This is a genomic window from Undibacterium hunanense (genome assembly GCF_014284335.1).
Taxonomy (GTDB): Bacteria; Pseudomonadota; Gammaproteobacteria; order Burkholderiales; family Burkholderiaceae_D; genus Undibacterium; species Undibacterium hunanense.
On the sequence record NZ_JACOGF010000001.1, the window covers coordinates 1 to 115,343 of the forward strand.

The 115,343-nt window shown below is 51.6% G+C and carries 94 protein-coding genes (1 of these 94 running past the window's edge); 49 read left to right on the top strand and 45 right to left on the bottom strand.

The genetic code is table 11. The features are described from left to right. From H8L32_RS00005 to H8L32_RS00020, 4 genes are all read right to left on the bottom strand, one after another. On the bottom strand, positions 1-985 hold a 985-nt coding region (locus H8L32_RS00005; protein ID WP_186945125.1), incomplete at its 3' end, for an efflux RND transporter permease subunit. After that, positions 982-2,487 (bottom strand): efflux RND transporter periplasmic adaptor subunit, encoded by a 1,506-nt coding sequence (locus tag H8L32_RS00010; protein ID WP_186945126.1) that lies wholly within the window; start codon positions 2,485-2,487, stop codon positions 982-984. The genes H8L32_RS00010 and H8L32_RS00005, both read right to left, overlap by 4 nt. After that, positions 2,484-3,812: a TolC family protein gene (locus H8L32_RS00015; protein WP_186945127.1), complete on the bottom strand. Its 1,329-nt coding sequence runs from the start codon at positions 3,810-3,812 to the stop codon at positions 2,484-2,486. Before H8L32_RS00015 ends, H8L32_RS00010 begins: the two co-directional genes overlap by 4 nt. A 75-nt stretch (positions 3,813-3,887) precedes the next feature. Further along, on the bottom strand, positions 3,888-4,301 hold the full coding sequence (locus tag H8L32_RS00020; protein WP_186945128.1) for a hypothetical protein: 414 nt from the start codon (positions 4,299-4,301) through the stop codon (positions 3,888-3,890). A gap of 263 nt (positions 4,302-4,564) precedes the next feature. On the opposite strand from H8L32_RS00020, the gene H8L32_RS00025 reads away from it, so the two are divergent. Continuing rightward, entirely contained in the window at positions 4,565-4,801 is a 237-nt protein-coding gene (locus tag H8L32_RS00025) for a hypothetical protein (protein ID WP_186945129.1), read from the top strand. Between the two features lie 196 nt (positions 4,802-4,997). On the opposite strand, the gene H8L32_RS00030 is transcribed toward H8L32_RS00025, so the two are convergent. The 5 genes from H8L32_RS00030 to H8L32_RS00050 form a co-directional block, all read right to left on the bottom strand. Next, entirely contained in the window at positions 4,998-8,174 is a 3,177-nt protein-coding gene (locus tag H8L32_RS00030) for a TonB-dependent receptor (protein WP_186945130.1), read from the bottom strand. Positions 8,175-8,585: 411 nt separating this feature from the next. Continuing rightward, positions 8,586-10,193, bottom strand: coding sequence for a glycoside hydrolase family 43 protein (locus H8L32_RS00035; protein ID WP_222619111.1), 1,608 nt, complete (start codon positions 10,191-10,193; stop codon positions 8,586-8,588). Further along, on the bottom strand, positions 10,190-11,758 hold the full coding sequence (locus H8L32_RS00040) for an alpha-N-arabinofuranosidase (RefSeq protein WP_186945131.1): 1,569 nt from the start codon (positions 11,756-11,758) through the stop codon (positions 10,190-10,192). Before H8L32_RS00040 ends, H8L32_RS00035 begins: the two co-directional genes overlap by 4 nt. A 390-nt stretch (positions 11,759-12,148) precedes the next feature. Further along, entirely contained in the window at positions 12,149-12,580 is a 432-nt protein-coding gene (locus H8L32_RS00045) for a divergent PAP2 family protein (RefSeq protein WP_186945696.1), read from the bottom strand. Positions 12,581-12,582: 2 nt separating this feature from the next. Continuing rightward, positions 12,583-13,467, bottom strand: a complete 885-nt coding sequence (locus H8L32_RS00050) for a decaprenyl-phosphate phosphoribosyltransferase (RefSeq protein WP_186945132.1) — start codon at positions 13,465-13,467, stop codon at positions 12,583-12,585. A 38-nt stretch (positions 13,468-13,505) separates the two neighbouring features. Here H8L32_RS00050 and H8L32_RS00055 point away from each other — a divergent pair, with 38 nt between their 5' ends. The 12 genes from H8L32_RS00055 to H8L32_RS00110 all read left to right on the top strand — a co-directional run bounded on the left by H8L32_RS00055 (position 13,506) and on the right by H8L32_RS00110 (position 31,397). After that, a complete protein-coding gene (locus H8L32_RS00055; RefSeq protein WP_186945133.1) occupies positions 13,506-13,751 on the top strand; it encodes a hypothetical protein in 246 nt (81 codons plus the stop codon). Continuing rightward, positions 13,748-15,046, top strand: coding sequence for an FAD-binding oxidoreductase (locus H8L32_RS00060; protein ID WP_186945134.1), 1,299 nt, complete (start codon positions 13,748-13,750; stop codon positions 15,044-15,046). Before H8L32_RS00055 ends, H8L32_RS00060 begins: the two co-directional genes overlap by 4 nt. A gap of 1 nt (position 15,047) precedes the next feature. Beyond that, positions 15,048-15,818 (top strand): SDR family NAD(P)-dependent oxidoreductase, encoded by a 771-nt coding sequence (locus H8L32_RS00065; RefSeq protein ID WP_186945135.1) that lies wholly within the window; start codon positions 15,048-15,050, stop codon positions 15,816-15,818. 4 nt (positions 15,819-15,822) lie between these two features. Beyond that, positions 15,823-17,661, top strand: coding sequence for a hypothetical protein (locus H8L32_RS00070; RefSeq protein ID WP_186945136.1), 1,839 nt, complete (start codon positions 15,823-15,825; stop codon positions 17,659-17,661). Between the two features lie 555 nt (positions 17,662-18,216). Further along, entirely contained in the window at positions 18,217-19,872 is a 1,656-nt protein-coding gene (locus tag H8L32_RS00075; protein ID WP_222619112.1) for a GH35 family beta-galactosidase, read from the top strand. Between the two features lie 154 nt (positions 19,873-20,026). Beyond that, the gene (locus tag H8L32_RS00080) at positions 20,027-21,175 is read left to right on the top strand and encodes a LacI family DNA-binding transcriptional regulator (protein WP_329605141.1); all 1,149 of its coding nucleotides are present in this window, start codon (positions 20,027-20,029) and stop codon (positions 21,173-21,175) included. Positions 21,176-21,340: 165 nt separating this feature from the next. Continuing rightward, the gene (locus H8L32_RS00085; RefSeq protein ID WP_186945138.1) at positions 21,341-21,547 is read left to right on the top strand and encodes a hypothetical protein; all 207 of its coding nucleotides are present in this window, start codon (positions 21,341-21,343) and stop codon (positions 21,545-21,547) included. A gap of 253 nt (positions 21,548-21,800) precedes the next feature. Continuing rightward, a complete protein-coding gene (locus H8L32_RS00090) occupies positions 21,801-23,258 on the top strand; it encodes an MdtA/MuxA family multidrug efflux RND transporter periplasmic adaptor subunit (RefSeq protein WP_186945139.1) in 1,458 nt (485 codons plus the stop codon). A gap of 15 nt (positions 23,259-23,273) precedes the next feature. Beyond that, positions 23,274-26,414 (top strand): MdtB/MuxB family multidrug efflux RND transporter permease subunit, encoded by a 3,141-nt coding sequence (locus tag H8L32_RS00095; RefSeq protein WP_186945140.1) that lies wholly within the window; start codon positions 23,274-23,276, stop codon positions 26,412-26,414. Next, entirely contained in the window at positions 26,411-29,521 is a 3,111-nt protein-coding gene (locus H8L32_RS00100; RefSeq protein ID WP_186945141.1) for a multidrug efflux RND transporter permease subunit, read from the top strand. The genes H8L32_RS00095 and H8L32_RS00100 overlap by 4 nt, the downstream gene beginning before the upstream one ends. 10 nt (positions 29,522-29,531) lie before the next feature. Then, positions 29,532-30,980 (top strand): efflux transporter outer membrane subunit, encoded by a 1,449-nt coding sequence (locus H8L32_RS00105; protein WP_186945142.1) that lies wholly within the window; start codon positions 29,532-29,534, stop codon positions 30,978-30,980. A 48-nt stretch (positions 30,981-31,028) separates the two neighbouring features. After that, positions 31,029-31,397 carry a hypothetical protein gene (locus H8L32_RS00110; protein ID WP_186945143.1) on the top strand — a complete coding sequence of 123 codons (369 nt, stop codon included), beginning with the start codon at positions 31,029-31,031 and terminating at the stop codon, positions 31,395-31,397. A gap of 46 nt (positions 31,398-31,443) precedes the next feature. Here H8L32_RS00110 and H8L32_RS00115 read toward each other — a convergent pair whose 3' ends face one another. Next, the gene (locus H8L32_RS00115; protein WP_186945144.1) at positions 31,444-31,653 is read right to left on the bottom strand and encodes an MbtH family NRPS accessory protein; all 210 of its coding nucleotides are present in this window, start codon (positions 31,651-31,653) and stop codon (positions 31,444-31,446) included. Positions 31,654-31,788: 135 nt separating this feature from the next. Then, the gene (locus H8L32_RS00120; protein ID WP_186945145.1) at positions 31,789-32,187 is read right to left on the bottom strand and encodes a hypothetical protein; all 399 of its coding nucleotides are present in this window, start codon (positions 32,185-32,187) and stop codon (positions 31,789-31,791) included. A gap of 281 nt (positions 32,188-32,468) precedes the next feature. On the opposite strand from H8L32_RS00120, the gene H8L32_RS00125 reads away from it, so the two are divergent. The 3 genes from H8L32_RS00125 to H8L32_RS00135 all read left to right on the top strand — a co-directional run bounded on the left by H8L32_RS00125 (position 32,469) and on the right by H8L32_RS00135 (position 35,618). Further along, entirely contained in the window at positions 32,469-32,768 is a 300-nt protein-coding gene (locus H8L32_RS00125) for a FeoA family protein (RefSeq protein ID WP_186945146.1), read from the top strand. After that, entirely contained in the window at positions 32,768-34,651 is a 1,884-nt protein-coding gene (gene feoB / locus H8L32_RS00130) for a ferrous iron transporter B (protein ID WP_329605142.1), read from the top strand. Before H8L32_RS00125 ends, feoB begins: the two co-directional genes overlap by 1 nt. 412 nt (positions 34,652-35,063) lie before the next feature. Then, on the top strand, positions 35,064-35,618 hold the full coding sequence (locus H8L32_RS00135; RefSeq protein WP_186945147.1) for a hypothetical protein: 555 nt from the start codon (positions 35,064-35,066) through the stop codon (positions 35,616-35,618). A gap of 126 nt (positions 35,619-35,744) precedes the next feature. On the opposite strand, the gene H8L32_RS00140 is transcribed toward H8L32_RS00135, so the two are convergent. Together H8L32_RS00140 and H8L32_RS00145 are read right to left on the bottom strand one after the other, a co-directional pair. Then, the gene (locus H8L32_RS00140; RefSeq protein WP_186945148.1) at positions 35,745-37,346 is read right to left on the bottom strand and encodes an ABC-F family ATPase; all 1,602 of its coding nucleotides are present in this window, start codon (positions 37,344-37,346) and stop codon (positions 35,745-35,747) included. A gap of 215 nt (positions 37,347-37,561) precedes the next feature. Then, positions 37,562-37,732 carry a hypothetical protein gene (locus tag H8L32_RS00145; RefSeq protein WP_186945149.1) on the bottom strand — a complete coding sequence of 57 codons (171 nt, stop codon included), beginning with the start codon at positions 37,730-37,732 and terminating at the stop codon, positions 37,562-37,564. A 113-nt stretch (positions 37,733-37,845) separates the two neighbouring features. Between H8L32_RS00145 and H8L32_RS00150 the strand changes: the two genes are divergently transcribed. The 5 genes from H8L32_RS00150 to H8L32_RS00170 all read left to right on the top strand — a co-directional run bounded on the left by H8L32_RS00150 (position 37,846) and on the right by H8L32_RS00170 (position 46,355). Beyond that, on the top strand, positions 37,846-40,716 hold the full coding sequence (locus H8L32_RS00150) for a TonB-dependent receptor (RefSeq protein ID WP_186945150.1): 2,871 nt from the start codon (positions 37,846-37,848) through the stop codon (positions 40,714-40,716). Between the two features lie 2 nt (positions 40,717-40,718). After that, on the top strand, positions 40,719-42,161 hold the full coding sequence (locus H8L32_RS00155) for a YfcC family protein (RefSeq protein WP_186945151.1): 1,443 nt from the start codon (positions 40,719-40,721) through the stop codon (positions 42,159-42,161). A 5-nt stretch (positions 42,162-42,166) separates the two neighbouring features. Next, a complete protein-coding gene (locus H8L32_RS00160; protein WP_186945152.1) occupies positions 42,167-43,081 on the top strand; it encodes a LysR substrate-binding domain-containing protein in 915 nt (304 codons plus the stop codon). A gap of 71 nt (positions 43,082-43,152) precedes the next feature. Beyond that, on the top strand, positions 43,153-45,078 hold the full coding sequence (locus H8L32_RS00165; protein ID WP_186945153.1) for a CocE/NonD family hydrolase: 1,926 nt from the start codon (positions 43,153-43,155) through the stop codon (positions 45,076-45,078). Between the two features lie 23 nt (positions 45,079-45,101). Next, a complete protein-coding gene (locus H8L32_RS00170) occupies positions 45,102-46,355 on the top strand; it encodes a CapA family protein (RefSeq protein ID WP_186945154.1) in 1,254 nt (417 codons plus the stop codon). A gap of 109 nt (positions 46,356-46,464) precedes the next feature. On the opposite strand, the gene H8L32_RS00175 is transcribed toward H8L32_RS00170, so the two are convergent. The 13 genes from H8L32_RS00175 to mltG form a co-directional block, all read right to left on the bottom strand. Next, positions 46,465-48,543 carry a 3-hydroxyacyl-CoA dehydrogenase NAD-binding domain-containing protein gene (locus tag H8L32_RS00175; protein WP_186945155.1) on the bottom strand — a complete coding sequence of 693 codons (2,079 nt, stop codon included), beginning with the start codon at positions 48,541-48,543 and terminating at the stop codon, positions 46,465-46,467. 281 nt (positions 48,544-48,824) lie between these two features. Next, positions 48,825-49,535, bottom strand: coding sequence for an ABC transporter ATP-binding protein (locus H8L32_RS00180; protein WP_186945156.1), 711 nt, complete (start codon positions 49,533-49,535; stop codon positions 48,825-48,827). Next, entirely contained in the window at positions 49,532-50,296 is a 765-nt protein-coding gene (locus H8L32_RS00185; RefSeq protein ID WP_186945157.1) for an ABC transporter ATP-binding protein, read from the bottom strand. Before H8L32_RS00185 ends, H8L32_RS00180 begins: the two co-directional genes overlap by 4 nt. Further along, positions 50,293-51,579, bottom strand: coding sequence for a branched-chain amino acid ABC transporter permease (locus H8L32_RS00190; protein WP_186945158.1), 1,287 nt, complete (start codon positions 51,577-51,579; stop codon positions 50,293-50,295). The genes H8L32_RS00185 and H8L32_RS00190 overlap by 4 nt, the downstream gene beginning before the upstream one ends. A 3-nt stretch (positions 51,580-51,582) precedes the next feature. Next, positions 51,583-52,530 carry a branched-chain amino acid ABC transporter permease gene (locus H8L32_RS00195; protein WP_186945159.1) on the bottom strand — a complete coding sequence of 316 codons (948 nt, stop codon included), beginning with the start codon at positions 52,528-52,530 and terminating at the stop codon, positions 51,583-51,585. Between the two features lie 96 nt (positions 52,531-52,626). Then, complete coding sequence (locus H8L32_RS00200) at positions 52,627-53,862, bottom strand: branched-chain amino acid ABC transporter substrate-binding protein (protein ID WP_186945160.1); 1,236 nt, start codon at positions 53,860-53,862, stop codon at positions 52,627-52,629. A 108-nt stretch (positions 53,863-53,970) separates the two neighbouring features. Next, complete coding sequence (locus H8L32_RS00205; RefSeq protein WP_329605143.1) at positions 53,971-55,623, bottom strand: 3-(methylthio)propionyl-CoA ligase; 1,653 nt, start codon at positions 55,621-55,623, stop codon at positions 53,971-53,973. Between the two features lie 294 nt (positions 55,624-55,917). Next, entirely contained in the window at positions 55,918-56,832 is a 915-nt protein-coding gene (locus H8L32_RS00210) for a 23S rRNA (adenine(2030)-N(6))-methyltransferase RlmJ (RefSeq protein WP_186945161.1), read from the bottom strand. A 105-nt stretch (positions 56,833-56,937) separates the two neighbouring features. Further along, a complete protein-coding gene (locus H8L32_RS00215) occupies positions 56,938-57,441 on the bottom strand; it encodes a GNAT family N-acetyltransferase (RefSeq protein ID WP_186945162.1) in 504 nt (167 codons plus the stop codon). A gap of 10 nt (positions 57,442-57,451) precedes the next feature. Beyond that, positions 57,452-57,841, bottom strand: coding sequence for a PilZ domain-containing protein (locus H8L32_RS00220; RefSeq protein WP_186945163.1), 390 nt, complete (start codon positions 57,839-57,841; stop codon positions 57,452-57,454). Positions 57,842-57,862: 21 nt separating this feature from the next. Then, on the bottom strand, positions 57,863-58,897 hold the full coding sequence (gene holB / locus H8L32_RS00225; protein WP_186945164.1) for a DNA polymerase III subunit delta': 1,035 nt from the start codon (positions 58,895-58,897) through the stop codon (positions 57,863-57,865). Then, positions 58,894-59,550 (bottom strand): dTMP kinase, encoded by a 657-nt coding sequence (gene tmk, locus H8L32_RS00230; protein ID WP_186945165.1) that lies wholly within the window; start codon positions 59,548-59,550, stop codon positions 58,894-58,896. Before tmk ends, holB begins: the two co-directional genes overlap by 4 nt. 74 nt (positions 59,551-59,624) lie before the next feature. Next, the gene (gene mltG, locus H8L32_RS00235) at positions 59,625-60,611 is read right to left on the bottom strand and encodes an endolytic transglycosylase MltG (protein WP_186945166.1); all 987 of its coding nucleotides are present in this window, start codon (positions 60,609-60,611) and stop codon (positions 59,625-59,627) included. Positions 60,612-60,752: 141 nt separating this feature from the next. On the opposite strand from mltG, the gene ygfZ reads away from it, so the two are divergent. The 3 genes from ygfZ to H8L32_RS00250 are packed head-to-tail and all read left to right on the top strand — an operon-like array spanning position 60,753 to position 62,878. Then, positions 60,753-61,793, top strand: coding sequence for a CAF17-like 4Fe-4S cluster assembly/insertion protein YgfZ (gene ygfZ / locus H8L32_RS00240; protein WP_186945167.1), 1,041 nt, complete (start codon positions 60,753-60,755; stop codon positions 61,791-61,793). A 60-nt stretch (positions 61,794-61,853) separates the two neighbouring features. Next, positions 61,854-62,141: a DUF4936 family protein gene (locus H8L32_RS00245; RefSeq protein WP_268977610.1), complete on the top strand. Its 288-nt coding sequence runs from the start codon at positions 61,854-61,856 to the stop codon at positions 62,139-62,141. Continuing rightward, positions 62,132-62,878 carry an NRDE family protein gene (locus H8L32_RS00250; protein WP_186945169.1) on the top strand — a complete coding sequence of 249 codons (747 nt, stop codon included), beginning with the start codon at positions 62,132-62,134 and terminating at the stop codon, positions 62,876-62,878. Before H8L32_RS00245 ends, H8L32_RS00250 begins: the two co-directional genes overlap by 10 nt. Positions 62,879-62,913: 35 nt before the next feature. On the opposite strand, the gene H8L32_RS00255 is transcribed toward H8L32_RS00250, so the two are convergent. From H8L32_RS00255 to H8L32_RS00265, 3 genes are all read right to left on the bottom strand, one after another. Next, a complete protein-coding gene (locus H8L32_RS00255; RefSeq protein WP_186945170.1) occupies positions 62,914-64,155 on the bottom strand; it encodes an MFS transporter in 1,242 nt (413 codons plus the stop codon). A gap of 133 nt (positions 64,156-64,288) precedes the next feature. Then, complete coding sequence (locus H8L32_RS00260; RefSeq protein ID WP_186945171.1) at positions 64,289-65,599, bottom strand: homoserine dehydrogenase; 1,311 nt, start codon at positions 65,597-65,599, stop codon at positions 64,289-64,291. A gap of 74 nt (positions 65,600-65,673) precedes the next feature. Beyond that, positions 65,674-66,903 carry a pyridoxal phosphate-dependent aminotransferase gene (locus tag H8L32_RS00265; RefSeq protein ID WP_186945172.1) on the bottom strand — a complete coding sequence of 410 codons (1,230 nt, stop codon included), beginning with the start codon at positions 66,901-66,903 and terminating at the stop codon, positions 65,674-65,676. Positions 66,904-67,340: 437 nt separating this feature from the next. Here H8L32_RS00265 and bla point away from each other — a divergent pair, with 437 nt between their 5' ends. From bla to H8L32_RS00315, 10 genes are all read left to right on the top strand, one after another. Then, a complete protein-coding gene (gene bla / locus H8L32_RS00270; protein WP_222619114.1) occupies positions 67,341-68,228 on the top strand; it encodes a class A beta-lactamase in 888 nt (295 codons plus the stop codon). Between the two features lie 162 nt (positions 68,229-68,390). Further along, the gene (locus H8L32_RS00275; protein ID WP_186945173.1) at positions 68,391-68,768 is read left to right on the top strand and encodes an Mth938-like domain-containing protein; all 378 of its coding nucleotides are present in this window, start codon (positions 68,391-68,393) and stop codon (positions 68,766-68,768) included. After that, positions 68,765-70,453, top strand: a complete 1,689-nt coding sequence (locus H8L32_RS00280; protein ID WP_186945174.1) for a glycosyltransferase family 39 protein — start codon at positions 68,765-68,767, stop codon at positions 70,451-70,453. The genes H8L32_RS00275 and H8L32_RS00280 overlap by 4 nt, the downstream gene beginning before the upstream one ends. An 81-nt stretch (positions 70,454-70,534) precedes the next feature. Next, positions 70,535-71,662, top strand: coding sequence for a DegT/DnrJ/EryC1/StrS family aminotransferase (locus tag H8L32_RS00285; protein ID WP_186945175.1), 1,128 nt, complete (start codon positions 70,535-70,537; stop codon positions 71,660-71,662). 20 nt (positions 71,663-71,682) lie between these two features. Further along, the gene (locus H8L32_RS00290) at positions 71,683-72,648 is read left to right on the top strand and encodes a glycosyltransferase (RefSeq protein WP_186945176.1); all 966 of its coding nucleotides are present in this window, start codon (positions 71,683-71,685) and stop codon (positions 72,646-72,648) included. 10 nt (positions 72,649-72,658) lie between these two features. After that, positions 72,659-73,585 (top strand): formyltransferase, encoded by a 927-nt coding sequence (locus H8L32_RS00295; protein WP_186945177.1) that lies wholly within the window; start codon positions 72,659-72,661, stop codon positions 73,583-73,585. Positions 73,586-73,642: 57 nt separating this feature from the next. After that, positions 73,643-74,683 carry a bifunctional UDP-4-keto-pentose/UDP-xylose synthase gene (locus H8L32_RS00300; protein ID WP_186945178.1) on the top strand — a complete coding sequence of 347 codons (1,041 nt, stop codon included), beginning with the start codon at positions 73,643-73,645 and terminating at the stop codon, positions 74,681-74,683. Between the two features lie 11 nt (positions 74,684-74,694). After that, positions 74,695-75,630, top strand: a complete 936-nt coding sequence (locus H8L32_RS00305) for a polysaccharide deacetylase family protein (RefSeq protein WP_186945179.1) — start codon at positions 74,695-74,697, stop codon at positions 75,628-75,630. Positions 75,631-75,672: 42 nt separating this feature from the next. Further along, positions 75,673-76,149 carry a peroxiredoxin gene (locus H8L32_RS00310; RefSeq protein ID WP_408058778.1) on the top strand — a complete coding sequence of 159 codons (477 nt, stop codon included), beginning with the start codon at positions 75,673-75,675 and terminating at the stop codon, positions 76,147-76,149. A 116-nt stretch (positions 76,150-76,265) separates the two neighbouring features. Beyond that, a complete protein-coding gene (locus H8L32_RS00315; RefSeq protein ID WP_186945181.1) occupies positions 76,266-77,981 on the top strand; it encodes a PhoH family protein in 1,716 nt (571 codons plus the stop codon). Between the two features lie 126 nt (positions 77,982-78,107). Here the strand turns inward: H8L32_RS00315 and H8L32_RS00320 are convergent, their stop codons facing one another. From H8L32_RS00320 to H8L32_RS00340, 5 genes are all read right to left on the bottom strand, one after another. After that, complete coding sequence (locus H8L32_RS00320) at positions 78,108-79,994, bottom strand: MFS transporter (RefSeq protein ID WP_186945182.1); 1,887 nt, start codon at positions 79,992-79,994, stop codon at positions 78,108-78,110. Between the two features lie 99 nt (positions 79,995-80,093). Beyond that, positions 80,094-80,825: a polysaccharide deacetylase family protein gene (locus tag H8L32_RS00325; protein WP_186945183.1), complete on the bottom strand. Its 732-nt coding sequence runs from the start codon at positions 80,823-80,825 to the stop codon at positions 80,094-80,096. Positions 80,826-80,828: 3 nt separating this feature from the next. Next, positions 80,829-82,193: a hypothetical protein gene (locus H8L32_RS00330; RefSeq protein ID WP_186945184.1), complete on the bottom strand. Its 1,365-nt coding sequence runs from the start codon at positions 82,191-82,193 to the stop codon at positions 80,829-80,831. A 13-nt stretch (positions 82,194-82,206) separates the two neighbouring features. Then, the gene (gene lolD, locus H8L32_RS00335; protein WP_186945185.1) at positions 82,207-82,908 is read right to left on the bottom strand and encodes a lipoprotein-releasing ABC transporter ATP-binding protein LolD; all 702 of its coding nucleotides are present in this window, start codon (positions 82,906-82,908) and stop codon (positions 82,207-82,209) included. Further along, entirely contained in the window at positions 82,901-84,157 is a 1,257-nt protein-coding gene (locus H8L32_RS00340) for a lipoprotein-releasing ABC transporter permease subunit (protein ID WP_186945186.1), read from the bottom strand. The genes lolD and H8L32_RS00340 overlap by 8 nt, the downstream gene beginning before the upstream one ends. A 94-nt stretch (positions 84,158-84,251) precedes the next feature. Between H8L32_RS00340 and H8L32_RS00345 the strand changes: the two genes are divergently transcribed. Then, positions 84,252-85,253, top strand: coding sequence for a hypothetical protein (locus H8L32_RS00345; RefSeq protein WP_186945187.1), 1,002 nt, complete (start codon positions 84,252-84,254; stop codon positions 85,251-85,253). After that, a complete protein-coding gene (recJ, locus tag H8L32_RS00350) occupies positions 85,250-86,938 on the top strand; it encodes a single-stranded-DNA-specific exonuclease RecJ (protein WP_186945188.1) in 1,689 nt (562 codons plus the stop codon). Before H8L32_RS00345 ends, recJ begins: the two co-directional genes overlap by 4 nt. Positions 86,939-86,969: 31 nt before the next feature. Here recJ and H8L32_RS00355 read toward each other — a convergent pair whose 3' ends face one another. Next, the gene (locus H8L32_RS00355) at positions 86,970-87,701 is read right to left on the bottom strand and encodes an alpha/beta family hydrolase (protein WP_186945189.1); all 732 of its coding nucleotides are present in this window, start codon (positions 87,699-87,701) and stop codon (positions 86,970-86,972) included. A 289-nt stretch (positions 87,702-87,990) separates the two neighbouring features. Between H8L32_RS00355 and H8L32_RS00360 the strand changes: the two genes are divergently transcribed. The 6 genes from H8L32_RS00360 (at position 87,991) to H8L32_RS00385 (ending at position 96,159) form a co-directional block, all read left to right on the top strand. Continuing rightward, positions 87,991-89,598, top strand: a complete 1,608-nt coding sequence (locus tag H8L32_RS00360) for an ABC transporter substrate-binding protein (RefSeq protein ID WP_186945190.1) — start codon at positions 87,991-87,993, stop codon at positions 89,596-89,598. Between the two features lie 196 nt (positions 89,599-89,794). Continuing rightward, positions 89,795-90,799: an ABC transporter permease subunit gene (locus tag H8L32_RS00365; protein WP_186945191.1), complete on the top strand. Its 1,005-nt coding sequence runs from the start codon at positions 89,795-89,797 to the stop codon at positions 90,797-90,799. Positions 90,800-90,843: 44 nt separating this feature from the next. Continuing rightward, a complete protein-coding gene (locus H8L32_RS00370; protein ID WP_186945192.1) occupies positions 90,844-91,791 on the top strand; it encodes an ABC transporter permease subunit in 948 nt (315 codons plus the stop codon). Between the two features lie 13 nt (positions 91,792-91,804). Then, complete coding sequence (locus tag H8L32_RS00375; protein WP_186945193.1) at positions 91,805-92,821, top strand: oligopeptide/dipeptide ABC transporter ATP-binding protein; 1,017 nt, start codon at positions 91,805-91,807, stop codon at positions 92,819-92,821. Continuing rightward, the gene (locus H8L32_RS00380) at positions 92,821-93,810 is read left to right on the top strand and encodes a peptide ABC transporter ATP-binding protein (protein ID WP_408058779.1); all 990 of its coding nucleotides are present in this window, start codon (positions 92,821-92,823) and stop codon (positions 93,808-93,810) included. The genes H8L32_RS00375 and H8L32_RS00380 overlap by 1 nt, the downstream gene beginning before the upstream one ends. Before the next feature lie 318 nt (positions 93,811-94,128). Beyond that, positions 94,129-96,159 carry a M13 family metallopeptidase gene (locus tag H8L32_RS00385; protein WP_186945701.1) on the top strand — a complete coding sequence of 677 codons (2,031 nt, stop codon included), beginning with the start codon at positions 94,129-94,131 and terminating at the stop codon, positions 96,157-96,159. A 119-nt stretch (positions 96,160-96,278) separates the two neighbouring features. On the opposite strand, the gene H8L32_RS00390 is transcribed toward H8L32_RS00385, so the two are convergent. Continuing rightward, a complete protein-coding gene (locus H8L32_RS00390) occupies positions 96,279-98,270 on the bottom strand; it encodes an ATP-dependent DNA helicase (RefSeq protein ID WP_408058801.1) in 1,992 nt (663 codons plus the stop codon). A gap of 44 nt (positions 98,271-98,314) precedes the next feature. Continuing rightward, positions 98,315-98,515: a YdcH family protein gene (locus H8L32_RS00395; protein WP_186945196.1), complete on the bottom strand. Its 201-nt coding sequence runs from the start codon at positions 98,513-98,515 to the stop codon at positions 98,315-98,317. An 84-nt stretch (positions 98,516-98,599) separates the two neighbouring features. Between H8L32_RS00395 and H8L32_RS00400 the strand changes: the two genes are divergently transcribed. Further along, a complete protein-coding gene (locus tag H8L32_RS00400) occupies positions 98,600-99,400 on the top strand; it encodes a PP2C family protein-serine/threonine phosphatase (protein ID WP_186945197.1) in 801 nt (266 codons plus the stop codon). Between the two features lie 121 nt (positions 99,401-99,521). Here the strand turns inward: H8L32_RS00400 and H8L32_RS00405 are convergent, their stop codons facing one another. From H8L32_RS00405 to H8L32_RS00415, 3 genes are all read right to left on the bottom strand, one after another. Further along, entirely contained in the window at positions 99,522-100,169 is a 648-nt protein-coding gene (locus H8L32_RS00405; RefSeq protein WP_186945198.1) for a glutathione S-transferase, read from the bottom strand. 137 nt (positions 100,170-100,306) lie between these two features. After that, positions 100,307-102,202 (bottom strand): type IV pilus assembly protein FimV, encoded by a 1,896-nt coding sequence (locus H8L32_RS00410; protein ID WP_456243402.1) that lies wholly within the window; start codon positions 102,200-102,202, stop codon positions 100,307-100,309. A gap of 398 nt (positions 102,203-102,600) precedes the next feature. Next, the gene (locus tag H8L32_RS00415; protein ID WP_186945200.1) at positions 102,601-103,359 is read right to left on the bottom strand and encodes an RNA methyltransferase; all 759 of its coding nucleotides are present in this window, start codon (positions 103,357-103,359) and stop codon (positions 102,601-102,603) included. A gap of 169 nt (positions 103,360-103,528) precedes the next feature. On the opposite strand from H8L32_RS00415, the gene H8L32_RS00420 reads away from it, so the two are divergent. Together H8L32_RS00420 and H8L32_RS00425 are read left to right on the top strand one after the other, a co-directional pair. Further along, the gene (locus tag H8L32_RS00420; protein ID WP_186945702.1) at positions 103,529-104,320 is read left to right on the top strand and encodes an inositol monophosphatase family protein; all 792 of its coding nucleotides are present in this window, start codon (positions 103,529-103,531) and stop codon (positions 104,318-104,320) included. A gap of 93 nt (positions 104,321-104,413) precedes the next feature. Further along, positions 104,414-105,799, top strand: coding sequence for a DEAD/DEAH box helicase (locus tag H8L32_RS00425; protein ID WP_186945201.1), 1,386 nt, complete (start codon positions 104,414-104,416; stop codon positions 105,797-105,799). A 90-nt stretch (positions 105,800-105,889) separates the two neighbouring features. On the opposite strand, the gene H8L32_RS00430 is transcribed toward H8L32_RS00425, so the two are convergent. Further along, positions 105,890-106,708 (bottom strand): bestrophin-like domain, encoded by an 819-nt coding sequence (locus H8L32_RS00430; RefSeq protein ID WP_186945202.1) that lies wholly within the window; start codon positions 106,706-106,708, stop codon positions 105,890-105,892. Positions 106,709-107,035: 327 nt separating this feature from the next. On the opposite strand from H8L32_RS00430, the gene mutS reads away from it, so the two are divergent. Beyond that, entirely contained in the window at positions 107,036-109,669 is a 2,634-nt protein-coding gene (mutS, locus tag H8L32_RS00435) for a DNA mismatch repair protein MutS (RefSeq protein ID WP_230412003.1), read from the top strand. A gap of 71 nt (positions 109,670-109,740) precedes the next feature. Here mutS and H8L32_RS00440 read toward each other — a convergent pair whose 3' ends face one another. After that, positions 109,741-110,307 (bottom strand): FKBP-type peptidyl-prolyl cis-trans isomerase, encoded by a 567-nt coding sequence (locus H8L32_RS00440; RefSeq protein WP_186945204.1) that lies wholly within the window; start codon positions 110,305-110,307, stop codon positions 109,741-109,743. A 78-nt stretch (positions 110,308-110,385) separates the two neighbouring features. Here H8L32_RS00440 and H8L32_RS00445 point away from each other — a divergent pair, with 78 nt between their 5' ends. Further along, positions 110,386-111,519: a cupin domain-containing protein gene (locus H8L32_RS00445; RefSeq protein WP_186945205.1), complete on the top strand. Its 1,134-nt coding sequence runs from the start codon at positions 110,386-110,388 to the stop codon at positions 111,517-111,519. A 342-nt stretch (positions 111,520-111,861) separates the two neighbouring features. Further along, positions 111,862-112,116, top strand: coding sequence for a hypothetical protein (locus tag H8L32_RS27650; RefSeq protein ID WP_230412032.1), 255 nt, complete (start codon positions 111,862-111,864; stop codon positions 112,114-112,116). A 218-nt stretch (positions 112,117-112,334) separates the two neighbouring features. Here H8L32_RS27650 and H8L32_RS00455 read toward each other — a convergent pair whose 3' ends face one another. Beyond that, positions 112,335-112,688, bottom strand: a complete 354-nt coding sequence (locus H8L32_RS00455; protein ID WP_186945207.1) for a c-type cytochrome — start codon at positions 112,686-112,688, stop codon at positions 112,335-112,337. 15 nt (positions 112,689-112,703) lie between these two features. Next, entirely contained in the window at positions 112,704-113,027 is a 324-nt protein-coding gene (locus tag H8L32_RS00460; RefSeq protein ID WP_186945208.1) for a c-type cytochrome, read from the bottom strand. A gap of 384 nt (positions 113,028-113,411) precedes the next feature. Between H8L32_RS00460 and H8L32_RS00465 the strand changes: the two genes are divergently transcribed. Beyond that, positions 113,412-114,275 carry an AAA family ATPase gene (locus H8L32_RS00465; protein WP_186945209.1) on the top strand — a complete coding sequence of 288 codons (864 nt, stop codon included), beginning with the start codon at positions 113,412-113,414 and terminating at the stop codon, positions 114,273-114,275. A 217-nt stretch (positions 114,276-114,492) separates the two neighbouring features. Here the strand turns inward: H8L32_RS00465 and acs are convergent, their stop codons facing one another. Further along, positions 114,493-115,343 carry the end of an acetate--CoA ligase gene (gene acs / locus H8L32_RS00470; RefSeq protein ID WP_186945210.1) on the bottom strand. 1,144 nt of this gene lie beyond the right edge of the window, so 851 of the gene's 1,995 nt are visible here — the last part of the coding sequence; its start codon lies off the right edge, out of view; it ends in the stop codon at positions 114,493-114,495.

Consider the following 115,343-nt stretch of genomic DNA (forward strand, 5'->3'; position numbering starts at 1 on the left):
TGGAACGGTCATAGACAGGAATGATCTCTACGCCTGGCGGCAGGCTGGGTTTCAGTTTTTCCAGTTTGGTTTTGATAGCATCGATGGTTGCCAGCGCATTTTTGCCTGAGCGCATGACAATCACGCCGCCTGCGACTTCACCTTCGCCGTTTAATTCAGCAATGCCGCGCCGCATTTCAGGTCCGGTTTGAATGCGGGCAACGTCACCAAGGCGCACGGATACACCAGCATCTGTTGTCATCAAAGGTATTTTATGGAAATCATCCAGAGACTTCAGGTAGCCAGATGCACGCACCATGTACTCTGCTTCCCCCAACTCCAGGACCGAGCCACCATTTTCCTGATTGGCCTGCTGTACTGCCGCTATGATTTTGCCGTGCGGGATGTTATAGGCACGCATCTTGTCCGGGTCGAGCTGAATCTGGTACTGGCGCACCATGCCACCTATGCTTGCCACCTCCGACACATTTGGTACCGACTTCAATTCGTACTTCAGGAACCAGTCCTGAAATGCCCGCAACTGCGATAAATCCATCTTGCCGCTGCGGTCCACCAAGGCATATTCATATACCCAGCCGACACCGGTGGCATCTGGCCCGAGAGATGCTTTCGCTTGTGGCGGCAACCGTGACTGCACCTGGTTCAGGTATTCCAGTACGCGTGAACGTGCCCAATACAGGTCCGTGCCATCTTCAAAGAGGACATAAACAAAGGAGTCACCAAAGAAGGAATAGCCACGCACTGTCCTGGCACCGGGCACTGACAACATGGTCGTGGTCAATGGATAGGTGATCTGATTTTCCACAATTTGTGGTGCCTGTCCAGGGAAACTGGTACGGATAATGACTTGCACGTCCGACAGGTCAGGAATCGCATCCAGTGGTGTATGCGATAAGGACCAGATACCCCAGGCGGTCATTATCAGGGTCGCCAGCAGCACCAGGAAGCGGTTGATGATAGACCAGCGTATCAGTTTTGCGATCATTTCTTTGCTCCTGTAGTCGGAGAAATGGCGACAATCTGGTACATCCCATTTTTGGACGGTCGTATATCAAAAATCACCATGTCCCCAACTTCCACATTGCGTGGAAGTCCGCCAACTGGTAGTTGGAAGCCCATAGTCATTGCCCCCCATTGCAAGGATGGAACAGGATCGTGCGACAAGGTGATCTCATTTTTATCTATCTTTTCAACTTTACCGCTGCCATGGTGCACCGGTCCTGCCACCTTGGCGGTAGGTGGCGATTCTCCCATTCGGGTAGTCGTTGCTTTCAGACTGGCTTCGGAATCAATCAGGAATTGGCCGGAGGCTACGACCCTTTGTCCGGCTTCCAGCCCTTTGCGGATTTCAGTCTGGCCATTCGCTTCTGCACCAGTTTCAACGTCCACAGACAGGAACTTGCCATCGTCCTGCGCGATCATGACGACATTGCGGGTTCCGGTGACAATGACCGCTTCGCTCGGTACCAGCAAAACCTCCTTATCCACGCCAGAACTGAAGTTGAGATTGGCAAACATGCCCGGCACCAAGACGCCCGCCGGATTATTCAGCTCAATACGGGCTTTCAAAGTACGGGTGCTCACATCCACTTGCGGCAGGATGGCGCTGACCTTGCCCTGGAAGACTGTGCCAGGTGATGAGGGTGTGCGTGCTTCGACTGGATTGCCTGAGCGTACCTGAGCAGACAGGTTTTCCGGGATATCGGCAATCACCCATATTGTTGCAACTCCATTGATACGAAATAATGGCGCTCCTGCCATGACCGTCATACCTTCACGTATGGACAGTTCTGACACGACACCACTGACCGGTGCAGTTACTGTGATGCGTGGATGCAGCTTTCCACTGGCGACAACTGCACGGATGTGATCGTCCGTCATCCCGGCGAGACGCATGCGTTGTTTGGCAGCCTCCTGCAATCCTGCCATGCCTGTGCTTTCCATGCGGCGAGCAGTCAGGTATTCCTCCTGAGCGGCAACCCATTCTGGCACATACAGCTCGGCCAGTGCCTGGCCTTTCCTGACTGTGTCCAGCGGAGTGCGCACATAGAGTTTTTCTACAAAGCCGTTACTACGTGCCTGGACCAGGGCAACATCTCGCTCGTTATAGGTCACGGTACCAACTGCCGCTATCGACGATGCAAGCTTTGCTCTGGTGACTTCAGCGACCCGGACACCGAGGTTTTGTTGCACGCGTGGGCTGATCTTGACACTACCTTCATCCGCGCCATCGGCATAAACTGGTACCAGTTGCATGTCCATGAAAGGCGACTTGCCTGGCTTATCAAATTTCTGGCCAGGAACCATAGGATCATGCCAATACAGCACCTTCTTGTCGTTTGGGGCTGAGTCCGATGGTGAAGTACCTGCCTGCATCCCGTTCGCATCCTTCATTCCCTGACTGATACCCAGATGATAAAGGCCATATCCACTGCCAGCCAGCGCGCCAGTGGCCATGAGGGCCATTATTATCTTTTTATTGTTCATGGCTTATCCTTGTTCATGGCATGGTCTAAATGCATGCCTTGTTCATCGGCAGGAAACAGGAAATTGAGTTGTGCCCACAGACGGGCGGTGTCAGCTTGCAATTGCAAGGCCTGTAGCCGTACATCAATCTCATTCCGGCGTGCCGCCAGTACGTCGGGCAGATTGGATTTGCCACCGCGATAGGCACCCAGAGTGGCTTGAGTACGTTCTTTGGCTAGTGGTATCAATTCACGTTCATAGCGGGAGCTGCGTTCCAGGCCATTTTGCCACTCTTCTATCATTGCCCTGGTTTCAGCGACGTGGGCGCGGAGTGTTTCATCGCGCTCGGCTTTTACCTGCTCGACCATCGCCAATTTGGAAGATAACTCACGATCCTGGCGGTTCTTTTGGTCCCATTGGAATGGCAGCGATATACCGACCGATACCATATTGGAATACGCTGGACCACGCCGCTGGAATGCGACTTCGACTGTCCAGTCTGACTTTTTATTGGCTTCGGCGAGTTTTGCATCCACTTCGGCGATTTCCGTTTGCCTGGTCAGTACAGCGATCTGGGGATGGTGGTTCAGCGATTTGTCCAGCGCTGTTAAATCCAGACGGATGCTGCCTAGACTTGGCTCTCCCGCCAGTGGAAGTTCGGTAGCAAGACCCGTCCAGCGAGCTAGCATTATTCTGGCACTACGGATCTTGCGCTGGATTTCACTATAGCGGTCATCCACCATGCTCAGTGCACTTCGTGCAGCAAAGATATCTGCCTGACTGCCTCGCCCGGCGCGATAGCTGCTCTCTGCTGCCTCGATGTCGAGTTTGGCCTGATTCGCTTGTTCTGCGACGATGGCGGCCATGCGTTCTGCATAGTAGCTGTCTAGCCAGGCAATAGCGGTGTCACGCTGGATGGCCGCAATCGCGCTGGCTTTCTCTGCCATGGACTTATTCGCGGTGCGGTTATAGCGAGCAGCGCGCAACTGGCGCTTGTCACTACCGGTCAGCTCTTGCATGACGCCGATGCGGCGCATGGTCATGAAATCACTGGTCAGACTGCCACGGTCAGGACCGCTGACTGGCAGGTTATCGATACCGGCTTTCAAAACAGGATCAGGTAATTGACCAGCAGCGACCGCCATTTCCCGGGAAGCAGTCACCGCCAGGTCTTGCGCGATCAACTGGCGCGAACGTGCTACGGCCAGTTGTTGGGCTTGTCCCAAAGTGAGTAGAATATCTGCAGCAAGGGCTGGGAATGAGGATAAAGTGAGTATGCCAGCGGCAACGGCAATGCGAATGACACGGGGCCGCGCAGCATATGGTGCAGCAAAAATAGAGAACATGGAACCTCCAGGCGACAATCAATAGCAACGTACGCCAGCAAGATGTGGCGACGCATGGATCAGGCGCTTATGGAGTTAAATGCGGAAACAGCAGTTACGTATGGCAATCGGGGGTGCTGCGCTGCGTATCAAATGTGCTGAGGGTGGATGCGATGAAAGAGGGACAGCCACTACATCCATGGCTTCCACTATGAATACCAGGCCAGTGCTGACAAAGGGCTGTACGTCAGGCGGTTGTGGCTTGTCGAGCGACTGTTTGCTCAGTGGGTCTTGCGCATGGGTGTGGCAAAGTGCCGGCTGATCCTTGTCCATGCCTTCGCAGGCTGGCATTGCAGTTGAATCAGCAGTGAACGAGATTACGTTCGAACCATTTCCACCGCCAGCCGTCATTCCCGGGCAGGCGTATGCCGCTACTGCAAACTGCATGAACAGCAGGCTGCATAGCGTGGCAAATACCACAATGATCCGGGATGGACGGGAGATTTTCATAAAACGGGCAACTGGTTCCTTGCTGATCTTAGTTTAAAGGCGTAATGATTATAGTCGTAACTCTGGCTCCTAAATTACACCCAAAACGAAAATTTCTGCGAATTGCATAAAACTGGCTGAATCCGCGTCCTATTTCAGTAAGAATTTTGTAGAGATAGGAAAGATGTGATTGTGGCAATAAATATTGCCAATAGGAAACTAAAGATAAAAAAACAGGCTTGTAAGTCATTGAAAAATATAGAGAAATTCGTAACCGTGTCAAATTGCACGAAAAGTACGATTACCCCAAAGAAGCACCGGCAGACGAAGCGAGTTCCCCGAAAGCTACCAAGGTAGAATTTCCACTTGGCGATATATCACTGCTGCATTCGATTTCACCGATCGGCGACAAGTTTCATCCAGCACCTGAACTGGGACCAGCCGGTCAGAAAGGACGCATTCCGAATCTCGGCATCACGCTGTCTAACACAGTTGACATCGTAATCGGTGATCCGCGTTGACAGGTATGGTGTTATTTTCGACTGAAGAAGAGTTATTAAAACTCATTTCTTCAATTAAAAAGAATCTAGTTGTGTAAAGCGCGAAAAAGCCCGGCAAACAGAATGTCTACCGGGCTTTTTTACATCATGATCCTTACTTGATCATGCTCTCCCCTGCTGGGTTGAGCAAACCACCCGCAGGCGGCTCGCTATAACATCAGAACGAAGTACGCATAGACAAGGTGTAAGCTGCACCTGGTTTGTATTCGTCAAACACGGCATTGCTGAACTGTGTGTATGACTGGCTGATGGCTTTGTTGGCATTCCATACGCTCAGAGTCAGATCTGTGTTGTAGGGGAAGTTGAACAGGCGTTTCAGATTGGCACCTACTGACAGATCGATTTGTGTGCGATCGGTGGTGTAGGCATACGCACCACCTGGCACGTTCAAACCTGTACTGGTGTTCACCACGTGCGATGCAGTGTACTGACGCGAGACGCGGAAGTTCAGGCCATTGCGTTCGTAGTACAGCGTCAGATTGCTGGTACGTGGTGGCACGCCGGCGACTGGCGGTGCATTTGGTGCTTCATCCTTTTGGTTGGTGTAGGTGTAGTTGGCCGTAAAACCAAAACCCTTGACTGGCAACATGTCCAGCGGTTGCTGCCAGGTCAGTTCGACGCCGCGCACTTTCAGCTTGGTGTCGATGTTGTAGGGCTCGGTGATTTCGACCAGATGCTTGTCGCGTCCACCGCTGGCATCTACCGACTGTTGCTGCGCTGCTGTCAGACCAACCGGGCCAAACATGGAATCCAGCTGTGCCAGCGAGTACGTGATAATGCGCTGGCCTGGACGGCTGACGATGTCCTTGGCGAAAGCACTGGCAGACACATAGGCTTCGCGGGTCATGTAGTATTCCAGCCCCAGATCGAGGTTGTTTGCCCCGAAAGGTTTCAGGTTGGGGTTGGTCACATTACCCTGACGTGCACCCTGATCACCAATGGTCAGCATGGTCTGTCTCAAATCGGCCGGATTGGCACGTGTCAGCGACTTGGAACCTGATGCGCGGAAAATCAGTTTTGGTGTGATGTTATAAGCGATCGTTGCGGATGGCAGCACATTGCTGTAGCTGGTAGTTTCATACGCCCAGACACCGATATTGTCATACTGGCCACCATTCTTCAATGTGGCATTGCGCGGATCAGCCACCACACTCAGAGCACCGATGGTTTGCTTGGTGTTGGCGTAACGCACACCGGCGTTGTAGCGCAACGTGCCGTCGAACAAATTGAAGCGGCCATTGGCTTCAGTATAGAAAGCATCCACTACCTCGCGGATATAACCACCGCTGCCGCTGCTGAAACCTTTGTAAATATTGTCCCTGAAATACTGATAGTCGGTGTCCTGACTAAATTTTGGCCAATTGACACCAATGAAGCCATGATTTGTGGCATACGCATAATTGGGCACATTGGCATTGGTAACCACGGAACCCAGATATGTCAACGGCGTTGTTACACCAGCCGTTGAACCCGTACCATAACCCGGGTAAGCTGTGGCGACATCGGTAATCGTGCCAGGTGTGCTGCGACCGTCACAACCAGGCTGACGAATCTGCGTGTTAGGTGCAAAGAAGCGATAGTTGACGTTATTGCCGCAAGCAACGTTCATCCACGCATCTGCTGCAGAATAACTGCGATAACGGCGCTCGATATCATCATATGACACACCAGACTTGATGCTGAAAGTGCTGTCACCCCAATTGACGTTCAGGCGTGAACCCTTGGTCGTGTTGGTGCGCTCATACAGGTCCATGCGCAGACCGGACAAGCCCTGCCCTGCCTGATTCCAACCAAAATTTGTCGGATCGTTGATGTTCAGGTTGGCGCCATAGGTTGGTGACTGGCCTGGAACCGTGTTGTCATAAGTAATGACAGAGTTGGGTGACTTGGTAGCCAACAATACTGTAGGCATGTCACGGAAAAATGTGCTCTTGGTGAAGTTGACATGCCCGTCTATGGTCCACTTGTCGTTGGGACGGAATTCAAAGCCAGGATTAAAGCTGCGGAACAGCGTTTTTTCTTCCATGGGCCGGTATTCCAGAGACCAGAAGGTATTGGCAAACGTCGCCTTGGTCAGCACGCAACCAACCGTACAGTCACTGCGGTCAAACTCCATGCCGATAGGGATGACGGTATTGGCACGTGTGCCTGCGTTCATCGCTTCGTAAACCATCTTGTTGGATTTTTGGGCGAATACCATGTCCATATAGATATCCAGCTTGTCATTCGGCTGCCATTGCAGACTGACGACTTCACCGTAACGCTTGCGTTCACCTTCATAGATCAGGTGACGGCCAAGACGGGCCATCAGCGCATTATCAATCTGCTGAATGGTGGCACCGGGGTTCAGTGCCAGCAACATGGCGCGGTCTATCTGTTTGCCGGGTACCAGAATCGAACGTGCATAGGCAGGCAAATCATTCAGCGCCAGGCCTGAGGGGACGGTATCGGGTGTGGATTGCGAGCCACCGCCAGTACTGTTGGGGTTATCTGCCGCATTTGCCTGGAAGGATTTCAGCTGGAAGTTACGCATGTCCACCGACTGGAAGCCATCCGTCTTGTACTTGGTGTCACCAAACGCCGCACCGACCAGGACACCGAATTTACCAAGACCAGTATCCCAGGTATTGCTGATCAGGCCTGAACCGGTGGTGCCGGTTTTGCCGCTCTGGTCGCGATAATTACCGCTGAGTGTAATCGCGGAACGAAAGCCGTTTTTGTCGAAAGGCCGTACGCTGCGCATGTCTACCGTACCGGCTATCCCGCCTTCAATCAGGCTGGCTTGCTGGCTTTTGTAAACACTGGCGCTGCGAAACAGTTCGGACGGCAGAAAGTCCATATCAACTTCGCGATTGGCACTGATGGAACCACCCCAGCTACCTGCCGAAGCCGAAGCCATAGGCGCACCGTTCAGCAGCACACGGGTAAAGGCCGGACCCATGCCGCGAATGGAAACGTTGAGACCTTCGCCATCGATTTCAGCGCGCGTGACCTTGACGCCAGGAATGCGACCCAGTGCATCAGCAATATTTGGGTCAGGGAATTTACCCATGTCTTCCGAGAATACGGTGTCACTCAGGCCCACGTTCTCGTACTTTTCGTTGGCAGACAAGGCCAGCGAGCTGCGATAACCGCTCACCGTGACGGTTGGGGTTACCTTGTCTTTTTCCTTGTCTTTTTCAGCCGCCGCTGCAGAAGCTGGCGCGGGTGCTGCTGGTGCCGGTGCCGACTGAGCATAAGCGCTGGAAATCAGGCCAGCGAGGACGGTGGTGACAAAAACATCACCTCCTGTACCCAATCGACGCCGAACGGCACCCTTTGTTCTTTGGTTCATGCATGTCTCCTTTTATGCGGCATCTTGTGCCATTGTTGTTTGCGTCTTTATTGACGCTTCAATTTTTTATTTATTACGAGAAACAGATTGTGGTAACGCAAACAAATATCGCACATCCTAACTCTGCTACGTCGGCGATAAACTGTTTCGTCAGCAAATTCCAGTTTGATTTCGTCCCCTTTCTATGACACCGGATGTTCGCTCATTTGTTTGCGCATAACAACGATTACACTGCAATAAATAGCGCTACCATTTGTATAGTCGTCGTTTTGGAATTGCGCGTCAATCATCTTTAGCATTTGCGTTGTTACTCGGATACGATTTTCCACATAAATTGTTTGCGCTAACATTTCGCTGTGAAAAATTGCCCGGAAAGATTCCGGGCAGCATTAAAACAAGACCAGGAAAAGCCTAAGGCTGATCGGTAAAACGGAAGGCATCTACGTCGATATAACCCTGATCAGGACGCGGGTTATAGCAAAACAAGGCAAATTGCTGCCCCTGAAAAGTGCCGGTCCGCCAGTCATAACCCAGTTCAAAACTGCCACCCAGCACATTCCAGCTCTTGCCATCCAGGCTATAAGCGACTTCAGCCTGGTTCTTTCTGAAATCCATGTCTGTCCGCAGATGTATTCTGTTGACATTGATGGGGCGAGATGACACCCGCACTTCGGTCTGTCGCCCGATTGCGGTATCTTCTATCACCTCCATACTCAGGAACAATTTATCTGCCGCATCACGCTGCACAGTAATATGGCCATTGAATTTGCCCAGGATGCCAAATCCACACACATCACCGGCCTGCACATTGCTGACATCAATCTCGACTTCGCCGCGACTCCATGGCCCCTGCCCTTTCTGCGTCAGCGTATTGCGCGCCGTCCAGAACTCGTTTGCCCTGGTTGCTTCCAGTCGCAAGAAACCGCGTCGTTCGCGCAAAGACCAGTGACTATCATCAGGATTATGATTCCATTGCCACTGCATGCCCAGGGTGGGCGCACTGAAATCATCGGAAGTTGCCAATTTTGTGATTGGCTTGCCCAGAATGGGTTTGGGAGCAACTGCCGGCACTTTACCCGGCGCATCTTTAGTACCCCACACCGGCCAGTCATCTTCCCAGAAAATCGGGCTGATATTCGTCATGCGCCCTATGGGGCCGGCATCAACCATTACAAAGCCGTACCAGTTACCGTCCGGCAGATCGACGATCCCACCCTGGTGTCCACCTGTGCGATCATCGATTTGCGCATGCGATTCCCAGGGGCCAAACAAATTTTTGGCGCGCGACACAATCAGCGTCAGGCTGGATGGCAGCGCGTTGAAGAGATAATAGTATTCACCCCGCTTGACCAGTTTGGAGCCTTCTGCCCCCTTGTAATAATGAATCTTGCGTGAATCTGTCACCTTTGAATAGTCACTGTTAAGGCTCAGCAAGTTGACCGTACCATCCCACCCACCCGAAGTCGCAATATAAGCCTTGCCATCAGCTTCGATGAACAAGGCAGGATCAAATGCCACGCGATCCAGCTCATGGTAAGCCCAGGGACCCTTGATGTCCTTGCTATAGTAAATACGGGTATTTTGCTTGACCGGCGTCACCACCGCATAGAACATGCCCTGGTGATAACGCAGACTGGCCGCAAACAATCCACCACGGTACGCATTGCCATTTTTGAGATCATATTGCTCCAGGCCATTGAGTTTTGGCACGATATGCGAAGCAAATTCCCAGTTAACCAGGTCTTTGGAGTGGAGCAAGGTCAAGCCCGGGCTATTGGCAAATGTCGTGCTGGCAAAGTAAAAATCCTCACCGACACGAATGATGTCAGGATCCGGATAATCAGCATACAACGGCGGATTGGTGTAGGTGCCATTGCCATTATCCCCAGACCGGGCGTGCGCGCTGGACATGCTGACATCGAGCATGCACAGCACCGCAATCAATGCCATGGTGGCGCGTCGCACAATCTGATGCCGTATGGTATGCGCCGTTTTGCGATGAAAGAATGTGCCGCTCATGGCTGAAAACCCAACACGGTGACGGATTGTGGTGCCAGTGTGAAGGCCAGTTTATTATTGCTGACGCTGAGTTTCACTGCTTTGGGAGTAACCACATCAGGCGCTTCAAAGGTATTGACTGCATCAATACGTGGCGCTGTCAGAGTTTCACCCAGCGCCGTACTGGCATGGACATCGGGCAGATTGACGGCGATGCCGACTGCCGCATTGGGATCAACATTGGTCAATGCCAGCCACAGCTTGCCGTTTTTGTCTATCGCCGCAATGGCATCCACGCGTGGCAGGCGAATATCGCCAAAGGCATACGTACCCGCATCAATGCTGACCGGCACCAGCTTCGCATCATGAAAAGGCACATACATTTTGAAGACATGATAGGTCGGCGTCAGCAACATGCGTTCCTTGTCAGTCAAGATCATGGCCTGCAGCACGTTCACCATCTGTGCGATGTTGGTCATACGCACCCTGTCCGCATGTCGCGCAAAGATATTGAAATTGAGCGCCGTGAGAATGGCATCCCGCTGAGAATTCTGCTGCATCAGAAAACCAGGCTTGCTGCCTGGCGTAGGCGCAAGCCATGAACCCCACTCATCCACCACCAGCGAAATTTTTTTGGCCGGATCATATTTATCCATAATGGCCGAATGCGTCTTGATGAGATCATCCATGCCCACCGTCTCTTTGATGAAACTGGCATAATCATCCTCGCCAAAGCCCGTTGCCTTCTTTGCTGGTGGCCAACCGTTAACGGTATAGGAATGCAGGGATAAACCATCGATATTCCAGCTCCAGACCTTGTCGCGCCATGCTTTCATGATGGTTTCGGTGTACTCGGTCTTGCCGCCGTCAGGGCCAACTGCAATCTGCTGCATTTTCTGACCATTCAGATAATTTCTGCTGAAACGGGAATACAGTTTGAGTTGACTCAGATAATAATCGGCACTCATGGCACCGCCACAGCCCCAGCTTTCGTTACCTATACCCCAGAACGCCACCTTGTAAGGCGCCGGATGCCCGTTCGCTGCCCGCTCCTGTGCCAGGACGGTATTTTCAGCGGTCAGGTATTCCAGCCATTCTGCGGACTCCTGTGGTGTACCAGTACCGACATTGGCAGAAATATAGGCTTCAGCCCCAATTTGCTCGACAAAATCCATGAATTCATGGGTGCCGAAGGTGTTGGGCTCAACCACCCCACCCCAGTTAGGATTCAAACCCGCCCGCCGTTTGTCAGCAGGGCCTATTCCGTTGCGCCAGTGGTATTCGTCGGCAAAGCAGCCACCCGGCCAGCGCACAACCGGTACCTTGATCGCTTTCAAAGCCGCCACCACGTCATTGCGAATGCCACGGGTATTGGGAATCGTCGAAGTCGGCCCCACCCAAACTCCTTCATAGATACCATGTCCAAGGTGCTCGGCAAACTGACCGAAGATGTGCCGGTCTATGGTTGCGCCAGGCTTGCTGGCATCCAGCGTGAGTGAGGCAGCTTTCGTCGCTTCGGCAGCACCAGCCGCGATCGGGCATAGGGCCAGCACCAGCGCCGTGACGCTGGAATAAAGATATTTCATGAAGTCTCCTGTTTTTTTAATGTATTTTCTCGCCGGCACCTGACAATTTCATCTCGTTCAGATGAATTATCATTAAATGTTAGCGCAAACAATTATAATCACAGAAAATGCTAATTGCCATAAAAATCCCGGCATCCGGGCGTCAGCAATTGGATCAGGAACGCCGATACAACGGCGACTTGATGAAAGAACTCTTTGGATCAGTTATTTGGAAAAAAGCGGCTGAAATCTTTTGGACAGCCGATTTCAGGTATGCGTCAAGATAGCAGCAAGGCAAGCAAATGTTGCCATCAGCGCTCGCCAGGCATGGCTTAATCTGGCCTTGAATGAAACTAACAGACGAAACAGGCAAACCACTTTCCGCCTGATTATTCAAAATACAAAATCAACTCAAAACAGGCCCGGAAGCACTTTAACCGCAACGGCAACCGCAATACCCACCAGAATGCCGGCAACGATCTCGGCATGCGTATGCCCCATGCGCTCCCTTAACTCTGGGCGTTCTTTTTGATCTTTTGAGCCAGCAGCCAACTGATTGATTGCAGTTGCATGTTTGCCAACCTGGCGACGCAGGCTATTTGCGTCAAGAATTACGATAAAAGCGAGTGTCACAGCAACCCCAAAAGCAGGATGAGCAATTCCCTCCTTTAATGCAATCAATGAAGCCATGCTGCTAACAATAGCACTGTGGTTGCTGGGCAGCCCACCATAACCGATCAGGCCAAAGGCAAGTTGCCCTGCCTTGATGCTGTTGATGCAAAACTTCATCACTCCGGCCACCAGCCATGCGAGGAAAGGCGTCAATGCATATGAATAGTCCATGATTATCCCCGTCCCGGCCACAAAGCCCACATACAAACAGCGATCCAGGATACCACCGTCAACAACAATGGCCAGTCTGCCAGCAATGCTTCGGTAGGGGATTCGCCACCATCCAGCTCTTCGACGACGTACCAGTAGCGAAACAGGCCAAACAGCACCAGAGGCACGGTGAGGATGAGCTGAGGTTTGGCCGACATCACAAACATGCTGTAAAAAACCAGTGCGCCGGTCGCCGACATTTCCGCATAACGGTCCACCAGCGATACCGAATATTTTTGCAGCACCTTGCGACCTTCTGCGCCACTGTGGCTCAGCTCCTGTCGCCGTTTCACCGCCGCCAGATAAAGAGCCAGACATAAGGTGGTGACAAACATCCATGCAGATACCGGCACAGCCAGGGCTACCGCACCGGCATATACGCGCAGCACAAAACAAATGGCAACGGTAAAAATGTCTATTACCGGCTGGTGTTTGAGCACAAAAGTGTAAGCGATGTTTAATGCCGTATATGCAGCAATGACCAGCACTACCTGCGGTGCGACAAACCAGCCGCATAGCAGTGCTGCATACAGTATCGCCAGCAAAGCCAATGCCATGGGTCTTGATACGATACCCGCCGCCAATGGCCGGGATTTTGATTTTTTGGGATGGCGACGATCATGCTCAATGTCATGCAAGTCGTTGATAATGTATGTTGCCGAAGAACCCAGGCAAAAAAGCAGCAATGCAATCAATGCATGAATCACCGCATTCGCATTCAAAAACTCACCAGAAAATATGAGTGGAGCAAGAACAAAACCGTTTTTCACCCACTGTTTTAACCGCATTAGTTTAAGTAAGCCAAACAAGCGCACTGGTACCGTGTGGGTTATTACGTTATCATGCATAAATTCTACCTGTCTTCATATAAGATGATGATGTTTGCATGAAATCAACAATCAAATATGCAATTTTCGCACCAATTGCGGCAGCAGTAAACATCAGAACCAGGGATATGGCAACTTGCAATCGCAAGCAATTTTTTGTAGCGCTCATTTTAGTAGCTGCACGCACTGGCGCAAGCCCCATCACCAAATACATCCTCGATAAACGCTATATTGATCTTGCTACTGGCTATCTGAGCAAATATACAGCCGACAAGCCTTCTGTCTTTCGCATGGAGTCTGCATGATACCAGTGAGTTCCTGGGGGCGTCTCAGTGCCGACTCACATCACCTGCTTGCACTAAATGACCCGGCTAAAATTCCGGATTTGATTTGCAATGGCCGACATCCCGCTATTGCCCATGGCATGGGCCGTAGCTACGGTGATGTCTGCCTCAATCCTGATGGTGTACTTTGGCTTACCACTGGATTGGATCATTTCATTAGCTTTGACAGCAACACTGGTCGCGTGGCCTGCGAAGCCGGGGTCCTGCTCAGAGATATACAGCAATTATTCATACCACTGGGCTGGATACTGCCCGTTACACCCGGAACCCAAATGGTGACTGTGGGTGGTGCCATTGCCAATGATGTGCATGGCAAGAACCATCATCAGTCAGGCTCATTCGGCGATCATGTTCAACGCATCAAACTGTTGCGTACCGATGGCGAAATCATCGAATGTGGCCCGGAAGACAGGCCGGATTGGTTCTCAGCCACGGTAGGCGGCCTGGGATTAACTGGTTTGATCGTGGAAGCCGAGATACAACTGCGCCCGGTAAGCGGCCCATGGCTCGATGTGGACACCCTGCCCTACGACAATCTGGATGAATTCTTCCATCTTGCTGACAGCTCTGAAGCTGACTGGGAACACACTGTCTCCTGGATAGATTGCATTTCAGGTAGCGGTCGCGGCATGTTCATGCGCGGCAATCCAGGCGATGCCAGACCAGGCCCCGAACCGAAAAACAGCAAACGTACCATGCCATTTGTGCCGCCGGTGTCACTGGTGAATCAATTATCATTGCGGCCGTTTAATATGGCTTATTACCATCTGAAAAAATGGCAATCGGGCCGCAGCATTGCGCATTATCAATCCTTCTTCTACCCACTGGATAATCTGCTTGAATGGAACCGCATGTATGGCCCCAAAGGCTTCTTCCAGTATCAAAGCGTGGTACCGCGCGATGTCGGGCAGGCAGCTATTCAGGAAATGCTAAAGGAAATAGCGCGCTCCGGCGATGGGTCCTTCCTTGCCGTTCTGAAGACCTTTGGCGATCGCCAGTCGGCGGGCATGCTCAGCTTTCCACAACAAGGTGTTACGCTGGCACTGGATTTCCCTAATCATGGGGAGCGAACACATAAACTGTTCGAAAGATTGGATGCAATCGTCCGTGAAGCAGCTGGACGCATTTACCCGGCAAAGGATGCACGCATGCCGCGAGATCTTTTCGAGGCAGGTTATCCGCGCTTACATGAATTTTTAAAGTACCGTGACCCTGGTATCAGTTCCGGGCTCTCACGCCGTTTGATGGGAAGCTGAATTGAATAATAAAAAGAGAATCGTCATTGTCGGCGCCACCTCGGCCATGGCTGAACATTGCGCCAGGATATGGGTACAAGGGGTGCCAGGGGTGTCAGCCAAACCGGCAGACCTCACATTGCTTGGGCGAGATGCCACCCGCATTGAACGCGTTGCCGCAGACCTCAGGGTGCGCAGTCAGGAATCGACTATCGATGTGGTACAGGCAGAATTTCTCGATCCCGTAGCCATTCAGGCCACGGTAGACAAGATTGTTGCTGCCGGCGCTGTAGATATAGTCCTGATCGCGCATGGATCCCTGCCTGAACAGGCAAACTGTCAAAATGACTTGCAGGCAAACAGGGACGCACTGGATATCAACGGCATATCACCCGTGCTGTATGCAGAAGCCTTTGCAAAATCCATGCTACATGCCGGGCATGGGACTATTGCACTGATAGGATCAGTAGCAGGTGACCGCGGACGTAAATCCAACTACGTATATGGCGCAGCAAAAGGCCTGGTGACACGCTATGCCCAGGGAATGCAGCATCGCTTTGCTGGTACTGGGGTCAAGGTAGTGCTAATCAAACCAGGTCCGACTGATACGCCGATGACAGCTCACTTAAAGGGGCAAGGCGCGAAAATGGCATCGGTTGAAGATGTCGCCAGGCAGATTGTGAATGGAATCGAATCAGGGAAGACTGTCGTCTATGCCCCCGGAAAATGGATGCTCATCATGATGATCATCCGGCACTTGCCCACATTTATATTCAATAAAATGGATATATAAGAAAATGAAAAGATCACCTGTTGCGTTGATTCTTTTTATCTACGCGATGCTTTCCATACTGACGCTTGCTATCTGGGAAAGAAAACACACAAATACAGTAACTGGCGATGAATCGCATTACCTGGTAATGGTCAGCGGGTTGATAAAACACGCCTCCCTGGAACAAACCGAGCCCTACAGGGAAGAATTTAAAACAAGGGCAATATACGAATCCGGGCTGGCCCCACAAGATGCAGAACCTGCGCCGGCCAATTCACACACCGTCATTGGTCCGCACGGATTGTTCAATGTCCACAACATTGGGCTCCCCCTGCTGCTGTCGATCCCCGTCCTGCTGGGAGGAATAGTCGGTGCCAAATTGCTGATGATATTTTGCGGCGCTTTCGTGCTGGTTCTTGCCTGGAAGATTAGCGCCCTCTTCTCCGCAAACGAAAAACATCGATTCTGGTCAGTTATTGCGGCCTGCATCTCGATGCCATTTATTCCGGCATCCAATCAGATATACCCTGATATTTTGGCTGGTTTGATTGCATTGACTGGTTTATATTGGTTTCTCACAACCCAGAAAAAACGCTCGAAAACCACCGAACTACTGCTCACCTGCACTATTGTATTTTTACCCTGGTTACAGATAAAATTTGCCGCTACCTGCATGTTGATCCTGTTGGCAATAGCGGCAAAAATATATCTTGAATCCAGGGATATGCAAAAGATTCTGAGGCTAACCCTAATCGCCGGCATATCCTGCGTTTTATTGGTTTTTTATAATCATTACGCTTTTGGGAAGATATCCGGCCCTTACCAGTCCGGTGCGCTAGAGATCAGCAAAACCAGTTTTATGGTGTTACTGGGTCTTCATTTTGATCAGAATCAGGGTTTTCTGATTCAGAACCCTGTGAATTTGATCGGTGTTCTTGCAATCCCCTGGCTTTATAGATTCAATCGCCAATTTGCCTTGATGTGGGGGCTGGTCTTTTTATCCCTGATAGTACCAAACGCATTACATCCAAATTGGTATGGAGGATGGAGTTTTTCCGGGCGCTTTGCCTGGGCCGCAGCAACCGTCTTTGTCGTACCGACGATGTATGGGCTGATCCGGTTTGCAGAATCAAGAGAGAAATTATTTCAGGCTGTCATAGCCACATCCGTTCTGTTGCAGTCGTACTTCTTTTATCTGTACGCAATCGTAAGCGTGAGCTTATACAATAAAGGAATCGATGCATGGTTTGACAGTTATTCAACCTTCTACTCCCCGGTCAGCTACTGGTTACCCATGTTATACAACTCTGCATGGGCACACAGCTATCTCCCTAATTATGTCTGGCTGGGGATTGTAGTGATGCTGTTCATTTTGGGATTTTTAAAGAAAAGCAGACTCAGTGCAGTCACTCCCTACGTAGCGATTGTTTTCGTTGCAGGCATCGTAACTGCCGGCCTGTATAGTCAGCGCCCATCCAATCAAGTCGTCTTTAAAGGGGCTGATTTGCCATCACAATCCGGCAGACTCGCTGGTTCAGTACGCATCGCGGAACAAGGGACGGATCAGCCTGGATTTCTTACTTTCGGCCCGTATGTGAATCTTGGCAGAGGCAGATATGAAATTGTACTGAGGTACAGCAGCACAGGTGCAGAAAATCAAACCGTTGGATCATTTGACATTTATGACACTACCACGGCTACACAAAACAGGATAATTCCATTGTATGGAACGAATGACGTCATCAAGGAATTAACAGTAAATTTTGAATCAAATCTATTCAGCCCACACTCTTTTGAGTTCAGGAATAAATGGGATGGTGCATTGGATCTCAAGATTCACGACTTACGTTTACGAAAAATCTGAGCAGTTCGATTCGAAACGACTCAACAAATCCCTCAGAAACAGATCAGATTTACTTCGCTTGCCAGGACTAGTCCTGGCAAGCGGCTCAAATACAGCACCTCGCCCCCGCCACCATAACGGGAAATAAAGGGCAAATAGCGAACAAATGAAGGGCAAATTCCCGGCACAGCTCCAATGAAGTCATTCGCAGCAAAAACTGCCTGACCTCATGCAAATACATATTGTGCAGCTCAACGAACATCACCTTAATCTATAAAAATGTTAGCGAACAACATTTAGTCTTTATTTTATTGACATCAACTTCACTTATCTTCTAAAATAAAAAATGATTGCGCTATCATTTTAATGATAAATAGCAGCTAAAAAACAAAAATACGGTACACCCGTAACAGGAGACATCCATGCCAATGAAGCATCCCCCAATAGCTTGTGAGCAATCTGTTGATCACAATCCAAGTAATTGAGTACATTCATGTCCGGGGAAATACACCCCGGTCTCTCACTTGCCACCCGGTTTCATCGCAGTTGGCTTTTCGATAAAACGTAAGGAATGCAATGCAAGCATTGAAACGCCACGCCCGCCTTTTTACTTGCACCCTGATGCTGTCGCTATGCGACTGGACAATGGCAGTTGCGGCAGACGCCATCCCGCATTTACGCAAGCAAGGTTCGGCCACGCAACTTATGGTTGATGAGCAGCCCTTTCTCATTCTGGGTGGTGAGCTGCATAATTCGTCGGCATCCAGTCTGACGTATCTGGACAAACTCTGGCCCGCTTTGAAGGCAGCAGAAATCAATACAGTACTGGCGCCTGTTGAATGGGATCAGATTGAACCTGTGGAAGGCCGTTTTGATTTCACCATCCTTGATGGCATGTTGCAACAGGCACGCACCAACAATACCCGGCTGATCCTGTTATGGTTTGGCGCCTGGAAAAATTCCATGTCAACCTATGTTCCGGCATGGGTCAAACAGGATCAACAGCGCTTCCCGCTATCACGAAACCGCAATGGCGTGGCGCAGGAAATACTCACGCCCTTCAGCCCGAATACCCTGGCGGCGGATACTGCAGCCTACCAGGCTTTGCTTGCCCACCTGAAGCAGGTTGATACGCAACGCACGGTCATCATGATTCAGGTCGAGAATGAAATCGGCATGCTGCCAGACCCGCGCGACTACGGCACACTGGCCAATGCCGCATTAAAGGGGCCGGTTCCCAAGCTCTTGATGGACTATCTGCAAGCGAATCGTGCCAGCCTGCACACGTCGGTCAAGACTCTCTGGGCCGCCAATGGCAATCGCATGAACGGCACCTGGACCGAAGTATTCGGTGCCGGTATCGCTGCGGAAGAGATTTTCCAGGCATGGTCTTACGCCCGTTTTGTTGAAGTGATGACTGCTACCGGCAAATCTGTTTATCCTTTGCCCATGTACGTCAATGCAGCCCTGAACCGTCCTGGCAAGAAACCGGGCGAATATCCCAGCGCTGGGCCACTGCCCCACCTGTTTGACGTTTGGAAAGCCGGCGCGCCATCTATCGATGTACTGGCGATTGATACCTATTTCCCCAACTTTACCGAATGGGCAGTGCAGTTCAAACGCCCGAATAATCCGCTGTTTGTGCCAGAGGGAAACAATGCCGGGCGACACGATGCTGCTGCCAAGGCTTTCTATTCAATAGGCGAACATGATGCGTTCGGTTTTTCGCCGTTCGGCATAGAAGACAGCACGGGCAAAGGTGACGATACGCTGCCGCAGGCTTTTCGTGTGCTGAGGCAACTGGCACCCGTCATTGCCCAGTACCAGGGCAGCGGCAACATGCGTGGCTTCAAGGCCCATGTTTCTTATGAAGGAGTAGTCGATCCCACGCCGCAAAAAGTTACCATGGGTTCCTTTGCACTACAGGTTGACCTGAACAATCGTTGGAGCAAGACTGAAAACAAAGACCTGGAAGCGCATGGCGGCCTGATCATTCGCCTGTCCGATAATGAATTTTTGATTGCAGGAAAAGGAATGACCGTCAGCTTCAGAGATGCCAGCGATCCGGCCACACTGATAGGCTTTGAGAAAATCACCGAAGGCAGCTATGAAAATGGCAAATGGCTGGAAGGACGCTGGCTAAATGGTGACGAAAGCCATCAGGGACGGCAGATTATGTTGTCGAATAGAGAATTTTCCATACAAAAGCTGAAGCTTTACAGGTATCGTTAAGTGTATCCTCCCTCGTCTCAACAAACGCGGGAAGGCGCAGGCATAAAGCCTGGCCGCAGCATGTTAGCCCAACACAACATCCCTTGTGGTAAAGTTGGGCTCTAACATAAGCACATTTTCTAACGGATTTTCAAGGCAGATGACAAAAAGCAAGGTGAAGCAAAACCCAGCGCCGACGTCAGTACCAACGTCGGTACCAGCGCCCGTATCAGCGCCAGTACCAGTCCAAAACGCCGACACCCGGCTGCATGCGCCTACCATGTCCGACGTGGCAAGACTGGCGGGTGTTTCGTCAATGACTGTATCACGCGTGATGAATGGTGATACCAATGTGCGTGAACAAACCCGTCTGCGTGTGGACGCCGCCATCGCTGAACTGAACTATATTCCAAATCAGGCTGCCCGCCGCCTGGCAGGCTTGCGCACTATCCGCTTCGGGTTCCTGTACAGCAACCCAAGTGCGGGTTATCTGAGTGAATTCCTGGTCGGTCTGCTAAACCAGGCCAGCCCGAATAATATACAGCTCGTAGTCGAAAAATGTGAAGCCGACGAACATGACGTTGAACAGGCGCAGCGCCTGATTGCCAACGGCGTCGATGGCATCATCCTGCCACCTCCCTTATGTGACTCGGCGCGTCTGATAGACCTGATTGCCGCCTCTGGCACGCCGGCAGTGACCGTTGCCTGCGGTCAGCCCGACCCGCGCATGGGCAGTATCAGTATCGATGACTTCCAGGCTGCCTATGCGATGGCCAGCCATCTGATTTCACTGGGGCATCATCGCATCGGTTTTATCATCGGCCACCCGAATCAGAGTGCCAGCGCACGCCGCCTGGAAGGTTTCAAGGCAGCGATTGCCGAAAAACACGCAGACAGTGCACCTGAACTGATTGCGCAAGGCATGTTCACCTACCGTTCCGGCCTGGATGCGGCAGAAGCCTTGCTGGGCCTGGATGAACGCCCTACTGCAATCTTTGCCAGCAATGACGATATGGCTGCCGGCGTGGTCGCCATCGCCCACCGGCTGGGCCTTGATGTACCCGGCGACCTGACCGTTGCCGGCTTCGATGACACGGCACTGGCCACAACCATCTGGCCAGAATTGACCACTGTGCGCCAGCCCATTGCTGACATGGCCGAGGCCGCGGTGCAACTGTTGCTGCGCCAAATCCGCGCCCAGCGCAATGACGTACCCGAAGCACCCGGGCACACCCACATAGAACATATGCTGGTACGTCGACAATCTGATGCTGCCCCACGCCTGCGTCCACGCTCCAAGCTGCTATCAAAAGTAAGGCTGTAGAATGGTCGGCACATCTGTTTTGTAACAGGTGTGCCAACATCAACAGCCAACTATAGCCAACCGCAGCCGACCACTATTGTCCGCCACCCGGCATTGCTATCCGCCACACTTCTTTCTACCTGCCATTCCAGGTCCATATAGACTGCATAAGTACGGCCATACAGCATGGATAAGTTGATTGTTCTGGCAATCAGGCCACATCTTGCGTATAAAATAAAGAAAATCACCTCATTTTCAAAGCAATACCGCGCTACGACAATTTTTTCGCCCAGAGAATATTCCGACGCATGGGAGCTTCATGTGGATAACAAGTCATCGCCGGGAAAGCTGGCTGCTTCCATTTACACCCTGACTGCTGCAGGCCTGAAGTAGCGTACAGCTTCCAGCCCAAGCGGTCCAGGCCGCAAATAGAACCAGAAAAATCGCTGCTTTGCTTCAGTTTGGTTTCAGTCAGGCTTCAGTTTCGTTTCAATAAGCATTAAAACAATACATTAAGTAACATTGGCGACACCATCTACCCGCCATAATCCTGCCATGGACTAGCCGCACGGCAATACTGCTATCGGCTTGACGGTTTACAGGTGTAAACTGAAAATATTAATAATTTATTACTGCTGATAATAAAATGAATAACAAACTCACTGATTTGCTTACACAGCCCGTCCAGCCACAGCCAGCAAGGGTTTTACATTACCAGGCAGGACGTAGCCGGCCTCGTTTGCTGGTATTGTTGTTGACAGTTGCAGTGATAGGTGCAGGCGGCATCTGGTGGTGGAAATCACGTCAGGATACGAATGGTGACGCTGCCAGCGCAAGTGCCAAACCACCCGCCGGCAATGCAGGTGGGCGGCGGTTTGGTGGCGCCAATGCGATACAGCCGGTATCCATACAGACTATCCGCAAACAGGATATCAAGGTCATGGTGAATGCGATCGGTAGCGTGGCGGCATCGAATACTGCCACCGTTCGTGCGCAAGTGAATGGCGTACTCCAGCGCCTGAATTTCGTTGAAGGCCAGCAAGTCAGTGCCGGTCAGTTGCTGGCCCAGATTGATCCGCGCGCGTATGAAGCGACACTGGGGCAGGCGGAAGGTGCTCTGGCGCGTGACAAGGCGCAGCTGGACAACGCCAATATTGACCTGGCACGTTATCGCGATCTGCTGGCCAAAGATGCCGTTCCCAAACAGCAGCTTGACACTCAGCAAGCGCTGGTTCATCAACTTGAAGGCACGGTCAAGGTCGACCAGGCTGCCGTTGCCAGTGCAAAACTGCAATTATCCTATACCCGCGTGCTGGCCCCGACTGCCGGCAGAGTTGGCCTGAAGCAGGTTGATATCGGCAATATCGTACAGACATCTGATACCAATGGCATTGTCATCATCAACCAAACCCGCCCGATTACACTGGTATTTGCGGTACCGTCAGCGAATGTCCCGCTGATCACGGCACGCCTTCGTTCAAACACAGCAATGACAGTCAATGCCTGGGACCGTGGCGGCAAGCGTTTGCTGGCTACCGGTCGCGTTGCCACGGTTGATAATGCCATCGACACGACAACCGACACCATCAAAGTCAAGGCTGTGTTTGCCAATGCCGATGATGCCCTGTTCCCCAATCAGGCCGTCAGCGTCACCCTGCAAATGGACACTCTGACTGACGTGCTGGCAGTTCCGCCATCGGCCGTATTGCGCGGTGCCCAGGGTTTCTATCTGTATGTGGTCAATGCAGACAATACAGTCAGTACACGCATCATCACGCCAGGCACGGTTGATGGCGACTGGATGGCAATAGAAGGCCCTCTGAAAGTGGGAGAAAAAGTCGTGATTGATGGCGTTGACCGCCTGCGCGAAGGTGCAAAAGTGGAAGTCATTGCCTCAGATCCCAAACAGCGGGCCGGTGCCAATGCACCCGCTGGCGGCAAGCGTGGCAGAAATAAAGACAAAGATAAAGGGCCAGACTCGTCAGCATCGGGCCAGGCATCAGCTGCGTCCACTGCCGCCCCGGCATCGGCAACATCTGTGACATCTGCGGCATCGCCGGCTTCTGCTCCTCAGTCTGCCAGCAGCGCGGCTGCTTCCAAGTAGAGCCGGATAGTCATCATGAATCCATCAAGAATTTTTATTGAACGCCCGGTTGCCACATCCCTGCTGATGCTGGCGATCATGCTGGCAGGTATCCTGGCATATCGACTGCTGCCACTGTCAGCACTGCCCGAAGTCGATTATCCGACCATACAGGTGACGACGCTGTATCCGGGCGCCAGCCCGGATGTGATGTCAACCACCGTCACGGCCCCCTTGGAAAGACAGTTCGGCCAGATGCCTGGTCTGAATCAGATGACATCCACCAGTTCCGGCGGCGCATCTGTCATTACCCTGCGGTTTTCCCTGGGTTTGTCACTGGATGTGGCAGAACAGGAAGTGCAGGCAGCAATCAATAGCGGCAGCAATTTGCTGCCCAGTGATTTGCCCATGCCCCCCATCTACAGCAAGGTCAACCCTGCCGATGCACCAGTACTGACCATCGCGATTACCTCGCCTTCCTTGCCGGTCATCAAACTGCATGATTTAACGGAAAACCGCCTGGCCCCCAAACTGTCGCAGGTGGACGGTGTTGGCCTGGTCAGCATTGCCGGTGGACGACGCCCTGCCGTGCGGATTCAGGCCAATCCACAAATACTGGCATCGCTGGGTCTGTCACTGGATGACATACGTTCGGCGATCGTATCAGCCAACGTCAACCAGGCCAAAGGCAGTTTTGACGGCGCCCAGCGCGCCTCGACCATTGACGCCAATGACCAGTTGAAATCAGCCGCTGAATACCAGAACCTGGTGATTGCATGGAGAAACGGCAATCCGCTGCGTCTGAAAGACATCGCGCAGATCGTGGACGATGCAGAAAACCTGCGGCTGGCAGCATGGGCAGACAGCATGCCTGGCGTGATTTTGAATGTACAGCGCCAGCCGGGAGCAAACGTGATCCAGACCGTGGATCGCGTCAAGGCCCTGCTGCCGAAATTGAAAGCCTCGCTGCCTGCGTCGGTCGATGTACAGGTCATCGCTGACCGTACTACCACCATACGTGCATCTGTTGATGATACCGAATTCGAACTGCTGCTCTCCATCGCCCTGGTGGTGATGGTGATCTTCCTGTTCCTGCGCAGTGCCAGCGCCACCATCATCCCCAGTGTCGCCGTACCGCTGTCGCTGATGGGTACCTTTGGTGTCATTTACCTCGCCGGTTTTTCCATCAACAACCTGACGCTGATGGCATTGACCATTTCCACGGGCTTTGTCGTCGATGATGCCATTGTCATGATAGAAAACATCGCCCGTTTTGTTGAGGAAGGTGATACGCCAATGGCGGCCGCCTTGAAAGGCAGCAAGCAGATTGGCTTTACCATTATTTCGTTGACGGTATCGCTGATTGCGGTACTGATTCCACTGCTGTTCATGGGTGACGTGGTTGGCCGTCTGTTCCACGAATTTGCCATCACGCTGGCAGTGGCCATCCTGATCTCTGCGTTTGTGTCGCTGACACTGACACCGATGATGAGTGCCCGTTTGTTACGTCCGGAACACGAAGTCAAACATTCACGCCTTGGTGAATGGAGTGCACGCAGTTTCGACGCACTGGTCAACCGTTATGGCAGCGCCCTGAACTGGGTACTGGACCGGCCTGCCACTACCTTACTGGTATTCGCCTTCACCGTGGTACTGACAGCAATGTTATATGTCTGGGTACCAAAAGGTTTCTTCCCCGTACAAGATACAGGCTTGATACAGGTAATTACCGAAGCAACACAAACCACCTCATTTGAAGCCATGTCCACCCGCCAGCAGGCAGTGGCCGAAGCCATCCTGAAAGACCCTGATGTTGATCATCTGGCTTCTTTCATCGGCGTCGACGGTGCCAACCCTACACTCAACACCGGGCGCATGCAAATCACCCTGAAGCCTTTCGCGCAAAGGGTGGCTTCAGCAACCGAGATCATACGCAGGCTGGATGAAAGCACGTCCCATATTCCAGGTATCACAGCGTTTATGCAGCCGGTGCAGGATCTCACCATCGAAGACCGTATTTCAAAAACGCAATACCAGTTCTTGCTGAGCTCTCCCAGTTCTGCTGACCTGACATCGTCTACCAACCGCTTGCTGGCACGTTTGAAAAAGCTGCCACAACTGGCGGATGTAGCCAGCGATTTGCAGGATGAAGGGCAGCAAGCCTATGTGCAGATAGACCGCGAAGCGGCGGGCAGACTGGGTGTCACCGTCGCCAACATTGACACTGCACTTTACAATGCATTTGGCCAGCGTCTTATCTCTACCATCTATACCCAGTCCAGCCAGTATCGGGTGGTACTGGAAGCTGCAAAAGATGTCAAAACAGGGCTGGTTGCCATTGAAGGACTGTACGTGCCAGGCACATCGGTATCGGCCACCGGTGGTTCCAGCACAATACAGGTACCGCTGACATCGGTTGCCCAGGTGCTCAGCAAATCTGCGGCGCTGGCGATCAATCACGTGGCACAATTTCCTTCTGTTACCATCTCGTTCAACCTGGCAGGCGGTGCCTCTTTGGGCAGTGCCGTAGATGCCATCAAGGCTGAAGAAGAAAAACTGGATTTGCCACCCAGCGTGGAAACCAGTTTCCAGGGTGCTGCCGAAGCCTTCCGCGCCTCACTCAGCAGCAGCCTGCTGTTGATTCTGGCGGCAGTGGTCACCATGTATATCGTACTGGGCGTGCTGTATGAAAGTTATATTCACCCCATCACCATACTCTCCACCCTGCCCTCTGCCGGCCTGGGTGCCTTGCTGGCGCTGCTGATAGCAGGACAAGACCTGGGTGTGGTTGGCATCATCGGGATCGTGCTGCTGATCGGTATTGTCAAAAAGAATGCCATCATGATGATCGATTTCGCGCTGGATGCAGAACGTGAACAAGGTATGGAGCCGCGTGCGGCCATCCATCAGGCTTGTCTGCTGCGCTTCCGCCCGATTTTGATGACCACCATGGCAGCTCTGCTGGGCGCATTGCCGCTGATGCTGGGTACCGGTGCCGGCCATGAATTGCGTCATCCTCTGGGTATTACCATGGTTGGCGGCCTGATCGTCAGCCAGTTACTAACCTTGTTTACCACACCAGTGATCTATCTGGGCTTTACCCGTCAGGCGCAAAAACTTGCCGAATGGCGCAACAGGCGTGAAGCCGCCAGACTGGCAAAAGAAAGCCGTCTATGAATATCTCTGCACCATTCATAGCAAGACCGGTAGCCACCACCCTGATCACACTGGGCGTGGCACTGGCTGGTGTCATCGGCTTTCAGCTGCTGCCTATCGCCCCCTTGCCACAGGTTGATTTTCCGACGATTTCGGTGAATGCCTCGCTGCCAGGTGCCAGCCCGGACACCATGGCGGCAACTGTAGCAACGCCGCTGGAGCGTGCGCTTGGCAGCATTGCCGGCGTAAGTGAAATCACGTCGCGTTCTTCACTGGGCTCGACCAACATCACCCTGCAATTCGACCTGAATCGCAATATTAATGGTGCAGCCCGCGATGTCCAGGCTGCCATCAATGCGGCGCGCAGTCTGTTGCCCAGCGGCCTGCCCAGCAATCCCACTTACCGTAAAGTGAACCCGGCCGACGCACCGGTGATGATCTTGTCACTCACTTCAGAAACCCTGACGCGTGGCCAGATGTACGACGCTGCATCTACCGTTCTGGCCCAACGCCTGGCCCAGGTAGAAGGGATAGGCCAGGTGTCGGTAGGTGGTGGTGCCTTGCCTGCCGTTCGTGTGGAACTGGACCCGGACAAGTTGTCACAGAAAGGCATATCGCTGGAAAACGTGCGGCTGGCACTGACAGCCACCAATGCCAACCGCCCCAAAGGGGCAGTGGAAGAAGATGGCCGTAGCTGGCAAATCAGTGCCAATGACCAGGCCCGCACGGCGGCTGAATATGCACCTGTCGTTCTGAGTTATCGTAATGGCGCAGCAGTGCGCCTGCGTGATGTGGCCGACGTAGTGGATTCTGTACAGGATGTACGAAATTACGGTGTCGCCAACGGCAAACCAGCCATAGTTTTGTTTTTGCTGAAGGAACCTGGTGCCAATATCATAGAAACCGTGGAGCGTGTGCGCGCCTTGTTGCCACGTTTGCAGGCATCGATTCCGCAAGCTATCGACCTCAATGTCGTCAGTGACCGTACACCAACCATACGGGCATCGTTGCGTGAAGTTGAACGCTCAATGTCCATTGCCGTAGGTCTGGTGATCTTGGTCGTACTGCTGTTTTTGCGTAACTGGCGCGCCACGCTGTTGCCCGCAGTTGCCGTACCGGTATCACTGGCTGGCACTCTGGGTGTCATGTATTTGTGCGGCTATAGCCTGGACAATCTGTCCGCCATGGCCTTGACCGTCGCAACCGGCTTTGTCGTCGATGATGCCATCGTCGTTTCGGAAAATATCAGTCGCTATATAGAACAAGGCCTGAGTCCACGCGAAGCAGCGCTGAAAGGGGCACGCGAAATCGGTTTTACCGTCGTCTCCATCAGTATTAGCCTGGTAGCCGTGTTCATCCCCCTGCTCCTGATGGGCGGCGTGGTTGGACGACTGTTTCGCGAATTTTCGGTGGTGCTGTCTATCGCCATCCTGATCTCCATGCTGGTGTCGCTGACCACGACCCCGATGATGGCGGCAGTCCTGCTGAAACAACATGTCGTCAAACGACCTGGAAAATTTGGCCGCGTAATGGCAAAACTCAATCGCCTGATGATGCGTGGTTATCGCCATTCGCTGATGTGGACCTTGCGTCACCAGCCTGTTGCCCTGCTCGCATTGCTGGGTGTGATTGCCCTTAACGTTTACCTGTACGCGGCAATTCCCAAGTCTTTCTTTCCGCAACAGGATACCGGTGTGATTGTTGGTGGCGTACAGGCAGATCAGGGCAGTTCGTTTCAAATGATGCAGCAGCGACTCAACACCTTTGTCGCTATCGTCCGTGCCGACCCGGCAGTAGAAAATGTCAGCGGTAATACAGGTGGCGGGCAAAGCAATTCAGCCAATTTTTATATCACGCTCAAGCCGATTCTTGAACGCCAGGTCTCGGCAGATGTGGTCATTGCGCGCCTGCGTGCCAGGCTGTCACACGAACCGGGGGCCAACCTGTTCCTGGTGCCTGCCCAAGACATACGCATAGGTGGCCGTCAATCCAATGCACAGTACCAATACACCTTGCAGGCTGACGACCTGGCCGACTTGCGCACCTGGGAACCGCGCATACGCAATGCACTCTCGCAATTGCCTGAACTGGCTGACGTCAACAGTGACCAGCAGGACAAGGGCATGCAGACTTCACTTGTGATTGACCGTGACGCGGCAGCGCGTCTGGGGGTAACAATGAGCGCCATTGATACCACTCTCAATGATGCATTCGGACAGCGTCAGGTTGGCGTCATCTACAATCCGCTCAATCAATACCGGGTGGTGATGGAACTGGCCAGCCCCTATCTTCAGGGACCTGCCACGTTTCAACGCCTGTACGTGACCAGCAGTGGCGGCAAACAGATACCGCTTTCCACTATCGCCAGGTTCGAAACTACCAATACCCCGCTGTCGATCAACCACCAAAGTGGCACGCCTGCATCCACAGTCAGTTTCAACCTGCCTTTGAATGTGTCCTTGTCCGAAGCCACGCAAGCCATCAATAATGCGATGGCGGAACTGGGCGTGCCAGTATCGGTGCGGGGCAGTTTTCAGGGTACGGCAAACGCCTTTCAGCAATCCCTTTCATCACAACCCATACTGATTGCTGCCGCCATCATTACGGTGTATCTGGTGCTGGGCATACTGTACGAAAGTCTGATCCATCCGGTGACCATATTGTCCACCCTGCCCTCTGCCGGTGTAGGTGCCTTGCTGGCCTTGATCTTGTTCAATACTGATTTTTCCATCATTGCCCTGATAGGAGTGATTTTGTTGATCGGTATCGTGAAAAAGAACGCCATCATGATGATCGATTTCGCCATTACCCGTCAGCGTTCCTACAGCGCAACTGCCGGAGCAGCGATATTTCGAGCCGCCTGCTTGCGTCTGCGCCCTATCCTGATGACGACATTCGCTGCCATTTTTGGTGCCGTCCCGCTAGCCCTCGGCAGTGGCGATGGTGCCGAATTAAGGCAACCCCTGGGCATTGCCATCGTTGGCGGTCTGATACTCAGCCAATTGCTGACTCTATATACCACGCCTGTCGTCTTTGTCATGATGGACAGACTGCGCAAGAAACGTTTGCCCCGCCCGGAAAAATCCCCGGGCGTCGCTGGTGAACCTGCAATGACTATTACTCAATAGGTAGCATTTCATGAAATTTGATCTTCACCATACCCGTCATAACCGTGACACTCGCCACAGCTTGAATGTGCCGCTATTGACGTCCCTGCTTGTTCCAATGCTGCTGGCAAGCTGCGCCGTCACCAAGGTGGATCCGCCTGCACCAGTGGTCGCCACCGCCCAATTCAAGGAAAGTGGCGCATGGACACAGGGAAGCGCAGCAGCGACGCAGGTGCCCGACAACTGGTGGACCCTGTTCAAAGACCCGGTACTGGATGACCTGGAACGTCGTCTGGTCATCGACAATCAAAATCTCAAAGTATCTGCCGCCCAGGTCGCCAATGCGCGTGCCGCACTGGAAGCCAGCCGCAGTGCCATGTACCCCAGTCTGTCTGCCGGTTTGAGCGCCAGCCGCGATGCCAGCCCGACGGCCACTACATCTGCCAACGCCAGCAATCCCAGCAATAGCATGTCCCTGACAGCCAATGCCAGTTGGGAAGTCGATCTGTGGGGACGCCTGTCACAAGCCAGTGCCGGTGCACAATCCACCCTGCAAGCCAGCATGGCCGATTTGGCATCCGCCCGGCTTTCAGCCCAGGCCACCCTGGCACAGAGCTATTTTTCCATGCGCACGCTGGATGCACAGTTGTCACTCAGTGATCGCAGCATTCAGGCCTATGAACGCTCCCTGGTGCTGACACAGGCACGCTATGAAAGTGGCGTAGTTGGCCGCACCGATATCCTGCAGGCGCACACCCAACTCAAAAGTGCCCAGGCCCAGCGCGCTGACCTGACCGCCCAACGTGCCGTGCTGGCGCATGCCATCGCCGTACTGGTAGGCACGCAGCCTGCTGAATTATCGATAACGCATGACGCCAGCTTGCCGCTTGCACCCGTAGTGCCCGCCATGCTGCCATCAAACCTGCTGGAACGCAGGCCAGACATAGCGGCGGCACAGCGACGCGTGGCCACCGCCTATGCGCAGATCGGCGTGGCGGATGCAGCTTACTTCCCTTCGCTGTCCCTGTCCGCCAGTGCCGGATACCGTGGCACATCCCTGGGGCAATTAATCAGCGCCCCCCATTTTTTGTGGTCACTGGGCAGCAGCCTGACCCAATCCATCTTTGATAACGGTCAGAGAAAACTGGCCAGCGCCCAAGCACGTGCCAGCGCCGAACAACTGACCGCCAGCTACCGGCAAGTAGTGTTAACAGCTTTGCAGGAAGTCGAAGACAATCTGATCCTGAATGCCCAATTGCAGCAGGAAGCGCAATTGCAATCAGAAGCATTACAGGCAGCCCAGCGCAACCTGGAAATCACACTCGACCAGTATCGCGCTGGCACTGTCAGTTATCTCAATGTCGTGGTTGCTCAGGCATCTGCATTCAGTAGCGAAAGTAGCTTGCTCAGTGTACGCAACCGTCAACTGGCAGCCATCAGTCAGCTATTAAAAAATGTCGCGGGCCGATGGGATGCCTGAAATGCCTGTTTATAATGCTTGCTTAAAGAACGTATCTGGAAAACGTCTATGGGAAATACCGTATTTTCGGAGATCAAATTCTGGCTGATGATGCTGATCTCTTTCGTACTGCCATTTGGTTTGTACAGTGTACTGATGATGAAGCGGGCCATTTCGCGACAGACCACGCTGCTGTTGGGTTTCGCCCTGGTGGCTATCGCGGGCCTGGATGTCTACATCCTGAAAATTCTCGCGGCAGCCGCCAAATTGACACCGTCACTGGCCGACGATGCGGTATTCGTTTCCGAGGTATCGCTTGCCTTGTATATTCTGCCCGTCATGTTTGGTGGCTTAGGCGTCAATATCATTTCACATGTGCTTGTGAAACATCTGGACGAAGCAAATGAACGCTTCAGGAAGGAACATCCGGATGAGTAAGATCCAGACAAGTAAGACTTGGCTTATTTGTCCTTGAGCAATGAATCTACTCTCTACCAGCTTTCATCGCATCCAGCAAAGCGCGCGGGTGCGCATCGATCCATACTTCCGAAATATAATGCAGACTGTCTTCCCTGGAGCCGCTGAACCCGGATTGGTGCCAGCCTAAAGGTAATTCCTTACCTGATGGCCATATCGAATAGTGACCATGGACATTGGTTACGACATCGTACTGATCATCGGTCTGGTCGGTCATCATGTGTCCTGTTTACATTGAGTTTTCGAAAAAGTGATCATACTGACAGCACAATTTTACATCAGTCGTAATTAGTCGTATTTGAAAATTGGTCCATATTGTTCCATATGCATCAATTTGTTTTTAAACACCACTTTACCTGGCTGTGCCTGCGACAGGCAATACATACCCCTGACATCTGTCTGCCCACCAGGCCAGGAACTCCTTATCTTCAACCTTGCCATTTTCAGTACTTTCATACCTGGTCATCCCGCGCCTGTCAGGGTTCACGGTGATGATGAAGCGTTGCACCAGATTCTGCGCCAGGCCCGGCTGATTGACGGTAGCACGGCCGCAGACGTAATACCAGCCATCGCCTTTTTCAAACATTTTTTCCGAACCATTCTCAATGACTATCTTTGCATCTGCTGCGTGGCGGCTAAAAATTTCATGTGCGACATCCATTTTTTCATTTGAAGAACTGGAACAGGCTGCGAGCAGGCAAACCGCAAATGCCAGATAAATACCTTTACTGCTGAATATTCTTGTTTTCATTGTGTATCCGGATAAGACCCAACCAGGTCATGGCATTTTTTTGTGGAAAGCAGATGATATACAAATCACAAAAATATGGACAATTAAATGCTTGACCAGCATGTAAGCTGTCTATAAAGCACGTGTCATAAGCAGGTCACATGCAATTTAGCCCGATTCCCCCTTGCGTGGTATCAAATCACCTCTGTAACAAGCGCCATGACGATTGAAAGAAAAGCCGTATTGATATATATTCTCATTATCATTTAGGTTTGGCATTTAATCTTAACGGGAAGCTCATCATGCATGATTTGTCATTTGAACAAACGGGCGCAATCACTTTGAATCAGATGAAAGTCGGTGATTCAGGAATAGTGCTTGATGTGCAAGATCAGGATCATGCAAAAAGCGATGCCGCTTTCAATATTACCCGCCGTTTGAAAGAACTGGGCTTTGTGAAAGGCGAACCTGTCAAGGTTTTGCATAAAGGTTATTTTGGTGGTGAACCGTTGGCTGTCAGAATTGGTCAATCCACTTTCGCGCTAAGAAACTTTGAAGCGGCATTAATTGGCGTTACTCACTCAGGAAAAGTAGGAAAATAGTGAAAGAATTGTTTTCTCCGCGTATCGCTCTTGTCGGCAATCCCAACTGCGGAAAAACTGCACTGTTCAACAGATTGACTGGTGCGCGGCAAAAAGTAGCCAACTATGCTGGCGTCACCATAGAACGCAAGGAAGGCAGATTCCGCTCATCTGCCGGACGTGACTGGCAGGTACTGGATCTGCCGGGCACCTACAGCCTGCATGCAGCAACGCCAGACGAAGAGATCACCCAGCAGGTAGTCACCGGCAACCACAGCGACGAAGCCATGCCAGATGCCGTGGTATGCGTGGTGGATGCCACCAACTTGCGACGTGGCCTGCGCGTGGTGCTGGAACTGATTGCCCTTGGCCAGCCCATGGTTCTGGCAGTCAATATGATGGACATCGCGAAAAAACGCCATATCCATATCGATATCGATGCCCTCAGTAAAGCGCTGAATATACCCGTCGTCGAAACAATTGCGGTTGATCCTCAAGGTGTTGATGCCCTGCTAGGCCAACTTGAAACACTGGCACAGCAATTGGTGCCAGCAGCCAATGTCGCTCCGCATGCCTTGACAAATCAAAGTCCCGAAGCACTGCAGGAAAGAGTCAATGCAGTACTGCAACTGAGCGTATCACAGGCGTCTGATGCTGCCAATGACATCAGTCTCAGCTATCGCCTGGATAGCTGGGTATTGCATCCTGTCGCTGGACCAGTGATTTTTGCGACCCTGATGTTCCTGGTATTCCAGGCAGTGTTTGCCTGGGCGCAAATGCCCATGGACATGATCAAGGAAGCCATCGATGCCACCGGCGCAGCCGTGGAAGCTGCCTTGCAGCCCGGCATATTGCAGGGTTTGCTGGTCAAGGGTGTGATAGGTGGTGCCGGCAGTGTGCTGGTATTTTTACCGCAGATTGTGATCCTGTTCTTTTTTATCCTGGTGATGGAAGATTCAGGTTATCTGCCACGTGCGGCGTTCTTGCTGGACAAGATCATGGGCAAGGTCGGTTTGTCTGGGCGGGCCTTTATTCCCCTGTTGTCCAGCTTTGCCTGTGCCATTCCCGGCATCATGGCGACCAGGACCATACAAAATCCGCGTGACCGTCTGGTGACGATCATGATTGCCCCGCTGATGACCTGCTCTGCCCGCCTGCCTGTATATGCACTGATCATCGCTGCCTTCATACCCGACAAGACCGTCTGGGGCATACTCAATCTGCAGGGTCTGGTACTGTTTTTCCTGTACCTGGCAGGCATAGTCTCGGCCATGCTGGTGGCTTTTTTCTTCAAGCAAAAATGGGGAAGCCGCATCCATCAACAGGCACTGATGCTGGAATTGCCCGATTACAGATGGCCGAATGTGCGCAATCTGGTGCTGGGTCTGTGGGAAAGAATCAAAATCTTTACTACACGCGTCGGTACCATCATCTTGTCATTGATGATATTGCTGTGGTTCCTCAGCAGCTTTCCTGGCGCACCGGCGAATGCAGATCAGCCAGCGATTTATTACAGTATTGCCGGCCAGTTGGGACGCTTGCTGGAATTCGTGTTTGCCCCCATAGGCTTTAACTGGCAAATCTGTATCGCCCTGGTACCCGGCCTGGCAGCACGTGAAGTTGCCGTTGCTGCGCTCGGTACCGTGTATGCACTGTCGCAGACCGGTGAAGAATTAAGTCGCTCGCTGGAACCGCTGATTGTTCAGTCATGGAGCCTGCCAACTGCTTTGTCTTTGCTGGCATGGTATGTATTCGCACCGCAATGCGTGGCAACACTGAGCGTGGTGAAGCGCGAAACCAATACCTGGCGCTACCCCGTCATGATGGCAGCTTACCTGTTTGGTCTGGCCTACCTGGCGTCCTTCCTGACCTTTCATATTTCCACTTACCTGTTGGGGAGATGAGAAATGCAAAACCTGATTGCAAGCCTGTTATTGCTACTTGCCAGCGCATATCTGGTGTTGAAATATATGCCCAGGGCGACAAAAAACAGGATGAAGGCGTATTTCCAAAGCACTCATCCCTCCCTTGCACCCGTGCTGGACGGTCTGTCAAAACAGACCGATGGTTGCGGGTCCGGTTGCAGCAGCTGCTCGTCAAACAAAACTGCATCAGGCAGCACACCAAACAGCGGCTGTTCTACGCCCAAGTCTACTGAGCAGACTATCAAACTGATCAAAAATTTGCCTGTCCAGAAATAGCACCTGTTTCACCCCCTGCTTGCCGTTGGCAGTCAGCCAGAATTGATGTATCCTAAAAACATAAAATACATACAATTTTTGGGACTTTTGAGACAAACAGGGGTTTTAGCTGGATATGACAGTAATCATCTACGACAAGACCGAAAAAGGGCGTGAAGAAATTGCGACCCGTAAACACCAACTGGCATCGCGCCTGCGGACCTTGCTGGTGATGGTGGACGGCAAGCATTCGACTGACGCCATCATGAAGAAGGTATCAGGTCTTGGCCTGACCGAACAAAACATGCAAGAATTGCTGGAGCAGGATTTCATTATTGAAATCGCGGTGCAAACGGCACCTGCAGCAGTCGAGGCGCCGCCAGCAGCCGCCACGCCGGCCATATCGACAACATCCACAACATCGGTACCTGTGCCAGCATCCAGCTTGCCTGCAATGACAGATGCAGAACGTTTTCAGGCGCTGTATAACTTCTTCAATGAAACCATTAAGAGCGCCATAGGCTTGCGCGGTTATGGCCTGCAATTGAAAGTGGAGCGGGCATCAAGCATCGATGATTTCCGTGAGCTCAGACAAGCCTATGTAGAAGCCGTACAAAAAGCCAAAGGCCCAGAAATGGCACGCAGCCTGCGTGATCGTCTGGATCAGTTATTAAACGATGGCAATACTTGATACCAGATCAGCCTGAACAATCACTGCTGAGTAAGAACTGGGATGATAAGCCATCATTCATGCAGATAAACAAAAAGCCAGGTCACCCTGGCTTTTTGTTTTGCTAGCTGCGGCAATTGGCAGTATTTATTCAATACCCTGACTGCTCAGGTATTCTTCATACGTACCCTGGAAGTCGATGATTTTGTTTTCCTTGATTTCCAATACGCGCGTCGCCAAAGATGAAACAAATTCGCGATCATGCGAAACAAAAATCAGGGTACCCGCATATTTTTCCAGCGCAATGTTCAACGACTCGATGGATTCCATATCCATGTGATTGGTCGGTTCATCCATCAACAACACATTATGGCGGCCCAGCATCAGCTTGCCATACATCATGCGGCCCTTTTCACCACCTGACAGTACCTTGACTGATTTTTTGACGTCATCACCACCAAACAGCAAGCGACCGAGGATGGAACGCACAGCCTGGTCATCATCGCCTTCCTGCGTCCACTGACCTATCCAGTCAGTCAGGTTTTTATCAGATGCAAATTCTTCGGTAGGATCTTGCGGCATATAGCCGACATTGGCATTTTCTGCCCATTTGACCGTACCATAATCGGCATGCAAACCTGCGATGTCATCACCGCCTATGCAACGCAACAGCGTGGTCTTGCCAATACCATTGGCACCGATAATCGCGATTCTTTCGCCCGCTTCCACCATCAAGTCCACATTCTTGAACAGGGGCTTGTCGTAGGCCTTGCTCAGGGATTGCACTTCTACAGCCAGGCGATGCAATTTTTTCTCGCCATCGAAACGCACGAAAGGATTTTGACGGCTGGATGGTTTGAAATCTTCAATCTTGATTTTGTCGATCTGCTTGGCACGTGAAGTTGCCTGACGTGCCTTGGATTTATTGGCAGAGAAACGACGGACAAAGTCTTGCAGTTCAGCGACTTTTTCCTTGGCCTTGGCATTGTTCGCCATTTGCTGTGCGCGTGCCTGCGACGATGCCAGCATGTAGTCATCATAATTACCCGGGTACACTTTCAGGGTACCGTAATCCATATCTGCCATGTGCGTACATACCTGATTCAGGAAGTGGCGATCATGGGAAATGATGATCATGGTGGAATTACGTTCGTTCAGAATATCTTCCAGCCAGCGAATGGTATTGATGTCCAGGTTATTGGTTGGCTCATCAAGCAACAGGATGTCAGGGTTGGAAAACAGTGCCTGGGCCAGCAAGACACGTAACTTCCAGCCTGGCGCAACTGCGCTCATGACGCCCTGATGCTGATCAGTTGGTATACCCACGCCCAGCAACAGTTCACCGGCGCGTGCTTCAGCCGTGTAGCCATCATATTCGGCAAACTTGGCTTCTAGGTCAGCTGCCTTCATGTAGTCGTCGTCAGTCGCTTCGGGGTTGGCGTAAATCGCATCCCGTTCCGCCATCGCTGCCCACATTTCTGTGTGACCCATCATGACCACTTCCAGGACGCGCATGTCTTCAAAAGCAAACTGATCCTGGCGCAATTTACCCAGACGCTCATTCTGGTCCAGCATGACGGTACCAGAAGACTGCTCCAGATCGCCCCCCAGAATTTTCATGAAGGTGGATTTGCCACAGCCGTTGGCACCGATGAGGCCATAACGGTTACCTTCGCCAAATTTGACTGAGATATTTTCAAACAGTGGCTTGGGGCCAAACTGCATGGTGATATTTGCGGTAGAAAGCACAGAAAACCTTTTGCAATAAAGATGAGGATTAACCTCACATTATAGCATTGCGGTTTTACCTACCCACTGGCAAGCCCATGATTTATAGAGAAATTCTTTATAAATGCCGGTTTTTCCCTTTTTAAAGGCGGCAAATGGAGGCATTGACAAAATAAGTTCAAAAATTCTGAAAATTCTGAAAATGATGTGCAGCAGTTTTTTGCTTCATCCCGGCTTTATTGCCCAATAACAGCTTTGGCAGCATCAAAGACTGTTGTTTTTAAGCAGTTCGTCTTTTTTGCGCGACAAAGACCTGCATTATTTGTTTGTGGCAATGTGCCCCTGAAGTACTTTTTTTCACTCTGAAACACCATCAAAACCTCGTTATCTTCATACCATTTTTGCATACGACCATCCAAAATTATCATAATATTGCATGAAACATTGAGCCCCCTCTACTATCGTCTCAGGTAATAGCAAACGCAAAATTGCCGCGGAACCAATAACCCCAGGGATGATTATGAAAATGAAAAACAGGAAGGCGATAGCGGCGCGCAGTGCGGTCGCGCTCAGTTTGGCTGTAACACATTTTGCACATGGACAAGAGGCGCCAGCAGCCCCTGCCAGTGCAGCACCGGCAAAAGACGATGCATCTGCCCCGGTGCAACAGGTGGTGATGACAGGATCTCGCATCGCGCGCAGGGATACGGAAACCAGCGGCCCCATGCTGACCCTGACCAAGGATGACCTCAAATTCGCGGCCCCCACCTCACTCGGCGACATCATGCAGTCGCTGCCGAATACTGGTGTCAGCCTGAACTCCAACGGTACGCAAGGCACATCTTATGGCGTCAGTTCCATCAACCTGCGCTATCTCGGCAGCGCCGAAGGCAGTGGCAACCGCACCCTGGTACTGGTTGACGGTCACCGCTGGGTGAATGCAGCGGGTGGCCGTGGTTTCCGCGATTTTCCCGACTTGAATACCATCCCGCTTGGCATTATCGACAGTGTGGAAGTACTGAAAGACGGTGCCTCGGCCATTTATGGTGCTGACGCTATCGCAGGTGTGGTGAATATCCATACCAAACGCAAGCTCGAAGGTTTCGAAGCCAATATGCGCCTTGGTACTTCTTCCCGCAATGATGATGAAAATTACAATGGCTTCCTGAACTGGGGCAAACGCTTTGACAAGGGGTCGGTATTCCTGTCCGGTAGCATGAATGATTCACGCCCGATTTTGTCGGCAGACCGCGACCTGACCAAAGTTGCCTTATCACCACTGACAGCCCCAGGTACCAGCCCGCAAGGTTTGTATGTATTGCCCGGACTGTCCAATAATGCCTACTTCGGCACACCGGCTGGCTTTGCATCGAATGCAGCCAATGCCGTCACACGCAATATGGGCGTCACCAGCATAGGCGCAAGTTACACGGCAGACAACAGCTTCCATACGGCTGCACTGCCCGGCGACTATTACAATCAGCAGACCCAGGGTCTGTATGCCACTGGCCCAAGCAAGACTGCCGGCCTGTTCGGCCGCCTGACTTATGAAATCACGCCTGACCTGACGGCACACGTCGAAGCCACTTATACGACACGTCAGTCGTCGCAACTGTTTTCGCCTTATCTGCTGGATATTCGCGGTAGCAACGGTTATTCGATTTCCAGGGATCAGGCATATAACCCCTTTGGTACTGCCAACGGCGTTCCGGCTGCGAATGCACTCGGCTTTTCTGGTTCTACCTTCCGCATCCAGCGTGTACCGGTCGAGGTTGGCAACCGCGAAGTGTTGCAAGATGTCAAGATGAGCCGCCTGCTGCTTGGTCTGGAAGGCACCGTCTCGCTATGGGGCGACTGGAATTGGGATGCGACACTGTCTTATTCGAAAAACAAAGCCAGTTTTGATCAAAAAAATGGCATCAATTTCGATAATCTCTACCGCGCCATGACTTCGCCGGCCACCTGCTCTGCTGCGTCGGGTTGCGTGCCTATTGACCTGTTCGGCACCATCACACCGGCCATGGCCGATTACATCCGTTCGTATTCGCATGATATCAACGGCACCAGCCAGACCGATTTCAGTCTGAACGCCACACGCAGCCTGATGCAACTGCAAGGCGGTGCGCTGGGTATCGCCACCGGCTATGAATATCGTCGTGAAACAGCGTATGACAGTCCTGATCCCTTTGCCTCGCAGGCATCTACCGTGTTGCCACTGGTGTCCGGTGCAGCACAGTCAACAACTTCGGCGGCGGCTCGTAACCCGACTGCAGGTTCTTACTACCTGAACGAAGCCTATGCTGAACTGAGCGCCCCGCTGCTGGCCAATCTGCCATGGGTACAAAAACTGGAGCTTGATGCAGCGGTACGTTACTCGCGTTACTCCACCGTGGGTGGCAAGGCGACGACCAAACTCGGCATACTGTATCGCCCCTTCAATTCACTGCTATTGCGCGGCACGTATTCACAGGGATTCCGTGCACCATCCATTCTTGAGCTGTACCAGGGTGTGAAACAAACCAACTTCCCGGCGGTTGACCCATGTAACGGCGGCGGTGCCGGCTTGCCAGGTTGCGCCGGTATTCCCACCAGCTACAACCAGTCCCTGTATAACAGCGGCATTCCACATGGCGTCACTTCCGGCAATGCTGACCTGAAACCTGAAAGTGCAGATACCTATTCTGTCGGTTTCACGTATGCACCGGAACAGCTAAAAGGCTTTAGCATGACCGTTGATCAATTCAAGATCAAGATCAAGGACGCCATTGCTTCGCAGACTGCTACCCAGATCCTGAACGCCTGCGCCCAAACCGGTACTTTCTGTAATCTGGTGCAACGTGCCAATACTGGTGAGATAGTGCAACTGACGCAGGCACTGGTCAACCTGTCGCGCATTGAAGTACAAGGTGTGGACGTAACACTGCGCTACCTGTTCCCGGTTGCTGGTGCCAAGATTGATGCAGCGCTTGATCTGGCTTATCTGCAACATTACAAATCCTATGTACCCCAACCGGATGGCTCCATCGCGGTGGATGAACGTGCAGGCAAGTCCGATCAGCCACGTTCGACCTTCCCGCACCTGAAAGCCCAGGCGTCGCTGCGCTATATCGGCTCCAGCATCACCGCTGGCTGGAAGGCGCGTTATATCGGTGCTACCGCAGATGTACCGAACAATGCAGTCAATGGCGGCAATGTAGCAGGCACCCTGTATCACGACTTGCAACTGTCGTATAACTTCAGCGACGGCAAGACCAGCATAGGCATGGGTATCGACAATGTCTTTGACAAGCAACCACCTGCATCGGCTGCCAACAATCCTATCAATTTTGATATGTACACCTACGACGTACGCGGCCGCTACTTTTATACACGTGTGAACACCAGGTTCTGAAAATGACTATGTCCAACATGATAGACAAGCCAGACAAGGCAGATTCCGACCAGCCCGCGACAGATAACATCGTCAAACGGCGCTGGGCGCTGGAACCAGTCATGATGATGTTCATCGCGCTGGCCATCGGTGTGCTGCTGACATGGGTCTTGCCATCCGGCGAGTACCAGCGCAGCGGTGCTAGCGAGGTGTCGCCCGTGGTGCCGGGAAGTTATCACACCATACCCAAGACCATCAGCGCTACGGCACTGATACAGCAACCGCAAAGCAAGACCGAGGCCGCACCGTTGTCACCGATGGCAATTTTTACGTCGGTGCCAGCGGGGCTGGTGAAGTCAGCCAACCTGATCTTCATGATCCTGCTGCTGGGTGGTTTGCTGGGAGTGTTTCGTGCTACGGGTGCCTTTGATGCCGGGATTGAGCGGCTTCTGGGCCTGACCGGCGGGCGGGTCGTGATATTGACACCGGTGGTGATGGTGATTTTATCGGCTGGCAGCACCTTCCTGGGTATGATCACGGAGTATCTGATCTTTATCCCGGTAGTGATTGCGATTGCCGAACGCCTGGGCATGAGCCGCTTGTATGGCTTTACCCTGCTGACCCTGGCAGCCAAGGTCGGCTACCTGGCATCGGTGTCGAATCCACTGGCCCTGCTGATTGCCCAGCCCATCGTCGGGGTACCGGTATTCAGCGGTGCACTGGTGCGCCTGACGCTGTGGGCGATCTTCCTGACACTGGCGATCCTGTTTGTACTGCGCATGGAATCGCGCCCGGTCAAGGCTGCCGTGTTTGAAAGCAAGCCCTTGTCAAAGCCACACTTCCTCGTGATCGCTATCGTCTGCATTGCACTGGCAGTACTGGTATATGGGTCAACGGCACTGGGCTGGCGCGACTCGCAATTTGCCACGCTGTATATGGTGACCGCGTTGTGCGTCGGGCTTGCTTATGGCATGGGAGCGCGGGTCGGTGCCCACGCGTTTGTCGAAGGCATGAATTCGATGACGCTGGCGGCGCTGTTGCTGGGCATGGCGCGGGGTGTGGAAATCGTGCTGCGTGAAGGCCGCATCCTCGACACTATCATCGCCTATGCATCGGCCCAGGTTGAACATCTGTCGCCAATACTGGTTGCACCTATCATCATGGGGCTGGAAATGGTATTGACGCTGTTGATTCCGTCTACATCGGCCAAGGCTGCGCTCAGTATTCCCATTCTTGGGCCCATCGGTGAAAGCGTTGGCGTCAGCGGGCAAACCACGGTGCTGGCTTTCATACTCGGCAATGGTCTGGTGAATATGTTTTCTCCGACTTCGGGCATGTTGCTGGCGTTTCTGGCGGCTGGCGGTATTCCTTATGGCCGCTGGTTCCGCCTGATCTTGCCGCTGTTCGGGGTATTCACTGTAATCGCCGCGGTCGCCACCATGCTGGCCGTGGTACTGCACTACTGATCGCCATGAACGAAGACCTGCTCAATCTGAAAGCCCTGCGGGCGTTTTACGAGATCGTCCGCACTGGTTCTGTGACTGCCGCTGCCACGCGCATAGGCATGTCGCAACCAGCCGTCAGCCGTCAACTGGCGCAGTTGGAAGCGCTGATCGGTTTCGAGCTGTTCCATCGTGATCATGGTCGGCTGGTGCCGACACAGGACGGTTTGCTGCTGTACGAAGAAGTGTCGTTGTCACTGAATGGCTTCCAGCGTATCCAGAGCCTGGTCAGCGACATTTCTGGTTTCCGTATCGGTCACCTGAAACTGGTGGCACCGCCCAGTTTTTGTGAAGGCATTTTGCCTGATATCGTTGCTGCATTCAGTGCCCGTTTTCCTCGCGTGCGTATTTCGGTTGATTCACATAGTCGTGAAGTGGCGAAATCCATGATCGCTACACGCACGGTCGATGGCGGTTTCCTGATCGTGCCGGTCAATCGTGACGACTTGCGTGAAGACCCGGTGTGCAACAATGAGACGGTATGTGTCTTGCAAGCAGATAACCCGCTGGCCAGTCACCGCACATTGACGCCAAAAATGTTACGCGGCGAACCGCTGATCCTGCTGGGTTACGGACAAAATTCACGTGCCACCATTGATTCCTCATTTTCACGGGCGGGTGTACAGCCCGATGCCCGTATTGAGACACATACGGTCAGTTCAGCCTGTGCCTTTGCTGCCCGTGGGCTGGGTGTGGCGCTGGTCAATCGCCTGTTGGCCGAGTTCTACATGCGTCCAGGTCTGGTCATGCGTCGCTTCGAACCAATACTGAGCAATGAATATGCGTTCGTCACCTCATCGCTGTCGACGCCCAGCCGTCTGGCCACAGAATTTCTGAAAGAGACCAAGCACTATTTTGCCAACAAGAATTTGCCGGAACTGTGATGTCCGGCCATTTTCCGAAATTTTTGTGGCTTTGCTTTACTCGAACTGAACCAAATATTTGAAAGTAAGCTATGTTATTCAGATCCACCCCTACCGCAGCCGGCCAAGCCGTCGCTGCCGCGGTGCCGACTGCCAGCCATGCACCAGCTACTGACACGGTCAAAGTGATGCGCAGTGTCATGGTGACCATGCGTGATGGCATCCAGTTGGCGACCGATATCTACCTTCCCATCACCAGCGATCCGACACAACGCTTTCCTGTGATACTGGAACGCACCCCTTATGGCAAGACGCAGCCCAGCCGCAGTGAACGCACGCTGAACGACCCACAACCCATGAGCCGCGCGAGCATTGCTGAATTTTTTGCGCACCATGGCTATGCCGTAGTCTACCAGGATTGTCGCGGGCGTTACGAATCTGAGGGGGTATTCGTCAAGTACACCAGCGATGGTGAAGATGGCTATGACACCTGCGCCTGGATCATTGAACAGCCATGGTCTAACGGACGCATAGGGACCAAAGGTCTGTCGTATGCCGCACATACTCAGGCAGCCCTGGGTAGCACCAGTGCACCCGGGGTGGTCGCCATGTTCCTTGATTCCGGTGGATTTTCGAACGCTTACCAGGGCGGTATACGCCAGGGTGGCGCATTCGAACTGAAGCAGGTTACCTGGGCCATCAAACGGGCGATGGAAAGCCCGGGCATATTGGGCGACAAGGCAAAATATGATGCGCTGGCCTCTCTTGATATAGAAGCGTGGTTCCGCCGTGTCGAACAATGGCAGCCGGGTGCATCGCCACTCAGTCTGGCCCCAGAATATGAAGATTATCTGTTCGATCAGTGGCAGCGCGGTAGCTTTGATGACTACTGGCGCCAGCCTGGCCTGTATGCCGAAGGTTACTATGGGCAGTTCCCGACAGCAGCCACCGTACACATGTCATCCTGGTATGACCCGTATTCGCGCACGGCCTGCACCAATTACGCAGGCCTTATAGCAGCCGGTAAAGGGCCTGCCTGCCTGATCCTTGGCCCCTGGACGCATGGCAACCGTTCACAGACTTATGCCGGGGATGTCGACTTTGGCGTCGCCGCCACACTGGACAATAACCTGGCACCGGATTTTCTGGCACTGCGCCTGCAATGGTTTGACCGCTACCTGAAGCACAAACCAGCAGGCAACGACGAAGCCATGCCCGGTGTCTGCATTTTTGTCATGGGCGGCGGCAGTGGTCGTAAAAATTCTGAAGGACGCATGGAACACGGCGGCCACTGGCGTGTTGAATCTGAATGGCCATTACAGCGCACCCGCGAAACAGCCTACTACCTGCATCAGGACGGTAGCCTGTCCACCAGCACACCACAGCAAGAACAGGCACAACTGTCCTATGATTACGATCCGCAATGGCCAGTTCCAACCATAGGTGGTGCCGTTACTTCGGGCGAGCCCCTGATGGTGGGCGGCGCCTACGACCAGCGTTGTGGCCCAGGCATATTTTTTTGCGATGCCTCCAGGGCACCGCTCAGAGAACGTGACGACATACTGGTATTCCAGTCAGCACCGCTAAGCGCAGATGTTGAAATCACTGGTGCCATCAGCGCAGCCTTATGGATAAGTTCGGACTGTGTAGACACTGATTTCACGATCAAGCTGATTGATGTCTATCCACCCAATGCCGACTACCCGGATGGTTATGAAATGATACTCACCGATGGCATACGACGTGCCCGTTACCGCAATTCATGGGAACAGCCTGAAATGATGGAACCAGGCACCATCTATCAGGTCACCGTTGACGCCTTCCCTGTCAGTAATGTTTTCAAGACTGGGCACAGGATACGCATCGATATTTCAAGCAGCAATTTCCCAAAGTTCGACTGCAATCCGAATACGGGTGCTGCAGAAGGCGTCAGCGGACCGGTGAAAGTCGCTCGCAATGTGGTCTTTTGTGACAGCCTGCGGTCTTCGCATGTCGTGCTTCCTGTCATTCCTGCATAAGAGTATGCGAATAAGGGAACATGATGAAACAGCGTAGACGAGTCGTCTGGCCTGCTCTTTTTGCAATGCTGCTTGGTTTGTTTTGCCAGACCAGCGCGGCGCAAACGGGCGGGCATCATATTTTGCTGACTGGCCAGGTGATGTTGCAGCACAACCTGGCCACCTATGATGCACCGGGGTATGCCAACAATGTGGAATTGCAAAAGATCAGGCGACAACTGGACAGCGTTTTTGCACTCATGCGCAGCAGTGACACGGTCATCCTGGAACTGGAATCGGCGCTGAAAATCGATTCCACCCAGGCCCGTGAGGTTGAGCCGGGACGCGACAAAGACAGCGATTTTTTCCACGAAGTGGACCGTGACAGCATCGTCGATCTGATTACCCGGAAAATCCGCTTCGCCCCGAATCAGGCGATGTTTGCCGCCGCCAACAACCATGTCAGCGACAATGGTGTGCCAGGAATCACATCGCTGATCACCCTCTTTCAGGATTTGAACATTCCCCTGGCAGGTGTAGGCGATGAGCTTGCGGCAAGTGCACCTCGCTATCTGCCGGTCAAGTCCGGCAAATTGCCGGGTCAGCAGCTAGCTTCAGTTGCCTTGATTGCCTTTGCTACCGACAAGGTGAAACTACAGGCAAAGAAAACAGCAGTGGGTGTGAATACCCTGTCCGTCACCGACGATACCGCCAATACAGTTAACAGCGAAGACCGGCAGCGCATTGAGCAAAGCATCGCCAAAGCACGCAAGCAACAGGCAATCGTGGTCGCCTACCACCACAACCACCACTGGAACCAGAAACAGGTCAACCTGGCTGGCGGTATCGAACAATGGCGGTTAGATTTTGCACACTACTGTATAGAGCGCGGTGCAGACGTGTATTTTTCACACGGTGAACCACGTTTGCAGGGCATAGAAATTTACCAGGGGAAACCGATTTTCTATGGCTTGGGTAATTTCTTTTTCCAGACCAGGAAAGTCAATTTCTATCAACCAGAAGTATGGGAATCGGTAATGGCTGAACTGGAATATGATGACGCAAATCCACACACCATCAGATCCATCAAACTGACACCGGTTGTCCTGAATGAAAATGGTGCCCAAGCTGTGTTCATGCAAACACGCGGTTTACCGGCACTGGCGGATGACGCACAGGCAAGAAAAATTCTCACTACATTACAATCACTTAGCGAGAAATTTGGCACCCGTATCGATATTGATGACAGCAATCCCGCAGCTATCGTTGGACGCATCCGAATAGCCAAAGCTAGCTGAGCTGGTAGTCAATATGGCATGTAACAAAAAAGCGGTTGATCATTCAGATCAACCGCTTACAGAATTGCTACCTGTTTATTATTATATTTATTTCAAATCTGAATAAAACTTAGTTGAAAGTTTTACCTTCTGCTGCCAGTTTGGCCAGCAGTGGCGCTGGTTTCCAGGCATCGCCATGACGACCTTTGGCATATTTTTCCATGGACATGACCACGTTCGTCAAACCTACCGTGTCCGCATAGAACATAGGGCCGCCGGTATGCAGAGGGAAGCCGTAGCCTGTCAGGTAAACCATGTCGATATCTGATGCTCTGGTCGCAATGCCTTCTTCCAGAATATACGCCGCTTCATTCACCAGTGCGAATATCAGGCGTTCGACGATTTCCTGATCGGAAATCTTGCGACGCTCGACACTCAGATCAGCAGAATGCTTGATGATCATGTCATTCACAACAGCAGAAGGATAGGCTTTGCGGTCACCGGGTTTGTAGTCATACCAGCCAGCGCCAGTCTTTTGACCGTAGCGTCCCATTTCGCATAACAGATCCGCTGTTTTAGAGTAAGTGATCTGTGGCTTTTCCACGTAACGACGCTTGCGGATATACCAACCGATGTCATTACCCGCCAGATCGCCCATGCGGAAAGGTCCCATTGCAAAGCCGAGTTTTTCTACCGCCTTGTCAACCTGTTCCGGTGTACAGCCCTCTTCCAGCAAGAAGCCGGCCTGACGGCTATATTGTTCTATCATGCGGTTACCTATGAAGCCATCGCAAACGCCGGATACCACGCCGGTTTTTTTGATTTTCTTGGACAGGCCCAATACGGTTGCCAGCACATCCTTGGCAGTTTTCTTACCGCGTACAATTTCCAGCAACTTCATGACATTGGCCGGACTGAAGAAATGGGTACCGATGACATCTTCAGGGCGTTTGGTAAAGTCGGCAATCTTGTCAACATCCAGCGTAGAGGTATTCGATGCCAGGATCGCACCTGGTTTCATGACTTCATCCAGTTTCTTGAAGACCTGTTCTTTAACGCCCATGTCTTCAAATACTGCTTCAATCACGATATCTGCCTGCGCTATGTCTTCATACGCCAAAGTACCAGTGATCAGCGCTACGCGCTGTTCAAATTTCTCTTGCGTCAGCTTGCCTTTTTTCAGGGTGTTTTCATAATTTTTACGGATGGTGGCCAGGCCTTTTTCCAGCGCTTCCTGTTTCATTTCCAGGATTTGCACCGGTATGCCGGCATTCGCAAAATTCATGGCAATGCCACCACCCATGGTGCCGGCACCGATAACGGCAACCGATTTAATCGGGCGTGTCGGCGTATCTTCTGGCACATCAGGCAGCTTACTGGCCGCACGCTCACCAAAGAAGGCATGACGCAAGGCTTTGGATTCGGTAGTCTGCACCAGGTCAACGAACAGTTCACGTTCAAATTTAATGCCATCATCAAATTTTTTGGTAACTGCTGCGGCTACGGCTTCCACGCATTTCAACGGCGCCGGGAAAGGCCCTGCCATGGCGCGCACGGTATTGCGTGAGAACTGCAGGTAAGCTTCGTAGTTGGGGTAATCGATCTTGATATCACGCACGCGTGGCAACGGGCGCACATCAGCCACTTTAGCTGCAAAAGCCAGGGCAGCAGTCAACACATCGGCTTCCACTACTTCGTTAAAAATGGCTGTCCTGGCCAGTTTTTCAGATGGTACAGGTGTACCAGAAACGATCATGTTCAAAGCCATTTCCAGACCCAGTACGCGTGGCAGGCGCTGTGTACCGCCAGCACCAGGCAAGATACCCAGTTTAACTTCCGGCAAGGCTATCTGCGCACCTTTGGCGGCAACACGGTAGTTACAACCCAGCGCCAGTTCCAGGCCACCACCCATGCAGACGGTATGGATTGCGGCAACCACAGGTTTGGTAGAACCTTCCACCACATTGATGACAGTATGCAGGCTGGGTTCGGCAGATGCTTTCGGGGAATTGAATTCCTTGATATCTGCACCGCCAGAAAACGCCTTGCCCGCACCGGTAATCACAATGGCCTTGACGGCATCATCATTCAGGGCCTGCTTCATCCCGTTAACAATTGCCGTACGCGTGGAATGACCGAGACCATTCACGGGGGGATTGTTCAGGGTAATAACGGCAATATTGCCATTCACTTGGTATTCTGCGCTCATGTCTCTTCCTATATTAGAAATGCGGTTTGGATTCCCTTTGCCCGGCATCATGGCCATGCAACTGTCTGGTATCTGTAAAGCAGGATGTAAAAGCGATGCTGTCCTTACTATACCTCAAAATAGAACGATCGTATTATTTTAATCTAAAATTTTTTTGATAGACTTTCAATACGTCACCTGGCAGGCTTGAAGTGCCCGGAATGCTGGCATCCATCCCCCAGTCATCAGAACCTGCACGACTGGGGAAACGGATAATGACCTGGCGGTCACCCGACAAGGGCTTACACCTCCAGCCACTCCTTGCGTATGTTTTCATTTGCCCGCAAATCTGCCGGACTGCCTTCAAATACGATACTGCCATGTCCCATTACATACACCCGCTGTGAAATTTCAAGGGCAATCGCCAGTTTTTGCTCCACCAGCAAGACCGAGATGCCGCGATTTTTCAATTCCTTCAGGTATTCCGCCACCAGTTCCACAATCTTTGGTGCCAGGCCCTCGGTCGGCTCATCGATCATGATCAGGTCCGGATCCCCCATCAGGGTACGGCACAGTGTCAGCATTTGCTGCTCACCACCCGACATGACGCCAGCCTGGGTATTCCTGCGTTCACGCAGGCGTGGGAACATCTGGTACATGTCTTCCATGCTCCAGCGTGGTTTGCTGTTTTTGTCGCGGCCGGATTTTTCACCCAGCATCAGGTTTTGCTCTACCGTCAGGGAGGGGAAGATATCTCTGTTTTCAGGCACATAACCCAGACCACGATGGGCAATCTGGAAGGCTTTCAAACCGATGATCTCTTCTCCCTTGAACATGATGGAACCTGTTGCATCCACCTGCCCCATGGTCGCCTTCACCGTAGTCGAACGCCCTACCCCGTTGCGTCCCAGCAAGCTGACAATTTCACCAGGGTTAACGTGCATGTCCACACCATGCAGTACATGGCTCTTGCCATAAAAGGCATTCAAATTTTTTATCGTTAGCAGACTCATTCAACCTCCGCCGGTGCATGCCCACCTAAATAGGCATCCTTGACTTTTTGATTATTGCGGATATTGGCCGGGGTGTCACAGGCAATCACTTCACCATACACCACCACGGCAATTTTATCGGCCAGGCCAAACACCACGCTCATGTCATGTTCGACCATCAGCAGTGTCTTGCCGACTGTGACCTTGCGTATCAGTTCCACTGCGGCATCTGATTCAGAGCGACTCATGCCAGCGGTCGGCTCATCCAGCAAAATGACGTCTGCACCACCGGCAATGGTGATGCCGATTTCCAGCGCCCGCTGCTCAGCATAAGTCAGCAGGCCAGCGGTGATATTGCGCCGACGTTTCAGACCGATTTGCTCCAGCACTGCTTCAGCCCTTTCGTGTGCATCTTTCAAACCACCCAGCCTGTGCCAGAAAGAATACTTGTACCCCAAGGACCACAGTACGGCACAACGCAGGTTTTCATACACCGACAGGCGATGGAAGATATTGGTGATCTGAAAGCTGCGTGACAAACCACGACGGTTGATTTCATACGGTTTCAAGCCGCTGATGCTTTCACCGTTCAGTAAAATATCGCCCGAGGTAATCGGGAAACGGCCTGAAATCAGATTGAACAGCGTCGATTTACCCGCACCGTTAGGACCGATAATGGCAAAACGCTCGCCTTTTGGCACTTGCAAAGTGGCGCCACGGATGATTTCTGCACTGCCAAAAGACTTGCGTACTTCTTTTAATTCCAGCGAAAAGCCACTCATGCTTGCGCCCTCCGCATCTGTTCTTCAATTTCTGTGTTCACATCGCCCCAGTGACGGCTAAAGCCACCTTTAAGCCTGGAGCAGGCAAAGATCCCCACCGCGATAATGACTAAAGTTACCAGCCATGCCGTGTGGCTGGCCGTATCTACGGTCACGCCAAACAGGTTGATAATCGAACTTTGGGTAGCTTCCAGCGTACGCTGATACAGCATTTCCACGCCAATGATGATGCCAAAGGTGGTAAATGCCCCTGCCAGTACCAGTTTCCACATGGCAGGCCAGACCCGTTTGAACATGCCAAACTTGGCCACGCGCAGATTCATCATGATGATGCTGGCGATACCACCCGGCGTATACATGACGATCAGGATAAAAAACACACCCAGATACAACTGCCATGCCTTGGTCAGATCAGACAGCATGACTGTCAGGAACACACCGATCACCGCACCAATCAAGGGACCGAAGAAGAAACCGACACCGCCGATAAAGGTGAACAACAGCACCGCACCAGAACGCACGGCACTGACATTTTCTGCCGTGACGATCTCGAAATTGATGGCTGACAATCCACCAGCAATACCGGCAAAAAATGCAGACAATATCAAGGTCAGGTAACGTACCCACTGGGTGTCATAGCCAACAAATTCCACCCTTTCAGGATTATCACGTACGGCATTGACCATACGCCCCAGCGGGGTTTGGGTAAATGCATACATGCCTATGGTGCTGATGAACAACCAGAAGGCGATCAGGTAATACACCTGGATTTGCGGTCCATAAGTGATGCCCAGGAATGACTGGCCAATCACCCTGTTGGTGGAAATGCCGCCTTCACCACCAAAAAAGCTGGGGAACATCAGCGAGCAGGCAAACACCAGTTCCACCATGCCGAGAGTGATCATGGAAAACGTGGTTCCTGATTTTTTGGTCGTGACATAACCGAACAGAATGCCAAAGCACATGCCGGCGATACCACCGATCAAAGGTATCAGGGTGATGGGAAATACCATGCTGCCAGCCGCTATCAGATTCATGGCGTGAATGGCGAAAAATGCCCCTAATCCAGAATACACGGCATGACCAAAGGACAGCATACCTCCCTGCCCCAATAACATATTGAACGACAGGCCAAAGATCATCACCGTACCGATCTGTGACAGCAGCGACAGCGAACCACCGCTACTGAAGATCAGGGGAGTGACAATCAGCAGGATTGCAAAGCCGCTCCAGATCAGCCAGCGGGCAATATTAATGGGTTTGAATACTAAAGGTTTGCTCATCTTTTATCCTTCACGCGTACCGAGTAAACCTCTGGGCCTGAAAATCAGGATGAGTACCAATAAGAGATACGGCAATATCGGCGCGACCTGGGCAATGGTCAGGCTCAGCAGTGAATAGCCTGGTGCGCTGGCTGTTATTGACATGCCGAACACCGAAAACAGGGACACAAATGAATAATCCAGTGCCACGGCAAAAGTTTGCAAGACCCCGATCAGCAACGACGCCACGAAAGCACCTGCCAGCGAGCCCATGCCACCAACGACCACCACCACAAAAATGATGCTGCCCAGCGTGGCTGCCATGCCCGGTTCAGTGACAAAGGCATTGCCACCCACCACACCAGCCAGGCCGGCCAAAGCACAGCCACCGCCAAATACCAGCATGAAAACACGTGGCACATTGTGTCCCAGTGCTTCCACCGTATCCGGATGGGTCAGCGCTGCCTGTATCACCAGACCAATGCGGGTACGGGTCAGCAAAAGGTAAATCGATGCAAGCATCAATAAAGCCACTAGCATCATGAAGCCACGATACATGGGGAAAGTAGTGGTATACAGCGTGAACAATGGTCCATCCAGTGCGGCCGGGATGGGATAAGGCACGGTTGAGCGCCCCCAGATCAGTTGCACCAACTCCACAATTACGTACGACAAACCGAAGGTGAACAATAGTTCCGGAATGTGGCCGTATTTATGGACAGAACGCAGACCATAACGCTCCACCATGGCGCCGAGAAAGCCAACCACCAGTGGGGCGAGAACCAAGGCAGGCCAGAAACCGATTTTGACACTGATGGCATAGGCAAAATAGGCTCCCAGCATATAGAAGCTGGCATGGGCGAAATTAAGTACGCCCATCATGCTGAATATCAGCGTTAGTCCCGACGACAGCATAAACAACAGCAGGCCGTAACTGACGCCATTCAACAAAGTGATCAGTGTGAATTCCACAGCAAAGATCCTTTTCAGAAAATTCTTGAACGATCGTACTATTTATAGGTAAAAAAAGAGAGGACACTATACAAGCGCCTCTCTTCTCTGCGTTACTTAGCCAGGGCGTTTCATTTGACAAGAAGATGGCTGGGAAGCGACAAAAGAATCGATCTTCTGATTGGTTTTCCAGCCCATGCCTGTATTTTCCTGATCAAACTTGACATCCTTGCCATTAGTTTTAACCCAGGTGGCGATGTACAGCGGTTGCTGGATCTGGTGATCCACCTTGCGCATCATGTCGTCGCCATTAAGGCTCTTGAAATTCAAGCCTTCCAGGGCAACCGCCACTTTTGCAGGCTCGATGGACTTGGCCTGTTTGACAGCCTGGGACATCGCTGCGATCACAGAATAGGTCGCGATAGCGTAGTAGTCATCCTTGTATTTATTCTTGAAGCCTTCAACAATATCCTTGCCGGAGAAGGTTTCATTATTCGGATTCCAGTAACCCACATACTTGACTCGGTCCACACCGGCAGCACCCATGGCAGTCGGCACACCAGTCGTTGCGGCATAGTAGGTATAGAAATTGGCTTTCAGGTCTGCATCTTTGGCGGATTTGATCAGCAAGGCCAGATCGGCACCCCAGTTACCTGTAATCACGGTATCAGCACCGGACGCCTTGATTTTTGCCACGTAAGGTGAGAAGTCCTTGACCTGGCCGATAGGATGCAAGTCATCGCCTACGATCTGTATGTCAGGACGTTTGCGCGCCAGGTATTCCTTGGCAGCACGTGTCACCTGCTGACCGAAAGAATAGTTCTGGCCGATGATATAGACCTTCTTGATATTCTTGTCAGCAGCCATGAAAGTCGTCAGGGCTTCCATTTTCATGTCTGAATTGGAGTCAAAACGGAAATGCCAGTAGCTGCATTTGCTGTTGGTCATGTCAGGATCAACCGCAGCATGGTTCAGGTAGATGATTTCCTTGCCCGGATTGCGCTCATTGTGCTTGTTGACCGCATCCAGCAACGCCAGCCCCACACCCGAGCCATTACCCTGGGTGATATAGCGGAAGCCTTTGTCGATGACGGTTTTCAACACGTTCAGGGATTCCTGTGTGCTGCCCTTGTTATCGAAGCCGACCACTTCAAATTTATGCTCACCAGCCCATTTGTCTGCATTCGCCTTATCGGCGATGTACTGGTAAGAATTCAGGATGTTTTGTCCAACTGGTGCAAATGGACCTGACAATGGATCGATATAAGCGATCTTGATGGTATCTGCCATGACCGCTGGTACGGCGAAGGTTAAAGCGACTGCAGCAAGGCTTGCACGTAAAGGAAATTTCATTTGTCTCTCTCCGGTATTCTCGTAGTTTGGAATCTAGATTTTTTTCGTTTTATCGCCACTTCACAGGCCACGGCAGGATTCATAGAACCACGCGCAGCCCGTCACTTCCTATGCAGTTGGTAGTTTATGTTCCTTGAATTGCTCCCTGAGTTTATTTTTCAAAATTTTGCCGGTTGCGCCCAAAGGCAGGCTGTCGATAAACACCACGTCATCCGGCAACCACCATTTTGCGACCTTGCCATCAAAATATTGCAATAGCTCTTCTTTGCTGACTTCGGCTCCCGGCTTTTTCACTGCCAGCAACAAAGGACGTTCATCCCACTTGGGATGGAACACACCTATGCATGCTGCCTGCAAAATTGCCGGATGTGATACCGCCACATTTTCCAGATCTATCGTGCCTATCCATTCACCGCCGGACTTGATCACGTCCTTGCTGCGGTCAGTGATCTGCATATAGCCATCACCGTCTATGGTTGCCACGTCACCAGTTGGGAACCAGCCATCTTCAAGTACATCACCGCCTTCGTTTTTATAATAATGGTCAATAATCCATTGTCCCTTGACCAGCAAATTGCCATAGGTTTTACCGTCCCATGGCAATTCCTTGCCAGCGTCGTCCACGATTTTCATGTCAACGCCGTACAATACATGCCCCTGCTTTTGCAATATGGACTGCTTTTCGTCTTCGTCCAGATCAGTGTGCTTGGCCATCAGCGTACCCGCTGTGCCCAGTGGTGACATCTCTGTCATGCCCCAGGCATGAACCACTTCCACGCCATAGGTATTGCGCAGGGTTTTCATCATCGCCGGTGGGCAGGCTGAACCGCCAATCACCGTACGCTTGAAGCTCGAAAATTTCAGATTATTTTGTGCCACATAAGTCAGCAGACCCAGCCATACCGTAGGCACGCCAGCCGAGAAAGTCACTTTTTCCTGTTCAAACAATTCATACAGGGATTTACCATCCAGATTCGGGCCTGGGAATACCAGCTTGGAACCATTCAGTGGCGCAGAGTACGGCAGGCCCCAGGCATTCACGTGGAACATGGGTACGACCGGCAAGACCGAGTCACGGGCCGAGACATTCAAGCCGTCAGGCAGTGAGGAAGCGTAGGAATGCAGGATGGTGGAACGATGCGAATACAGCGCGCCCTTAGGGTTACCTGTTGTGCCCGAGGTATAGCACAGGCTGGACGCAGAATTTTCGTCAAATATTGGCCAGACAAAATCTTCGCTGTTGGCATCGATCACATCTTCATACGCCATCAGGTTAGGGATTTTGCTGTCGGCAGGCAACCGGTCACGATCGCACATCATGATGTAACCCTTGATCAGCGGACAATGACTGGCAATTGCCTCCACGATAGGCAGGAAAGTGATGTCGAACAGCAGGTACTGGTCTTCGGCATGGTTGGCGATGTAGGCAATCTGTTCTGGATGCAATCTGGGGTTGATGGTATGCAGAACAGCGCCAGAGCCGGATACGGCGTAATAAGCTTCCAGATGACGGTAGCCATTCCAGGCCAGGGTGGCGATACGGTCGCCCATTTTGACACCCATACCGGCGAAAGCATTTGCCAGTTTTTTTGCGCGCTTGTGGCATTCGGTGTAATTGTAGCGATGAATATCACCTTCAACGCGACGGGAAACGATTTCGTTTTTTCCGAAATAACGATCGGCATGCTCGATAAGGCTGGAAATAAGCATGGGCTTGCTCATCATTTGCCCCATCAAAGGGCTCATCGGGTAAGACGACATTTGTTCTCCTGAAAGATGCGACGTTATGGATTACTTTGCTGATCACCTGTTAGGCTGAATTTTATTCTTTACCGATTTTTGTACGACCGTACTAATTCGTCAATCAGTATTTCTTCCGCAACGCACAACCAGGAGCACCCACAACTTTCCTGTTTTTCGTTCTCCATAAACAAAAATGCGGAAGAATCGATCTTCCGCATCGCAACAATCATGAATCGGGACTTGTATCGCAAAAGCGAGTTTTATTATTTCGTCTCTCTTTTTTGTCCGCTTCCACCGTACTTAATTTAGCATCTATTTCCCTTGACGTCTGACTGGCATCGGCCCATCACCGGATTCCAGCACAAAATTGGCGCTGGAATCCCGGCCCAATACGCTGACCAGGTAAGGCATGACTTCCCGCAGTGTGGCAACCAGGGTCCAGGGTGGATTGAGGACGAACATGCCGCTGCTGTGCAAGCCAAAACCATCTGGTGTAGGACCACTGATGGACAGCGTTACATTGAGCCAGCTATTGGACTGCAGGCGCTTGAGTTTTTCAGGCAGGCTGCGTGACTCCTGTCTTTGCAATACCGGATACCAGACTGCAAATGTACCTGTAGGGAAGCGCTTCAGCGCATCTTCCAGGCACACCTTGACGCGACGGTAATCATCTTTGACCTCATACGGAGGATCGATCAGTACCAGGCCACGCCGTGATGGCGGTGGCAGCAGTGCCTTCATGCTTTCATAGCCATCGCCGGCAGAAATGATCACACGCTTGCCACGCACGGTTGTACGGCGCCCTTGCTCCGCTGCATGGGCATCCAGCTTGCGGAAGTTTTCGGCAAGTATCTTGATTTCACTGGGGTGCAATTCGAACAGGCGCAAGCGATCCTGCTCACGCAGGATAGTGTTGGCGCAATACGGTGAACCAGGGTAGTAACGCATCTTGCCACTCGGGTTCAGGTCCCTGATCAGCTTCATGTAGGAAGCCATTGCCTCGGGCAGATCTTTCCTGTCCCACAAGGGGGCAATACCGGTCTCGTACTCTGCATTCTTGCTGGCATAACCACTGTCCAAAGAATACAGGCCAGCCCCGGCATGTGTGTCTATGTAGGAATAGGCCGTGTCTTTTTGCCCCATGTATTCCAGCAACTGGACCAGGACAAAATGTTTAAGTACATCGGCATGATTGCCCGCATGAAAGCCGTGACGATAGCTGAGCATAATGAAAAACCTTCAAAAAATAAGAAACAACGACTTGCATGGCAAGCCGTTTGAAAATGACAACAAGGTGAAGCTTCAGGAACCGTGCTGATGCTGCTGACAGGCTCAGACTACACGCTTGCCGAGAATGATTAAATCGCGCTCTATGCCATCCAGTGTGGCGACGCGTGGCATATTGGCCCAGGTTTCAAAGTCAAATGCAGCGAATAATTTCAGGCTGGGCAGATTGTGACCAAAAATAAAACCAAGCAGGGTATGCACATGAATGGAAGGCGCAAAGGCAATAGCCTGGCTTAAAAAATACCGTCCCAGCCCTTTTCCCCGGGCGGCTTCATGCAGGTATATCGACAATTCGGCCGTACCTGAATAAGCAGGCCTGCCGTAAAAATTGGAAAACGACAGCCAGCCTATGACCTGACCACCCTGCTCGCAGACCCAGAGCGGACGTGTTTCAGGGCGATGTTCATGAAACCAGGCGTGCCGGGATTCAACACTGACAGGTTCGGTATCGGCAGTCACCTCACGCGAAGCTACTGTGGAATTATAAATGGCGACGATTTGCGGCAAGTCATCAAAACTTGCCAAACGGTGTGTAAATGCTTGCGACATCTGCTCAGACTCAAAGTGTATGGGTAGCTCTGGACGAACGTACCGCAGCGCCAAGTAACTCTTCCACACGCAGGCGTATGCGGGTGCCACTCTCGTCATCCGGGAAGTGCACGCCTATTCCCTGCGACTTGTTGTTACCAGCCCCGGCTGGCGTAATCCATGCCACCTTGCCGGCAATAGGATATTTGTTCGGATCATCGAGCAAAGTCAAAATCAGATAAATCTCTTCGCCCAGACGATAGGTTTTATTGGTGGGAACAAAAATCCCGCCATTTTTCAAAAACGGCATGTAAGCAGCAAACAAGGCTGCTTTTTCCTTGATGGCCAAAGACAGCACCGAAGGACGATTGGGTGAAGGTATATTGAGCGGAACACTGGGATCTGCTGGTAAATCTGACATTTTTCTGGCTTTCGCAATGCTTTAATCAAATAGTGCAGAGTATTCCAGCAACATATCCTCCAAAAACAATTTGGCGGATAAAGGGTGGCTGGCAATGGCCTGTCTTTCATTGCAATTCTTGATGAATTTCTGCAAAACAGCTTCATTCACTTGCAACGACAAGGCTCTCAACTCCTTTTCATAGCGAGGATGATACCGGATTCTGCCACTTTGTTTATAGGAAAATATATCGTAAAGCCAGCGCTGTAGCCATCCAACGACGACTGGCATGTCCATTTTCTGCATTTTATCGGCAGTCCTGAGGCTAAGCTCTGTGCCTGGTTTGCTCAGATACCCCAAAAACTCATCTAGGTCCGCACGCAAATCCGACTGTGCCATCTCGAAAGCCGCCAGCGGTGCCCCGCCCTGCTGCGCCAGCCATACATCAGCATCGCGCGCGCCTTGCTGCTGCAGCCACTTCAGCGCAATGGCCGGATCGGGCAAACCAAGCGGAAACTTGTGGCAACGTGACAAGATGGTCGGCAACAAACGGTCTATGCTGTTTGACACCAGGATAAACACGGTATTCGGATTTGGCTCTTCCAGCGATTTCAGCAAGGCATTCGCAGCCGGCACATTCAGCGCTTCCGCCGGATACAGGACGATGACCCGCCTGCCGCTGCGGTGCGTAGATATATTCATGAAATCCGACAGGGCACGAATCTGATTGATAACAATCTCTTTCGATGGTGCCTTGCTGGCTTTGGTGGTTTTGCTGACCGGTTCTGCATCTGCCTCACCGGACTGTGCTTCATCTTCGTCCAGCAATTCTGGACGTACGCGACGGTAATCAGGATGGCTGTATTGGGCAAACCAGCCGCAGGAACCGCATTGCTGGCAGGCATGGCCACCCTCACCCGGGCTTTCACACAGCAGGGATTGCGCCAGGTGTTCGGCAAACACCGTCTTGCCTATACCTTGCGGGCCATGCAACAGAAAAGCATGTGGCAAACGTTGCCCCAGTGCCTGCAATTGCTGCCAGGCGTCTTGCTGCCAGCTGTAAAGTGGATGGGTCATGCTGCCGACTGAGCGCTATCCAGCAGCTCATCCATCAATTTATCCAGTTGCAGGCGTATGTCGGCGATGCTTTGAGTCGAATCGATGATCCTGAAACGCTGCGGAAATTCTGCTGCACGACGCAGATATTCCTGCCTGGTGGCCGCAAAGAAATCGGCCTTTTCCTGTTCAAATTTATCCAGGTCGCGGGTCGCATCAAGGCGTGCCCTGGCCACTTCCAGTGGTACATCAAACAACAGGGTCAGGTCTGGTTGCAGATCGGGGTGCACCCATTGTTCCAGCGCATTCAGTTTATCCAGCGGCAATTTCCTGCCGCCACCCTGGTACGCAAAAGTGGCGTCGGTAAAGCGGTCAGAAATCACCCAGTCGCCCCGTTCCAGCGCAGGCTGTATTAGTTGCGCCAGATGTTCACGCCTTACGGCGAACATCAACAGGGCTTCTGTTTCCAGGTGCATCTTGTGTTGCAGCAGTAGCGCGCGCAAGGTTTCGCCCAGGGGTGTACCCCCAGGTTCACGACTACAAATGACTTTTATGCCACGTTTCTGGAGTTTTTCCTGTAGATACTCGGCGACATAAGCGATATGCGTCGATTTGCCGGCACCGTCTATGCCTTCAAAGGTAAGGAATTTTCCTGTTTGGTTCTTGCTCTGCATATTTTTTGAAGATGGGGTCGTTATTACTATTTCTGGTGCTGGTATTTCAGCGCTGGCTTTTCAACGCTGATATTTCAACGCTGATACTTATTAACGGCACGATTATGGTCATCCAGATTATGTGAAAACTGGCTGGTACCATTGCCACGCGCCACAAAGTATAAGGCATCACTTTTGGCCGGGCTAAATGCGGCTGCCAGCGACTCCATACCCGGCAAGGCAATCGGTGTCGGTGGCAAACCGGCACGGGTATAAGTGTTATAGGGCGTATCCGTCAACAAGTCACGTTTGTATATTTTGCCCTGATACCGCTCGCCCATGCCATAAATGACGGTAGGATCAGTCTGCAACAGCATGCCGATCCGCAAGCGGTTGATAAACACTGCCGCGATCATATTACGTTCCGACTTTTGGCCCGTCTCTTTTTCGATGATGGAGGCCATGGTCAGCGCTTCGTAACGGTTTTTATACGGCAGATCAGACTCACGCTTTTTCCATGCATCATCGAGTTTTTTCAATAATTGCGTGTGGGCCTGCTGATACAGTTGTACATCCGAGCTGCCTTTGGCAAACCGGTAGGTGTCCGGAAAGAACAATCCCTCTGCCTGACTGAATTCAGGACTGATCTTGCGCATCAGGTCGGCTTCGCTCAAGCCCAGGGTTTCATGCTTGATAGCAGGATGGGCATCGACCAGCTTGCGCATTTGCTGGAAGGTCCAGCCTTCGATGATGGCCAGGCTGGCCATGGAAAAGTCACCATTGACGATTTTATTCAGCAAATCCTGCGGTGTCTTGCCCGCTTCAATTTCGTAAGACCCGGCCTTTACCTGGTTGGCCTTGCCCAAAACCCGGGCCAGCGCTTCCAGCAACATGGGGTTGACCGGCACACCGGCATCCTGGATCTGGCGGACCGAAGCACGCACACTGCTACCTGGCTTGATCGCAAATTCTATGGTCGGCCTGTCCTCAAACAGCGGTTGCTGCACCCAGGAATAGAATCCATAACCGGCAGCGCATGCCAGCAGTATCAGCAAGACAAAAAGTTTTTTTATGAATCCCATGCAGGCAGCTTATTTAAAAATTGAGTGTGTTCTGACGCAATTTTGCGGACGCTACTATAATTCGCCTGAACAGGTGCAGGCGGTATTGTAAGGCCAGTACGAACAATAAGCGAATCAGCAAAGAAGAGTGAGTATATTAATATGATCTGGGAAGAATTTTTGTCCGGCCAGGGCGCTGTCATTGAAAACGGTGATACCCGGGGATTTGCGCCTCACTGGCAATCCAGTGCCTTGCAAACCGGCTTTGTCGCCCCTTTGACAGACCTTGGCCTGATCCTGGTCACCGGCGAGGATGCCGGCAGCTTTTTGCACAATCAATTAAGCAACGATGTAGAACATCTGAATGCCACGGATGTGCGTCGCGCAGCCTATTGCACGCCTAAAGGGCGCATGCTGGCCAGTTTTCTGTACTGGAAAAACGAGCAAGGCATAGTCTTGCAGCTATCCCGCCCTCTGCAAGCCGCAGTGCAAAAACGTCTGCAAATGTTTGTATTAAGAGCAAAAGCCAAACTGCTGGATAGTAATTCTGAACAAGTAGTACTGGGCCTGGGTGGTGCAGCCGCTGCTGGCGTGCTGCAAAACTGGTTCCCGCAATTGCCCACCACGGCAAATACGCAAGTCACTAATGCATCAGGCAGTTTGTTGCGCTTGCCGGATGCAGAACAACACGCGCGTTTTCAATGGATTACCTCGCCTGAACTGGCACAGCAAGCCTGGCCTGCACTCAGCAGCCAGTTACAGGTCGTGAACACGGCAGCCTGGCGTCTGACGGATATACAGGCCGGTATCGCGATCATCCTTCCGGCTACGCAAGAACAATTTGTTCCGCAAATGGTCAACTTTGAACTGATAGGCGGCGTTAACTTCAAGAAGGGATGTTATCCCGGACAGGAAATTGTTGCGCGTAGCCAGTATCTGGGGAAGTTAAAGCGCCGTATGGGCCTGGCCAGAATAGCCGCCGGGCAGGTATTGCCGGGCACGGAAATTTTCCATAGCGATGATGCAAGCCAGCCTTGTGGCATGGTAGTCAACGCCGAAGAAGAACAGACTGACAGCAGCCTGGCATTGATAGAAATGAAATTAAGTGATCAACAAGAAGGCAAACTGCATCTGGGTTCAGCTACTGGCACAGAGCTTGCGTTACTGCCCTTGCCTTACGAAATTTTGGACATTACGCAATAACTGACAACACTGACTGCATCCATGAAGCATGCAAGACCAGAAACGATAAAGACCGCCGATATGGATTGTTATATCTACTTTAAAACCATGAGCAGCCAGGAGACTGAAGTGATCCTTCAGGAACAACTGCTCCAGGACCATATGCGACAACAGTCTGGCAATGCCCATGGTTTGCAAAGAAGGCCATCTGCGCAAGATGGCCTGCACACCTGGATGGAAGTGCATCGTCAGGTCAGCCCGGACTTTGAACAGCAACTGGCACAAGCGTATGCCCAAACCCGTTTATCCGAATTGCTGCAGGGTGAACGACATATGGAATATTTTATGGATGTGAGCTTATGTGCCTGATTGTTTTTGCCTGGAAACTGATACCCTGCACACCGCTGATTTTTGCGGGTAATCGTGATGAATTCTATGAGCGCCCCGCTGCTGCTGCAAGCTGGTGGGAAGATAATCCGCATATCTTTGCAGGCCGTGACTTGCAGTCTGGCGGCACCTGGATGGGCATCACCAGTCAAAATGGTGCTGACAGCCTGACCACCAAATTTGCCGCCATCACCAATATCCGCGCCCCTGCCGAACGCCGTGAAGACGCACCATCGCGTGGTGAACTGGTCGCCAATTACCTCAACAGTGCGCTCAGCGCACAAGACTATATTGCCAGCATCCGTGATCAGGTGGCTGACTATAACGGCTTCAATCTGCTGCTGGGTGATCAGGAAGACCTGATCTGGTTTTCAAACCGACATCAGGATGACGAGCGCAACGGCCAGCCACTGCCGCCTGGCATTTACGGTATTTCCAATGCGTCGCTGGATACCCCGTGGCCAAAAGTTGTCAGAACCAAGGCAGAATTTGCCAGCATGATTTGTCAGCGTGCGCCGGTGGATGCCTATTTTGAAGTATTGGCCAATACCACACCGGCACCCGATTGCCGCCTGCCGGATACCGGCATCTCGTTCGAGATGGAAAGATTATTGTCATCACCCTGCATCGTGTCGCCAGACTATGGCACCAGGGTCACAACGGTGCTGAAGGTCCACAAGGACTATCCGGCAGAATTTCACGAAAAACTGTTGCGCTGATCGCAGACCGACCGCTGAAGCCACCGGCACATGCCTCAGACTTTTCGCAATGGAGCCCGCCATAGCAGAACGGCGGCAATCAATTTTAATATGCAGGGCAATACTGCATAAGCGATAGTCAATGCCTGTAAACCTCCTGGCGTGCTGACACCGGGCACGTACCCCAAAAATTCCAGCAAGGGCAAGGACAGGCCGGCAGCAAGAGCAAGATTCATTTTTGTTGCCCAGTTCCAGACGCCAAAATAACTCGCCTCGTTTTTTTCGCTATGCCCAGCAGCGTGAATCACACCCGCAAGAATGGCAGGCGGCAAAGCCAGGTCAGCGCCCAGGCTCATTCCCGAAAAAATGCAGATAATTGAAAATGCCAGGCTGTCACCCGCCCCCAAACCGACCACGCACATGAAACTGGCGATGGACAAGAGCATGGCCATCAGCCACGCCCTCACCTCTCCCTGTTTTTTTGCCAGATAGGTCCACAACGGCATGGACAGGGCAGCTGCCACAAAATACAGCAAAAGCAGGATGCCGGACAAATGTGCGATCTGCAATCTGTCCCTGGCAAAAAATAAAAACAGGGTTGCCGGTATGGCAGCGGCAATACCATTCATCACAAACACCGAAAATAAAGCGCGAAAACAGCGGTCAGCAAATAATTCTTTCAACTTCAAAGAATGATGTTTTGCTGCCTGGTTTCTGATAATGGCCGGTGTCTTTTTCGTCAACAGCCACCCCGTTGCCAGCAAGGTCAGTGTCAACGCCGCTGCCAATGCACTGGCATTACCAAATTGGGTGATCAGCGCAGTGACGATGACACCACACAAGCCGAAAGCTTCACGAAAAGCAGTCAGCCTGACCCTTTGCCCTGGTTCCTGGGTTAACGCAGCGCCCCAACTCTGATGCGCAATGCTGGCGATACTGAAGCCGGAATAAACGATGATCAGCGTTATAAAAAACCAGCCAAAGGCCAGGTGTTGAATAGACAAAGGTGGATGAAACAGGCCAATAAATCCCAATATCAGCAAAGGCAGTGCCACCACAATATAGGGGGCAAAACCACGCCCGTGCGGACGACGGTCTATCAACTTGCCGATATAAGGGTCAATGAAAGCATCCATTACCCGGGTCAGCAATAAGGCTGTCCCTATCATGGTCAGGGACATGCCAAAACGATCGGCATAAAATTGCGGGACATAAACATAAATAGGCAACGCCACCATCGCCAGCGGAAAACCAAACAGGGCATAGGCAAGCAAATGGGACAGCGAAAGATTTTTCATGTCATCCAGTCTGAAATGGAAAACGGCGCAACCATTATTTCATGGTCACGCCGCTTTCACAGCTTTAGCAGCTATGGAAAATCATAGCAGATCATAAGAGACAGTCACGCAATGTCTGACCCGCCAACAGGTATCAGCTCAACTCTTCAAGTCGTAATTTGGTGACTGCACCAAACACAGCATCAAGTTTTTCGATTTTTTCTATCGCCGCGACGATATTTTTCTCTTTGGTCTGATGCGTCAGGATGATGATGTCGGTCTGTGTTTCGCCCTCTGCCGGTTCTTTTTGCAGCATGGCATCGATAGAAATCGTCAAATCAGCCAGGATGCGGGTGACATCGGCCAGTACACCAGGCTTGTCAGCAACATGCATGCGCAGGTAATAGCTGGTGACGATTTCTGACATCGGCAACACCGGCAAATCACTGAGGGAATGTGGCTGGAATGCCAGGTAAGGAACCCGGTGTTCCGGGTCGGCTGTCGCCAGACGCGTGATATCCACCAGATCGGCAATCACGGCCGATGCCGTTGGTTCGGAACCTGCACCTTTGCCATAATACAGGGTGGCACCTACGGCATCACCCTGCACCAGTACTGCGTTCATCGCGCCTTCTACATTGGCGATCAATCGTTTTTCCGGGATCAGCGTAGGGTGTACACGCAGCTCGATACCTGCATCAGTGCGCTTGCTGATACCCAGCAATTTGATGCGATAACCAAGTTCTTCTGCATAACGGATGTCGCTGGCCTGCAACTTGGTGATGCCTTCGACATGGGCTTTGTCAAACTGCATGGGGATACCATACGCAATCGAGGCCATGATGGTAGCCTTGTGTGCAGCATCCACGCCTTCGATATCAAAGGTAGGATCGGCTTCGGCATAACCCAGTTCTTGCGCCTGTTTCAGTACGGTTGCAAAGTCCAGGCCCTTGTCACGCATTTCCGACAGGATAAAATTGGTGGTGCCGTTGATGATGCCAGCGATCCACTGTATGCGGTTGGCGGTCAAACCTTCACGCAAAGCCTTGATGATGGGGATGCCGCCAGCAACCGCTGCTTCAAACGCCACCATGACTGACTTTTCTTGCGCTGCTTTAAAAATTTCATTGCCGTGGGTAGCCAGCAAAGCCTTGTTGGCAGTAACCACGTGCTTGCCGTTGGCGATGGCTTTCAATACCAGGTCTTTGGCAATGCCATAGCCACCGATCAGTTCGATGACGATATCAATATCCGGATTGGTGACAACCAGATTGGCATCGCTTACCACTTCGCATTCACCGTTGGTCAATTCGCGCGCCCGCTCAACATTCAGGTCTGCCACCATGGCAATCTCAATCGAGCGACCTGCGCGACGCGTAATCTCTAACTGATTACGCTTCAAGACGTTAAAAGTGCCGGAGCCGACGGTGCCTATGCCTAACAGGCCTACTTTGATGGGTTTCATATGATTTCTAAACAATAAATGGATGTTAATCAGGACTTGGGCAAAACCTTGACCACTGTTTTGCGCCTATCCCATTAATTGGTGCCGTGACGTCGTCGATATCCCTCAAGGAAATGCGCAATACGTCCGAAGGCTTCAGTCAGATCATCCGTGTTGGGTAAGAACACGACACGGAAATGGTCGGGATTGATCCAGTTGAATCCCGTTCCCTGTACCAGTAACACGCGCTGCTCGGTCAGCAGTTCATGGATAAATTCCTGGTCATCCTTGATCGGGTACATCAAGGGATCCAGTTTTGGAAACATATATAGTGCAGCCTTGGGTTTGACACAGCTTACACCAGGAATACTTGTTAACAGCTTGTGCGCCAGGTCACGCTGTTTCAACAGCCGTCCGCCAGGACCTACCAGGTCATTGATACTCTGGTAGCCGCCAAGGGCGGTCTGAATGGCAAACTGACCAGGAGCATTGGCACACAAACGCATCGACGCCAGCATATTCAGGCCTTCGATATAATCTTTAGCGTGGCGTTTTTCGCCGGACACCACCATCCAGCCAGCGCGGTAACCGCAAGAACGGTAATTTTTCGACAAACCGTTCAGGGTCAGAAACAGCACATCATCCGCCAGCGAAGCGATCGAGGTATGTTCTTCGCCGTCATACAGGGTCTTGTCGTAAATTTCATCGGCAAAGACGATCAGTTGATGCTGGCGTGCCACTTCCACTATCTGCTGCAAAATCTCTACCGGGTACAGTGCACCGGTAGGATTGTTCGGGTTGATGACCACGATAGCGCGGGTGTTTGGCGTAATCTTGCTTTTGATGTCATCAATGTCGGGCATCCAGTCTGCCGATTCATCGCAGACATAATGCACGGGCTTGCCGCCAGACAGGCTGACTGCCGCCGTCCACAAAGGATAATCCGGTGCAGGCACCAACACCTCATCGCCGCTGTTGAGCAAGGCATTCATGCCCATGACGATGAGTTCAGAAGCACCATTGCCGATGTAAATATCTTCGATGGTCACACCACGGATATGTTTTTCCTGGGTGTAATGCATGATGGCTTTACGCGGAGCAAACATGCCTTTGGAATCAGTATACCCGGCGGCATTTTGCATATTGCGTATCATATCCTGCACGATTTCGTCAGGCGGATCAAAGTTGAAAACGGCCAGATTGCCGATGTTCAGCTTGATGATCTTGTGTCCCTCGTCCTCCATCTGTTTGGCTTTTTCCATGACGGGGCCACGGATGTCATAACAAACGTCTGCTAATTTTTGTGATTTTTGTATGGGTCGCACCGCTGCAATCCTTGATAATATTCACAGGACATCCAGCAAGTTGCTCTGGCGTCACGCTCAAATCGCGTTTTTGGCCGGAAACCACTTGCATTGTCCTGATTAAGACGCAATACAGAAAATGCTGCACTGCCGAACGTTCCATTCTGCACAAAGCGCCGGTTTTTATCAATGATAACTTCATCATCGTTATGAAATTAATATTGCATTAATACAGAATCTGTTACGTTGTTACGTTACTACAGCACAGTGTCTTTAATAGGACTTACGCAAAATTGTCCCAGCAAGGCGCTGCGACGAAGACAGTACTTTAGTACGACTAGGAGCTGCAACGCAGCTGGGGCAGTTTTGCGTAAGTCCTATTTAAAATAAAATCAGAGACAAAAGTGTAACGTGCTCGCCTGCCTTTACCGTATTGCTTGAATAAAAAGATCATACCCATGAAAAAAATACTTGCTTCCCTGATGATATCAGTCAACCTGTTACTGACGTGCCCTGGCATGGCGACGGCACAAAATGTGCTCGAGGCCATCGCGGTGGACAGTGGCGGCAAGCTGTGCGCCAGCCTGCTGGTGCTGGAAACCGGGCAAAGCCTGTGGCTCTTCCCGGATGCACCGGCGCCCATGCAAAGTGTGTATAAATTTCCCATCGTTATGGCCACACTGGCAGCGGTTGATCAGCACAAGCTCAAACTTGACCAGAAAGTGACCATCACGCCAGAAGATCTGGTTGGCGAACGCCAGCACAGCCCCATTCGTGACGAACATCCTCAGGGAAACATCGACATGCACCTGAGAAAACTCCTGCGCCACGCCATTGTTGACAGCGATGGCACCGCCAGCGATGTCTTGCTGCGCGTCTTGGGCGGGCCGGCGATAGTCATGCAATATCTGGAGCAACTGGGCATACAGGACATCAAGGTAGTCGATACAGAAAAAGAAATGGGCAAGAACTGGACTATGCAGTACCGCAATTCAGCCACACCCAAGGCCATGATCAAACTCTTGCAAGTTTTCCAGCAAGGCAAGGGCCTGAGCCCCAAAAGCCGCGATTTACTGATGAAATGGATGCAGGAAACTGATAACGGCCCGGCCCGCATCAAGGGTTTATTGCCAGCAGAAACCATCGTTGCCCACAAGACCGGCACATCCGGCACCCGGAATGGATTTACTGCAGCCCACAACGATGTAGGCATCGTTACCTTGCCCAATGGCAATCATATGGCAGTGGCAGTTTTTTTAACAGACAGTACGGCCCCCCATACATCCAGAGATTTGACCATAGCCAAAATCACCCGTGTTGGCTGGGACGCATGGAGTGGCAAGTGAGTCTGCCAGGTAAGCATGAAAAGCAAGTATAGAAAGCAAGTATAGAAAGTAAGTGCAGAAAGTAAGTGCAGAACCATAGCCAACACAGCCCATCACATGAAGCCGCGTAAAAAACGTTACAATGCGCCACTTATTCCAGCCCTAAACTATAGAGCCATATAGATGAAGTTGCATTCCACCGCCACTCAGCAATACCAGACCATCACTGCTTATGACAAACACAGTGTGGAAATCAATGCGATCAGCTACAACTACAGCCTGATTGTGCTGCCCGAAAGCAAGCCGCAGGCATGGTCAGCGCAGAGCTTTGACCAGCTCAATGCAGCCGATTTCGCCCAAATCGAAGCGACCGAACCAGATGTAGTCATACTCGGCACCGGCAACCGCCAGCGCTTTATTCACCCTAAACTGACAGCTGCACTGGCCGCCAGACGCATAGGCGTGGAATGCATGGACAATCAGGCTGCCTGCCGGACCTACAACATCCTCATGGCCGAAGGCCGTAAAGTCGCCCTGGCCCTGATTATGGAACCCGCATGAAACGATCCCCTTATGATTCACCGCGCACCCTGTGGGCCGTTGCCCTGGCCTTTCTGGCTATCTGGCTGTATATGCTGGGATCACGCACCCTTGTACCGACAGATGAAGGCCGTTATGCCGAAATGGCACGTGAAATGCTGGCCACGGGTGACTGGATTACCCTGCGTCTGAATGGCATCAAGTATTTTGAAAAGCCGCCGCTGCAAAACTGGATGAATGCCCTCACCTTCGCCCTGTTTGGCCTGGGTGACTGGCAGGCGCGCCTGTGGACGGGTGCATGCGGCCTGCTGGGTGTGGCCGCAGTGGCCTATACCGGCAGCAAGGTTTTCAGCCGTCGCATAGGCATTAGCGCCGCGCTGGTACTGGGTTCCAGTTTTTACTGGGCAGGCATGGGTCATGTCAATTCCCTTGACATGGGCCTGTCCGGCATGATGACCTTAAGCCTGTGCGGTTTATTGGTCGCGCAGCATGCCAGCAAAGGCAGCACGACGGAAAGAAATGCCATGCTGGTATGCTGGCTGGGCATGGCGCTGGCCACCATGTCCAAAGGTCTGATCGGTTTTGTCTTGCCTGGTGCCGTACTGGTTCTGTACACGATATGGACACGCGATCTGGGCTTATGGACGCGTCTGCATATGGGCAAGGGCCTGATTCTGTTCTTTGCTGTCACGGCACCGTGGTTTATCTTGATTGCCATAAGAAATCCGGAGCATCCGCATTTCTTTTTCATTCACGAACATTTTGACCGTTTTACCAGCAATGTCCACAAGCGTGGCGGGGCATGGCATTACTTTATCCCCTTACTGATTCTGGGCATCATTCCCTGGATAGGCATGCTGCTACAAGGTTTGAAAACTGGCCTGGGTGAAGCTGCCGGGCAATTCCAGCCACGCAAGATGCTGTTGATCTGGTCCGCATTCCTGTTTTTCTTTTTCAGCATATCCGGCTCCAAATTGCCTGGTTACATATTGCCTATTTTCCCTGCACTGGCACTGTTGATCGCGGTTCATATCGAGGCTGCAGGCAATAAATCGGTGAAAATCAGCGCCGCGCTTTTGATACTCATCGGCATCGCAGGCCTGGGCGCTCTTGCTTACTTCCTGGGTAATCTCGATCCTGTGAAGCAAGCCTATGACATCCCGCTGTATCACGCTTTCGCACCATGGCTGGTAGCAACTTGCCTGATCGCCATTGCTGGTGGCATAGGGGCTTGGTTCCTGTTACGCAGGGGTGAGACAGGAAAAGACTGGGCCATCATCACCATTGCAAGCGCGGGTTACCTGCTTGGTCAGGTCGCCTTCCAGGGGCATGACCCATGGGGCAAATACATTGCCGGCACGGCGCATTTGTCAGCCATGCGTGCAGAACTGAAAGATCCTGCCACTCCCTTGTATGCAGTGGGTCGCTATGAACAGGCCTTGCCGTTTTATCTGGAACGCACCACGATACTGGTTGAATTTCCGGATGAAATGCAATTTGGACTGGAACATGAGCCACAGCTATGGATACCCAAGCGTGAGGATTTCATCAAGAAATGGCAATCGCATCAGGATAAAGGCCAGCCGGCAGTAGCCATATTGCGCACCGACATTTATGAAGACTTGAAGAACACCGGTTTCCCCATGCGGGTGATAGGCCAGGACCCAAGGCGCGTTATCGTCGCCAACCTGGTCACACCCAAATAGATACTATGCCAATATACACAGCATAGACGCACAACATTCCAAAAGAATAATATATTTACGCATAGTATAGAAAGGATCACCATGAGTGACACGCCCACATTTCTGCCTTTTACCAAACCCAGCATTGATGAAGAAACCATCGCTGCGGTCGCAGAGGTATTGCGTTCTGGCTGGCTGACCAGCGGCCCCAAGGTCAAGGCACTGGAAGAGCAGTTGTCTGAGTATTTTGGTGGCCGTCCTGTGCGTACCTTTAATTCTGGCACCTGTACCATGGAAATCGCCCTGCGTATCGCTGGCATAGGCGCTGGTGATGAAGTCATCACCACCCCCAATTCCTGGGTGGCGACTGCCAATGTCATCATAGAAACCGGGGCCACTCCTGTGTTTGCCGATATTGATGCGAAAACGCATAATATCGATCTGGACAAACTTGAAGCGGCCATTACACCACGCACCAGGGCCATCATCCCGGTTCACATGTGCGGCCTGCCCTGCGACATGGACAAGCTGTATGCCATTGCCGACAAATACAAATTGCGTGTAATCGAAGATGCCGCACAAGCCATAGGTTCAAGCTGGAAAGGCAAGCGCATCGGCTCATTTGGTGACTTTGCCTCGTTCAGTTTCCAGGTCAACAAAAACATCATGACTGGCGAAGGTGGTTGCCTGGTACTGAATAATGCGGAAGAAGCGCGCCAGGCTGAAAAATATCGCCTGCAAGGTGTGACGCGCAGTGGTCTGGACGGTATCGATGTGGACGTGCTGGGTGGTAAATACAATATGACCGATATCGCCGCCGCCATAGGCCTGGGGCAAATGAAGCATCTGGCAGAATTCAATGCCAGGCGTGCAGCGCTGGCAAAACATTACTTCACCAGCTTTGGTAACGACTTCGAGCAAGCCACAGGCGCGGAACTGCCCATTGCCGATTTTGAAAACAGCAACTGGCATATGTTCCACGTAGTCTTGCCGGAAAGCGTGAATCGCGCTCATTTCATGCAGCAAATGCTGGACAAGCAAATCGGCCTGGGTTATCACTATCGTGCCATCCACCTGTTCAGCATGTACCGTCAGCGCGGCTTTACCGATGGCATGTTCCCGATTGCTGAACGTGTAGGAAAACAGATTGTTACTTTGCCATTATTCCCGGCAATGAATACGGAAGATGTCGAAAGGGTCGTGTCTGCGGTAAAATCCTGCCTTCTTTGAAATCGGTCAAAACAATACCAATGAAACCCGAACTCTCTGTTGTCATTCCCGTCTACAACGAAGAAGCTGGCCTGGCCAAGCTGTTTGCCAGGTTGTATCCAGCGCTGGACAATCTTGCCGCACGCGGCATCACCTATGAGGTGGTATTCATCAATGATGGCAGCCGTGATAACACGCCTGCCCTGCTGGCAGACCAGTATCGCCTGCGCCCGGATGTGACGCGCGTGGTGCTGTTCAACGGCAATTATGGCCAGCACATGGCGATTTTGGCCGGCTTTGAAGCAACCCGTGGCGAGATCGTAGTGACGCTGGATGCCGATCTGCAAAACCCACCGGAAGAAATTGGCGCACTGGTCGATAAAATGCGCGAAGGCTATGACTATGTCGGCTCCATACGGCGCAAGCGCCAGGATTCTGCCTGGCGCACCTATGCGTCGAAAGCCATGAACCGCTTCCGCGAAAAGATCACCCGCATCAAAATTACCGATCAGGGCAATATGCTGCGCGCCTATGGCCGTAATGTCATCAACCTGATCAACCAGTGCAGCGAAGTGAATACCTTCGTGCCTGCGCTGGCCTACACCTTCGCCCGCAAGCCTACCGAAATCACGGTCGAGCATGAAGAGCGTTCTGCCGGCGAATCAAAGTATTCGATTTACAGTCTTATACGTCTGAACTTTGATCTGATGACCGGTTTTTCCATCATGCCGCTGCAATGGTTTTCCATGCTGGGCATGGTCTTGTCTGTCCTGTCGGGCGGCCTGGTGTTGCTCTTGCTGATACGCCGCTTTGTACTTGGTGCAGAAGCGGAAGGTTTGTTCACACTGTTTGCGATCGCCTTTTTCATGATGGGTGTGATTTTGTTTGGCATAGGCTTGCTGGGTGAATACGTCGGTCGCATCTATCAGCAGGTGCGTGGCCGTCCGCGCTATGTGGTGCAGACCATACTGGAACAATCCAGTGCCGATTTGCCTGACGCGAACTGAGGCAGATAGCATGAATGCATCCCATTCCCCTGCCAGCGCAGTGGTGTTCGCCTATCACAGTGTTGGCGTGCGCTGCATCAAGACCTTGCTGGCACGCGGCATACAGATCAAACTGGTGGTCAGCCACCAGGACAACCCGGCAGAGACCATCTGGTTTGAGTCGGTCGCTGATTTATGTCGCGAGCAAGGCATACCCTGCATTACCCCGGATGATCCCAAAGCACCTGAATTGAAGGCGCAAGTGGCTGAAATAGCCCCGGATTTCATCTTCAGCTTTTATTACCGCCACATGCTGCCGCTGGATGTATTGGCGCTGGCCAAGCGTGGCGCCTACAATCTGCATGGCTCCCTGCTACCCAAATACCGTGGCCGTGTGCCAGTCAACTGGGCAGTATTGCACGGCGAAACCGAAACCGGTGCCACACTGCATGAAATGGCGCTGAAACCGGATGCGGGTGCCATTATTGCCCAGACTGCTGTCCCGATTTTGCCTGACGACACGGCGTATGAAGTATTTGGCAAGCTGACTGTGGCTGCTGAGCAATGTTTGTGGAGTGCCTTGCCCAGTCTGGTAGCGGGCGATTTCAAGACCTTGCCGAATGATTTGTCGGCAGGTAGCTATTTTGGTGGCCGCAAGCCAGAAGATGGCCGCATCAACTGGCAGCAAACCGCCCAGCAAGTCTACAATCTGCATCGTGCAGTGGCACCGCCCTACCCTGGTGCATTTACCGAACAGGCAGGCCAGCGGTTTGTGATAGGAAAGGCACGATTATTCCATGGCGATGCGGCAAATTTGCCGACAGGCTTACATGTGGTGGATAATGTCGTCCTTGGCGTGTGCGGCGATGGTCGTGCATTGCACATTATTGAATTGTTAATGAATGACAAAGTCATTGCCGCACAAGAACTGGCAGCCCATTTGTCATCGGCTGCATAAGTGCAGTAATTGCCAATTCTGAACTGACAAGCAACATTTACTTAAGAAGAACTCACTATGAAAAAAGTCCTGATACTCGGCGTGAACGGTTTTATCGGTCACCATCTGTCCAAGCGCATCCTGGAAACCACAGATTGGGAAGTGTATGGCATGGACATGCAAACCGAGCGTTTGGGCGACATGATCAATCATCCACGCATGCATTTCTTTGAAGGTGACATCACCATCAATAAAGAATGGGTGGAATACCATGTCAAGAAATGTGACGTCATCCTGCCACTGGTAGCGATCGCCACGCCATCCACTTATGTAAAACAGCCGCTGCGCGTGTTTGAGCTCGACTTTGAAGCCAACCTGCCCATCGTGCGTTCCGCTGCCAAGTATGGCAAGCATCTGGTGTTCCCATCCACGTCTGAAGTCTATGGCATGTGCCATGACGAAGAATTTGATCCGGAAGAATCCGAACTGATCTGCGGCCCTATCAACAAACCACGCTGGATTTATTCCTGCGCCAAACAGTTGATGGACCGCGTGATCTGGGGTTATGGCATGGAAGGCCTGAACTTCACTCTGTTCCGCCCTTTTAACTGGATCGGTGCCGGTCTTGACAATATCCATACACCAAAAGAAGGCAGCTCACGCGTAGTGACGCAATTCTTTGGTCATATCGTCCGTGGTGAAAACATTTCCCTGGTAGATGGCGGCGCGCAAAAACGTGCTTTCACTTATATCGACGACGGCATCGATGCACTGATGCGTATCATCGACAATAAAGATGGCGTAGCCACCGGCAAGATCTACAACATCGGCAACCCGACCAATAATTTCTCGATCCGTGAACTGGCGCACATGATGCTGGATCTGGCGGCTGAATATCCTGAATACGCAGAAACGGCGAAAAAAGTCTCCCTGACTGAAACCACTTCGGCTGCCTACTATGGCAAAGGTTATCAGGACGTACAAAACCGTGTACCTAAAATCACCAATACCTGCGAAGAACTGGGCTGGAAACCAGTGACGACCATGCCAGACACCATGCGCAATATTTTCGATGCCTATCGCAGCCAGGTAGCCGAAGCACGCGCCCTGATGGACTAAGCCGGTACTACATGCCTACCATAGTTCTCAAGATCGACGTCGATACCTTTCGCGGCACCCGGGAAGGCGTACCCAATCTGGTACGCCTGCTGAAAAAACACCAGGCTGGTGCGACTTTCCTGTTTTCTCTCGGAAAGGATCATACCGGCTGGGCCTTGCGCCGTGCTTTTCGCCCCGGTTTTTTTCAAAAGGTCTCCCGCACATCGGTACTTGAGCACTATGGCCTGAAAACCCTGATGTACGGCGTGTTACTGCCCGCACCAGATATAGGTAGTTGCACGAAAGAGATGCAGGCCGTACGCGATGCTGGCTTCGAGTGTGGCATACACACCTGGGATCACGTGGTCTGGCAAGACAATGTCCGCCAGCGCGGGCTGGAATGGACGCGCGACCATATGCAGCAGGCACATCAGCGCTTCCAGCAGATTTTTGGCGATACGCCCAAAACCCATGGTGCCGCCGGCTGGCAAATGAATCCGCACGCCTTTGCCCAGCTCGACCAGTTTGGCATGCGGTATGCATCTGACGGACGCGCCATGCTGAAAGAGGATGGCAGTCTGCAAGACCCGGCTGCCGGCCCGTATCGCTTGCAGACCGAAGGCACTGTCCGGTCCTGCATACAGATGCCGACCACCCTGCCTACTCTTGATGAGTTGCTGGGACGCGACATTAACGGACTTGTCATTTCCGAGTCAAATATCGCTGCTAACATACTTGAATTGACGGCAATTCCAAAAGATCATGTATTTACTCTACATGCAGAGCTTGAAGGACAGAAACTTGCCCCCATATTCGAGGAATTGCTGACAGGCTGGCACAAGCAGGGATATCGATGCATCTCCATGGCGGACTATTACCAGTCCATCAAGGATAGTGAATTACCAGTACGCCCATTGTCATGGGCAAGCTTGCCAGGTCGTTCCGGAGAATTGGTCGCCCTGATCTAGTCTGTCAGCAACATTTCTCCACCCCTAACCAAGGAGATGACAGTGGCTGACACCCCCTCTGCACTAAATTGCCAGGTACCAGAATTTTCCGCTGCCATGACAGGCGGCAAAACGTTTCAATTAACTGACTATCTGGGTAAAAAGATCGTCATTTATTTTTACCCAAAAGACAACACTCCTGGCTGCACAACGGAAAGCATTGCTTTTCGTGATCTGCATGCGCAATTACAACAGGCTAATACCGAAGTGGTTGGTATCAGCCGTGACAGTCTGCGCTCGCACGAGGGTTTCAAGAGCAAGCTGGCTCTGCCCTTTGACTTGATTTCCGATCCGGATGAGACTTTATGTGCCCTGTTCAACGTCATGAAAATGAAAAACATGTACGGCAAGCAGGTACGTGGCATAGAACGCAGCACATTTGTGATTGACGGCAACGGTAAATTAGTGAAAGAATGGCGTGGAGTCAAAGTAGCAGGACACGTTGATGAAGTACTCGAATTTGTGAGCGCCCAAACTTAATTGAACTCTCCAGAATTACTCTTGATAAAAGCCGCGAAAGACAGTGCCAGCAGCAATGCTGGTATGTCCTTAGCGGCTTTTAACTTTTCAGCTCTCACTTTTTGATTGAGGTTTTCATGCCATTGCCAAAAATGCCGACCAAACCAGCAGCACTGCTTTCGCCTAAAGATTATCCCAAAGCAGAAAAAGGCAAACCAGCCAAAACAATAAAATCCGCCGCGCCAGAGAAAATCAAAGCGGTAGAAGCTGTTCAGGCTCCTCAAAGAAAGAAAACCACAGTTACGCCCATCGCAGCTGTCAGACCTGTCGTTGCCGAAAGACCGGCGCCAGTTGTCAGTGCAAAAGCTGCCCCAGCAGCCGCTGCCAAGAGCAAGTTGCCGGACAACCGCGTTAAATCCGGCACCAGCCGTGCTGCGGACAAATCCGGTGTCAAAAAATTGTTTGTGCTGGATACCAATGTACTGATGCATGACCCTTCATCACTGTTCCGTTTTGAAGAACATGATATCTACCTGCCCATGATCACGCTCGAAGAGCTGGATGATCATAAAAAAGGTATGTCGGAAGTGGCGCGTAATGCACGCCAGGTATCCCGTTCGCTGGATGCACTGGTGGGTGATATCGACCATCACGACATCGAAAAAGGTATCTTGCTGTCCAAACTGGGCAACAAGGACGCCAAAGGGCATCTGTACTTTCAGACCAAGTTGCAATCCGGTGAATTGCCGGTAGGCCTGCCCAAAGGCAAGGCAGACAATCAGATCCTGGGCGTCGTCACTGCACTTGAAAAGGAAATGCCAGGTCGCCCTGTCGTATTGGTATCAAAAGATATCAATATGCGCATCAAGGCGCGTGCCATGGGCTTGCCGGCAGAAGACTACTTCAATGATCATGTGCTGGAAGATTCCGACCTGCTGTATTCAGGTATCGTGCAATTGCCCGATGATTTCTGGAACAAGCATGGCAAGGGTATAGAAACCTGGCAGGAAAACCGCAACGGACTCAGCACGACTTTTTACCGCATCACCGGACCCGTCATCCCTTCCCTGCTAGTAAATCAGTTTGTCTACCTCGAACCCAAGAATGGTGAAGCGTCTTTCTATGGCCAGGTCAGGCAGATCAATGGCAAGACTGCCGTACTGCAAACCTTGCGTGATTACGGCCATATCAAGCACAGCGTCTGGGGTATTACCTCACGCAATCGCGAGCAGAATTTTGCACTGAATCTGTTGATGGATCCAGAATGCGATTTCGTCACGCTGCTGGGTCAGGCCGGTACCGGCAAGACCTTGCTGGCACTGGCAGCAGGCCTGGCACAGGTGCTGGAAACCAAAACCTACAATGAAATCATCGTCACTCGTGTCACCGTGCCGGTAGGTGAAGACATCGGTTTCCTGCCAGGTACTGAAGAAGAAAAAATGTCGCCGTGGATGGGCGCCTTTGATGACAACCTCGAAGTGCTCAACAAGTCCGACAATGATGCTGGTGACTGGGGCCGTGCCGCAACACAGGACCTGATACGTTCGAAGATCAAGATCAAGTCCCTGAACTTCATGCGGGGTCGTACCTTCGTCAACAAGTTCCTGATCATCGACGAAGCGCAGAATCTGACGCCGAAACAGGTCAAGACGTTGGTGACACGTGCCGGCCCTGGCACCAAGATCATCTGCCTGGGTAATATCGCGCAGATCGATACACCATATCTGACCGAAGGCTCCAGTGGTCTGACCTATGTGGTTGATCGTTTCAAAGGCTGGGCACATAGCGGCCACGTCACACTGGCGCGTGGTGAACGCTCCCGTCTCGCCGATCACGCGAGCGAAATCTTGTAATTCGTTCTTGCTGCAGTAATGAAAAATGGCGCATATATCATATGCGCCATTTTTTATTGAAGATTCACTTTATATAGAACTCATTTCATCAATAGGGATGAAATGAGTTCTAGTCATTGACTGTTTTTACTTCCATTCCCCGCGTAGTTGACTGACTTTTTCCTGCAATATCTGCGGTGTGATATCTGCAGGCTGCATGGCTTCCCCTACCACCAGTTCAAGCTTGGAAAATGGACCACGGCTAAAGGCGCGTTCAAACGGATTACTTTTATCGCGCGACAGGAAGCTACCCCACAAGCCGCGCAAGGCCAGCGGATAGACCGGAACCGGCGTACGTTCCAGTATCTTCATGACGCCACCCTTAAATTCATTCAACTCGCCCGTAGCCGTCAGCTTGCCTTCCGGAAAAATACAGACCAGCTCACCTTCGTGCAAAGCCTGGGCCACGTCCACATAGGCTTTTTCCATCAGCCATGGATCTTCCTTGCCGGGCGCGATAGGAATGGCCTTCGCTGTCCTGAATACCCAGGACAGGAATGGAATTTTAAAAATACGATGATCCATGACAAAGCGGACAGGACGCGGGCTGGACGCCATGATCACAATCGCATCCATGTAACTGACATGATTACAGACCAGTATGGCCGCCCCTTCATCCGGCAAGCGCTTAGTATTGACGCCTTTGACCTTGTAGATCGTGTGTATCAACAACCACGCAATGAAGCGCATCAGGAACTCTGGCACCAGGCTAAATATATACACCGCAACAATCGCATTCAAAATCGCGGTTGCCATAAAAATTTGCGGAATCGTGAAGCCTTTTTGCAGCATCACCATGGCTGCCAGCGAAGCCACCACCATGAAGATCGCATTGAGGATATTCATGCCGGCAATGGTGCGCGACAAATGTTTGGGATCGCAACGCGTCTGTATCAAGGCAAACAGCGGGACGATATACAGCCCGCCAAAAATACCTATCATCGTGATATCAAACAAAATATGCAGACTGCCCGTCTGTTGCAAAAAGGTCTGCATGGTCACTGTTGCTGTATTGGTGTACGCGATGCTGGACAAATACAGGTCAAATCCAAATACGGACAAGCCTATGGCACCAAATGGCACCAAGCCAATTTCCACCTTATGACCGGACAGTTTTTCGCATAACAGCGAACCAGCGCCAATACCGAAAGAAAATATGGTCAGCAGCAGCACAAAAACACTGTGATCACCATGCAGGTAATTTTTGGCATAAAGGGGGAATTGCGCCAGCACGATGGCACCATAAAACCAGAACCATGAATTACCAAGCAAGGATAAAAACACAGGGCGATTCTGTTTGCTGAAGCTGATATTTCTAATGGTTTCTGTTGCCGGATTCCAGTTGATTTTCAGTTCAGGTTCTGGTGCAGGTGAATCAGGAATACGCAAACTGGTCAGATAACCCATGATGGCAATGACGATTGCACCACCAGCAACCAATTCTATGCCCCATGGCTTGTGCACCACCAGCAAGGCACCCAGGATTTCGCCCAGCAAGATGCCGACGAAAGTTCCCATTTCTATCAAGCCATTCCCACCCACCAGCTCATCAGTTTTCAGATGCTGTGGCAGATAAGCATATTTGACCGGACCAAACAGGGTGGAATGGATACCCATACCAGCCACCGCCGCAATCAGCAACCACAAGTTGTGCGTCATCCAGCCAGCAGCGGCGATGAGCATGATGACAATTTCCAGCAATTTGACATTGCGCGCCATCCTGCCTTTTTCAAATTTGTCGGCCAGTTGTCCCGATGTTGCAGAAAACAGCACGAATGGCAGGATGAACAATCCGGGAATCAGGTTGTTCAGCAGGCCAATATCCATATTGGTCCACGTCAGCGCATCATAGGTCAGGATGGTGAGCAAGGCCGTTTTAAACACATTGTCATTGAATGCCCCAAGAAATTGCGTCCAGAAGAAAGGCGCAAAGCGGCGTTGTGTCAGCAGGGTGAACTGGCTATGTTGGCTCATGGATAATGTCGGTTACCGAAAAGTTAAGATTAATACCGCAAGAATGCTAAATACTCAAGCCCAGTTACCAGAAAACTGGTCCTGCTCAAGACATGTTGCTCAGGAAAGAAAATAATCAATCGCCCTGTGCACTGGCAAAAGATGGCAACCTTCCTGTGTGGCCAGGCGTAATGCAGTTTCGAGCAAAGCCGGGCTGGTTCCCCATGGACCGGGATTATCACTGACTTCATGAGAATACAGAATCAACCACCCTCCTGCACTTGCTGTATGCTGGATCAATGCATGCAGCTCATCCACATTGGTCTTGGAAGAGTAAAGTGATTGCGCCTTCAGGGCGTACAGGTCAGCACGGCCAGTCTGCGTGCCACCGCCAGTGATGCGTGCATAGGAAAAACGCCTGCCCGCAGCCAGCTTGCTTCCCAGGTCATAGGCACCAAAGGGAAATGCGAAACCCTGATTGTGTATGCCATGCTGCTTGAAAAAAGCCTGATTTTTCTCCCAGTCAAGGGCCAGGTCTGCATCGGACGCATTCGCACAATTGGTATGTGAAAACGTGTGGCAACCGACTTCATGTCCAGTTTCGATCAGGCGTTTCAGGTCGTCGACGCTGTGACAGGGTTGATTTTGCTCGACGCCATCGGTCAGGCTGCCACAGACATAAAAAGTGCCACGCGCCTGGTACAACTCCAGCAACACCGCACCGGTATGACAGGCGCTGGCTGGCACATCATCAAAGCTGAAACTGACCACACCCCGGCCTTTTTGCAAGGGCAACCAGCGGCACCCCATATGGCGCGCTGCAAAACGGCTAAGTCTTTGTCGTATTCCCATAGATCAACGCAAACTGTCAGAGGCGCTAAGAGAATGCTGATAACGTTTCAAGCCCATGCGTGAAGTGCTCCCCGGTAAATTCTCGTAAGTATATTCCAGCCCCAGCTTGATGACGGCCTGTTTCAGGTTGATGCCATCTGATTCACGCCGGACTTTTTCATAAAAGCTATCCAGCACGACACGAAAGCCACGTTCAAACTCATAGGCACCGCCAAAACCGATGCGCAGTAATTGTTCTTTGCGAGACGATCCATCACTCAGGCTGGCCAGTCGCGGTACCAGTACGTTATCGCTATTCTGCAACAAGGTAGAGAAATTCATTTGTGACTTGTCCGAGTATTTCCACTGGGCGTCAAAACGCAGGGCCTTGGTGATCACATACAGGACAGACCGGTCAACAATGGTGAAAGGCCGGTCCCAAAGTTGCAGATCCAGCCTTAACTTGGGCGAATAATGATAAGTGCCACGCCATAGTGCATTGAAGAGATTGGTGTCACGGTCGGTCAGGTTGTCATAACGACGGCGTATGATGCCCAGATGCGTGCTGGTGACCGACTTGCTGCTATAACGCCATTCAGCATCCAGAAACACTTCGGATTCTTTATAAGACTGATCCAGATCGGCAATTTCCTGAGCATTACGGTCAGGGAAATTGCTATCAGACAGCCGTGTACCTACTTCGACACTGGAGCCGGTCGGCGAATAATAACGACCGCTGAACTGCCGGCCGCGCTCATCAAAATTGTAGAGCTGATTCACCGGCAAATCATAATTCAGCCCTGATTTGTCAACTTTGACGTTCAAAGACCATTCATCCGTCAATTTCAGATTCAGATCGGCAGAAGCACGTTTTTGATGGGAGATATCTTTGTCAGTGAAAGTGCCATTGATATACTGAAAAAGCCGGTCTTCCTTACCCGCAGACACATGCCCGTTAAAAACCTGACCGGCTGCCCAATCCAGAGTGGCATCACCAGCGACGACATGGTGATCCAGTTCTTTATAGTTTTTATAGTACCGATTCCCAAGAGAACCCGTCAGTGTCAGCCGTGTGCGGTCAGATAACAAGGGAATGATGGCACCGGCACGTATATCGCTGCCTTTAACCGTATCACGCTCTGGGGTAGCAAGACCCAATGGCGTGACAGGCGTATCCGGCGTATTGGCAGGATCAGTATTGACGGGTTGCGAGTAAAAACGGAATGGGTTCGAATCACTGGTCAGTGAGGTTTCCAGTTGCAGCACCAGTTCTACCGTATCAGCGGCAGACACCGGTGGAGCAACAGCGGTCAGCAAGCCCGTGACCGTGAGCAGGCAGCCACAAGGATTAGCAGAAAAATGAAGTGCGCGAAGTGCTTTGCCTTCCATTTTTCTGTTCCTCTTATTGAAGTTGCAAACCATGCCCGGACAGGCGGAACACGCGATCACAGCGGCCTGCCAGTTCGGCATCATGCGTGACGATTACAAAAGCCGTACCCAGGGTGCGTGATAGCTCAAGCATCAATTCAAATATCTGCTGGGCCGTGCTGCCATCGAGGTTGCCCGTCGGTTCATCCGCCAGCACGCAGGCGGGCTGTGTCACCAGGGCGCGCGCCAGCGCTACACGCTGCCGTTCGCCACCGGACAATTCGCCCGGGACATGTTTGAGCCTGTGACCAAGCCCGACTTTTTCCAGTATCACTTGCGCAGCCTGCTGGGCATCGGTACGTTTCATGCGGCGTATCATGAGCGGCATGGCGACGTTATCCAGGGCCGAAAATTCAGGTAACAGATGATGAAACTGGTACACAAAGCCCAAAGCCTGGTTGCGCAAATTGCCCCTGGTTGTTTCATTCAGGCTGGCAAAATTTTGCCCCTGCAATATGACACTGCCTTGCGTAGGTGTATCCAGCCCGCCCAGCAAATGCAACAATGTCGATTTACCACAACCGGATGCACCGATGATGGCAACCCGTTCACCCCTATATATGCTCAGATTGATGTCGCTGAATACCTTGACCGAATCCGGCCCCTCGGCAAACACCTTGCTTAATTGATTGCACGACAAAATGCTGTCTGTCGGCTGACCGTTTGGATTACTCATAACGCAAAGCCTCCGCAGGTTTGGTTCTGGAAGCGCGCCAGCTAGGGTAAATCGTGGCGAGCAAAGCCAATACCAGAGAGACTGAACCGATAATCGTGACATCCAGCAATTGCACATCAGATGGCAATTTACTGATCACATACACCTCCTTGGAAAGTACCTGTATCCCCAGAATGTGCTCTATGAAGGGTACGATAACATCAATATTGAAAGACACCAGCAAACCGCCACCTACACCCAGCAAGGTACCAAACAGGCCGACGATAGCCCCCTGAATGATAAAAATTTTCATGATGGATGAAGGCGCAGCACCCAAAGTACGCATGATGGCAATATCCGCCTGCTTTTCAGTCACGGTCATGACCAGTGTCGACACCAGATTGAAAGCGGCAACCGCAATGATCAGGGTCAAGATAATGAACATCATGGTCTTTTCTGCTTTGACGGCAGCAAAATACGTCTTGTTTTGCTGTGTCCAGTCACGTATCAGCAAGTCACCAGACAGGCTGCGCGACAATTCCAGGGCAATCTGGGGCGCTTTCAGCATCTCCTGTATGCGCAAACGTAGTCCCGATGGTGCACTCAGGCGGAAAAATTTCTGCGCATCTTCAATATGCATGAACGCCATGCCGGCGTCATATTCATAGTGACCTGCTTCAAAAATACCCACCACATTGAAGGCTTTCAGGCGAGGCACCATGCCTGCCGGCGTCATCTGCCCTTCCGGTGCGGCCAGTGTGATTTTTTCACCAACCCGTACATGCAGGCTGTTTGCCAGCGCCACACCCAGCACGATATTGAATTCGCCCGGTCTTAAATCTGCCCATTTGCCATATTTGATCTTGCTGGCAACGTCGGATACCCTGGGTTCTTCTTCTGGCAAGACACCGCGCAAAATGACACCGCGCATGACATCTTCGCGAATGATCATGGCCTGGCCATCCACATACGGTGCCGTGCCTGTGACTGCCTTGTTTTTTTGCACTTCCAGTGCGGTTGATTTCCAGTCTGGCAGGGCGCCGCTGGCATCGAACACTTCTATATGCGCCAGTACTGACAGCATACGGTCACGAACTTCTTTTTGAAAACCGTTCATGACTGAAATCACGATAATCATCGCAGCCACGCCCAGACTGATGCCCAGCATGGAAATCAGCGAGATAAAAGAAATAAAACTATTCCGGCCACTACGCCGCCCTGCACGGGTATAGCGCAGGCCAACCAGCCATTCGAAAGAAAGATTTTTCACTACATGTTCACTTCATTGAGTTCATTAAGGTCATTAAGATCATTAAATACGGCAGCCAGCAGTTTGCCACACGTTTGCCATACAATACAGAGATATGAGCCATTTAGAATTGATTATCCCCTTCGGCATCCCACCTGCTGGCCTTGCAAAAGACCTGTTAAAGGAAATGCACACGCCTGCGCTGGCAGCCCTGATCGCCTCTGGCGGTCGCCCCCAAACACAGACAATAGACGCATTTTCCCATGCGCTTGCCCATGAATACTGGCTGGCGGATCAGTTTCCGCCAGAAAACAATGCCAATAGCCCGGCGATCAGTTGGGACACCATGCAGGCCTGCGGTCTGACAGTCGATGCAGGTTATTGGTTCACCCTGCAGCCAGTACATATCCATATTGCCAGAGATCACCTGGTACTGACCGATCAGCGCCGACTGGAGCTTCCTGACGATCAGGCACGCATTCTGTTTGACATTGCCCGCAGCAGTTGCGAAGAAGTCGGCCTTACGCTGTTATATGGCGATGCCAAAACCTGGTTCTTGCGAGCGGATGACTGGTCAGCGCTGCGCACGGCCACCATGGATGCTGCCTGCGGTCACAATATTGATATCTGGATGCCCAAGGGCGAACATGAGCGTGCCTGGCGCAAGTTGCAAAATGAAATCCAGATGCTGTGGTTTGGGCACGCCATCAATGAAGCACGCGAAATGCAGGGTGAAAAAGTGATCAATTCCGTGTGGATATCATGCGGAGCTGACCACATTCACCCAACCGCAAAACAAGTGATGACCGCATCGAATTTTACCAACTGGCAGGAAACACATTCCGGCGCTGAGGCAAAACACACCCTACTGTTGCCAGATCTGGCAGAAGCCGCCATCAACAACGACTGGGGCCTATGGCTGGAAAAGATAGATGCAATGGAAAAAAACTGGTTTTCTCCAGTCATGTCTGCCTTGAAAACCAGGAAAATCACTCGTCTTGATCTAATGTTTACGGATGCCCGCAGCGTGGCAAATTTCAGTCTGACACCCTGGTCCTTGCGCAAATTCTGGGTCAAACCTTCTTTACACCATTTGTTTTCCATCGCCAAACCATGACACGTATTACCACTCGCCCCTGCCCTTTCCGCGAATCTGAAATGTTGCGCCAGAATGGACTGCATCCGGTTCTGGCACGTTTGTACGCTTCACGCGGCGCGACCGGCGACAAGGACTTGAGTACCGAGCTCAATGCCATGCTGGCACCTGCAGGGCTCTTGCATATAGCACATGCCGCCACATTTCTGGCAGACGCCATCGCCCAAGAAAAAAAACTGGTGATCGTCGCTGATTATGATTGCGACGGTGCCACCGCCTGTGCCGTGGGCTTGCGTGGTTTGCGCATGCTGGGTGCGCAAGTTGACTACATCGTGCCGAACCGTTTTGAGTATGGCTATGGCCTGACACCGGAAATCGTTGCGCTCACCATTAAAGAAAAATCACCGGACATCATTGTCACCGTCGACAATGGCATTGCCAGCGTGGATGGTGTCGCTGCCGCCAATGCGCAGGGTATCGCGGTAGTCGTCACCGACCATCATTTGCCGGGTGACAGCCTGCCAGATGCTGCCGTCATCGTGAACCCCAATCAACCCGAATGCGGTTTCCCCAGTAAAAACCTGGCAGGTGTTGGCGTCATGTTTTACGTATTGCTGGCTTTACGTGTCGAATTGCGGCAACGTGGGGTGTTTGATCAGCAAAACCAGCCCAAGCTCGATACCTTGCTGGATCTGGTTGCACTGGGTACGGTGGCTGACGTCGTCAGGCTGGATGCGAATAACCGTATTCTGGTCGCCCAAGGCTTGAAACGCATGCGTGCGGGCCGTATGTGCGCCGGCATCGCCGCCCTGTTTCGTGTCGCCGGGCGCGAGCCACATAATGCCAGCCCGTTTGACCTGGGTTTTGCCCTTGGTCCACGCCTGAATGCCGCTGGCCGTCTGGCTGACATGGCATTGGGTATAGAGTGCCTGACAACCGATGACGAAGGCCGCGCCTGGCAAATTGCGCAGGAACTAAATGCCATCAATGCAGACCGCAAAGACATAGAGCGCGAAATGCAGGATGTCGCCCTGCTGCATCTGGACGATTTCCAGCCGCAGGACAGCAATACCATTACGGTGTTTGACGAAAGCTGGCACCAGGGTGTCATCGGTATTGTCGCTTCCCGTCTCAAAGACAAGTTTTATCGCCCCACCATCACCTTTGCACCGGGTGGTGATGGCCTTATCAAAGGTTCTGGCCGGTCTATTCCAGGTTTTCATCTGCGCGATGCGCTGGATCTGGTGTCCAAACATGCTCCCAGTCTGATACAGAAATTTGGCGGACATGCCATGGCAGCCGGCCTGACCTTGCGTGCAGAAGATTTCCCGGCCTTCCAGCAGGCATTTGAAGCCGTGGGTAAAAACTGGTTGCAGGCACACCAGCTGGAACGCGTGGTCGAAACCGATGGTCCGCTGGAAGATGCCTACTTCACGACGGATTTCATACGCCTGCTCGACACCCAGGTATGGGGTCAGGGTTTTCCACCACCGATTTTTTGTGATGACTTCCGCCTCGTATCGCAACGGGTTTTAAAGGAACGTCATTTGAAACTGGTGCTGGAAAAGAACAAGCAAAGATACGATGCCATCTGGTTCGGACATACCGATACCCTGCCTGAAAATGTGCATGTCGCTTTCCGCCTGGATGCGAATGAATACAATGGCGTTACCAGGGTGCAGTTAATGGTTGAGCATATCGATTGAAGTGAGGGATGTCCCCTTTTTAGTCCTCACTTTAATCCAGTAAAAACTTCTCCATCTGCGTGCTCAGCGTATCCATGGTGAGCTGAAAAGCCAGTTCAGACGAAACAGTATCCTCTGACGGTATTTCAAAGCTGTGATTGCCTGGCAAGACAGTCACGGTAGCCGGCTTCGCAAATCTTGCGGCGTAACGGTGCAGCAGAGGTAACTCGCAATAAGGGTCCTGATCAGCAGCCATCATGGTGACTGGCCTGGACTCTTGCTCCACGTCGGGATAATTTTGCCTGACCGTATCAAGCTCCTCATTCTGATTCGCCGTACCAGCCTTGCATAAGGGTGTTATCAGGATGCAACGCTGCAAGCTTTTATCAGCCTGAAACACCTGCCACGCAACAACGGAACCAAATGATTTACCAGCCACCGACAATTGATGCGAATTGACGCGGACATCGCTTCTGGCTGCGGCGACCACAGCCTGCATACTGGCAAATTCTGCCGACAGATCAGCAGAAGGATGGCCACTCTCCGCATCCACGGTATAAAAAATCCAGTTGAAACGATATACGGCAATACCCCGCATCACCAGATGCCCGGCAGTTTGTAAAATGGCGGGGCGATCCATGTCATAGCGCAAGCCCGGTGCCAGAATCAGGGCTGGGAACGGCCCTGCCCCATCAGGAAAATCGGCACGCAACTCCAGTACCTGCGCATCACTTATTCGCAAATGTAATATCGAAGTTGATTTTGTTTCTAACGATAAATTCATGTCGGTATCGAACGCGGATTATCAGGATTCATCATTGGCTGCAATCAATAAAGTGGAACTTAGCTTAACTGATTCAAATACGCAACAGTGGCAAAACTTCTTGATTGCAAAATCCATCGATTACTAACAACACTTGTTTGACTGTTTTATTTTCAAAATTTTCTTCAGCCATGTAACAAAGTAATACAAAACTTATCGAATTGCTGCACAATAGAAAAGTCTGCACAAGTCGTCGTGGCACAATCGACTTGTCATTTTTACTGGTACTTGTTCACTTTGGAGAGTCTGGATGAAAAAAGGTAAATGGTTGTTGAAGGCTGGCGCACTGGCGATTCTGGGTGCGTATGCAGGTGCTGCAATGGCAGCAAAAACACTGGTTTTTTGCTCTGAAGGAAGTCCGGAAGGCTTCAATCCACAGTTTTTCACCACAGGTACAACAGCAGACGCCGGTTCTGTACCCATGTATAACCGCCTCGTGGAGATGGAAACAGGCACCACCAATATCACCCCTGCCCTGGCCGAGTCATGGGAAATCTCTCCTGACGGCATGACCTATACCTTCAAGCTGCGCAAGGGTGTGAAGTTCCACAGCAATGCCAAGTTCAAGCCCAGCCGTACTCTGAACGCGGACGACATTTTGTTCAGCTTCTATCGCATGGCTGATGAAAACCATCCCTTCCATAAAAATACCCCAGGCCAGACCTATGCGTATTTCCAGGATTTGGGTATCAACAAAATCGTCGACAAACTGGAAAAAGTCGATGACATGACCGTGCGTTTCAAACTGAAACGTCAGGAAGCGCCTTTCCTGGCAACTCTGACCATGGATTTCATGTCCGTGCATTCGGCTGAATATGCAGAAAAAATGAAAGCCGCCGGTACACCAGAACTGATCGACAAGGAAATTATCGGCACTGGTGCCTTCCAGTTTGTGTCTTACCAAAAAGACGCCATCATCCGCTACAAGGCACATGATGGTTACTGGGATGGTCGTCCGAAAATTGATAATCTCGTGTATGCCATTACGCCTGATGCGTCCGTGCGCTACGCCAAGCTGAAAGCCGGTGAATGCCATGTGATGGCACTGCCGAAACCGGCCGACGTTGAGCTCATGAAAAGTGACCCGAACATCAAGCTGCTGAGCCAGCAAGGCCTGAACATTGGCTATGTCGGCTTTAACGTCGAGAAAAAGCCTTTCGACAATAAACTGGTGCGTCAGGCCCTGAACCTGGCCGTCGACAAAGCGTCTATCCTGAAGTCGGTCTATGCTGGTTCTGGTCAGCCGGCCAAGAACATTATCCCGCCTACCATGTGGTCCTACAATGACAAGGTCAAGGACTTCCCGTATGACCCGGCCAAAGCCAAGGAGCTGCTGGCCAAGGCAGGTTATCCCAATGGCGTGGAGATAGAACTCTGGTATCTGCCGGTGTCACGTCCTTACAATCCGGATGGCAAGCGCATGGCTGAGCTGATACAGGCCGATTGGGCCAAGATCGGCGTAAAAACCAAGCTGACCACCTATGAATGGACAGAATACAAAAAACGCAGCAAAACCGGTGAACAGCATTCGATGATGTTCGGCTGGTCGGGCGACAATGGCGATCCGGACAATTTCTTTGAACCAATTCTGGGCTGCGAAGCAGTCAAGGGTGGCGGCAATATCCCACGTTGGTGCAATAAGGATTATGAAGACCTGATACAAAAGGCAAAACTGACACCAAAACAGAGTGAAAGAGCCAAACTGTATGAAAAAGCACAAGAAATTGTGCATGAAGAAGCGCCTTTGCTGCTATTGGCACATTCTTTGCGTTACACACCGGTGCGCAAGGACGTGATTGGCTTCAAAATGGATTCTACCGCCCATCATTACTTCAAAAAAGTAGACCTGGCAAAATAAGAAATACTCCGGCGTGGTGTCAGTTTGCGATTTGCATGCAGACTGGCACCACGATTTTTTATCGGACTTACGCAAAACTGCCTCAACTTTACAGGGACAATTTTGCGCAAGTCTGATTTATGTTTATGCTGAAAACCGGTATCCATGCATGGTTTGATGTACCGAACTCACTGATCTGTTTTAAAAAGGTTTTTCGATGCTGGGTTTTATCTTGCGGCGCCTGGGTGTAGTCATACCCACCTTCATAGGCATCACGTTATTGGTTTTTTCACTGATACACCTGATACCCGGCAATGTGGTGGAAGCCATGACTGGCGAACGCGGCATGGATGCCGAACGCTATGCAAAACTGATGCACCTGTATGGCCTGGACCAGCCTTTGTATCAGCAATATTTCTCTTATCTCGGCAAAGTCCTGCAAGGTGACCTGGGGCACTCCATCATCACCCAGGAACTGGTCAGCAAAGAATTTTTCACTCTGTTTCCGGCCACACTTGAATTGTCATTGTGCGCCATTATTTTTGCCATTGTGCTTGGTTTGCCGGCTGGCATACTGGCGGCGCTGAAGCGTAATACCTTTCTCGATTATTCTGTCATGGGTGCCTCGCTCACAGGCTATTCCATGCCCATCTTTTGGTGGGCACTACTGCTGATTTTGCTGTTTTCCGTCACATTGGGCTGGACGCCGGTATCTGGGCGCATCGACATTCTGTTCGACCTGCCGCCGGTCACGGGACTGATGCTGGTTGACAGCCTGCTGTCAGGCGAAGAAGGTGCATTCAAATCTGCAGTCATGCATCTGATTTTACCTGCCGTTGCCCTCGGCACCATCCCGCTGGCCGTCATTGCCCGCATGACCCGTTCTGCCATGCTCGAAGTCTTGCGTGAAGACTATGTACGCACAGCCAGGGCAAAAGGCATGTCATGGATGCGCGTGGTCTGGGTGCATGCGCTGCGTAACGCCCTGATACCGGTGATTACCGTCATCGGCATGCAGGTCGGTACCCTGCTGGCTGGCGCAATACTGACGGAAACCATATTTTCCTGGCCAGGCATAGGCAAATGGCTGATTGAAGCCATACAAAGACGGGATTACCCAACGGTACAAGGCGGCATTTTATTGGTGGCCACCATCGTCATTGCAGTCAACCTGATTGTCGATGTGTTGTATGGCGTCATCAATCCGCGCATACGTCATTGATACATGATTTTTCATTCTGACTTTACAGACTTGAGCACAGATTTATGAGCAATACTAGCTTACCCGGCAATACTGGTAATAGCAGCGTGGTCAATAAGGTGCCTCTTGCACCACCGCACCCGCTGCTTGAATTCTGGCAGTATTTCAAACAGAACCGTGGTGCGGTCATCGGCCTAGTGCTGGTTGGCGTGCTGACACTATGCGCCCTGTTCGCCGAATGGATAGCCCCCCATTCACCGATTGAGCAATATCGTGATGCGACCCTGGCACCACCTGCCTGGACTGCCGCTGGCAGCAGCAAATTCTTGCTGGGTACCGACCCGGTCGGTCGCGATATTTTGTCGCGTCTGATACATGGTTCCCGGCTGTCGCTGATCATTGGTCTGGTATCGGTCACGTTATCCATGGGTGTTGGTGTGACCCTGGGTTTGATTGCCGGTTTTTCACGCAGCTGGACTGGCAGGTTTTCGCGCATGCTGGAAACCATTATCGTGCGCCTCATGGATATCTTGCAGGCACTGCCCAGCCTGTTGCTGGCGATTGCTGTGGTCGCCATACTTGGTCCTGGTCTGATGAATGCCATGTATGCGATTGCCATTGTCCTCATGCCGTCCTATGCCAGGCTGACCAGGGCAGCCGTCAGTGGCGAACTGAACAAGGATTATGTGAATGCTTCGCGCATCGCCGGCGCCGGCAATTTGCGACTGATGTTCAACTGCGTGCTGCCCAATTGCGCCGCCCCCATCATCGTCCAAGCGACACTGGGATTTTCCACCGCCATCCTTGATGCTGCTGCGCTGGGCTTTCTTGGGCTGGGCGCACAGCCACCTACGCCGGAATGGGGCTCCATGCTGGCCAGTGCCATGGAATTTATCCAGAGTGCATGGTGGGTTGTTACCTTTCCTGGCCTGGCTATCCTGATTTCTGTGCTGGCCTTTAACCTCATGGGTGATGGCTTGCGCGATGCGCTCGACCCCAAGTTAAAACGCTGAACAAAGATTCAACATGAAACCATTATTGGATATCAAAAATTTACGCGTTGAATTTGGCTCGGAAAGCCAGCCATTCAAAGCCGTTGACGGTCTTGATCTGCGCATAGAGCAAGGCGAAGTGGTCGGCATCGTGGGCGAATCGGGCTCAGGCAAAAGCGTGACCTCGCTGGCATTGATGGGTCTCATCGATTTCCCTGGTCGTGTGCGTGCTGAACAAATGGATTTTGATGGCCGCAATCTGCTCAGCATGAAAGACAAGGAAAGACGGCAATTGCTGGGCAAGGATATTGCCATGATCTTTCAGGACCCCATGACCAGTCTTAATCCCTGCTATACCGTGGCATTCCAGTTGATGGAAACCCTGCGCCTGCACCAGGGGGGCAAGGAAAAAGACTTGCGCGCCAAAGCACTGGCCTTGCTGAAACAAGTGGATATTCCTGACCCTGAGCGCCGTATGCATGCTTATCCGCACCAGTTATCCGGCGGGATGAGCCAGCGCGTCATGGTCGCCATCGCCATCGCCTGCAACCCGCGTCTGCTGATTGCCGATGAACCAACGACGGCACTGGATGTGACCGTACAGGCGCAAATGCTGGAGTTGTTACTGCAATTGCAAAGTGAACGCGGCATGGCATTGATGCTGATCACCCACGATCTGGCGGTAGTAGCACAGACAGCAAAACGGGTAGTCGTCATGTATGCCGGCCAGGTACTCGAAACCGGCACGGTGCCAGACATTTTTGATACCCCCAGGCATCCCTATACCCAGGCCTTGCTGGCCGCCCTGCCCGAACACAATCTGGGTAAGGCGCGTTTGCAGACCATACCCGGCGTTGTGCCCGGCCTGTATGACAGACCCAGCGGCTGCCTGCTGGCACCACGCTGCAGCTATGTCACGGAACTATGCCACAGTACCCGGCCACAACTGCAAGGCGAGGCAAATGCGCAGGTGCGCTGCCATTACCCGCTTGATGCACAAGGTATTCCGGGTAACGGCTGGCAAGCCATTCACATTCATCAGGCAGCATGATGCAAAACACGTCTACTCAGGCTCCGGTATTACTGGAAGCAAAAAATCTGGCCAAACATTATCCTGTGTCACAGGGTTTTCTGCGTCCCAAGGCGCTGGCCAAGGCCCTTGATGGTGTCTCTTTTCAACTAACAGCGGGCAAAACCCTGGCTGTGGTGGGTGAATCCGGCTGTGGCAAATCCACCCTGGCACGCCAGATCACCATGATAGAAGCCCCGTCAGGCGGGGAACTGTGGATGGCAGGAAAAAACATTGCCCATGCCGACAAGGCGACACTGAAGCAGGTCCGGCCACTGGTGCAAATGGTATTTCAAAACCCGTATGCCAGTCTGAATCCACGTAAAAAAGTGGGAGCCATGCTGGAAGAGCCACTGATCATCAACACCAGTTTATCGTCTGTTCAACGCGAAGAAAAAGCACGGGCAATGATGAACCGTGTAGGCTTGCGGCCAGAACACTACAGCCGTTATCCGCATATGTTTTCGGGCGGACAAAGACAGCGTATCGCGATTGCCCGTGCCCTCATGCTTGACCCGGAAGTCATCGTTGCCGATGAACCTGTCTCCGCGCTCGACGTATCAATACAGGCTCAGGTCCTGAATTTATTGATGGATTTGCAGCAGCAAAATGGCGTCGCCTACCTGTTCATTTCGCATAATCTGTCTGTCGTAGAACATATTGCCGATGACGTGCTGGTCATGTATCTGGGCAAGACGGTTGAACATGGCAACAAACAAAGTATTTTCAAGCAACCACTGCATCCCTACACCAGAGCATTGCTGGCCTCTACCCCGCGCATAGATCCGGCACAGCGCCAGGCCAAGATGATGCTGCCTGGCGAACTGCCATCACCTCTGGCACCGCCGCCAGGCTGCGCTTTTAACAATCGCTGCCCACACGCCAATGATCGCTGCCGGCAAGAGATTCCCGTGTTACGTCCATTTGCAGATCGCTTGCTTGCGTGTCACCGCGCCGAAGAAATTAACTAAATTAGGAATTACGCAAAACCGCCCCAGCTGCGTTGCAGCTCCTGGCCGTACTAAAGTACTGTCTTCGTCGCTGACGCCTTGCTGGGGCAATTTTGCGTAATTCCTATAAACAATATTTTATTTTTCGATTATTCCCAAAACTTTTACTAAATCTGTCGAACTTCGTTAAACTCACGCAGTCTTATGACGGCTATAGCAAGCTGTTGCGGGCAGTGATTACTTGAAACCAGCCGCAAAAAGTTTGTCGTATTTTTATAAAACACTTCACTCCCAGGAGACCCCCAAGTGAAAGCTCAAGTACTTAGCGCTATCGCGCTGATGATTGCCGGTACCGTCGGCAGCAATATCGCCTTTGCAGCAGAACCAGCCAAAGCAGCATCCGCATCAACCGTCCTGTTATCCGGCATAGAAGCTGGCCATAGTGACAGCTCCGTGCGTGCACAGGATGATTTCTTCCGTCACGTCAATGGTAGCTGGTTGAAAAAAACAGAAATCCCTGCTGACAAAGCCTCTGCCGGTGCATTTATCGATTTGCGCGAAGCAACTATTCCGCACCTGCATGCGATTATTGAAGGCCTGTCCAAGACAAAGAATAAAACCGGCACTGATGCGCAAAAAATCGCTGATCTGTACGCCAGCTTCATGGATACCGCACACATTGATGCGATGGGCCTGAAGCCACTGCAAGGCGAATTTGCCAAAGTGGATGGCATGACGGACAAAAAACAGATTTCAACGCTGATGGCCTGGTTGAACCGCACCAGCATTGGTGCGCCGTATGACTTTCAGATCCACCAGGACAACAAGGATTCCACCAAATATGTATTGGATGTAAGTCAGTCCGGCCTGGGCTTGCCTGACCGTGATTATTACCTCAAGGATGACGACGCCAAACTGAAGGATTTCCGCGCCAAATATGTCAAGCATATCGAAAAAATGCTGACCCTGGCCGGTGACAAGGAAGCCGCAAAACATGCAACCGACATCCTGGCACTGGAAACCGAACTGGCCAAAGTTCAATGGACCAAGGTTGAATTGCGTGACCCGGTCAAAGCCTACAATAAAGTTGAAATCAGCAAACTCGATACCCTGACCCCCGGCTACGACTGGAACACCTACCTCAGCGAACTGGGCGTCAAAGGCAAGATCGATTACATCATCGTCAGCCAGCCCAGCTACCTGACAGGCTTCAACAAAGTGTTGCAGGAAACATCGCTGGATAGCTGGAAAACCTATTTCAAATGGCATATCCTGCGCTCAGCTGCTGGCCAGTTGTCGAAAGATTTCGCTGATGAAAACTTTGCATTCAATTCCACAACACTGCGTGGCGTGCCAGAACAGGAAGCCCGCTGGAAACGCGGCGTTCGCCTGGCCGATTCCGGCATGGGTGAAAGCCTGGGCAAAATGTATGTTGCCAGACACTTCCCGGCTGCCAGTAAAGCCAAGATGGAAAAACTGGTCAGCAATTTGCTGGTCGCCTACAAGCAAAGCATAGATACCCTGGACTGGATGAGTCCTGCGACAAAAAAAGAAGCGCAGGCAAAACTGGCGACTTTCATGCCGAAGATTGGCTATCCAAACAAATGGCGTGATTACTCTGGGTTGACCGTCACCAAGGGTGATGCAGTCGGCAATCTGCGCAATATCCGCAGCTTTGCAGCGCAATTTGAACTGAACAAACTGGGCAAACCAGTAGACCGTGACGAATGGGGCATGACGCCACAAACCGTGAACGCGTATTACAACCCGGAAATGAATGAAATCGTGTTCCCTGCGGCTATTTTGCAACCACCTTTCTTCAATGCCAAAGCAGATGACGCGGTCAACTATGGCGCCATTGGTGCTGTCATTGGTCATGAAATCAGCCATGGCTTTGATGATCAGGGTGCACAATATGACGGTTTGGGTAATCTGCGTGACTGGTGGACCAAGGAAGACCACGAAAAATTTGCGGCAAAAACTGCCATCCTGGTCAAACAGTACAGCGCTTTCAGTCCGATTCCCGGCTACAACGTCAATGGCGAGCTGACTCTGGGTGAAAACATTGCTGATAATTCCGGCCTGGCAATCGCTTACAAGGCATACAAACTGTCACTCGGCGGCAAACCGGCACCAGTGATAGGTGGTCTGACTGGTGATCAACGTTTCTTTATGGGTTTTGCCCAGGTCTGGCGCACCAAAATGCGTGAAGCATCCATGATTGTGCAGTTGAAGACTGATCCACATTCCCCCGGAGAAATCCGTGCGAATGGCACATTGCGCAATATGCCTGGCTTCTACGATGCCTATAAACTCAAGGAAGGTGACAAGATGTTCCTGACGCCAGCCGAGCGTGTCAGCATCTGGTAAACAGATAGCATCACGATTTGCCATCAGCATCTGATGGCAATGAAAAAGGCAGCACTGGAAACAGTGCTGCCTTTTTACATATTGAGCCAGCTATCTAAAACTGTCTGAAGCTATCTAATTTAGGCTGGCGTCTTTATTTTCTGGAAAAATGCCAGTACATCCGATAACTCCCGGGTACGCGCAAATGATGGCAAACTTTGCCAGACCCGCTTGCCATAGGGCTTGGAGATAAGTCGCGGATCGCAGATCATCAGTACGCCTCGGTCGCCCTCGTCGCGGATCAGGCGACCGGCACCCTGCTTGAGGTTGATGATGGCTTCCGGTAACTGGTGATGCACGAAACCATTCAGACCCTTTTTTTCCATCGCAGCAATACGGGCAGACAGTACGGGATCATCCGGCGGTGAAAATGGCAGCTTGTCGATGATCACCAGCGACAGCGCTTCACCACGCACATCCACGCCCTCCCAAAAACTCTGGCTACCGATCAGCACACCGTTGCCGGCAGCACGGAATCTGTCCAGCAATTCTGTCCTGCCGGCATCGCCATGCACAAACAGGGGGAAATTCAGGCCACGTTTCTGGAATTCTTCGCGTAGGCGTTCCGCGCTGTGCTTTACTGCTTTCAAGGTCGTGCACAGCAGGAAGGTACGGCCACCGGCGGCTTCAATCACTGGCAATGCCGCATCAATCACCGCATCCATGTATTCAAAAGAATTCGGCTGAGGCATGCCGTTAGGGACGTACAGATAGCCCTGTTCCTGATAATTGAATGGACTGGGCCAGGTACGTGCCGGCTCATCCCACAAGCCCATTTGCGATACATAGTGAGTGAAATCATTCTTCACTGCCATGGTGGCGGAAGTGAAAATCCAGGCACGCGGCACACCTTCGCGCTGTTTGTTGAAGATGGGGGCAATCGACAAGGGTGTACGGTGCAATTGCAGCGAAGTGGAAAAAGCTTCCACCCACAGGACATAATCACCGGATTTGCCATCGTCTGCGGCATTCCATTTTTCATATTGTTCTGCCAGCAAAATCGAACGGGCCCGGCATTGCTCCAGCGTCTCTGCCCTCTCCGCCTGCTTTTCCAACACCACGATCATGTCCTGCAGACAGGTTTTCAGGGTCTCCAGGGCTTCAAAAAACGGGCTGGACGGGGCAATCTGGTCAATCGAGTACCTGACCACATCCTGCGGAAATGCCAGCCTTAAATCACGTGCTGCGCGCTCTACCGGCGCCACCAGTTTCGCCCACTCGGCACCATCCCTGGCATGTGACAGACCCTCTGCCAGTACATCACGGCATAATTCCAGTACCTGTGAAGTAGAAACTGTTTCACCAAAAAACAGAGTAGCTGTCTCTGGCAACTGATGGGCTTCATCAAATATGACGGTGTTGGCAGATGGCAATAATTCGGCAATACCGGTATCCTTCAATGCCACGTCGGCAAAGAACAGATGATGGTTGACCACCACCACATCAGCCTGTTGCGCTTCCTTACGGGCTTTCATGACAAAGCAGTCCTGGTAATACTGGCATTCAGACCCCATGCAAGTATCTTTGGTCGACGTAACCAGGCTCCAGACCGATGCACTTTCCGGTACCCGGGCCAGTTCAGCCTTGTCACCGGTAGTTGTGGTTTTTATGAAACGGCTGATGTCACGCAGGTAGCCTACGTCCTCGCGCGAGCTCAGGCGGCCATTCTGTATGGTTCTTTCCAGATGGTAATGACAGAGGTAATTCGCCCTGCCCTTCAGCAAGGCTACCGATACCGGCGCCTTCAGCACTTTGCGTATGGTGGGAATATCGCGCAAATACAACTGATCCTGTAAGTTCTTGGTTCCCGTCGACACCACTACCTTGCCTCCCCATAGCAGAGCAGGAATCAGGTAGGCATAGGTTTTACCTGTGCCCGTACCGGCCTCGGCAATCAGGGTTTTTTGCCCGGCAATGGCATCAGCGATGGCTTTTGCCATCTCTGTCTGCGCCTGACGCGGGCGATAAGCGTTCACCGATGCGCTTAATGGGCCGGTCAAGCCAAAAATATGTTCTACTTCTGCATCGTGAATGCCGTTTGCATTCGGTGTGGCAAGTGATTCAGTCAAAATGAGGCAATCAGAAACTAACTATCAGGACAAGGAAAAGCGGATAATCATGCAGGGACATCTGGTGTCAGTTGCATCCTAAGCAGTGTAATATGGTCTTTCAATTGCAATTTACGCTTTTTGAGGCGACGCAGTTGCAATTCATCGTGACTCGGATCCTTGATCAGCGTCTCGATTACCACATCCAGGTCTCTATGTTCAACCTCCAGCTCGATAATGCGTTGTAGTGTTTGTTCCGGGTGGCTCATAGTCTTCTGGTTGCAGTAAAATAAAGTTTAATTAAGGAAAGACCATTTTCGGGTTTATCCCGTTAGTTTAATCTACCAAGACGTATGAGCCAATATAAGATCGAAGCTGGAACCGGACAACATATCGGTGACCGGCAGGAACAACAAGACCGCGCCGCGCTTTTTGCGGCTCCGCATGCACCCGGCTATGTCATGGCCGTGGTGGCAGACGGTATGGGGGGGAAAAGCGGTGGAGCACTTGCCGCTGAGCAAGTAGTACGTACAGCAAAACAACTCTTTGATGAATTTTACCCGGGAAATGATGTACGTAGTCTGTTAGAAAACATAGTCAACGAAGCACACACTGTCATTAAATTGTCGGGCGTATCATCAGAAAAGGAACCTCACAGCACGTTTGTTGCACTTGTAATAACACCAAAACAAGAAGCCATCTGGGCACATGCTGGCGATTCGCGCCTGTATCGCTTTACCGGCCCCAATTTTACCGAAAGAACCAAAGATCATTCCTACGTGGAAAAACTGGTGGATGAAGGCAAAATTGCCGCCGAAGAAGCCAAGAGCCACCGTTTATCAAATATCCTGATCAATGTCCTTGGTTCCAGTACGACGGCCCCTTACGTCACCTTTGGCGAATACAATGAACTGAAGGCGCATGATAGCTTCCTGCTGTGTTCCGATGGCCTGTGGCATTATTTCGATGATGCCGAGTTGTCTGCCGCCGTGGCAGCCAACAGCCCACGCCAGGCTTCCGAGTTCTTGATCAGAAAAGCCAGGGACAGGGCCAACAGCCGGGGCGACAATTGTACGTTTGCGATTATCAAACTGGTTGAACCGCCAACAGAAGTCAAATCCTATACCGTGCAAAAAATGCGTCGGGCAATCTGATCCTGCCAGCAGACCGCAGGGACTCTTAAAACACCGGGGCCAGCAAGATTTCATCTCTTGCTGGCCCCGGTGTTTTATTTGCGCGATTTATACTGCGTTAATTGTTAACTTACTTGCTAAATTACTTACCCTTGCTGGCCATCAATTCCTGATTCGCCTTGCGGTCTGCGTTCACTTTTTGCACGCTTGGCCTTTCAGACATCATCTTGACGTAATCCCGGGTCGGCAAATCCGCCAGAAAATCTCTGCCATAAATGATTTTGGTTGCCATGGACACCAGCGGGAAATGCACAACCGCAGCACAATCTGCCATAGTAAATTCTTTACCGCCAACAAAAGGATCAAATTTAGCCAGGCTGGCAAATGCCGGAATATTGCGCGTCAGTTGTTTTTCCACTTTGGCTTTGACTTCGTCTGTGACTTTGCCACCAAAAAAAGCTTCTGCATACAATTCACGTGTCGGCAATTCCAGATGCAATTCGATGAAGGTAATCAATTCACGCAACTTGGCAGTTGCAAAAGGGCTCGCCGGCAAAAGCGGATGTTCAGGGTAAAGATTCTCTATGTAATCAAGTATGACCTGGGATTCGCACAATGATCCCTCCGGCGTTTCAATATAGGGAACCTTGCCCAGCGGTGAATGCATCAAGAGTTCTGGTGAACGCCCGGTCCATACAAGCTTTTCTTCAAAAGGTGCCGATTTTTCCAGCAATGCCAGTTTGACCTTGTTGTAATAATTGCTGAGGGCGAAGCCGCAAAGTGTAATCATATGTCTCCGTTTTATATGTGGCGCCATCGCGGCCTACAGGTATGCAAGGTATATCTGGCACGCCTGTAGCCAGCCAAGGGCATCTTATTGTGGCCCGTGTAAATACCAGGCCATCCTTATTTTCCCACAAAAACGGATCAATTTTCCTTGTCCGTACGGAAATCAATCGTTTCAAAATTGATTATATTGGAGTCTGCTTCAGGCCCCTTGGCCGCACCAGCATCTGCTGTTGGGCGTGCCCATACTTTCGGTTTGCCACCGGCCGAACCCATTCTTTCCAGCTCATTGGCAACAGAGATCAGCAGCAGGATATCCCTGTACACAGGCAATTCAAAGCCCATGCGTTTGCCATCCCTGTCATCAACCAGGAGGCTTTCCAGGAAAGGCAGGATGTCATTGCTGCCCCACAAACGGCAAATACGGTTCATCAGATGTTCAAAATCTTCCAGCTGCCGCGCTGGCAAAGCAGCAGGATCGATCTCGTATTCCGGAATATTGGCATTGAAGAACACCACAAAGCGGTCTCGCATGGCATCGTATTTGTCCTTGTTGCCGGTTACACGGTACAAGTCCAGCAAATACAACCAGGGCACGGGTGATTCCGGCAAATCAATTTCTGCCTGTGGCTCCAGTATTTCTATGGCGCGCTGCGGATCATTGACTGAAATCCAGAATTCAGCTTCCTGGGTCACATCCGAAATTTCTTCTACCTTCACAGACTGGCCGCGCGTAGAAAAGAAATTGAATGTACTGCTATTGCTGTCTTCCAGCGTAGGCACATATGCCTTACTGAAGATTGATGGCGTTTCCAGTTCGCCGAGATTGCTTTCAGGCGCATTTTTCTTGCCTGGTGCGGTCACTGGACGGCTGGTATCCGTGGTTTTCTCATCATCGATCTGATACAGGGAACCCGTCGTGGTCGGTCCATAGGATGCCTGGATACTGTTCACGATTTCTTCTATGTTTTTCTTTGGTTCCGGCTCATGTGCATGTTCTTTTTGCTGCCACCAGGTGGACGTGAACCGTTTATGCATGCGGCTGATATACAGCAGCAGGAAAGCAATAATGCTCAAGCCTGCCAGCACGAAGACCGACAAGGCGATGATCCAGTCTTTGGAAAAACTGCTTTCCCTGGTTTCTTCCAGTGCCGCCTTATCCAGTTGGCTTTGACGTTTCAACTGCTGAGCCTCTTGCTGCAAGCTGAGAATTTTTTGCTGCTCGGATTTTAACTTGTCAGGTGCCACCTGGGCGGGCACTTCATCCCGCAGCATGGCAGCAAACTGTGCCTGCGCGGCACGCAGTTCTTCTATATTTGTTTGTGGATTATTGGCCGTCAGATTATCGCTCAGGCGCAAGCCAGGAGCGACAATGGCAACATCGTCAGACAGTTTCAGTTCATCCCTGGCCGGGCTGGTGTTTTGGAGCGGCTTGGGTGTTGAAGATTTTTTCGGGTTTTTTTTTGCAGTGACGACTTCCGTATCCGTCCGTATGGCTTCAGCCGCTTCTGGCTGAGTTTTTTCTTTCCTGACTTTCGGCTTCACCGGTCTTGGTACTGTCACTGCTTCGACAGGCGTATTGGTCGTGCCAGCTTGCGGCAGGACAATTGCAGCCGGTGCTTTTTGACCAGTCACCGGTTGCAATGCAGCCAAAGGCGGGTCAAGCAAGATGGTGAATTCACGGTGCAACTGAATTTCACACCCCATGTCCACCATGATCTTGACAGCGGGCTCCATCAAATCTTTTCTGGTAACCAGCGTCAGGAAACGCGTATTGCCTTTGACCAGCAAAGTAACACCAGCCTGTGCCAGGAAAGTGCCGTCCGTTGCCTCGACTTTGGCCTTGAAGCAGGACTGATCTATTTCTGGAGCATCCCTGCCGGTGACTTCAAGCTGCGCCCGTAATTGCTGACCTAAACCTGACTGCACCGTCAGGTTACTGAAGCCTAATGCATATGCGTTACCCGTTGCCCCGGCGGCAAATGCGCCCAGGCATAAAAGGTTTAACGTGGATCGGCGGAATGGAACAGAAATAATAGAGACCTCAGAATTAGTTTATTCAGTAAATCAATTATCAATTGCCTTTTCTGAACGTATGTTATCTGCAATCTTACTGGCTTTATAAGCTTCCTTAAAGTCGTAACCAAATGAAAACATGGGTTTAAAGCCGAAATGTGTATGGATTTCAACATATTTATCATTTCCAGCAACAAGCCTTAATATTTAACTCATAAAAAACAGATAGTTATCTCCATATTTTCCGGATCAAAATGAAGTGACGGCACAAAATTAACAAGACAAAAAAATCATATTCAATGCCCGGCCATCGTCGTTAGAAATACAGAAAATGATATACATAATCAGTAAATTACTACACTTTCTTGCTTGTGTACTATTAAAATAATTTAATTTATAGCAACGTTCAAGTAAAAGTTTTAATTTTTCTTCACATCAAGAATTTTTCTTGCAATGCCACGCAAGATATTGACCTCCTCCGCTTCCAGTTCTGCACGTGCCAACATGCGTTTCAATCTGGGCATCAGTTTTTTGGGATTGTCCGGATCCAGAAATTGAATTGCGACCAAAGCCTGCTCCAGATGACGGTACATGCCGTCGATTTCCTCTGCCGATGCCATCTGTCCCTGAAAACCGATATTGCTGGCAACCGGCACATCCGTATCAAATGCCATTCGGCATTCATAGGCCAGCAGTTGTATTGCCTGTGCCAAGTTCAGGGATGAATACACAGGATTGGCCGGGATATTGATCAGCACATGGCAATTCATCACGATTTCATTGGGCAAGCCATAGCGTTCATTGCCAAAAATTAAAGCTATCTGCGCTGGTTGGCGCTGCACCATATCTCCGGCGAAATGGCGTGGAGTAATGACTGGAGGAGAAAACTCGCGCAGCCTGGCACTCACGGCTGCCACATATTCACATCCCTGCAAGGCTTCTTCTATCGTGCTGACAATGCGCGCCTTGTCCAGGATGTCTTGCGCACCACTGGCAAGGGCCACTGCTTCAGGGTGTTGCAAGGCATCTTCAAAGCGCGGATTAACCAGCACCAGTTCAGAAAACCCCATGTTTTTAACTGCCCGCGCAGCCGCGCCTATATTGCCAGGATGACTGGTTTCAACCAGGATGAAGCGCAGGCGTTGAAAAAGAGATGTGTCAGTTTTGGGCAAGTTCATTTAAAATAGCGGTATCAAGCGTTAATTTTTCATCGGTTGTGCTGATCATTGCCTGACTGACGACAATTACGCACGCTCTTTATCATTTTTGTGTAGCTTTGCAATTACCTCACTTTTTGGGTGACAGTAATGCGCATGCTGTCATTTTATCGGAAACCTTATGCACCCAATGCTGAATACGGCTATTAAAGCCGCTCGTCGTGGCGCGACGATTATCAATCGCGCATCTTTTGACCTTGATCGTGTCACTGTCACAGAAAAACATTTCAATGATTTCGTGACTGAAGTCGACAAGGCTGCCGAAGCCGCCATCATTGAGGTGCTGACCACTGCCTACCCTGATCATGCCGTACTGGCCGAGGAATCAGGTGCTTCCGCTAATCTGCACGACGAAAATGACAATGTCTGGATCATCGACCCACTCGATGGCACTACCAACTTCATCCACGGCTTCCCGCAATATTGCGTTTCCATCGCCCTGCAACAGCGCGGCGTGATCACGCAATCTGTCGTGTATGACCCAACCCGCAATGAAATGTTTACTGCCAGCAAAGGCGCTGGCGCTTTTCTGAACGACAAACGCATACGCGTTACACGCTGCGACAAACTGGCCGACGCATTGATCGGTACAGGTTTCCCTTCACGTGATTTGTCTGGCCTGGATGAATATCTGGCCATGTTCAAGGTCATGACCAGCAAATGCCAGGGTTTGAGAAGGCCCGGCTCTGCCGCGCTAGACCTGGCTTATGTTGCAACCGGCCGTCTGGATGGCTTTTTTGAAAAAGGCCTGGCCCCCTGGGATATCGCAGCAGGTGCCCTGCTGATCACTGAAGCTGGTGGCATCGTCGGTAATTTCTCTGGTGATTCAGATTACCTGTACAAAGGTGATGTACTGGCCGGTACACCCAAAGTATTTGCGCAGATGGTCAATGCAATGCAACCGTTTTCAGCTATCAAGTAATTTCTCACGCTCCGAAAAATTGGAGCGCCCCACTGCCCCATATGCCGGACTGATGGCTATCAGTCCGGTCACTTAGAAACACAGTCAAACCACATGGCATCATTCAACGAACTCGGCTTATCCGAGAACATTGTTCGCGCAGTAAGCGAACAAGGCTACACATCGCCAACCCCGATTCAGCAACAAGCTATTCCTGCTGTCATCAAGGGCGGCGATCTGCTGGCCGGCGCGCAAACCGGCACTGGCAAAACGGCAGGTTTTACCCTACCCATATTACAGCGCCTTTCCACTTCGGCTAACGCCCCCAAGGACAAGACCAGCAGACGCCCTATCCGCGCACTGGTGCTGACACCGACGCGTGAACTGGCTGCCCAGGTAGAAGAAAGCGTCAACACCTATGGCAAATATGTACCACTGAATTCTGGCGTGATTTTTGGCGGCGTTGGCATCAACCCGCAAATCAAGCTGCTGAAACAGGGTGTCGATATTCTGGTGGCCACGCCAGGCCGCCTGCTGGACCATCATCAGCAAGGCACGATAGACCTGCGCCATATTGAAATTCTGGTACTGGACGAAGCCGACCGCATGCTGGACATGGGCTTTATCCACGACATCAAAAAAGTGCTGGCGATCCTGCCTTCCAAACGCCAGAATCTGCTGTTCTCTGCCACATTCTCGGACGAGATCAAGGCACTGGCCGACCGTCTGCTCGACAACCCGGCAATGATAGAAGTGGCACGCCGTAATTCCACGGTGGAAGTGATTGCCCAAAAAGTGCATCCGGTTGACCGCGACAAAAAACATCCTTTGCTGGCTCACCTGATCAAGACACATCAATGGTCACAAGTACTGGTATTTACCCGTACCAAGCACGGCGCCAACAAACTGGTAGAGCAGTTGATTAAAGATGGCATCGCTGCCATGGCCATACACGGTAACAAAAGCCAGTCTGCACGTACCAAAGCCCTGGCCGAGTTCAAGGACGCCAGCCTGACCGTACTGGTAGCGACTGATATCGCTGCACGCGGCATCGACATTGACCAATTGCCACACGTGGTCAATTATGACTTGCCCAATGTACCCGAAGATTATGTTCACCGCATAGGCCGTACCGGTCGCGCCGGCGCTACTGGCGAAGCCGTATCCCTGGTGTGCGTGGATGAATTCAAATTGCTGGCGGATATAGAAAAACTCATCAAGCGTCAGATCCCGCAAGAAATTATTGATGGCTTCATCCCTGACCCACATGCAAAAGCCCAGCCCATACAGTTGCGCAGCCAGGATCACAGAGGCGGTGGCAGAGCACAACCATCAAGTCGCGGACAGCGCCCACAAGGCAATGGCGGCGCGCAGGCCGCACGTACACCAGGCAAACCCGCAACACCAGGCGCGGCACCATCAAAGCCACGCCCAGCCGGCCCTCGCCCGGTAGTCAAACAATCTGCACCACGCAGGTCTGGCAGTCGCGGTAACGGCTAATGTAAGCGTGCCGGATTACGGAAAAAAAAGCCAGTCTACTTGTGTAGCTGGCTTTTTTTGCAAAGCAGGTATCACATCTGCTTACGACATTTACTGCCCCACGCTCTTTGTGGTCGCCATTGACTTGTTGATCGTCTCTTGCAAACCCAGCATGCTGGCCTGGCTGACCTGGATAAATCCACGACGAGGTCGATCCAGGTCTATTGTCAAAAATACCGCCATCGCAATCAACACTTGCAAGGCCAGCGTCGCAAAGCTGGCGCGCTGACCGGTCAGGCCAGATGCATAGCCTACGGTTGCTGCTGTCATGATGATCGTTGCAAACAATAAGTACACGACCGTTTCCGGCACATGTCTGAGCAAACCCGCATCTCTTTTGCCAAAAGCATCTATCGTGTCATTCAGGGTCTGGATGAATAAACCACTGGTCACAGCGCTTTTATCCAGTTCTGCCGCCTTCACTGCCTGCGCCCAAAGCAGATCCGAGACATGGCTGGATTTTTTAATCAACGCGCCTCTTTTCTCTGTTTCTGCCAAACTGACCTGTCCCTCATCTACTCTCAGATCCAGGTATTGCTTTACCAGCGACTGCACTTCCGGTCGCATACTGGCTGGCAAGAGCTGAATACGCAAATAAGTCGTACCTATGGCATTGGCTTCAGTCACAACTGCCTGGCTGCGCTCCTCGAAACGCTGCAGTGCCAGCGAAAATGCAAAACTCAGCAACAGGGCCAGTAAACCCAGCATGGATGCCTGCAAGGTATTGATTTGCGACTTCACCGCATCATTGGCGAAAGCCTGCTGCTTCAGCCCATTTCTGAAAGCAAGCTCGGAAGCTGACAACATGACGATAAAAAGCAGGGCCACGATCAGCGCAGTGTTCAGACCGTACATCAGTTCATTGACCATTCAGAATTTCCTCTGGCAGCAAGGTAAGAGAATGTTTTTCATTTTAACAATATCTGCAACAGGTGCAACATGGCAAAATGCTGATTCCATCTATTTTCCCAGGACAGTAGTCAGGCCATTTCCCTACGCCTGTTCTACTTATATTTGCAATCCCGCAGAGCAACCGTAGACCACGGCAATCGTCTATGATAAGGTGCGCACCAAAATTAATGGCTGATCTGACAAAAAATACGAAAAAACCAGATCTGCGATTGATACGGCACAAGGCCTGGATCAGCCATCGCCACATCCAAGGCAATAAAAAATACGTTAATAAATCAAGGCTTTATGAGCACAAAAGAAATTCAGCATACTCCTATGATGCAGCAATATCTGCGCATCAAGGCAGATCACCCGGACACGCTGGTGTTTTACCGCATGGGTGATTTTTACGAACTATTTTTTGGTGATGCGGAAAAAGTGTCGCGCTTGCTGGGCATTACCCTGACTCAGCGTGGCAGTTCTGGCGGCGAACCGATCAAGATGGCGGGTGTGCCCTTTCACTCGCTGGAACCCTATCTGGCCAAGCTGGTCAAGATTGGCGAATCTGCCGCGATTTGTGAGCAGATAGGCGACCCGGCTACCAGCAAGGGGCCGGTAGAGCGCAAGGTGATGCGCGTCATCACCCCTGGCACACTGACCGATACCGATCTGCTGCCGGAAAAGTCTGACCGTCCTTTGCTGTCACTGTGCATGCTGCAGCAAAGAAAAACCGTCAGCATAGGTCTGGCATGGCTGTCACTGGCGAGTGGCGCCTTGAAGTTGATGGAAGTATCCACCGACGAAAAATCGCTGCCACAACGCTTGCAACAGGAACTGGAGCGCATCAGCCCGGCTGAAGTCTTGCTGTCTGCCGGTACGCTTTTGCTGGACGAACACTATAGCCAGTTACCAGGCAAGTTCTCTGAACTGCCTGACTGGCATTTTGATGTCAAACAAGGGCAGAAAGCCTTGCAGGACCAGCTCGGCACGGCGTCGCTCACAGGCTTTGGGGTAGAGAACCTGAATGCTGCCCTGGGCGCTGCCGGCGCCCTGCTACGTTATGCAGAAAGCACACAAGGGCGCGGCCTCAAGCATGTGAATAGCCTGAATGTCGAAACAGAACATGAATTCATTGGCCTGGATACCGCCACAAGACGCAATCTGGAATTGACTGAAACCTTGCGTGGGCAAGAATCGCCGACGCTGTTTTCTCTGCTGGATCATTGCCGTACGGCGATGGGATCACGCCTGTTGCGTCACTGGTTGCATCATGCACGCCGTGACCAGTCAGTTGCGCGGGCTCGTCATGACGCCATCAAGGCGCTGATACTGGCCGATTCTACCGATGGCCTTGCAACGACCTTAAGGTCGATTCCGGATATCGAACGCATTACCACCCGCATCGCCCTGCAATCGGCCCGTCCGCGTGATTTGTCTGCCTTGCGTGACGGTATGCAGCATCTGCCAGGGCTGCGTAACTATGTCAGCCTGTGCATCGCCGATAACCAGACCAGCCTGCTGACCAAAGTATTGTCTGATCTGGATACACCAACAGAATGCCTGGACTTGCTGGAACGCGGCCTGATGCTGCAACCGGCCACCATGGTACGTGATGGCGGCGTCATTGCGACCGGCTTTGATGCCGAGCTGGATGAATTGCGGGCATTGTCCGAAAATGCCGGACAATTTCTGATCGAACTCGAAGCCTCGGAACGTGAACGTACCGGCATTGCCAATCTGCGCGTCGAATACAACCGTGTCCATGGTTTTTACATAGAAGTGACCAACGGCCAGAGTGACAAAGTCCCTGACAATTACCGCCGTCGCCAGACCCTGAAAAATGCCGAGCGCTATATCACGCCGGAACTGAAAGCCTTTGAAGATAAGGCCCTGTCAGCCCAGGAGCGGGCGCTGGTGCGCGAGAAAATGCTGTATGAGCGCCTGCTGCAAGACCTGTTACCACAAGTTCCTGCCCTGCAAAAAATTGCGAATGCGATTGCCCAGTTGGATACCCTGGTGAGTCTGGCCGAACATGCGACCAAGAACAACTGGTGCGCGCCACAATTGCTCAGTGAACCTGTATTGCATATCGCCCAGGGCCGTCACCCTGTAGTGGAAAACCAGATCGAACGTTTTATCGCCAATGATTGCGATTTTTCTGCCGAACGCAAATTATTACTGATCACCGGCCCCAACATGGGCGGTAAATCGACCTTCATGCGTCAGGTGGCCTTGATTACCCTGCTGGCCTATGTAGGCAGCTATGTACCAGCTACCGAAGCCAGCATAGGCCCCATAGATCGCATCTTTACCCGTATAGGTGCGGCGGATGATCTGGCCGGTGGACGTTCCACCTTCATGGTGGAAATGACGGAATCTGCGGCAATCTTGAATGGTGCCAGCGAACATTCCCTGGTCTTGATGGATGAGGTAGGCCGTGGCACCTCCACTTTTGATGGATTGGCACTGGCCTGGGCGATTGCCAAACACCTTATCCAGGTATCCAAAAGCTATACTCTGTTTGCCACGCATTATTTTGAACTGACGCAATTGCCCGACGTGCACCCTTCCGCTGAAAACGTGCATCTGTCAGCGGTAGAACACAAGGAAAATATCGTTTTCCTGCATGCAGTACAGGCTGGGCCAGCTTCGCAAAGCTATGGCTTGCAGGTGGCGCAACTGGCAGGCATACCGCAAGTTGTCATCAAATCTGCGCGCAAACACCTGGCGGACCTGGAAGCGCAGTCACTGCAATCGACCTCGCAGTTTGATTTATTCTCTTCTGCGGTAGCTACTGCAGAACCAGAGCCAGTCGAAGCCACACCCACCAATACCGAATTGCTGGAAACGCTGGATTCCATGGAACCAGACAGCATGACACCGCGCGAAGCACTGGCAGCGCTGTATGAGCTGAAGGGGCTACTGGGTAAAACTGGGTAAAAACTGATATTCAGCTAAAATTCAGCTAAATGAAAAAATGCCGCTATATTCAGCGGCATTTTCATTTCAGGCTAGTGCAGCTTGTGGCTGCGATATTCAGCGTTTGCATCATCTTCATCATCGCCATCATCGTCGTCATGATGGTGTCCGTGGGCACCATGCACATGACCATGAGCGATTTCTTCTTCCGATGCTTCGCGCACATCTTCCACTGTCAGGCTGAAACGCAAGGCTATGCCGGCCAGAGGATGGTTGCCATCAAGCACTACTTTATCATCAGCGATATCGGTCACTGTAAAGATATGGGCATCGCCATCGTCTGAGTCGGCAGACTCTTCGGAGTCTTCTGGCATACCTTCGAATTGCATACCAACTTCAAGTGGCGAAGGAAAACGTTCACGTGGCTCGACTTTGACCAGTTCCGCATCATAGTCACCAAATGCATCTTCAGGATTGAGCTGTATGGTGGCGCTAAAGCCTTTTTCCTTGCCTTCCAGGGCTTCTTCTATCTTGGGAAAAACCGCATCGTACCCGCCATGCAGGTACACCATAGGCTCTTGCCCCTCTTCGATCAGATTGTCTTGTGCGTCTTTCAAGGTATAACGCGCGGTAACAACTGAATTTTTGCCTATCTTCATAGCAATTCCTTAAAAATTTATCTGCTTGCGAATTATACCCGTCTAGTCGATCGCTTTGCCTCGGCCTATAATGCGGGCATGAAAAAAATCACCTCCCCCCTCCCCTTGCTTGGCGGCATCTCTGTTGAAGAGTTTTTCAGTGAATATTGGCACAAGAAGCCTTTACTGATACGTCAGGCCATTCCCGGCTTTCAGCCTTTGTTGACCAAGGACGATTTATTTGACCTGGCGGGTCGCGACGATGTTGAATCGCGCCTGATCAGCTTTTTTGGCAAACACTGGGAAATGCAGTCCGGCCCGCATGAGCAGATACCCGTCAAGGAAAAGAAGGACTGGACACTGCTGATACAAGGCGTCAACTTGCACAACGATGCGGCCGATGCCCTGCTGCGGCAATTCCGCTTCATCCCGGATAGCAGGCTGGATGACCTGATGATCAGCTATGCGGCCGATGGCGGTGGCGTTGGCCCGCATTTCGATTCCTATGACGTCTTCCTGTTGCAGGCGCACGGCCAGCGCAAATGGCGTATCGGTGCACAAAAGGATTTGAGCCTGGTAGAAGGCATGCCTTTGAAGATTTTGCGTAATTTCAAGGCTGAACAAGAATTCGTGCTGGAACCGGGCGATATGCTTTACCTGCCGCCCAAGTATGCGCATGACGGCGTGGCAGTCGGTGAATGCATGACCTACTCCATTGGTTTCCGCGCGCCGTCTTACCAGGAGTTCGGTGAATCCTTCCTGCAGTTCATGTCTGAATCGATAGATTTGCCAGGGCGTTATGCAGACCCCGATTTGAAACCCGGCAGCAAACCGGCTGAAATCAGTACGGAAATGCTGGATGATATTTCCGCCGAAATCGCCAAGATCCGTTTCACCGATGATGACATTTTGATCTTCCTGGGTGAGCACCTGACAGAACCCAAGTCCAGCGTCTTTTTTACGGGACCAGAAAAACCCTTGGCACCCAAACGCTTTCAGCAAGCAGCCATCAAAAATGGACTGAAGCTGTCACGCAAATCCCAGATGTTATATAAAGGAAAACATGTCTTTATCAACGGTGAATCCTTTGCTGTTGGTAGAGAAGACAAGGTTTCCCTGACCCAGCTGGCAAATCAAAGAGAACTCGATGGTAGCGATATCACGAATATCTCCGCCGATGTGCTGGAAGCATTTTGTTTATGGTATGAAGATGGCTGGCTGGAAATTCGTTAATCTTTAAAAATAATAAAAATACATGTCGCAGCGCAGCATTCGAATTGAAATTTGAAAGGAAATTTTCGTCTTGTGAGGGTCAATTTTCATGAAAAAGTGGAGAACCACGACTAAAATTGCGCTCTTGCCTATAAATAATGACAGATTTGAGTGCAAAAATGCATCTATGCCTATTCCAACAATGGAAAAATCATTATAATTCCGGGTTAGGAAACTTTCGTAGGGGCCGAATGTCGTTTTGGCGAGAAGCTCGCGAATTAACCTATAGAGCGATAATTACCGGTAATTATTCATCGCAACGTTTTGATCTTCTTTTTTGATCTATTTATTGAAAGTACAAACATGAAAAAATCACTCTTGCTCGTTTCCCTGTTGGCAATCGCTTTGGCTGCTTGCGGCAAAAAAGAAGAAGCAGCTCCTGCTCCAGCATCTGCTTCCGCAACAGCTCCAGCTCCAGCATCTGCTCCAGCAGAAGCCCCAGCAGCAGCTCCAGCTCCAGCAGCAGCATCTGATGCAGCAGCAGCTTCTGGCGCAGCTCCAGCAGCTTCCGCAGCAGCATCTGCTCCAGCAGCAGCTTCCGCATCTGCATCCAAGTAATTTTTAATTACTTAAGAAAAGCCGGCCTTTGGGTCGGTTTTTTTTCGTCTGTTGCAGTGCATCAGCTGCACCTCGTATGCGCACAACATGTCGCCATCAGCAGCAGCCGGTGAGTACTGACAATTTGCTAATGATTTACTACTATCGAGACATGAAGAGCCGGGTGAAGATATAAAAAAACCACGACAAGTCGTGGTTTTTTTATAAGTGTGAATTGCTTATTTTTTCAATACCAATTCGCCAGGCAGGCTATGCAGATAGGCTGCAATGTTTTGAATGTCATCATTCGACAGTTCTTTTGCCTTAGGGCCCATAGTCGCATTGGTACGACCATTGGCACTCGCCACATCACCGCCACGCTTATAGGATTTCAAGGCTTGCGCCAGGTAATCGACATGCTGTCCAGCCAGTTTTGGATAGGATGGGTCTTTAGGGTTACTGAAATTATCGCCGTGGCAGGAAGCACAGTCGAATTTTTTAACAGCTGCCTTGCCGGCTTCAATATTACCGCCTGCCAGAGCAGCGAAAGACACCGTAGACAACAGCGTTGCCAACACAATAGATTTCTTCATGGTTCGCTCCTGTTTTTATTTTTGTTGGGAATAGTAAGCTGCCAGATCAGCGATATCCTGCTCGGACAGGCTGCCAGCGATACCACGCATGGTTGGATGCTTGCGATCACCCTTTTGGTAGGCCTTCAACGCATTTTCAATGTATTTAGCGGATTGACCACCAATCATGGGCACTTGATACACTTCCGGGAAGGTAGCCTTGTAGCCAGGAATGGCGTGGCAGCCTATACACATCGCGACTTTTTTGTCGGCAGCGTCTTTAGCATTGCCAACCGGATCTGCTGCCGCAGCAGCTTGAGCGAGACTCGCCATGGCGAGGAGTGCAAACAATTTTTTCATAGTAGCGATTATTAATTTAGCTGGCAGATCAATAAATACAGTGTTTTGATATAACTCAGCATTTTAGCTGATTACGACCGGATTTGCGCAAGAAACCTGCCCCCTATCGTCTATAGAAAGATGAAAATGCTGCATTTGTGCAATTCCATAGGTAATTTTTTACACTCATTGACTGCTCATTCACTATTTTCATTGCGATTGCTTTCGCAAAAAAAGAACAGGCGTTCACAAGAGCACAAATTCTGGCTTATACTCTTTCGACAGTTTCATCGACGCAATACATGTTGTGCATGTTGTTCATATCTGACTACATGTGTAATTTTGCGGCAGTCCTAATTGGCAACTCTAATTGGCAGTCCTACTTATATATTCCGGGTACAAACCATGACGCAAGTCCCTAACAATTTACGCTTTGACGGTGCTGATAATTATGTCGCCACCGATGACCTGAAGCTGGCTGTGAATGCAGCCCTGAGTCTGCAACGTCCACTATTGATCAAGGGCGAACCTGGAACCGGCAAAACCATGCTGGCCGAAGAAGTTGCCGCAGCCCTCAACATGCCACTGATGCAGTGGCATATCAAATCCACGACCAAGGCGCAGCAAGGCCTGTACGAATATGATGCGGTATCGCGCCTGCGTGATTCGCAACTGGGCGATGAAAGAGTCAAGGACATCCACAATTACATCATCAAAGGCGTGTTGTGGCAGGCATTTACTGCGGATGAGCCAGTGGTATTGCTGATTGATGAAATTGACAAGGCCGATATCGAATTCCCGAATGACTTGCTGCGCGAACTGGACCGCATGGAATTCTATGTCTACGAAACCCGTGAAATGGTCAGGGCCAGGCATCGTCCGCTGGTTATCATCACGTCGAATAATGAAAAAGAATTACCGGATGCCTTCCTGCGTCGCTGCTTCTTCCATTACATCAAGTTTCCTGACAAGGAAACCATGCAGAAAATCGTCGATGTGCATTTCCCGAAACTGAAATCGGATTTGCTGGCACAAGCCCTGCAGACTTTTTATGAAATCCGCGACGTTGCAGGCCTGAAGAAAAAACCATCCACCTCCGAATTCATCGACTGGCTGAAGCTCCTGCTGGCGGAAGATATCCCACTGGAAGCCATGCGCAGCAAAGACAACAAGGCCATCGTCCCGCCCCTGCACGGTGCCCTGCTGAAGAATGAACAGGATGTACATCTGTTTGAACGCCTGGTATTCATGTCACGCACCAATCGTTAAATTCACTGATCACTGGTCACTGGTGGTCACTCATTCAGCGATACAGTATCGCTGAATAAAAAATGGCACTGCCATATCTTTGGATATGCAGTGCCTTTTTAATATTACCGGTATTTATACCAATGCTTCGTCTATGCGATTGCTGTCAGTATTCTGTCATTATATTTTGATGCTTCATCTTGTTCAGCGCAATTTTAAAATAATTACTGAATCTTAATTACTGCGCCTGCTTCAACTGCTCCAGAATAGCCGGATTTTCCAGCGTCGAGATATCCTGGGTGATTTCCTCGCCCTTGGCCAGCACGCGCAACAGACGGCGCATGATTTTGCCTGAACGCGTTTTTGGCAGATTATCACCAAAACGGATTTCTTTGGGCTTGGCAATTGGTCCAATTTCTTTCGCTACCCAGTTGCGCAATTCTGTTGCGATCTGTTTCGCTTCGTCGCCGGTGGGACGTGAACGTTTCAGCACGACGAAGGCGCAAATGGCTTCGCCGGTGGTTTCATCCGGCTTGCCGACCACTGCGGCTTCAGCAACCAATGGATTGGCAACCAGTGCCGATTCAATTTCCATGGTACCCATGCGGTGCCCGGAAACATTGAGCACATCATCAATACGGCCGGTAATGGTGAAGTAGCCAGTATCCTTGTTGCGTATCGCACCGTCGCCCGCCAGGTAGACCTTGCCGCCAAACTCCTCGGGGAAATAGCTTTTCTTAAAACGCTCAGGATCACCCCAGATGGTGCGTATCATGGATGGCCATGGACGTTTCACGACCAGAATACCGCCCTGCCCGTTTGGCAAATCATGGCCTGTTTCATCCACAATCGCAGCCGTAATACCTGGCAAAGGCAAGGTGCATGAACCAGGCACCAGCGGCGTCGCACCTGGCAATGGTGTCATCATGTGACCACCGGTTTCCGTCTGCCAGAAGGTATCAACAATGGGGCAATTGCCACGGCCGATATTGTTGTAATACCACATCCAGGCTTCAGGATTGATGGGTTCACCGACGGATCCCAACAGGCGCAGCGACGACAGATTGAATTTGTCCGGATGGATATTTG

What these genes read in the sequence shown, in the direction of transcription:
- H8L32_RS00010 (WP_186945126.1), bottom strand. Translation starts at nt 2,487, where the DNA reads ATGAACAATAAAAAGATAATAATGGCCCTCATGGCCACTGGCGCGCTG.
- H8L32_RS00015 (WP_186945127.1), bottom strand. Translation starts at nt 3,812, where the DNA reads ATGTTCTCTATTTTTGCTGCACCATATGCTGCGCGGCCCCGTGTCATT.
- H8L32_RS00020 (WP_186945128.1), bottom strand. Translation starts at nt 4,301, where the DNA reads ATGAAAATCTCCCGTCCATCCCGGATCATTGTGGTATTTGCCACGCTA.
- H8L32_RS00030 (WP_186945130.1), bottom strand. Translation starts at nt 8,174, where the DNA reads ATGAACCAAAGAACAAAGGGTGCCGTTCGGCGTCGATTGGGTACAGGA.
- H8L32_RS00035 (WP_222619111.1), bottom strand. Translation starts at nt 10,193, where the DNA reads ATGAGCGGCACATTCTTTCATCGCAAAACGGCGCATACCATACGGCAT.
- H8L32_RS00040 (WP_186945131.1), bottom strand. Translation starts at nt 11,758, where the DNA reads ATGAAATATCTTTATTCCAGCGTCACGGCGCTGGTGCTGGCCCTATGC.
- H8L32_RS00045 (WP_186945696.1), bottom strand. Translation starts at nt 12,580, where the DNA reads ATGGACTATTCATATGCATTGACGCCTTTCCTCGCATGGCTGGTGGCC.
- H8L32_RS00050 (WP_186945132.1), bottom strand. Translation starts at nt 13,467, where the DNA reads ATGCATGATAACGTAATAACCCACACGGTACCAGTGCGCTTGTTTGGC.
- H8L32_RS00055 (WP_186945133.1), top strand. Translation starts at nt 13,506, where the DNA reads ATGAAATCAACAATCAAATATGCAATTTTCGCACCAATTGCGGCAGCA.
- H8L32_RS00060 (WP_186945134.1), top strand. Translation starts at nt 13,748, where the DNA reads ATGATACCAGTGAGTTCCTGGGGGCGTCTCAGTGCCGACTCACATCAC.
- H8L32_RS00070 (WP_186945136.1), top strand. Translation starts at nt 15,823, where the DNA reads ATGAAAAGATCACCTGTTGCGTTGATTCTTTTTATCTACGCGATGCTT.
- H8L32_RS00075 (WP_222619112.1), top strand. Translation starts at nt 18,217, where the DNA reads ATGCAAGCATTGAAACGCCACGCCCGCCTTTTTACTTGCACCCTGATG.
- H8L32_RS00085 (WP_186945138.1), top strand. Translation starts at nt 21,341, where the DNA reads ATGGATAAGTTGATTGTTCTGGCAATCAGGCCACATCTTGCGTATAAA.
- H8L32_RS00090 (WP_186945139.1), top strand. Translation starts at nt 21,801, where the DNA reads ATGAATAACAAACTCACTGATTTGCTTACACAGCCCGTCCAGCCACAG.
- H8L32_RS00095 (WP_186945140.1), top strand. Translation starts at nt 23,274, where the DNA reads ATGAATCCATCAAGAATTTTTATTGAACGCCCGGTTGCCACATCCCTG.
- H8L32_RS00100 (WP_186945141.1), top strand. Translation starts at nt 26,411, where the DNA reads ATGAATATCTCTGCACCATTCATAGCAAGACCGGTAGCCACCACCCTG.
- H8L32_RS00105 (WP_186945142.1), top strand. Translation starts at nt 29,532, where the DNA reads ATGAAATTTGATCTTCACCATACCCGTCATAACCGTGACACTCGCCAC.
- H8L32_RS00110 (WP_186945143.1), top strand. Translation starts at nt 31,029, where the DNA reads ATGGGAAATACCGTATTTTCGGAGATCAAATTCTGGCTGATGATGCTG.
- H8L32_RS00115 (WP_186945144.1), bottom strand. Translation starts at nt 31,653, where the DNA reads ATGACCGACCAGACCGATGATCAGTACGATGTCGTAACCAATGTCCAT.
- H8L32_RS00120 (WP_186945145.1), bottom strand. Translation starts at nt 32,187, where the DNA reads ATGAAAACAAGAATATTCAGCAGTAAAGGTATTTATCTGGCATTTGCG.
- H8L32_RS00125 (WP_186945146.1), top strand. Translation starts at nt 32,469, where the DNA reads ATGCATGATTTGTCATTTGAACAAACGGGCGCAATCACTTTGAATCAG.
- H8L32_RS00135 (WP_186945147.1), top strand. Translation starts at nt 35,064, where the DNA reads ATGACAGTAATCATCTACGACAAGACCGAAAAAGGGCGTGAAGAAATT.
- H8L32_RS00145 (WP_186945149.1), bottom strand. Translation starts at nt 37,732, where the DNA reads ATGCAAAAATGGTATGAAGATAACGAGGTTTTGATGGTGTTTCAGAGT.
- H8L32_RS00150 (WP_186945150.1), top strand. Translation starts at nt 37,846, where the DNA reads ATGAAAATGAAAAACAGGAAGGCGATAGCGGCGCGCAGTGCGGTCGCG.
- H8L32_RS00155 (WP_186945151.1), top strand. Translation starts at nt 40,719, where the DNA reads ATGACTATGTCCAACATGATAGACAAGCCAGACAAGGCAGATTCCGAC.
- H8L32_RS00160 (WP_186945152.1), top strand. Translation starts at nt 42,167, where the DNA reads ATGAACGAAGACCTGCTCAATCTGAAAGCCCTGCGGGCGTTTTACGAG.
- H8L32_RS00165 (WP_186945153.1), top strand. Translation starts at nt 43,153, where the DNA reads ATGTTATTCAGATCCACCCCTACCGCAGCCGGCCAAGCCGTCGCTGCC.
- H8L32_RS00170 (WP_186945154.1), top strand. Translation starts at nt 45,102, where the DNA reads ATGAAACAGCGTAGACGAGTCGTCTGGCCTGCTCTTTTTGCAATGCTG.
- H8L32_RS00175 (WP_186945155.1), bottom strand. Translation starts at nt 48,543, where the DNA reads ATGAGCGCAGAATACCAAGTGAATGGCAATATTGCCGTTATTACCCTG.
- H8L32_RS00180 (WP_186945156.1), bottom strand. Translation starts at nt 49,535, where the DNA reads ATGAGTCTGCTAACGATAAAAAATTTGAATGCCTTTTATGGCAAGAGC.
- H8L32_RS00185 (WP_186945157.1), bottom strand. Translation starts at nt 50,296, where the DNA reads ATGAGTGGCTTTTCGCTGGAATTAAAAGAAGTACGCAAGTCTTTTGGC.
- H8L32_RS00190 (WP_186945158.1), bottom strand. Translation starts at nt 51,579, where the DNA reads ATGAGCAAACCTTTAGTATTCAAACCCATTAATATTGCCCGCTGGCTG.
- H8L32_RS00200 (WP_186945160.1), bottom strand. Translation starts at nt 53,862, where the DNA reads ATGAAATTTCCTTTACGTGCAAGCCTTGCTGCAGTCGCTTTAACCTTC.
- H8L32_RS00205 (WP_329605143.1), bottom strand. Translation starts at nt 55,623, where the DNA reads ATGTCGTCTTACCCGATGAGCCCTTTGATGGGGCAAATGATGAGCAAG.
- H8L32_RS00210 (WP_186945161.1), bottom strand. Translation starts at nt 56,832, where the DNA reads ATGCTCAGCTATCGTCACGGCTTTCATGCGGGCAATCATGCCGATGTA.
- H8L32_RS00215 (WP_186945162.1), bottom strand. Translation starts at nt 57,441, where the DNA reads ATGTCGCAAGCATTTACACACCGTTTGGCAAGTTTTGATGACTTGCCG.
- H8L32_RS00220 (WP_186945163.1), bottom strand. Translation starts at nt 57,841, where the DNA reads ATGTCAGATTTACCAGCAGATCCCAGTGTTCCGCTCAATATACCTTCA.
- holB (WP_186945164.1), bottom strand. Translation starts at nt 58,897, where the DNA reads ATGACCCATCCACTTTACAGCTGGCAGCAAGACGCCTGGCAGCAATTG.
- tmk (WP_186945165.1), bottom strand. Translation starts at nt 59,550, where the DNA reads ATGCAGAGCAAGAACCAAACAGGAAAATTCCTTACCTTTGAAGGCATA.
- mltG (WP_186945166.1), bottom strand. Translation starts at nt 60,611, where the DNA reads ATGGGATTCATAAAAAAACTTTTTGTCTTGCTGATACTGCTGGCATGC.
- ygfZ (WP_186945167.1), top strand. Translation starts at nt 60,753, where the DNA reads ATGATCTGGGAAGAATTTTTGTCCGGCCAGGGCGCTGTCATTGAAAAC.
- H8L32_RS00245 (WP_268977610.1), top strand. Translation starts at nt 61,854, where the DNA reads ATGGATTGTTATATCTACTTTAAAACCATGAGCAGCCAGGAGACTGAA.
- H8L32_RS00250 (WP_186945169.1), top strand. Translation starts at nt 62,132, where the DNA reads ATGTGCCTGATTGTTTTTGCCTGGAAACTGATACCCTGCACACCGCTG.
- H8L32_RS00255 (WP_186945170.1), bottom strand. Translation starts at nt 64,155, where the DNA reads ATGAAAAATCTTTCGCTGTCCCATTTGCTTGCCTATGCCCTGTTTGGT.
- H8L32_RS00260 (WP_186945171.1), bottom strand. Translation starts at nt 65,599, where the DNA reads ATGAAACCCATCAAAGTAGGCCTGTTAGGCATAGGCACCGTCGGCTCC.
- bla (WP_222619114.1), top strand. Translation starts at nt 67,341, where the DNA reads ATGAAAAAAATACTTGCTTCCCTGATGATATCAGTCAACCTGTTACTG.
- H8L32_RS00275 (WP_186945173.1), top strand. Translation starts at nt 68,391, where the DNA reads ATGAAGTTGCATTCCACCGCCACTCAGCAATACCAGACCATCACTGCT.
- H8L32_RS00280 (WP_186945174.1), top strand. Translation starts at nt 68,765, where the DNA reads ATGAAACGATCCCCTTATGATTCACCGCGCACCCTGTGGGCCGTTGCC.
- H8L32_RS00285 (WP_186945175.1), top strand. Translation starts at nt 70,535, where the DNA reads ATGAGTGACACGCCCACATTTCTGCCTTTTACCAAACCCAGCATTGAT.
- H8L32_RS00290 (WP_186945176.1), top strand. Translation starts at nt 71,683, where the DNA reads ATGAAACCCGAACTCTCTGTTGTCATTCCCGTCTACAACGAAGAAGCT.
- H8L32_RS00295 (WP_186945177.1), top strand. Translation starts at nt 72,659, where the DNA reads ATGAATGCATCCCATTCCCCTGCCAGCGCAGTGGTGTTCGCCTATCAC.
- H8L32_RS00300 (WP_186945178.1), top strand. Translation starts at nt 73,643, where the DNA reads ATGAAAAAAGTCCTGATACTCGGCGTGAACGGTTTTATCGGTCACCAT.
- H8L32_RS00305 (WP_186945179.1), top strand. Translation starts at nt 74,695, where the DNA reads ATGCCTACCATAGTTCTCAAGATCGACGTCGATACCTTTCGCGGCACC.
- H8L32_RS00315 (WP_186945181.1), top strand. Translation starts at nt 76,266, where the DNA reads ATGCCATTGCCAAAAATGCCGACCAAACCAGCAGCACTGCTTTCGCCT.
- H8L32_RS00320 (WP_186945182.1), bottom strand. Translation starts at nt 79,994, where the DNA reads ATGAGCCAACATAGCCAGTTCACCCTGCTGACACAACGCCGCTTTGCG.
- H8L32_RS00325 (WP_186945183.1), bottom strand. Translation starts at nt 80,825, where the DNA reads ATGGGAATACGACAAAGACTTAGCCGTTTTGCAGCGCGCCATATGGGG.
- H8L32_RS00330 (WP_186945184.1), bottom strand. Translation starts at nt 82,193, where the DNA reads ATGGAAGGCAAAGCACTTCGCGCACTTCATTTTTCTGCTAATCCTTGT.
- lolD (WP_186945185.1), bottom strand. Translation starts at nt 82,908, where the DNA reads ATGAGTAATCCAAACGGTCAGCCGACAGACAGCATTTTGTCGTGCAAT.
- H8L32_RS00345 (WP_186945187.1), top strand. Translation starts at nt 84,252, where the DNA reads ATGAGCCATTTAGAATTGATTATCCCCTTCGGCATCCCACCTGCTGGC.
- recJ (WP_186945188.1), top strand. Translation starts at nt 85,250, where the DNA reads ATGACACGTATTACCACTCGCCCCTGCCCTTTCCGCGAATCTGAAATG.
- H8L32_RS00355 (WP_186945189.1), bottom strand. Translation starts at nt 87,701, where the DNA reads ATGAATTTATCGTTAGAAACAAAATCAACTTCGATATTACATTTGCGA.
- H8L32_RS00360 (WP_186945190.1), top strand. Translation starts at nt 87,991, where the DNA reads ATGAAAAAAGGTAAATGGTTGTTGAAGGCTGGCGCACTGGCGATTCTG.
- H8L32_RS00365 (WP_186945191.1), top strand. Translation starts at nt 89,795, where the DNA reads ATGCTGGGTTTTATCTTGCGGCGCCTGGGTGTAGTCATACCCACCTTC.
- H8L32_RS00370 (WP_186945192.1), top strand. Translation starts at nt 90,844, where the DNA reads ATGAGCAATACTAGCTTACCCGGCAATACTGGTAATAGCAGCGTGGTC.
- H8L32_RS00375 (WP_186945193.1), top strand. Translation starts at nt 91,805, where the DNA reads ATGAAACCATTATTGGATATCAAAAATTTACGCGTTGAATTTGGCTCG.
- H8L32_RS00380 (WP_408058779.1), top strand. Translation starts at nt 92,821, where the DNA reads ATGCAAAACACGTCTACTCAGGCTCCGGTATTACTGGAAGCAAAAAAT.
- H8L32_RS00385 (WP_186945701.1), top strand. Translation starts at nt 94,129, where the DNA reads ATGATTGCCGGTACCGTCGGCAGCAATATCGCCTTTGCAGCAGAACCA.
- H8L32_RS00395 (WP_186945196.1), bottom strand. Translation starts at nt 98,515, where the DNA reads ATGAGCCACCCGGAACAAACACTACAACGCATTATCGAGCTGGAGGTT.
- H8L32_RS00400 (WP_186945197.1), top strand. Translation starts at nt 98,600, where the DNA reads ATGAGCCAATATAAGATCGAAGCTGGAACCGGACAACATATCGGTGAC.
- H8L32_RS00405 (WP_186945198.1), bottom strand. Translation starts at nt 100,169, where the DNA reads ATGATTACACTTTGCGGCTTCGCCCTCAGCAATTATTACAACAAGGTC.
- H8L32_RS00415 (WP_186945200.1), bottom strand. Translation starts at nt 103,359, where the DNA reads ATGAACTTGCCCAAAACTGACACATCTCTTTTTCAACGCCTGCGCTTC.
- H8L32_RS00420 (WP_186945702.1), top strand. Translation starts at nt 103,529, where the DNA reads ATGCTGAATACGGCTATTAAAGCCGCTCGTCGTGGCGCGACGATTATC.
- H8L32_RS00425 (WP_186945201.1), top strand. Translation starts at nt 104,414, where the DNA reads ATGGCATCATTCAACGAACTCGGCTTATCCGAGAACATTGTTCGCGCA.
- H8L32_RS00430 (WP_186945202.1), bottom strand. Translation starts at nt 106,708, where the DNA reads ATGGTCAATGAACTGATGTACGGTCTGAACACTGCGCTGATCGTGGCC.
- mutS (WP_230412003.1), top strand. Translation starts at nt 107,036, where the DNA reads ATGAGCACAAAAGAAATTCAGCATACTCCTATGATGCAGCAATATCTG.
- H8L32_RS00440 (WP_186945204.1), bottom strand. Translation starts at nt 110,307, where the DNA reads ATGAAGATAGGCAAAAATTCAGTTGTTACCGCGCGTTATACCTTGAAA.
- H8L32_RS00445 (WP_186945205.1), top strand. Translation starts at nt 110,386, where the DNA reads ATGAAAAAAATCACCTCCCCCCTCCCCTTGCTTGGCGGCATCTCTGTT.
- H8L32_RS27650 (WP_230412032.1), top strand. Translation starts at nt 111,862, where the DNA reads ATGAAAAAATCACTCTTGCTCGTTTCCCTGTTGGCAATCGCTTTGGCT.
- H8L32_RS00455 (WP_186945207.1), bottom strand. Translation starts at nt 112,688, where the DNA reads ATGAAGAAATCTATTGTGTTGGCAACGCTGTTGTCTACGGTGTCTTTC.
- H8L32_RS00460 (WP_186945208.1), bottom strand. Translation starts at nt 113,027, where the DNA reads ATGAAAAAATTGTTTGCACTCCTCGCCATGGCGAGTCTCGCTCAAGCT.
- H8L32_RS00465 (WP_186945209.1), top strand. Translation starts at nt 113,412, where the DNA reads ATGACGCAAGTCCCTAACAATTTACGCTTTGACGGTGCTGATAATTAT.